Annotated in this window: 106 protein-coding genes and 2 tRNA genes (2 of these 108 only partly in view); 62 read left to right on the top strand and 46 right to left on the bottom strand. The window is 53.1% G+C overall.

Annotated features, from left to right (window positions below):
- On the top strand, positions 1–67 hold the 3' end of the coding sequence (locus tag AYK82_RS06735; protein ID WP_082733793.1) for an AGE family epimerase/isomerase. The gene continues 1,100 nt to the left of window position 1, outside the view; the window shows 67 of its 1,167 coding nt (coding positions 1,101–1,167); the start codon falls outside the window, past its left edge; the stop codon is at positions 65–67.
- Positions 68–128: 61 nt separating this feature from the next.
- Here AYK82_RS06735 and AYK82_RS06740 read toward each other — a convergent pair whose 3' ends face one another.
- The 3 genes from AYK82_RS06740 to AYK82_RS06750 all read right to left on the bottom strand — a co-directional run bounded on the left by AYK82_RS06740 (position 129) and on the right by AYK82_RS06750 (position 3,136).
- Positions 129–1,547, bottom strand: coding sequence for a nicotinate phosphoribosyltransferase (locus AYK82_RS06740; protein ID WP_068313092.1), 1,419 nt, complete (start codon positions 1,545–1,547; stop codon positions 129–131).
- 197 nt (positions 1,548–1,744) lie between these two features.
- Complete coding sequence (locus AYK82_RS06745; RefSeq protein WP_068313093.1) at positions 1,745–2,893, bottom strand: alpha-hydroxy acid oxidase; 1,149 nt, start codon at positions 2,891–2,893, stop codon at positions 1,745–1,747.
- Between the two features lie 166 nt (positions 2,894–3,059).
- A tRNA-Arg gene (locus tag AYK82_RS06750) sits at positions 3,060–3,136 on the bottom strand.
- A gap of 207 nt (positions 3,137–3,343) precedes the next feature.
- Here AYK82_RS06750 and AYK82_RS06755 point away from each other — a divergent pair.
- Both AYK82_RS06755 and AYK82_RS06760 read left to right on the top strand, forming a co-directional pair.
- Entirely contained in the window at positions 3,344–3,973 is a 630-nt protein-coding gene (locus AYK82_RS06755) for a thermonuclease family protein (RefSeq protein WP_172795200.1), read from the top strand.
- A gap of 27 nt (positions 3,974–4,000) precedes the next feature.
- A complete protein-coding gene (locus AYK82_RS06760) occupies positions 4,001–5,443 on the top strand; it encodes a M48 family metalloprotease (RefSeq protein WP_208976419.1) in 1,443 nt (480 codons plus the stop codon).
- On the opposite strand, the gene AYK82_RS06765 is transcribed toward AYK82_RS06760, so the two are convergent.
- The 5 genes from AYK82_RS06765 to AYK82_RS06785 form a co-directional block, all read right to left on the bottom strand.
- Positions 5,440–6,348, bottom strand: a complete 909-nt coding sequence (locus tag AYK82_RS06765; protein WP_068313109.1) for an RNA polymerase factor sigma-32 — start codon at positions 6,346–6,348, stop codon at positions 5,440–5,442. The genes AYK82_RS06760 and AYK82_RS06765 overlap by 4 nt on opposite strands.
- Positions 6,349–6,473: 125 nt before the next feature.
- A complete protein-coding gene (locus tag AYK82_RS06770) occupies positions 6,474–7,046 on the bottom strand; it encodes a CarD family transcriptional regulator (protein ID WP_068313112.1) in 573 nt (190 codons plus the stop codon).
- 464 nt (positions 7,047–7,510) lie between these two features.
- Complete coding sequence (gene fdxA / locus AYK82_RS06775; RefSeq protein WP_068313115.1) at positions 7,511–7,849, bottom strand: ferredoxin FdxA; 339 nt, start codon at positions 7,847–7,849, stop codon at positions 7,511–7,513.
- Positions 7,850–8,075: 226 nt separating this feature from the next.
- Positions 8,076–8,465: an RNA-binding S4 domain-containing protein gene (locus AYK82_RS06780; RefSeq protein WP_156453284.1), complete on the bottom strand. Its 390-nt coding sequence runs from the start codon at positions 8,463–8,465 to the stop codon at positions 8,076–8,078.
- A 5-nt stretch (positions 8,466–8,470) separates the two neighbouring features.
- Complete coding sequence (locus tag AYK82_RS06785) at positions 8,471–11,395, bottom strand: DEAD/DEAH box helicase (RefSeq protein ID WP_068313121.1); 2,925 nt, start codon at positions 11,393–11,395, stop codon at positions 8,471–8,473.
- 688 nt (positions 11,396–12,083) lie between these two features.
- Between AYK82_RS06785 and AYK82_RS06790 the strand changes: the two genes are divergently transcribed.
- Both AYK82_RS06790 and pyc read left to right on the top strand, forming a co-directional pair.
- Positions 12,084–12,803: a LuxR family transcriptional regulator gene (locus tag AYK82_RS06790; RefSeq protein ID WP_068313122.1), complete on the top strand. Its 720-nt coding sequence runs from the start codon at positions 12,084–12,086 to the stop codon at positions 12,801–12,803.
- 336 nt (positions 12,804–13,139) lie between these two features.
- Positions 13,140–16,586, top strand: a complete 3,447-nt coding sequence (gene pyc, locus AYK82_RS06795; protein WP_068313123.1) for a pyruvate carboxylase — start codon at positions 13,140–13,142, stop codon at positions 16,584–16,586.
- Between the two features lie 80 nt (positions 16,587–16,666).
- Here the strand turns inward: pyc and AYK82_RS06800 are convergent, their stop codons facing one another.
- The gene (locus tag AYK82_RS06800) at positions 16,667–17,554 is read right to left on the bottom strand and encodes a LysR family transcriptional regulator (RefSeq protein WP_068313125.1); all 888 of its coding nucleotides are present in this window, start codon (positions 17,552–17,554) and stop codon (positions 16,667–16,669) included.
- A gap of 96 nt (positions 17,555–17,650) precedes the next feature.
- Between AYK82_RS06800 and AYK82_RS06805 the strand changes: the two genes are divergently transcribed.
- On the top strand, positions 17,651–18,637 hold the full coding sequence (locus AYK82_RS06805; RefSeq protein ID WP_068313128.1) for an aldo/keto reductase: 987 nt from the start codon (positions 17,651–17,653) through the stop codon (positions 18,635–18,637).
- 62 nt (positions 18,638–18,699) lie between these two features.
- Here the strand turns inward: AYK82_RS06805 and AYK82_RS06810 are convergent, their stop codons facing one another.
- Positions 18,700–19,176: a tellurite resistance TerB family protein gene (locus AYK82_RS06810; RefSeq protein ID WP_208976420.1), complete on the bottom strand. Its 477-nt coding sequence runs from the start codon at positions 19,174–19,176 to the stop codon at positions 18,700–18,702.
- A 206-nt stretch (positions 19,177–19,382) separates the two neighbouring features.
- Here AYK82_RS06810 and AYK82_RS06815 point away from each other — a divergent pair, with 206 nt between their 5' ends.
- Positions 19,383–22,421, top strand: coding sequence for an AsmA family protein (locus AYK82_RS06815; protein ID WP_172795201.1), 3,039 nt, complete (start codon positions 19,383–19,385; stop codon positions 22,419–22,421).
- A 37-nt stretch (positions 22,422–22,458) separates the two neighbouring features.
- Here AYK82_RS06815 and AYK82_RS06820 read toward each other — a convergent pair whose 3' ends face one another.
- Positions 22,459–24,741, bottom strand: a complete 2,283-nt coding sequence (locus AYK82_RS06820; protein WP_068313136.1) for a xanthine dehydrogenase family protein molybdopterin-binding subunit — start codon at positions 24,739–24,741, stop codon at positions 22,459–22,461.
- A gap of 2 nt (positions 24,742–24,743) precedes the next feature.
- The gene (locus AYK82_RS06825; RefSeq protein ID WP_068313139.1) at positions 24,744–25,208 is read right to left on the bottom strand and encodes a (2Fe-2S)-binding protein; all 465 of its coding nucleotides are present in this window, start codon (positions 25,206–25,208) and stop codon (positions 24,744–24,746) included.
- Positions 25,209–25,357: 149 nt separating this feature from the next.
- Here AYK82_RS06825 and AYK82_RS06830 point away from each other — a divergent pair, with 149 nt between their 5' ends.
- Entirely contained in the window at positions 25,358–26,047 is a 690-nt protein-coding gene (locus AYK82_RS06830) for a TetR/AcrR family transcriptional regulator (protein WP_172795202.1), read from the top strand.
- On the opposite strand, the gene phnN is transcribed toward AYK82_RS06830, so the two are convergent.
- From phnN to phnG, 10 genes are read right to left on the bottom strand one after another with little or no spacing between them, the layout of a single operon-like run.
- Positions 26,044–26,643, bottom strand: coding sequence for a phosphonate metabolism protein/1,5-bisphosphokinase (PRPP-forming) PhnN (gene phnN / locus AYK82_RS06835; protein ID WP_208976421.1), 600 nt, complete (start codon positions 26,641–26,643; stop codon positions 26,044–26,046). The genes AYK82_RS06830 and phnN overlap by 4 nt on opposite strands.
- 11 nt (positions 26,644–26,654) lie before the next feature.
- Positions 26,655–27,836 carry an alpha-D-ribose 1-methylphosphonate 5-triphosphate diphosphatase gene (locus AYK82_RS06840; RefSeq protein WP_068313580.1) on the bottom strand — a complete coding sequence of 394 codons (1,182 nt, stop codon included), beginning with the start codon at positions 27,834–27,836 and terminating at the stop codon, positions 26,655–26,657.
- An 11-nt stretch (positions 27,837–27,847) separates the two neighbouring features.
- Entirely contained in the window at positions 27,848–28,546 is a 699-nt protein-coding gene (locus AYK82_RS06845) for a DUF1045 domain-containing protein (protein WP_068313145.1), read from the bottom strand.
- A 22-nt stretch (positions 28,547–28,568) separates the two neighbouring features.
- Positions 28,569–29,231 carry a DapH/DapD/GlmU-related protein gene (locus AYK82_RS06850; RefSeq protein ID WP_068313170.1) on the bottom strand — a complete coding sequence of 221 codons (663 nt, stop codon included), beginning with the start codon at positions 29,229–29,231 and terminating at the stop codon, positions 28,569–28,571.
- Positions 29,232–29,241: 10 nt separating this feature from the next.
- On the bottom strand, positions 29,242–29,946 hold the full coding sequence (phnL, locus tag AYK82_RS06855; RefSeq protein ID WP_068313173.1) for a phosphonate C-P lyase system protein PhnL: 705 nt from the start codon (positions 29,944–29,946) through the stop codon (positions 29,242–29,244).
- Between the two features lie 14 nt (positions 29,947–29,960).
- Positions 29,961–30,758, bottom strand: coding sequence for a phosphonate C-P lyase system protein PhnK (phnK, locus tag AYK82_RS06860; RefSeq protein WP_068313177.1), 798 nt, complete (start codon positions 30,756–30,758; stop codon positions 29,961–29,963).
- Entirely contained in the window at positions 30,755–31,696 is a 942-nt protein-coding gene (locus AYK82_RS06865) for an alpha-D-ribose 1-methylphosphonate 5-phosphate C-P-lyase PhnJ (RefSeq protein ID WP_068313180.1), read from the bottom strand. Before AYK82_RS06865 ends, phnK begins: the two co-directional genes overlap by 4 nt.
- Positions 31,693–32,817 carry a carbon-phosphorus lyase complex subunit gene (locus tag AYK82_RS06870; RefSeq protein ID WP_068313183.1) on the bottom strand — a complete coding sequence of 375 codons (1,125 nt, stop codon included), beginning with the start codon at positions 32,815–32,817 and terminating at the stop codon, positions 31,693–31,695. The genes AYK82_RS06865 and AYK82_RS06870 overlap by 4 nt, the downstream gene beginning before the upstream one ends.
- Before the next feature lie 3 nt (positions 32,818–32,820).
- Entirely contained in the window at positions 32,821–33,453 is a 633-nt protein-coding gene (phnH, locus tag AYK82_RS06875; RefSeq protein WP_068313186.1) for a phosphonate C-P lyase system protein PhnH, read from the bottom strand.
- Positions 33,453–33,938, bottom strand: coding sequence for a phosphonate C-P lyase system protein PhnG (phnG, locus tag AYK82_RS06880; protein ID WP_068313189.1), 486 nt, complete (start codon positions 33,936–33,938; stop codon positions 33,453–33,455). The genes phnH and phnG overlap by 1 nt, the downstream gene beginning before the upstream one ends.
- A gap of 132 nt (positions 33,939–34,070) precedes the next feature.
- On the opposite strand from phnG, the gene phnF reads away from it, so the two are divergent.
- A complete protein-coding gene (phnF, locus tag AYK82_RS06885; protein WP_208976422.1) occupies positions 34,071–34,820 on the top strand; it encodes a phosphonate metabolism transcriptional regulator PhnF in 750 nt (249 codons plus the stop codon).
- A 28-nt stretch (positions 34,821–34,848) separates the two neighbouring features.
- Positions 34,849–35,538: a MarC family protein gene (locus tag AYK82_RS06890; protein ID WP_244265722.1), complete on the top strand. Its 690-nt coding sequence runs from the start codon at positions 34,849–34,851 to the stop codon at positions 35,536–35,538.
- A 6-nt stretch (positions 35,539–35,544) separates the two neighbouring features.
- Here the strand turns inward: AYK82_RS06890 and AYK82_RS06895 are convergent, their stop codons facing one another.
- The 3 genes from AYK82_RS06895 to AYK82_RS06905 all read right to left on the bottom strand — a co-directional run bounded on the left by AYK82_RS06895 (position 35,545) and on the right by AYK82_RS06905 (position 40,425).
- Positions 35,545–37,068 (bottom strand): CYTH and CHAD domain-containing protein, encoded by a 1,524-nt coding sequence (locus tag AYK82_RS06895; RefSeq protein ID WP_068313195.1) that lies wholly within the window; start codon positions 37,066–37,068, stop codon positions 35,545–35,547.
- A 69-nt stretch (positions 37,069–37,137) separates the two neighbouring features.
- Positions 37,138–37,890 carry an FCD domain-containing protein gene (locus tag AYK82_RS06900; RefSeq protein ID WP_068313198.1) on the bottom strand — a complete coding sequence of 251 codons (753 nt, stop codon included), beginning with the start codon at positions 37,888–37,890 and terminating at the stop codon, positions 37,138–37,140.
- 81 nt (positions 37,891–37,971) lie between these two features.
- Entirely contained in the window at positions 37,972–40,425 is a 2,454-nt protein-coding gene (locus AYK82_RS06905; RefSeq protein ID WP_068313202.1) for a heavy metal translocating P-type ATPase, read from the bottom strand.
- A gap of 105 nt (positions 40,426–40,530) precedes the next feature.
- On the opposite strand from AYK82_RS06905, the gene AYK82_RS06910 reads away from it, so the two are divergent.
- Positions 40,531–40,872, top strand: a complete 342-nt coding sequence (locus AYK82_RS06910) for an ArsC family reductase (protein WP_068313205.1) — start codon at positions 40,531–40,533, stop codon at positions 40,870–40,872.
- An 11-nt stretch (positions 40,873–40,883) separates the two neighbouring features.
- On the opposite strand, the gene AYK82_RS06915 is transcribed toward AYK82_RS06910, so the two are convergent.
- Positions 40,884–41,693 carry a creatininase family protein gene (locus tag AYK82_RS06915; RefSeq protein WP_068313208.1) on the bottom strand — a complete coding sequence of 270 codons (810 nt, stop codon included), beginning with the start codon at positions 41,691–41,693 and terminating at the stop codon, positions 40,884–40,886.
- Positions 41,694–41,814: 121 nt separating this feature from the next.
- On the opposite strand from AYK82_RS06915, the gene AYK82_RS06920 reads away from it, so the two are divergent.
- From AYK82_RS06920 to AYK82_RS06950, 7 genes are all read left to right on the top strand, one after another.
- On the top strand, positions 41,815–42,549 hold the full coding sequence (locus tag AYK82_RS06920; protein WP_068313214.1) for an ABC transporter ATP-binding protein: 735 nt from the start codon (positions 41,815–41,817) through the stop codon (positions 42,547–42,549).
- 190 nt (positions 42,550–42,739) lie between these two features.
- Entirely contained in the window at positions 42,740–43,279 is a 540-nt protein-coding gene (locus AYK82_RS06925) for a MarR family winged helix-turn-helix transcriptional regulator (protein WP_068313216.1), read from the top strand.
- A 105-nt stretch (positions 43,280–43,384) separates the two neighbouring features.
- The gene (locus AYK82_RS06930) at positions 43,385–44,290 is read left to right on the top strand and encodes a DMT family transporter (protein WP_068313226.1); all 906 of its coding nucleotides are present in this window, start codon (positions 43,385–43,387) and stop codon (positions 44,288–44,290) included.
- Between the two features lie 74 nt (positions 44,291–44,364).
- A complete protein-coding gene (locus tag AYK82_RS06935) occupies positions 44,365–45,354 on the top strand; it encodes a LacI family DNA-binding transcriptional regulator (RefSeq protein ID WP_172795203.1) in 990 nt (329 codons plus the stop codon).
- Between the two features lie 134 nt (positions 45,355–45,488).
- The gene (locus AYK82_RS06940) at positions 45,489–46,652 is read left to right on the top strand and encodes a CobW family GTP-binding protein (RefSeq protein ID WP_172795209.1); all 1,164 of its coding nucleotides are present in this window, start codon (positions 45,489–45,491) and stop codon (positions 46,650–46,652) included.
- Positions 46,653–46,660: 8 nt separating this feature from the next.
- The gene (locus AYK82_RS06945) at positions 46,661–47,638 is read left to right on the top strand and encodes a WD40 repeat domain-containing protein (protein WP_068313234.1); all 978 of its coding nucleotides are present in this window, start codon (positions 46,661–46,663) and stop codon (positions 47,636–47,638) included.
- Positions 47,639–47,703: 65 nt separating this feature from the next.
- Complete coding sequence (locus AYK82_RS06950) at positions 47,704–48,624, top strand: LysR family transcriptional regulator (RefSeq protein ID WP_068313236.1); 921 nt, start codon at positions 47,704–47,706, stop codon at positions 48,622–48,624.
- Between the two features lie 26 nt (positions 48,625–48,650).
- Here AYK82_RS06950 and AYK82_RS06955 read toward each other — a convergent pair whose 3' ends face one another.
- Complete coding sequence (locus tag AYK82_RS06955) at positions 48,651–49,727, bottom strand: Glu/Leu/Phe/Val dehydrogenase dimerization domain-containing protein (protein ID WP_068313240.1); 1,077 nt, start codon at positions 49,725–49,727, stop codon at positions 48,651–48,653.
- Between the two features lie 210 nt (positions 49,728–49,937).
- On the opposite strand from AYK82_RS06955, the gene AYK82_RS06960 reads away from it, so the two are divergent.
- The 4 genes from AYK82_RS06960 to AYK82_RS06975 all read left to right on the top strand — a co-directional run bounded on the left by AYK82_RS06960 (position 49,938) and on the right by AYK82_RS06975 (position 55,901).
- Positions 49,938–51,812 carry a HoxN/HupN/NixA family nickel/cobalt transporter gene (locus tag AYK82_RS06960; RefSeq protein ID WP_172795204.1) on the top strand — a complete coding sequence of 625 codons (1,875 nt, stop codon included), beginning with the start codon at positions 49,938–49,940 and terminating at the stop codon, positions 51,810–51,812.
- A gap of 713 nt (positions 51,813–52,525) precedes the next feature.
- Entirely contained in the window at positions 52,526–53,617 is a 1,092-nt protein-coding gene (locus AYK82_RS06965) for a TRAP transporter substrate-binding protein (RefSeq protein WP_068313246.1), read from the top strand.
- Between the two features lie 160 nt (positions 53,618–53,777).
- Positions 53,778–54,311, top strand: coding sequence for a TRAP transporter small permease subunit (locus tag AYK82_RS06970; RefSeq protein WP_068313248.1), 534 nt, complete (start codon positions 53,778–53,780; stop codon positions 54,309–54,311).
- Positions 54,312–54,317: 6 nt separating this feature from the next.
- Positions 54,318–55,901, top strand: a complete 1,584-nt coding sequence (locus AYK82_RS06975) for a TRAP transporter large permease (RefSeq protein WP_068313251.1) — start codon at positions 54,318–54,320, stop codon at positions 55,899–55,901.
- A gap of 70 nt (positions 55,902–55,971) precedes the next feature.
- Here AYK82_RS06975 and AYK82_RS06980 read toward each other — a convergent pair whose 3' ends face one another.
- Complete coding sequence (locus AYK82_RS06980) at positions 55,972–56,706, bottom strand: response regulator transcription factor (RefSeq protein WP_208976423.1); 735 nt, start codon at positions 56,704–56,706, stop codon at positions 55,972–55,974.
- Positions 56,703–58,616: a hybrid sensor histidine kinase/response regulator gene (locus AYK82_RS06985; RefSeq protein WP_068313254.1), complete on the bottom strand. Its 1,914-nt coding sequence runs from the start codon at positions 58,614–58,616 to the stop codon at positions 56,703–56,705. Before AYK82_RS06985 ends, AYK82_RS06980 begins: the two co-directional genes overlap by 4 nt.
- A gap of 329 nt (positions 58,617–58,945) precedes the next feature.
- On the opposite strand from AYK82_RS06985, the gene AYK82_RS06990 reads away from it, so the two are divergent.
- The 12 genes from AYK82_RS06990 (at position 58,946) to AYK82_RS07045 (ending at position 71,917) form a co-directional block, all read left to right on the top strand.
- A complete protein-coding gene (locus tag AYK82_RS06990) occupies positions 58,946–60,922 on the top strand; it encodes an AMP-binding protein (protein ID WP_068313257.1) in 1,977 nt (658 codons plus the stop codon).
- A gap of 5 nt (positions 60,923–60,927) precedes the next feature.
- Positions 60,928–61,755 carry an ABC transporter ATP-binding protein gene (locus AYK82_RS06995; protein WP_068313588.1) on the top strand — a complete coding sequence of 276 codons (828 nt, stop codon included), beginning with the start codon at positions 60,928–60,930 and terminating at the stop codon, positions 61,753–61,755.
- A gap of 57 nt (positions 61,756–61,812) precedes the next feature.
- Positions 61,813–62,754, top strand: coding sequence for a branched-chain amino acid ABC transporter permease (locus tag AYK82_RS07000; RefSeq protein ID WP_068313262.1), 942 nt, complete (start codon positions 61,813–61,815; stop codon positions 62,752–62,754).
- Between the two features lie 12 nt (positions 62,755–62,766).
- Entirely contained in the window at positions 62,767–63,843 is a 1,077-nt protein-coding gene (locus AYK82_RS07005) for a branched-chain amino acid ABC transporter permease (protein ID WP_068313265.1), read from the top strand.
- A gap of 89 nt (positions 63,844–63,932) precedes the next feature.
- The gene (locus AYK82_RS07010; protein WP_068313268.1) at positions 63,933–65,243 is read left to right on the top strand and encodes an ABC transporter substrate-binding protein; all 1,311 of its coding nucleotides are present in this window, start codon (positions 63,933–63,935) and stop codon (positions 65,241–65,243) included.
- Between the two features lie 104 nt (positions 65,244–65,347).
- Positions 65,348–66,208: an ABC transporter ATP-binding protein gene (locus tag AYK82_RS07015; protein WP_068313273.1), complete on the top strand. Its 861-nt coding sequence runs from the start codon at positions 65,348–65,350 to the stop codon at positions 66,206–66,208.
- 146 nt (positions 66,209–66,354) lie between these two features.
- A complete protein-coding gene (locus AYK82_RS07020; RefSeq protein ID WP_068313276.1) occupies positions 66,355–67,374 on the top strand; it encodes a ribonuclease T2 family protein in 1,020 nt (339 codons plus the stop codon).
- Positions 67,375–67,444: 70 nt separating this feature from the next.
- Entirely contained in the window at positions 67,445–68,692 is a 1,248-nt protein-coding gene (locus AYK82_RS07025; protein ID WP_068313279.1) for a phenylacetate--CoA ligase family protein, read from the top strand.
- Between the two features lie 118 nt (positions 68,693–68,810).
- Positions 68,811–69,881, top strand: a complete 1,071-nt coding sequence (gene hemH / locus AYK82_RS07030; protein WP_068313282.1) for a ferrochelatase — start codon at positions 68,811–68,813, stop codon at positions 69,879–69,881.
- A gap of 99 nt (positions 69,882–69,980) precedes the next feature.
- Complete coding sequence (locus tag AYK82_RS07035; RefSeq protein WP_068313285.1) at positions 69,981–70,961, top strand: SPFH domain-containing protein; 981 nt, start codon at positions 69,981–69,983, stop codon at positions 70,959–70,961.
- A complete protein-coding gene (locus AYK82_RS07040) occupies positions 70,962–71,423 on the top strand; it encodes an NfeD family protein (protein ID WP_068313288.1) in 462 nt (153 codons plus the stop codon).
- A 113-nt stretch (positions 71,424–71,536) separates the two neighbouring features.
- Complete coding sequence (locus AYK82_RS07045; protein WP_068313291.1) at positions 71,537–71,917, top strand: hypothetical protein; 381 nt, start codon at positions 71,537–71,539, stop codon at positions 71,915–71,917.
- 40 nt (positions 71,918–71,957) lie between these two features.
- Here AYK82_RS07045 and AYK82_RS07050 read toward each other — a convergent pair whose 3' ends face one another.
- From AYK82_RS07050 to AYK82_RS07060, 3 genes are all read right to left on the bottom strand, one after another.
- Positions 71,958–72,812 (bottom strand): OmpA/MotB family protein, encoded by an 855-nt coding sequence (locus tag AYK82_RS07050; protein WP_068313294.1) that lies wholly within the window; start codon positions 72,810–72,812, stop codon positions 71,958–71,960.
- Between the two features lie 21 nt (positions 72,813–72,833).
- On the bottom strand, positions 72,834–73,604 hold the full coding sequence (locus tag AYK82_RS07055) for a motility protein A (RefSeq protein ID WP_068313297.1): 771 nt from the start codon (positions 73,602–73,604) through the stop codon (positions 72,834–72,836).
- 193 nt (positions 73,605–73,797) lie between these two features.
- Complete coding sequence (locus tag AYK82_RS07060; RefSeq protein WP_068313300.1) at positions 73,798–74,811, bottom strand: KpsF/GutQ family sugar-phosphate isomerase; 1,014 nt, start codon at positions 74,809–74,811, stop codon at positions 73,798–73,800.
- Between the two features lie 313 nt (positions 74,812–75,124).
- Between AYK82_RS07060 and AYK82_RS07065 the strand changes: the two genes are divergently transcribed.
- From AYK82_RS07065 to AYK82_RS07100, 8 genes are all read left to right on the top strand, one after another.
- Positions 75,125–76,306, top strand: coding sequence for a lytic murein transglycosylase (locus AYK82_RS07065; protein ID WP_244265723.1), 1,182 nt, complete (start codon positions 75,125–75,127; stop codon positions 76,304–76,306).
- A 23-nt stretch (positions 76,307–76,329) separates the two neighbouring features.
- Positions 76,330–77,448, top strand: a complete 1,119-nt coding sequence (locus AYK82_RS07070) for an SGNH/GDSL hydrolase family protein (protein ID WP_068313306.1) — start codon at positions 76,330–76,332, stop codon at positions 77,446–77,448.
- Between the two features lie 186 nt (positions 77,449–77,634).
- Positions 77,635–78,957 carry a methyl-accepting chemotaxis protein gene (locus AYK82_RS07075; RefSeq protein WP_208976425.1) on the top strand — a complete coding sequence of 441 codons (1,323 nt, stop codon included), beginning with the start codon at positions 77,635–77,637 and terminating at the stop codon, positions 78,955–78,957.
- 311 nt (positions 78,958–79,268) lie between these two features.
- Entirely contained in the window at positions 79,269–79,568 is a 300-nt protein-coding gene (locus AYK82_RS07080) for a BufA1 family periplasmic bufferin-type metallophore (protein ID WP_068313309.1), read from the top strand.
- Between the two features lie 84 nt (positions 79,569–79,652).
- Entirely contained in the window at positions 79,653–80,558 is a 906-nt protein-coding gene (bufB, locus tag AYK82_RS07085; RefSeq protein ID WP_082733796.1) for an MNIO family bufferin maturase, read from the top strand.
- Between the two features lie 9 nt (positions 80,559–80,567).
- The gene (locus AYK82_RS07090; protein ID WP_068313312.1) at positions 80,568–81,362 is read left to right on the top strand and encodes an HvfC/BufC N-terminal domain-containing protein; all 795 of its coding nucleotides are present in this window, start codon (positions 80,568–80,570) and stop codon (positions 81,360–81,362) included.
- A gap of 32 nt (positions 81,363–81,394) precedes the next feature.
- Entirely contained in the window at positions 81,395–81,955 is a 561-nt protein-coding gene (locus AYK82_RS07095) for a DoxX family protein (RefSeq protein WP_068313316.1), read from the top strand.
- An 80-nt stretch (positions 81,956–82,035) separates the two neighbouring features.
- Positions 82,036–83,070 (top strand): threonine aldolase family protein, encoded by a 1,035-nt coding sequence (locus tag AYK82_RS07100; RefSeq protein WP_068313319.1) that lies wholly within the window; start codon positions 82,036–82,038, stop codon positions 83,068–83,070.
- Positions 83,071–83,243: 173 nt separating this feature from the next.
- Here the strand turns inward: AYK82_RS07100 and AYK82_RS07105 are convergent, their stop codons facing one another.
- Positions 83,244–83,702, bottom strand: coding sequence for an Hsp20 family protein (locus AYK82_RS07105; protein WP_068313322.1), 459 nt, complete (start codon positions 83,700–83,702; stop codon positions 83,244–83,246).
- A 354-nt stretch (positions 83,703–84,056) separates the two neighbouring features.
- On the opposite strand from AYK82_RS07105, the gene AYK82_RS07110 reads away from it, so the two are divergent.
- Together AYK82_RS07110 and AYK82_RS07115 are read left to right on the top strand one after the other, a co-directional pair.
- Positions 84,057–84,422, top strand: coding sequence for a hypothetical protein (locus tag AYK82_RS07110; protein ID WP_068313325.1), 366 nt, complete (start codon positions 84,057–84,059; stop codon positions 84,420–84,422).
- Between the two features lie 119 nt (positions 84,423–84,541).
- Positions 84,542–85,513, top strand: coding sequence for an alpha/beta hydrolase (locus AYK82_RS07115; protein ID WP_068313328.1), 972 nt, complete (start codon positions 84,542–84,544; stop codon positions 85,511–85,513).
- A gap of 68 nt (positions 85,514–85,581) precedes the next feature.
- Here the strand turns inward: AYK82_RS07115 and hisN are convergent, their stop codons facing one another.
- A complete protein-coding gene (gene hisN, locus AYK82_RS07120) occupies positions 85,582–86,370 on the bottom strand; it encodes a histidinol-phosphatase (protein ID WP_068313333.1) in 789 nt (262 codons plus the stop codon).
- 411 nt (positions 86,371–86,781) lie between these two features.
- Positions 86,782–87,657 (bottom strand): N-formylglutamate amidohydrolase, encoded by an 876-nt coding sequence (locus AYK82_RS07125; RefSeq protein WP_082733806.1) that lies wholly within the window; start codon positions 87,655–87,657, stop codon positions 86,782–86,784.
- A 279-nt stretch (positions 87,658–87,936) separates the two neighbouring features.
- Between AYK82_RS07125 and cpdR the strand changes: the two genes are divergently transcribed.
- From cpdR to AYK82_RS07145, 4 genes are all read left to right on the top strand, one after another.
- Entirely contained in the window at positions 87,937–88,296 is a 360-nt protein-coding gene (gene cpdR, locus AYK82_RS07130) for a cell cycle two-component system response regulator CpdR (protein ID WP_068313336.1), read from the top strand.
- Positions 88,297–88,423: 127 nt separating this feature from the next.
- Positions 88,424–88,498: transfer RNA gene (locus AYK82_RS07135), tRNA-Val, on the top strand.
- 184 nt (positions 88,499–88,682) lie between these two features.
- The gene (gene ykgO, locus AYK82_RS07140; RefSeq protein WP_008551489.1) at positions 88,683–88,808 is read left to right on the top strand and encodes a type B 50S ribosomal protein L36; all 126 of its coding nucleotides are present in this window, start codon (positions 88,683–88,685) and stop codon (positions 88,806–88,808) included.
- Between the two features lie 191 nt (positions 88,809–88,999).
- Entirely contained in the window at positions 89,000–89,575 is a 576-nt protein-coding gene (locus tag AYK82_RS07145) for a tetratricopeptide repeat protein (RefSeq protein ID WP_172795206.1), read from the top strand.
- Between the two features lie 89 nt (positions 89,576–89,664).
- Here the strand turns inward: AYK82_RS07145 and pyk are convergent, their stop codons facing one another.
- Together pyk and AYK82_RS07155 are read right to left on the bottom strand one after the other, a co-directional pair.
- Positions 89,665–91,086 carry a pyruvate kinase gene (gene pyk / locus AYK82_RS07150; RefSeq protein WP_068313342.1) on the bottom strand — a complete coding sequence of 474 codons (1,422 nt, stop codon included), beginning with the start codon at positions 91,084–91,086 and terminating at the stop codon, positions 89,665–89,667.
- On the bottom strand, positions 91,083–91,571 hold the full coding sequence (locus tag AYK82_RS07155; protein WP_082733797.1) for a DUF1036 domain-containing protein: 489 nt from the start codon (positions 91,569–91,571) through the stop codon (positions 91,083–91,085). Before AYK82_RS07155 ends, pyk begins: the two co-directional genes overlap by 4 nt.
- A 710-nt stretch (positions 91,572–92,281) precedes the next feature.
- Here AYK82_RS07155 and AYK82_RS07160 point away from each other — a divergent pair.
- The gene (locus AYK82_RS07160; RefSeq protein ID WP_068313345.1) at positions 92,282–92,545 is read left to right on the top strand and encodes a DUF2312 domain-containing protein; all 264 of its coding nucleotides are present in this window, start codon (positions 92,282–92,284) and stop codon (positions 92,543–92,545) included.
- A 77-nt stretch (positions 92,546–92,622) separates the two neighbouring features.
- Here AYK82_RS07160 and mepK read toward each other — a convergent pair whose 3' ends face one another.
- The 3 genes from mepK to AYK82_RS07175 form a co-directional block, all read right to left on the bottom strand.
- Entirely contained in the window at positions 92,623–94,242 is a 1,620-nt protein-coding gene (mepK, locus tag AYK82_RS07165) for a peptidoglycan L,D-endopeptidase MepK (RefSeq protein WP_068313349.1), read from the bottom strand.
- Positions 94,243–94,461: 219 nt separating this feature from the next.
- On the bottom strand, positions 94,462–96,168 hold the full coding sequence (locus tag AYK82_RS07170) for a L,D-transpeptidase family protein (RefSeq protein WP_082733798.1): 1,707 nt from the start codon (positions 96,166–96,168) through the stop codon (positions 94,462–94,464).
- 104 nt (positions 96,169–96,272) lie between these two features.
- Entirely contained in the window at positions 96,273–97,766 is a 1,494-nt protein-coding gene (locus AYK82_RS07175; RefSeq protein ID WP_068313352.1) for a sigma-54-dependent transcriptional regulator, read from the bottom strand.
- 263 nt (positions 97,767–98,029) lie between these two features.
- On the opposite strand from AYK82_RS07175, the gene AYK82_RS07180 reads away from it, so the two are divergent.
- The 7 genes from AYK82_RS07180 (at position 98,030) to AYK82_RS07210 (ending at position 105,223) form a co-directional block, all read left to right on the top strand.
- Complete coding sequence (locus AYK82_RS07180; protein ID WP_068313355.1) at positions 98,030–99,880, top strand: M3 family oligoendopeptidase; 1,851 nt, start codon at positions 98,030–98,032, stop codon at positions 99,878–99,880.
- A 150-nt stretch (positions 99,881–100,030) separates the two neighbouring features.
- Positions 100,031–101,359, top strand: coding sequence for an adenylosuccinate lyase (purB, locus tag AYK82_RS07185; RefSeq protein ID WP_068313358.1), 1,329 nt, complete (start codon positions 100,031–100,033; stop codon positions 101,357–101,359).
- A 1-nt stretch (position 101,360) separates the two neighbouring features.
- On the top strand, positions 101,361–101,720 hold the full coding sequence (locus AYK82_RS07190) for a VOC family protein (protein WP_068313361.1): 360 nt from the start codon (positions 101,361–101,363) through the stop codon (positions 101,718–101,720).
- Positions 101,721–101,839: 119 nt separating this feature from the next.
- Positions 101,840–102,388: an RBBP9/YdeN family alpha/beta hydrolase gene (locus AYK82_RS07195; RefSeq protein ID WP_068313364.1), complete on the top strand. Its 549-nt coding sequence runs from the start codon at positions 101,840–101,842 to the stop codon at positions 102,386–102,388.
- A gap of 113 nt (positions 102,389–102,501) precedes the next feature.
- Complete coding sequence (locus tag AYK82_RS07200) at positions 102,502–103,872, top strand: ABC1 kinase family protein (protein WP_068313366.1); 1,371 nt, start codon at positions 102,502–102,504, stop codon at positions 103,870–103,872.
- A 96-nt stretch (positions 103,873–103,968) separates the two neighbouring features.
- The gene (locus tag AYK82_RS07205) at positions 103,969–104,253 is read left to right on the top strand and encodes an aa3-type cytochrome c oxidase subunit IV (RefSeq protein WP_208976426.1); all 285 of its coding nucleotides are present in this window, start codon (positions 103,969–103,971) and stop codon (positions 104,251–104,253) included.
- Positions 104,254–104,332: 79 nt separating this feature from the next.
- Positions 104,333–105,223: an alpha/beta hydrolase gene (locus AYK82_RS07210; protein ID WP_208976427.1), complete on the top strand. Its 891-nt coding sequence runs from the start codon at positions 104,333–104,335 to the stop codon at positions 105,221–105,223.
- On the opposite strand, the gene AYK82_RS07215 is transcribed toward AYK82_RS07210, so the two are convergent.
- The 3 genes from AYK82_RS07215 to AYK82_RS07225 form a co-directional block, all read right to left on the bottom strand.
- A complete protein-coding gene (locus AYK82_RS07215; protein ID WP_068313369.1) occupies positions 105,220–106,098 on the bottom strand; it encodes a tetratricopeptide repeat protein in 879 nt (292 codons plus the stop codon). The genes AYK82_RS07210 and AYK82_RS07215 overlap by 4 nt on opposite strands.
- Positions 106,099–106,292: 194 nt before the next feature.
- Positions 106,293–106,517 carry a 30S ribosomal protein S21 gene (rpsU, locus tag AYK82_RS07220; protein ID WP_068313372.1) on the bottom strand — a complete coding sequence of 75 codons (225 nt, stop codon included), beginning with the start codon at positions 106,515–106,517 and terminating at the stop codon, positions 106,293–106,295.
- A gap of 224 nt (positions 106,518–106,741) precedes the next feature.
- A complete protein-coding gene (locus AYK82_RS07225) occupies positions 106,742–107,215 on the bottom strand; it encodes an Lrp/AsnC family transcriptional regulator (protein WP_068313375.1) in 474 nt (157 codons plus the stop codon).
- A 120-nt stretch (positions 107,216–107,335) separates the two neighbouring features.
- On the opposite strand from AYK82_RS07225, the gene AYK82_RS07230 reads away from it, so the two are divergent.
- The 3 genes from AYK82_RS07230 to AYK82_RS07240 all read left to right on the top strand — a co-directional run bounded on the left by AYK82_RS07230 (position 107,336) and on the right by AYK82_RS07240 (position 109,991).
- Positions 107,336–107,590, top strand: a complete 255-nt coding sequence (locus AYK82_RS07230; RefSeq protein WP_068313378.1) for a DUF6356 family protein — start codon at positions 107,336–107,338, stop codon at positions 107,588–107,590.
- Between the two features lie 111 nt (positions 107,591–107,701).
- Positions 107,702–108,514 carry a class II glutamine amidotransferase gene (locus AYK82_RS07235; RefSeq protein WP_082733799.1) on the top strand — a complete coding sequence of 271 codons (813 nt, stop codon included), beginning with the start codon at positions 107,702–107,704 and terminating at the stop codon, positions 108,512–108,514.
- A gap of 85 nt (positions 108,515–108,599) precedes the next feature.
- Entirely contained in the window at positions 108,600–109,991 is a 1,392-nt protein-coding gene (locus tag AYK82_RS07240; protein ID WP_068313381.1) for an MATE family efflux transporter, read from the top strand.
- Between the two features lie 35 nt (positions 109,992–110,026).
- Here AYK82_RS07240 and AYK82_RS07245 read toward each other — a convergent pair whose 3' ends face one another.
- Both AYK82_RS07245 and purE read right to left on the bottom strand, forming a co-directional pair.
- Positions 110,027–111,127: a 5-(carboxyamino)imidazole ribonucleotide synthase gene (locus AYK82_RS07245; protein ID WP_068313383.1), complete on the bottom strand. Its 1,101-nt coding sequence runs from the start codon at positions 111,125–111,127 to the stop codon at positions 110,027–110,029.
- Positions 111,128–111,157: 30 nt separating this feature from the next.
- Complete coding sequence (purE, locus tag AYK82_RS07250) at positions 111,158–111,649, bottom strand: 5-(carboxyamino)imidazole ribonucleotide mutase (RefSeq protein WP_068313609.1); 492 nt, start codon at positions 111,647–111,649, stop codon at positions 111,158–111,160.
- A 322-nt stretch (positions 111,650–111,971) separates the two neighbouring features.
- Here purE and AYK82_RS17710 point away from each other — a divergent pair, with 322 nt between their 5' ends.
- Both AYK82_RS17710 and AYK82_RS07255 read left to right on the top strand, forming a co-directional pair.
- On the top strand, positions 111,972–112,148 hold the full coding sequence (locus tag AYK82_RS17710; RefSeq protein ID WP_082733800.1) for a YdcH family protein: 177 nt from the start codon (positions 111,972–111,974) through the stop codon (positions 112,146–112,148).
- 421 nt (positions 112,149–112,569) lie between these two features.
- Positions 112,570–113,106, top strand: a complete 537-nt coding sequence (locus tag AYK82_RS07255; protein ID WP_068313386.1) for a hypothetical protein — start codon at positions 112,570–112,572, stop codon at positions 113,104–113,106.
- Here AYK82_RS07255 and AYK82_RS07260 read toward each other — a convergent pair.
- The gene (locus AYK82_RS07260; RefSeq protein WP_068313389.1) at positions 113,080–113,850 is read right to left on the bottom strand and encodes a sulfite exporter TauE/SafE family protein; all 771 of its coding nucleotides are present in this window, start codon (positions 113,848–113,850) and stop codon (positions 113,080–113,082) included. The genes AYK82_RS07255 and AYK82_RS07260 overlap by 27 nt on opposite strands.
- A gap of 205 nt (positions 113,851–114,055) precedes the next feature.
- On the opposite strand from AYK82_RS07260, the gene AYK82_RS07265 reads away from it, so the two are divergent.
- Positions 114,056–115,343: the 5' portion of a propionyl-CoA synthetase gene (locus tag AYK82_RS07265; protein WP_068313392.1), read on the top strand. It continues 620 nt past the right edge of the window; only the first 1,288 of its 1,908 coding nucleotides appear in the window; it begins with the start codon at positions 114,056–114,058; its stop codon lies beyond the right edge, outside the window.

Consider the following 115,343-nt stretch of genomic DNA (forward strand, 5'->3'; position numbering starts at 1 on the left):
CTATCATATTGTGAGTGCAATTGCAGAGATGCGTAGCTTTGTTGAAGCTGAATTGCCTAAGCTGTAACTAAATGAGTTAAGGGGAGCAATGCTCCCCCTATTTATATTCGTGCGGTGATTGCCTGAGGCTACGCTTTGAAAGTACTTGCGGCCTGTGCACGTACTTGATCGAATGTTTGGTACTTTGTGAGTTCACCATTTTCGAAGGCCAGCTGCAGCAAGTCTTCTCGGCCATCAAGTTCTTCGACACGTACAGAGCTCAAGACGCCAGTTGCAGTGAAGATGGTTGCCTGACGTCCTGGGCGTGAGGCCTTGCCTTGGTGCAGCGATGTTGCCGGAGCTTTAAAGACATCCTGCCACTGTCCATCACGGCAGATGGCCGAGGCTTTCATGGCAAAGCCAAAGGTGTCGCGGTTAACCTTTTGTAATAGCGCGCCGCCCATGCCGAAAGCGATGTTGCCGATGGCCAGTTTGCGCTTTTTCATTTCTTCCATGATGGCGCGAATGGAGCTTGGCGAGACACCGTCCCCTTGAATGACGCGCACTTTATCATGCAAAAGCTTGTAGCCCTTTGATGTTTCATGGAATCCGAAGACAGCGCCGAGCGCCTCAATCACTTGTGGGACGATTTCGACAGGGTTGCCGCTATCCGGGCGAACAACCAGTACGCCATCTCGTTGCAGTACCTTGTCTTTTAGGGCATCGCCCCAGTATTTTTCGATGGCGTGGAACAGGTCGAAACTATCGGATACGCAGGCGACAAGGCCTGTTGGATATTGGTCGAGCATGTTTGCCATTGCGGTGAGCTCGCCAGCCTCGCCGCCCCAGCTTGTCATGGTGCTGTGTTCTGAAGCGGGGATGGAGAAACCTGCCATGTCCGCATCGTAGTAGTTGCGCGCGTAGACGAGGCCGCTCATGCTGTCAGTGCCCATGGAGCCAATAAGGTGCGCCGCGCCGCCGCGCCCAACCGTATCGAACGAGGAAGCGCCGCGTGCGCCGAAGTCATGCAGTTTGAATTCAAAGCCGGTGGTGTCGCCATCTGTTTCGAGCATGGCGCGGCGGATCTCTTGCAGGCAGGTGTAAGAGATGGTTGCCACGGTGCTTGGATACCAGATGCTGCGCAACAGGCGGGTTTCCAAGAAAGTCGGTAGCCAAGGGAATTCTGGATCGGTGTTGGTAATTCGCATCATAGTGGTGCGAATTGGTGTGAATGTGCCCTCTGGCAAGGCGTCAATGCGCACCGGTAGGCGGCCACCGTGCTTATCGACGATCTTGCGCCAGCTTGCAATGTTGGCGGTGAGGCCATGAGCGGTGATAAAGGGCTCTGCTTCATCAATCAGCGCATGGGTAACAACAGGGCCTCGCAGTTTGGCGAGCTCCATTTGCAGACCAAAGAACAGTATGTTGTTGATGCCAGCAGATGGCTTTCGCGCCTCTACATAAGCGCTGACATGTTCCGTGGCTGGGGGATACTGGCGGTGATGCGAGTATTTATAGCTGTCGGTATCGAGTAGGGGGTTATCGAATGTGACGCGCGAATGGTTCATCTGTGTTTCCTGCCAGATCGGCACCTCTAGCTAGGTGCAGCGATGCCTCGCAAAATAGCAGGCTTTGTGTGGATGTCAGTACAGAACGGTGCGCGAGAGGCAAGTTTCGCGCGGTGTGGTGGATAACCTCCAGTTGAGTATAAGGGGATGCGCCGCGTTGGTTTCTGATGTGGGGCCTGTGTGAGGCCCCACTTTGCTCAAGCAAAGTTGCATGAGTATATATTGTGGCGGCCAAGGTTGGTTGCCAAACGTTCGCCGCATAAAGCCATGGTGATGTCGAGCTCATTGCGGATTATCTCAAGCGCATCGGTGACGCCTTGCTTGCCGCCAGCGCCCAAGCCATACAAAAACGGGCGGCCGATATAGGTGCCCTTTGCGCCTAGGCACAGCGCTTTGAGCACATCTTGGCCACTGCGAATACCGCCATCCATATGGATCTCGACTTGGTCCCCCACAGCATCGACAATGTCTCCCAAAACTTCGATGGATGATGGCGCGCCATCCAGCTGCCTACCGCCATGGTTGGAAACAATGATGGCATCTGCACCGGAGCGCGCGGCCATGAGCGCATCTTCCCTATCGAGAATACCCTTTAGGATTATTGGGCCGCCCCACATTTCTTTGATTTCCTCGACAGCGCTCCAATCCAGTTTGGGATCGAACTGCTCTGCCGTCCATGAGGAAAGTGAGGACAGGTCTGAAACACCCTTGGCGTGCCCAACAATGTTGCCAAAGCTATGATTGCGGGTTTGTAGCATTTGCAGGCACCAGAGAGGGCGTGTTGCCATCTGCCCAATATGCTTTGGTGTGAACTTGGGCGGTGCGGAAAGCCCATTGCGCAAGTCTTTATGGCGCTGGCCCAGTATTTGCAAATCCAGCGTGATGACGAGGGCAGAGCAGCCAGCGGCTTTGGCGCGTTCGATCAACGCTTGCAAGAATGCTTTGTCTTGCATGACATAGAGTTGAAACCAGAATGGCTTGGTTGTTTTCTCCGCTACTGCCTCGATTGAACAGATGCTCATGGTCGAGAGTGTGAAGGGGACGCCGAATTCTTCCGCAGCTTGAGCAGCAAGGATTTCACCATCCGCATGTTGCATGCCCGTTAGGCCTGTTGGTGCGAGCGCCACAGGCATGGAAACCTGTTGACCTGCCATGGTGGTTGCCAACGAGCGACCTGTCATATCTACGGCGATGCGCTGGCGCAACTTTATCTTCTGAAAATCAGTTTCGTTAGCGGCGTAGGTGGACTGGGTCCAAGAGCCGGAATCGGCGTAGTCGAAAAACATCTTTGGCACGCGGCGGCGCGCCTTTTCTTTTAGGTCATTGATCTCCAAAGCTGGTGACATGGCCTACCTCCCAATTATACTTCTCCCGAGAATTAGATGGTCAAAGCAAAGGCAAGGTGTCAACGTTTATGGGTAGTTTGGATATCTGATATACTTTAATTTCACTCGGTTATATTAAGGTATATCAATGTATAGAGAGATGTTTATACTTAAGTATAATGAAAAATGGTGACCCCGAGTGGATTCGAACCACTGACCTGCCGCTTAGGAGGCGGCTGCTCTATCCAGCTGAGCTACGGGGCCTTATGCTCGTTCATTTGCGAGATACCACGGATTGCAAATTAAGGCGAGAGAGGTCGTTACTCATCCCCAAAAGTTGAGGGTGGAGATTGTCATGCTCGTGGTTTTGTTTGGCCGAGCTCTCGGGTTGTGTGCCATTGTGTGACTTGGCATCCTCTGTTTATGATGCTTGCGCGATTATTTTCTTTGGTTTTGGTTGGCGTTGCTGCGGTGAACACGTGTGCAGTGGCGAGGCCGGTCGTGCTTGCCGACTTGTTGTTCCCAAAAGCCAGTCGAGAAGATGTGCAAGAGCGATTGCTGGCTCGGGCAGAGCGGCTAGAAATCATAGTAGGCGCAAAGAAAGATCGCTGGGGGCGTGAACCAGTGCTGGCTTATGATGCGAACGGGCGACTTCTACAGGAAATCGCAGTTGAACAGGGCTTGGCCTACTTTTGGCCGCGTTTACTCTCCAATAATCTTTCTTCTAGGATGTTAAATCTTGAAGCTTTGGCAAGAGCAAAACAATTGGGTGTTTGGCGAAACACCAAAATAATTCATTGGCGTGACAAGAAACTAGCCGGCTTGGCAGGCGAGTGGGTTGTTCTAAAGGGGCGTGTCGTTTCAATTGGCAAAACGCGCTCGACCATTTATTTGAATTTCGGTGGGAACTGGTCAGAAGATCTTACTGCCACCTTTAAAAAAAGTGTTATGAAGGAGTTTGAGGATGCGTTTGGTTCGCTAGACGCTTTAAAGGGAAAAAACGTGGAAGTTCGTGGAGTGCTGCAGTTTAAGGGCGGGCCATGGTTGCAACTGGCTCATCCTAGCGAGTTGCGCGTACTTCCCGCTGTTCTTAAAGATTGAATGAGTTTTAGGGATTGGCATAGATTGTTGAGCAAAATACGACGCATTGCTCCGGCGCTGCTTATTCTGCTTGGGCTCAGTGCTTGCCAGATTTTTGGATTGAGCATCGGTGATAAGCCGAAGCCGGGCACTTTGCGCCCCGGCGTGGCCGCCGATATTGGCGCGCGCGAGCACCCTCGCGTGGTAGCGACTTATGGCGGCGTTTATGAAGATGCTGGAACCGAACGGGCGATTGCAAAAGTTGTCGGCAAGCTTGTTTCTGTTTCTGATGATCCCGAAACTCAGTATCGCATTACGATTTTAAATAGCCCTGCGGTGAATGCGTTCGCGCTTCCTGGTGGGTATCTTTATGTAACTCGAGGGTTGTTGGCGCTGGCGAATGACACCTCTGAGCTTGCAGCGGTGCTCGCACACGAAATGGCTCATGTGACCGCAAATCATGCGATGAAGCGCAAGCGGCGAGCTGACGAGGCCGAGCTTGTTGGGCAAGTTATGACAAGCGTTGGCCGGGATCAGGCAAGTATTGATGCGGCCATAAAAGAGACGCAATTGGACTTTGCACGCTTTTCTCAAAGCCAAGAGCTGCAAGCCGATGATATTGGCGTAAGAACGCTTGCTGCGGCGGGCTATGATCCCTACGCTGCTGCGCGTTTTTTGCAAACCATGGGCGCGTTCGCCCGCTATCAAAGCCTCGGCGGGAATGGGGGTGGTGCACCTGACTTTCTTGCATCTCACCCCAATACCCCGGCGCGGGTAAAGCGGGCCATTCTAAGTGCTCGGCAGATTGGTGCACCCGGGATTGGGGTGCGTGATCGCGATGCATATCTGGATGATATTGACGGCATCCTTTATGGTGACGACCCGCTTGAGGGGTATATCCGCGGGAGAAGTTTTCTGCACAAGGCACTGGGAATAGCCTTTGAAGTGCCCGATGGATTTATTCCCGAGAACTCGCCTGATGCGGTGCTGGCCAGCAATGGCAGCGGAACGGCAATGCGTTTCGACGGTGCGGATCTGACTGGCTTTCAAAAGCTTGAGGGGTATATGCGCAGCGGATGGATTAACGGCCTTATTGACAACAGCGTGCGCCCAACGACAATCAATGGTTTGCCCGCAATGATAGGTTCGGCTGTTACTGGAGGTTGGTCGTTCCGCATTGGTGTTATTCGCATCGGTCAAACCGGATATCGGTTTATCTTTGCCAGCCGTACGCCGAATAATAATTTTACACGCGACTTTGAGCGCACGCTCTCCAGCTTTCGGCAGTTAACTCCGACCGAGCAGGCGCGTCTGCAACCACTTCGGGTCAAGATATTGGAGGCAAGAGAGGGTGATACGGCCAAGCGCCTTGCCGTTAACATGAGCGGCGTTGAGGTTAAGCGCCGTTTGGCTTTGTTTAACATCCTAAACCAAAGCAAGTCGTCAACGCGTTACGAGGCTGGTGATCGCGTGAAAATCGTCGTTGACTAGAGGCAAGGTCCCTTTCTAATGGTTAGCATTACTTGCTTCTTCGCTAGGATGAGCTGCTGCGCCTCCTCAACATTGCCTTTCAGTTTTTCTAGCGCTTTGCTTTCGATTTGGCGAACGCGCTCCTTTGAGATGCCTAGCGTAACCCCCAGTTCTTTGAGGGTTGGCGGGGTCTGATCTGATAGATGCCGTTCGGCGATGATCCTGCGCTCGCGGCCGTCAAGCTTTTGCATTGCAAAGCTAAGCAGGCGACGCTGGCGTTCTTTATCGAGGCGCTCGCTTACAACTTCATCGGGCGTTTGCTCCGCGCTCACGAGACGTTCGATAAGCTCGGTTTGGTTACCGTCTTCTGTAAGGGGTGTGTTGAGCGATTGATCGGGAGCGGACAAGCGAGCGGCCATGGATATTACCTCGGCAGGTTTGCGTCCAGAACGCGATGCCAATTTTTCAAGTAGTTCGCTTTCGCTTAGTTCAGGGTGAGACTTAGCAAGTTCCGCACGTTGCTTGCGAAGGCTGAAGAACAGCGTCTTTTGCGAGGAGGACGTGCCACCGCGAACAATTGACCAATTGCGCAGCACATAGTCTTGTATCGCTGCTTTAATCCACCAGCTGGCGTAGGTTGAGAAGCGCACTTCCCGCTCTGGGTCGAAGCGGGCGGCGGCTTCCATCAAGCCAATGTGACCCTCCTGAATGATGTCACTTATGGAGAGCCCGTAGTTAGAAAAGCGGAGAGATTGCGCAATCACCATGCGGATGTGTGCGGTTGCTAGGCGCGAAAGCGCTGCTTGATCACGTTCTTCGCGCCATTTGCGCGCTAACTCTGTTTCCTCTTTTGCTTCAAGATAGGGCGCATTTCTTGCGTGCTTTACCAAGAGACTGCTGGTATGAGAGTAACTAGCCTTGCGCATTTCACTTACTCCAGTGCATTGATTTTGTAAGTAGATACGCGCAGTGCTCTCGGTTGGATCAGTTTATATGCAAAAACCCGACAACAGGGTTGTCGGGTTTTAGAAATGCGGTAGGGATGTACGGTTTAAGCTGCAGCTTCTTCCTGACCATCGGAACTAGCAGCTTTTGCGATCCGAGAAGGGGCCTTTGCAAGGATGCCTTCGATCTGGCGAACCGCTTCCGTGTCTGGCGTTTTTTGCACTGCTGCGATTTCGCGAGCCATACGATCTAACGCGGCTTCATAAAGCTGGCGCTCAGAGTAGGACTGTTCTGGTTGATTTTCAGAACGGAAGAGATCGCGAACAACTTCTGCAATTGCAATCAAATCGCCAGAGTTGATCTTGCCTTCATATTCTTGCGCGCGACGGCTCCACATGGTGCGCTTTACACGCGGCTTTCCGGTAATGACTTCAAGAGATTTCTTAACAGTCGCTGCGTCGGACAGTTTGCGCATGCCCACAGAGGCGATTTTCGCAACTGGTACGCGGAGTGTCATTTTTTCTTGTTCAAATTCAATAACTAGAAGCTCGAGCGCGAAGCCGGCTACGGTTTGTTCTTCGATTGCCGTAATGTAACCAACGCCGTGTGACGGATAGATGATGTGTTCACCTGTCTTGAAACCCTGACGCTGCGCGGTTTTCTTTGCGGGTGTGGCCATACGCGTTACTTCTCCTGCGCAGTTTCCGGCAGATGCCGGAGGCAAAGCGGTGGGTCACCGATCTGCCTTGCTTAAAGACACAAACAACCTCCGTTCAAACGTGAGCGGAGGTGTGTCGATGAAAATTCCAGTGTGTCGATGGTGCGAGCTGGTTTGCTGAGCGAAAATCAGACTACAGCGGCTATCTAGCCGCAGCTGATAAATCTCCGATTTCTGGGGAGAACACCTGCAAGTGCCAAACGACTATTTTTACAGTATAGCAGATTATCCACGGAAATCCAACCGTCTTGTTGCAAAGCTGCAAAGACGGGCCTTCCGTGTGGCAAGTCCGGCGTGGTGTGGCCAGCGATACGAGGCGCGAAGAGCCGCGCCCTTTTCTTTATTACCCGAGAAATCTTGGGTTCAGCAAGCGCTTTTTTGCAAAAATCAGCGCGGGGCAAGGTCACACCGGATTGTGGCTGTTATTAGTCACCTTGACCAGGTTCTTTCGAGAAGTACTTCTCGAGCTTGTCCTTAACGCCGTCAAATTCAGCAGCTTCAGGAAGGGGATCTCGCTTCACTGTAATGTTTGGCCATTTCTCGGAATACTCAGCGTTTAGCTCAATCCAGCTCTCTAGACCGGGCTCTGTATCAGGGAGAATCGCATCTGCTGGGCACTCTGGCTCACAAACACCGCAGTCGATACACTCATCCGGGTTGATGACGAGGAAGTTTTCACCCTCGTAAAAACAATCAACCGGGCAGACTTCAACACAGTCTGTGTACTTACACTTGATACAGTTGTCAGTTACGACGTAAGTCATCGTAATCCTCTTTATAAACTTGGCGATTTTACCCGACAGGTGCAGCGCTGCTTATTGTCTCTACGCCGCTTTGAATATGGGTTTATTGCTTTTGTGGCTGCGGCGCAAGGAGCATACGTTTCTTTGACTAGCTGAAAACAGATGTGTGTTTTCAAAAAGTGGGAAACTATCGGCAGTTCTTTGCTTGAGCCCGAGTTTTGCCAGTTTGAGCGCTGAATTGGCGGTGTTAAAGCAGTCCGTCTTGGCGCTTAAGCTGTTGCAGTTGGCGCCTGTCCCGCTTGGTCGGACGGCCTGCGCCATGGTCCCGCTCCGCCACTTTTGCTGGTGCTTTTAGATCTGGCGGTGGTGTCAGGTCTTCGTAGAGCGTTTGCGCTTCTGGAGCTGGCCCGCGGCGGGTGCCCGGAAGCAAGACTTTGACAATCTTCTGCCGCCCCTCTCGCGTGATTACCAGAACATCGCCGGGTTTCACCTGCTGGCTGGCTGCGCTGACTTTGTCTTTGTTGAGGCGGATGTGTCCGGACACTGCCAGCTTTTGTGCCAGTGTCCGGGATTTGGTAATGCGGGCATACCACAACCATTTGTCAATGCGCTGGGTTTGGCTTGCCTGCATTTGCATATGACTTAGCTCTTGTCGTCTTTCATACCGTTTTTCAACGACATGAGAGCAGCAAATGGCGAGTTTGGATCGATTGGCTTGTCACGTGCAGGGGCGCTGTTGCCACCGCGTGGTTTGTGGCCACCGGCTTTGTTGTTGCCGCCACGGCGTGGGCTACCTTTGCTGTGACGACGCTCGCCATCTTGCTGAGGACGCTTGCCGCCCCTGTTGTTGCCACGGCGCTGGTTGTCACCGCCCTGACGACGGCGGTCCATGCGGCCGGGGCGCCAAACTTCGATGGTCACCATCTCGGTTTGCGCCTCACCTGAAGCAGGCGCCTCTTCAGTGGTTGTGGCTTCTGCTGGCTCGTCAGCGGATGCGGTTTCTTCTGAAGCGGTTTCTGCGGCTGCAGTCTCTGCAGGCGTTGTTTCCTCAGCAGCTGTTACAGGCGCTTCTTCTTCGGCTGGCTTGGCAGCTACAATCGGGCGCTCGACCTGTTTTTCTTCCGCGCGATAGCCAAGTGACTTCAGCACATTAGAGAAGTCTTCACCTGCGCAACCTAGCAGGGAGGTCATTGACACAGTGACAGTAAACGCTCCGCCTTCCGGCCAAACGCCTTCCGGTGCCTCTACATCGCTATCCAGCGGCTTCCAAGCCACGAGTGGGCGAATGATGTCAGCCAAGCGCTCTAGAATATCGACACGAACAGCGCGCGGGCCGCAAACGCGGAAACCAACGACCTTATAAAGCGCATGCTCGATTTCTGCGTCGTGAGGAACAGAGGTGCGGCCAGAGGCCGAGAGCTGCGGCAGCACATCGAGACCTTTGGCGTCCTGTTTGCCCTCTTTCAGAGCCCAGAGTTGAGCCATCAATTGGCTCGGAGCTGGTTTAAGCAGCAGTGGCACGAAAATGTGGTAAGCGCCGAAACGAACACCCAGTTTGCGCAGAGCACCGCGCATGGTCTGATCGAGTTGACGAACGTCGTCAGCAACTTGGGCGCGCTCGAGGATGCCAAGGTTCTCATGTAGCTGAAAAGCGATTCCGCGGCCCAGCCCTTCCAACTCCTCGGCCTTTTCTAGGTCAAAGAGGGGTTTCAGAAGGGTTTCGATGTGGTTGTTCAGCCATTGATCGATGCGCTGTTGCACTTTCTCGCGGGCCGGGCCGGAGAGCTGCTCATCTGCCAGAATAATAAGGCCTGGGCGCAACGTGGCTTCGCCGGCAACGAGGCGGGCGATAATCGCGCCTTGCCAGCGGATCGCTCCATCGGCTGCCAGTGCAAATTCTTCATTTGGCGCCGCAGCTACGCGATCTGCGCGGGCTTCGATTTCGCTTGCCAAGGCTTTTTGTGCTGCAGTGCGGACGGCTTTTTCGTCCTGTCCTTCTGCTGCTGTATCAGGTGCAAACCGGAAACCGTGCAGTTGGCCAATGTGTTGGCCTTCTACGAGTACGTCACCGGTTGCTGTGATCTCCGCTTCGAGCATCTTATTCTCTCTCAGACGTCGCATCAAAACGCTGGTTCGCCGATCCACAAACCGCTGTGTAAGCCGCTCGTGAAGGGCATCTGATAATCTATCTTCTATGCCGCGGGTGAGCTCCTGCCAGTGGGTAGGGTCACTCAGCCATTCGGCACGGTTTGCCACAAAGGTCCAAGTGCGGATATGTGCTATCCGATTGGCCAGTGTGTCTATATCCCCATCTGTACGGTCAGCAAAGGCGATTTGCTTGTTGAGCCATTCCTCAGGGATTTTCCCTTTGGAGGTCAGATGAGAATAGAGGTCAAAAACAAGCTCTGCGTGATTGGCAGGGGCTATCTTGCGATAATCCGGTACCTGACAAACATCCCAAAGCAGCTCGACCCGTTCCCTTGTGGTCGCGACAGATGCAATCGAATGATTGCGACCAGCAAGTTCTAGGACACCGATATCCTCCGCCGGAGGGGCTTTGGTCAAGCCCTGTTCTTGCGGAGAGTGCTCCAAAGCACGTAAAAGTGCCTGAATTGATGCAAAATCGAGTTTGCAGTTGCGCCATTGAAGCACTTTTAGGGCATCAAAGCTGTGTGATTCCAATTGGTGGACCAAATCATCATCAAAGCCTGCGACTCTCCCGGTCACGCCAAAAGTGCCATCGCGCAGGTGGCGGCCGGCTCGTCCGGCTATCTGACCTGTCTCGGAAGGGGTCAGCTGACGGTACTGGTAGCCATCGAACTTGCGGTGCCCGGCAAAAGCGATGTGGTCCACATCTAGGTTCAGGCCCATACCAATTGCATCGGTGGCCACGAGCCAATCGACATCACCATTTTGGTAAAGCTCGACCTGTGCGTTGCGGGTGCGCGGGGACAAGGACCCAAGTACAACGGCGGCGCCACCGTTCTGCCTACGGATCAGTTCGGCAATGGCATAAACTTCATTGGAGGAGAAGGCAACGATGGCAGAGCGTCGCGGCAGGCGGGTAATCTTTTTTGAGCCAGCATATGACAGCACAGACATGCGCGGGCGTGTGACAATATTCAGGCCCGGAAGCAGCCTTTCCAAGAGGGGGCGCACGGTGAGCGAGCCAAGCAGCAGCGTTTCTTCGCGCCCGCGACTGTTTAAGATGCGATCTGTAAAGACGTGCCCGCGATCCAGATTGCCTGCAAGTTGTACCTCGTCGATCGCGAGGAAGTCGACAACGAGGTCTTTCGGCATGGCCTCTACAGTTGAGACCCAGTAGCGCGGTGACCGCGGGATTATTTTCTCCTCGCCCGTGATGAGCGCGACGACATCAGGCCCTTTGCGCTCTACGAGTTTATCGAAAACTTCTCTTGCAAGCAGGCGCAGAGGCAGGCCAATAAGCCCTGAGCCGTAGTTACACATGCGTTCTATCGCAAGGTGGGTTTTGCCTGTGTTCGTGGGGCCAAGAATTGCCGTTACCGATTTGGAGCGGAGGTGACGAGGCAGGGAAAGTGCTGTCATGGCCTACTTGTGTGTTTTGCCCCCGAACTCTATCAGGGGTGAAGAAAGACTGTCGCCGAGGACGCGGTGTTGCAATGCTCTTAACCGCTGCGGCTACAACTGTCGAGACCTGTTGAGGCGACAATTGAGATTCTCTTCAGCGGCATTTTCAAGGGAAGGAGGCAAGCGCCTGCTCAAGTGATTCCCTCGTTTTTGCTGGGTTAAAAGTATTGGTGGGGTGAGGTCTAGTATTAAATGAAGAGTTATCCCCGATTTCCCCGAGGTAAAGATAGTTAAGAAAAATGCATCAATAGCAAAAATATGAGTGGCTCATTTTCACTATTTTCGATGGGTGATGGATATATTTTGGGTGATAAATTTTGAGTAGATCAGAGATGTGTGGGTGGAGCGAATTTGTGTATTTTATATATAAGGTTAGTTCTGAATTCACTGAAATGTCGCTGGTGTTAACTTTCTAGTCCAAAGAAATTGGGTTGCTCGTATAGCGTGTTATGTTTGCGCATATTGCTGTGTGTCAAGCAGGTAGGCTCTTCACTTTTCAATGACCAAGACTAATTGAATAATAATTTTTTACTATACGTGCTTTTTTCGGAGACGAATAAGAATGGGTGGATAATACGCCTTCTATATCGAGCCGTGCTTTCGTAGGGTAATCTTCGTTGGGGCAAGATAAATAGGGGTGAATAAAATGAATCCACTAACTGTTGCACTGGAATTTGTTGATACCATTAATAGCGAGGAAACAGCTGATGGCATTGCCCGCCGTCTGTCTGACCTTTCCTTGAGCTTTGGATTTAGTAATTTTTGCTTGGCAACTATTCCTGAATCCGGGCAGCCTTTCGATGGGTGTATCCTATTGAGTGGCTGGAAGCCTGAGTGGCAGCAACGCTACTTGGATCGTGATTATGTGCGCCATGATCCTATCGTTGCCAAAGCTCGTAATGCCACACGTCCTTTCCTTTATTCAAGTGTTTCCAGTGATCGTTCGCTTTCTGCGAATGCTCTGCAAGTACTTAACGACGCGAAGGATTTTGGCATGCACGATGGGGTGTGTGTGCCAATTCATGGGCAGCAAGGCTTTCAAGGCATCTTGATGTTTGCAGGTGCAGAGGCACGGCTGAATGAACGTGAAATTAGCGTTTTACACTTAGTTGGTATCTACGCATGCAGCCGTCTACGTGAACTCAGCGGATCGGGTGTGTCACGCCCACGGCATCGCCTAACTCCGCGTGAGCTTGAATGCCTAAAATGGTCTGCCGCGGGTAAAACCAGCTGGGAGATTAGTCAGATCCTTACAATCTCGCAGCATACGGCAGATTGGTATCTGGCATCGGCAGCGCGTAAGTTGCACGCTGCAAATCGAACGCATGCTGTGGCCGAGGGATTCCGTCTGGGGTTAATCAGGTAGGAGCCTTTAGGGCCAAATCGAGGTGACAAGGCCGCTACTTGTCGGTTTTGTCGCTTCGGTAATTCTCAAGTTAAGTTGATTAAGTCTAAGGAGCGAAATGGCTTCGTTAGAATTATTTTTGTCCCAACCTAATATATTTCGTCTTAAAACCTTGGTTTTTCTGAGGCTACGCTTGGTTGCTATGCAGATAGTGCATAATAGCTATGCGAAAAACAAGTAACCGCGTCAAATAATAATTGCGATCTAATGAAGAGTGGCAATTAAACGCTTTGCTTACACTTGTCTACCCTGTAAATATTCGTTTCACAAAACAAATAATTTATCGGAGGGGACTGTTTGGCAATTCGTCGTATTCTAGTGGCAAACCGCTCGGAGATCGCAATCCGGGTATTTCGTGCAGCAAACGAGCTGGGTCTGGAAACAGTCGCTGTGTTTGCAGAGCAAGATAAACTGGCGTTGCACCGCTTTAAAGCGGACGAGGCCTATCAAGTTGGCAAAGGCATGGGGCCGATTGAGGCCTATCTCTCAGTTGATGAAATTTTGCGCGTCGCTAAAGAGCGCAATGTGGATGCAATCCACCCGGGATATGGTTTCCTTTCCGAGAGCCCTGAATTTGCAGATGCATGCGCAGAGCATGGGATCAAGTTTATTGGCCCCTCTGCCGATACAATGCGCCGGCTTGGTAACAAAGTTTCTGCCCGTGAATTGGCGATTGAGGCTGGCGTACCTGTTATGCCTGCAACAGACCCGCTCCCCGATGATATGGATGAGGTGAGACGCCTCGCGCTTGAGATTGGCTATCCGGTGATGCTGAAGGCCTCATGGGGTGGCGGCGGCCGCGGGATGCGTGTGATCCGCGATGAAAGCTCGTTGCTTACCGAGGTGCAGGAGGCCAAGCGCGAAGCGCGGGCCGCATTTGGTAAAGACGAAGTTTATCTTGAAAAGCTTGTTGAGCGCGCACGCCATGTGGAGGTGCAGATTCTTGGCGATAGCCATGGGAATTTGGTGCATCTTTATGAACGCGATTGCTCCATTCAGCGTCGCCACCAAAAGGTTGTCGAGCGGGCTCCGGCGCCATACCTCGATGACGCAAAGCGTGCGGAGCTTTGCGAATACGGGCTGCGCATTGGCCGTCAGGTTGGCTATTGCGGCGCGGGTACTGTTGAGTTCCTTATGGATGCGGATACCGGTGAGATTTACTTCATCGAGGTGAACCCACGCATTCAGGTGGAACATACGGTAACTGAAGAGGTCACCGGCATTGATATTGTAAAGGCGCAGATTGCGATTGCCGAAGGCGCGGCGATTGGGGATGTGAAAACCACTGGTGTGCCTGAGCAAGACAAGATCGAGCTTAATGGCCATGCTTTGCAATGCCGCATTACTACCGAGGACCCCGAGCAGAACTTCCTGCCAGATTACGGGCGCATTACTGCCTATCGCGGGGCGACTGGTTTTGGCATCCGGCTTGATGGCGGCACGGCCTATTCCGGCGCAGTGATTACCCGGTTTTACGATCCGCTGCTTGAGAAGGTTACTGCATGGGCGCCGACGGCTTCGGAAGTCTGCAAGCGTATGGACCGTGCCTTGCGCGAGTTTCGTATTCGCGGTGTGGCAACCAACCTGATTTTCCTTGAGCAGATTATTTCTCATAGGAAATTCTTGGCGAATGAATACACCACCCGGTTTATTGATGATACGCCAGAGCTGTTTGAAGATATTCGCCGCGGAGACCGCGCAACCAAGCTGCTTGACTACATTGCGGATGTCTCTGTTAATGGCCATCCTGAAACGCGTGGGCGGCCACGTCCGCCTAAAGATGCACCAACACCGGTGGCACCGTATATTGATGCAGCGGCACCAGATGGCACCAAGCAACTGCTGGACCAGTTGGGGCCGAAAGGCTTTGCCGAGTGGGTAAAAGCGCAGCAACAAGTGCTGATTACCGATACCACCATGCGTGATGCCCACCAATCGTTGCTAGCGACACGGATGCGGACCTTTGACATTGCGCAGATTGCCGAGACGTACTCGAAAGGCTTCTCGCAGTTGTTCTCGCTGGAATGCTGGGGCGGCGCGACTTTTGATGTCTCCATGCGTTTCTTGACAGAAGATCCTTGGGAGCGCCTGCGTTTGGTGCGCGAGAAAGCGCCGAACATTCTGTTGCAAATGTTGTTGCGTGGTTCAAACGGTGTTGGTTATGCCAATTATCCGGATAATGTGGTGAAGCATTTTGTGCATCAGGCGGCGACAAACGGCATTGATGTCTTCCGCGTGTTTGACTGCCTAAACTGGGTAGAAAACATGCGTGTGTCTTTGGACGCAGTGCAGGAAGAGGGCAAGCTCTGTGAGGCGACGCTGTGCTACACTGGCGATATTCTCAATTCTGCACGGCCAAAGTATGATCTGAAGTACTACGTCAATCTGGCCAAGGAGCTGGAAGCGGCGGGCGCTCATATTCTTGGTATCAAGGATATGGCCGGGTTGCTCAAGCCACAAGCGGCCAAGGTGCTTATCAAGGCGTTGAAGGAAGAGATCGGCATTCCGATCCACTTCCACACGCATGATACGTCAGGCATTGCTGCCTCGACCATTCTGGCGGCCGTTGAAAGCGGTGTCGATGTTGTAGATATGGCGATGGATGCGCTGTCTGGTTTGACATCGCAGCCGTGTATGGGTTCGGTTGTTGAAGCTCTGAAGGGCACCACGCGCGACAGTGGCCTTGATACTGAGCTTATCCGCGAGACATCGTTTTACTGGGAAGCAGTTCGCACACAGTATCGCGCTTTCGAGAGTGATCTACGCTTTGGTGCTTCCGAGGTGTATCTCCACGAAATGCCGGGTGGCCAGTTTACCAACCTGAAAGAGCAGGCTCGTTCGCTGGGGCTGGAAATGCGGTGGCACGAGGTGGCGCAGGCCTATGCTGATGCCAACATGATGTTTGGCGACATCGTAAAGGTGACGCCAAGCTCTAAGGTGGTTGGAGACATGGCTGTGATGATGGTCTCGCAGGGCATCACACCAGAAGATGTGCTGGACCCATCTAAAGAGGTTGCTTTCCCTGAGTCTGTTGTGAACATGCTGCACGGTGATCTTGGGCAACCTCCGAAGGGGTGGCCTGCGGCGTTGCAACAAAAAGTGCTGAAAGGGCAGGAGGCGATTACGGTTCGTCCTGGATCGCTGCTTGCCGAGGAAGATCTTGATGCCAAGCGCGCTGAGGCTGCGGCTGTGGCCGGGCGCGAGGTGAGCGAACAAGAACTCAGCTCATACTTGATGTATCCGAAGGTCTTTACCGACTTCATGAAGATGCAGGGGCAATATGGCCCAACCAGTGTGTTGCCAACGCCGGTTTACTTCTACGGGCTTGATGTTGGCGACGAAATCATGGTTGAGCTGGAGCCGGGTAAAGTGATGGTGCTTTCCTGCCTTGCGATTGGCGAAACAGATGAAAACGGCGAAAAGCGCGTGTTCTTTGAGCTGAATGGTCAGCCGCGGGTGATCCGTGTGCTTGATCGGGCGCATGGGGCAACAGGCGGTGCAGGCCGCGCCAAGGTGGAAGCGGGTAATCCGAACCAGTTCGGTTCGCCGGTTCCGGGCGTTGTTTCCACCGTCGCGGTAAAAGCCGGTCAGGAAGTGAAGGCCGGTGATGTGCTTGTTTCGGTTGAAGCCATGAAGATGGAAACCACTGTTCACGCAGATCGTGATGGCACTATCGCGCAGGTGACTGTGGTGCCGGGCGATGCTGTTGAGGCAAAAGATGTGCTGGTGGTTTTTGAAGGCTAGCACTTCGATTTTTGCTTGATGAATGTAAAGGGCGGGTCTTTTGGGCCTGCCCTTTTTTTGATGTGAATTGGCCTTTAAGGTTAGGAGGTCATCGGGCGATGCTGTTCCCCATTAAGGCCAGCAAAGAGAGGCCGGTTGGATAGGAGCAAATTGGAGATCCGCTTGATCATCGTGCGTTGGGCGCTTTGGAACCGGTCTTCGTGATGGGTGACCAGCCACTGCTCTTGGCTAAGGGCGTCAATGACGCCAGATGCGCGCACAAGCAAGGGCTGGGTGTCGCCAATAAAGCAGGGTAGGAGAATGCGGCCATGGCCAGCGATGGCGAGCGTTAGAAGGTCGCCGCGATTGCTCGCGCAGTGAAGCAGCGGAGTGCTGGCCGATTCTTGCAGCCATTTCACCGAGGGCGTGTCTTTTTCCAATGGCGATAACCAAGGCAGGTCCTCGCCATCTGAGTTCGTTAGCAAGTGTGGGGCGCAGTAAGCTGCGAAGCAAACGCGGGTGAGCTGCTTTCCGGCAAGCCAGTCTTGTTCCGGTCTGGCATTGCGAATGCCGATTTCAACTTCTCTTCGGCCAAGATCCTGCTTGTGATTGGCCTCAATAACACAGAGGTTGAACGGGTCGTCAGCCTGCCAAAGCTTGGAATAGTTTACTGTTAGAAAACGGCATGTCCACGACCCGGCCGAGAGGCGCAATGTCGGCTTTTGCTCTGCGCCCTCTTGCCAACGGGAGATGGCGGATAGCTCGCGCTCGGCGGCTTCAGCTAGTGTCAGCAGCTCTTTTCCGTCTTGTGTCAGGGTGTATCCCCTAGCGTGTCTTCGAAATAGCTGGCGGTTGGTTTGTCGCTCGAGTTTGAGCATGCGCCGCCCGAGTGTTGCTGGGCTCAGGCCGGTTTGCGTGGCTGCGGTGCTTAGCCCACCTGTTCGGGCGACTGCGAGAAAAAGATCTAGATCTTGCCAAATAGGTTTCATTGCAAAACTGAAAAGATAGTTGCGTTTGTGGCCGTATCATACGGATGTTTTCTAGAATAGCGTTTCTATAGTGAAAAGAAAACGGAAGGATAGAAAATGTTGAAGCTGGCTGGTGTGTCGGTGCCCCGAATTGGCATGGGGTGCTGGGCGATTGGCGGGAAGCAACTCGCTGGGGACGCTTCTTGTAGCTATGGCGGAGAGGATATTGATGATGCTACCGTTTTTGCCACAATTGATGCTGCACTGGATGCGGGCGTCAGAGTATTCGACACCGCCGACGTGTATGGAGCCGGACGATCCGAAACCTTCCTTGGAAAAGCCCTTAAAAACCGGCCCGAGGCATTCGTGGTATCAAAGCTTGGTTATACGTTTGAGGCGGAAACCCGGCAAATGACAGGATTTGCATATGATCCCGCTTATGTGAAGCAGGCCGTAGAGGGTAGTTTGCGCCGCTTGCAGCGAGAGCGGATCGATTTGCTGTTGTTGCACGTGAACGATATGGAAATTGAGAATGCGTTGCCTATGCTTGAGGCGATGTTGCCCCTAGTTGAGGCTGGTAAAGTGCGCTCTGTCGGTTGGTCGACTGATTTTATTGACAGAGCAAAAGCAAGTTGCATTTTGCCGCATTTTGCCGCTTTTGAGCATGATCATAACGTGCTTTGCGATCGGCCGGACATGCTGGATTTGTGCGAGCAGCATGATCTTGTGTCGTTATCCCGCTTGCCTTTGGCGATGGGGGCGTTGACCGGGCGCTTTGCGCCGGGGCAGAAGATTGAAGGCGCTTCTGTGCGCACCAGCGGTTTTGAATGGGTGCGCTATTTTAAACAAGGAGAAATTGAGGCGGAAACAGCACGTCGCCTCGCGGCCATTCGAGAGTTATTGCAGGTGGATGGCCGCAGCCTTGCGCAAGGGGCCTTGTGTTGGCTGCTCGCTCGTCATCCCAAGACGCTCCCGATTCCCGGTGCGAGTAAGCCAGCACAGGTTCTTGAAAATGCCGCAGCAATGGAGAAAGGACCACTGCCTGCACATGTGATGCTCGAGATTGAGCAGTTGCTAAGCCGCGAAGAAATGGCGGAAGCGTAGAATTTCAGGACTACTCCGGTCCGCGACTTTGCTCTTAAGAAAAGTGTATTGTCGCGGTTTTTTTATTGGCTTTGGTGTTTTGCAGCCACCTTACGCTTCATCGCCATGCGGTCTTTCGTTGAAACCCCTAGCAATTCTGCAATGCGCCAAATGGTGTTGTCTTCAAACTCGTGCACGGCTCCATCTACATAGACAATCTGCCATAGCATCTCAATGAGTTCGATGCGTTCTTCTTCGCTAAGCTTGTTTTTTAGCACCGATGTGAAGCCATAAAGGTCTACCGCTTCGGCGTCTTTTTCTTTTGCAGTGCTAACCAGTTTCTTGGTTTCATCACCAGCGAGGCCATAATGCTGCGAAAGCAATTCTTCCAGCTTGGCCATTTCTTCTGGCTCAACATTGCCATCAACTGCGCTCATATGAAACATGAGAGCAGCGGCGGCAAGGCGGCTATCCCCCTCTAGAAATTCAGGCTTAGGTGAGCCGCTCAAGTCGTTAATTAGGCGTTTCAGGGTGTCCAGCATGGGAGCTCGTTCTTTCATTGATCTTGCTTAAGCTTAGGAGATCACGAAGGTTTGGTCAAAATTTGTTGGTCATCGCGAGCCGTTTTTGGTCTGCGTATTTCGAGCAAAAATATGTTAGACAAGCAGCAGCTGATTTAAACATAAATTTACCGGATTTTTCGCTATGGTTTGCGTCAGAGTTGGCGCTGCGAGTTTAGGTCGCGGATAGTGCGCGAGGGTTGGTTGTGATTTTGGGCTTATTGAAGCAGGGGCGGGGTCTTGTTGCCGGTGTAGTGCTTGCGGTTATTCTGTTGGGCGCGGTGCAGTATGCCGCCGGACAAATGTTGTCGCCAAGTGTGACAAAGCAGGCGTTAGCGGGGGTTTTTTACGAGGCAACGGGATTGCGCTTGCGCCTTGATGGCAAGACGCGCAGCGGCCTTTGGCCACAACCGCATGTGCTTGTCGAGAATGTAGGGATCGCTAAAGAAACTGGAGCGATTGAGTTCCTGCAAGCGCAGTCCATGGAGCTCAATCTCGGTTGGGGGGCATTGTTTGGCGGCAATCCGCAAGTTGCTGCGATCGAGCTGCACGAACCAACTATTTTCTTAGAGGTTGGCGCTGACGGGCGGACGAATTGGCAGACAGATACCAGAGCACCAGAGACACGTGATGCGCAGCAGGGCAGTGCTTTGACTACGCTGTTTCAAAGCCTTGGTCTTGGTGATGTGGCGATCAAGCAGGCGGCACTTGTTTATGAAAACAAACAGACTGAGTGGGCCTTCCGCTTGGACGAGGTTGATTTCAACGTTACGCGAGATGGTGAGGACGAAGCCTATCGGTTTGCCGGTGCTATGCTTTATGGTGCTGAGGCATTTGCATTGGAGGGGCGTGTCGGTTCCGGGCGTTCGCTGGTTTCTGGAAAGAGCGGTGCTCTGCAAATCAAATTTTCAGGCCCAAAAGGTAATTCGCTTGAGCTTGCTGGCCAACTAGCGTTTGGTCAGGTGCCGCTTGGGTCGTTACGTGTTTCTGGCATGTTGCCGCGCTTCGGGGCGCTTATGCGCAGCTTTGGCCTCGCGGGCCATGCTGAGCGACCTGCGGCGAAAATTGACGGGCAACTGCGTTTTTTGGCTGATCGCATGGTTTCGCAAGGATTGTTGCTGGAGTTGCCACAGGGTGCTGTCGCCCTGGATCTTGCGCTTACCTACATGGAAGATGGTAGTGAGTTGCGGTTAAATGCGAGCGGCCATGGTTTGCCCGCTGCTGATGTGCTGGCGCTCTTTGGTGGACCAGCCGTTGACGCCGGTGTTTTGCAGACAGAGCTCAGTGCGCTGAGTATTGGCCAAGGGCCAGTACAGTTGGCAAAGAACTTGCAACTGGACGGTTCCGCTCGTTTAGAGAATGGCCGACTGCGGCTTGGCACTGCCGCTCGCGATGATCTGGAAGGAGTTGGCAGCGCACAGGACGTGAAGCAATTAGATGATCTGGATCTGGAATTCAGTTTTTCAGGAATCGGTGAGTTGCTGTCTTTTCAGGGCACGGGGCGTTGGCTGAGTGAGCCTGTGCGCATGCGCGGACGTTTGGATGACGCGGGAACACTAGAGGCTGGTGTAACCGGCGAGCTGTTTCATGCGAACGTAAAGGCGCCCTATCAGACTGCTTTGGCATTGACCTCGGGAGGCGCTGGTGAGGCACTGGTGGAGGTATCAACCCCCGAGCTGCTTTCGTTCTTGCGCTATTATCGCTTGCCGGATGGTGGAGTGCCTTCTGGACAAGACCTTGCGTTTTCCGGGGTCCTGGGTTTTGCCAAGGATAGTGTGAAGTTGCGTAGTGCCACACTGCAACTTGGTGCATTGGACATGCGCGGTACGGCCAGTACAGGTTTGGCGGCGCCCTATGATGTGCGTGGGCGCGTGTCTTTGCACGGAGGTAGCACAGCGGACATTATGCCGTGGTTTCAAGCCGGGCCGCAGCGCAAGCTACGCGACCGTCCGCTTGACCTGCCGCAATTGCGGGGGGCTGATGTTGATCTGGACGTTGCCATACGCTCATTTGAGCTGGCCGGACTTCCACTCGATAGCGGGCGGGGCAGTATTGTCAATAAATGGGGGCGCCTTGAGCTGCAACTCTCCGATGCTCAAGTGCACGGTGTTGCAGGTGGCCTTGTGGAGGGAGTAGGGCTGGTGGATGTCAGCCGGACCGAGCCAGAGTACCAGCTGGAAGGCCAAATAGCCAATATTCCGGCCCAGATGTTGCAGAGCCTTTATGCCCCAATTGGTGGTGTGCGGGGTTCTGTTTATGGGCTTGTAAAGATGACCGCGTCTGGAGCCGACCTTGACAGCTTTTTAAAAAATGCAAAAGGAAGTCTTAGCCTGCAGGTCGGGCAGGGAGAGTTGAAGGGCGCTGACTGGGACGGTTTTTTTGAGAGTTTGCAAGCGCGTCAAAAACGCCGTTGGCCGAGTTCTGGGGACGGTGCGACCCAGTTTGTTAGTTTAGGAGCAGATATCGGTTTCGGCGAGGGGGTGGCAGAGCTACAGGCGCTGACATTGCAAACCTCGCGAAGCTTGATTGAAGGGCAAGGGAGGCTTGATCTGAAGACGCGGCAAGTTTCAGGTAGGCTGCAACCAAGTCGTTTTGATCAAGAAGAAGTGCAGGAAGGTATCCATGGCACAGCGGGGCTTGCTGTTGCTGCGCGGGAGATAACTGTCTCGGGCTCTTGGGCGCAGCCGTTGTTTTCACTAGATACTGTTGTTGATGGCGGAGGTGCTTCTTCGGAAGGGGCTGCAAGTGGTGTGGCAGGCGCTGCCGCGCGCGAGTTGGCAGCGCAGCTGGCTTCAAAGGCTGCCGCGCGGCGTTCAGAACGGAAACTAACCACTCTTGAAGAGACTGTTGCTCCTGCCGAAGAAGTCATGCCAGTGGCGATTGATGGGCATGTGGTGGAGGGAGGGCCGCGCCTGCCTGCCGCCAAGCCGAAAGCTGCGGAGACGAAACAGATAGCAACGCCGTTAGGTTCTCAGCCAGTGCCACCTGTCGCAAAACCAGAGCAGGTGATTGGCACCCCCTTGGCTTTGTTGCCTGAAAAAGGCAGAGAAAAGAGGCAAGGTGTCGCGCCAAAAACGGAAAGTGTTTCACAAGCACCGCGTCCCAAGGCGCCTGCGCGTAAAGGCGAGCGTGGCGGAACAACGGTTAATGTTGATGCGGTGGTAGATGGCAGCGCGGATGATACCGCAACTTTGCAGGCCATCGAGGATGGGTTTGGCATCTCGCCAGGTTTCCTAACCGATTAGTGCAAAGCCCCCGCAGCCTCTTGGCTGCGGGCATCTGTTAAGAGAAGGCCACATGCCGCCCAAGTGGTAGTGACCGGTGCCGGTCCCCGGTTGCAGCATAGATCGCGTTGGCCAATGCAGGGGCAACCGGTGGAACGCCCGGTTCCCCAGCGCCGCCCATGGTGGGGCTGTTGGCCAAAAGCTCGATATGAATAGGCGGCACTTGGTAGAGTTGCGGCGGCGTAAAACTGTCAAAGTTTGTTTCGTTGATTTGCCCGTCGGAGAAGGTCAGGTCTTGCTCCATCGCTTGGCCAAGGCCAAAGATGATAGCGGATGAGAGCTGCTGCCGGACCATGCGCGGATCCAGAACGATGCCAAGATCTGCAACGCACCAGATGTTTTGGAGTTTGATTTCGCCGTCTTCGTGGGTCACTTCGATAGTTTGTGCAACCCAGCTGCCAAACGAGGCTGTTAGCGCGACACCCAGACCAGTGCCAGCGGGGCGCGGTTTGTCCCAAGCGCTTATCTCTTGCAGCTTTTTAAGCAGGTGGACAGCGGGTGCATGCTCTGGAGCGGTTAGGTGAGCGAGGCGGAACGCAAGGGGGTCTTTTCCAGCTGCATGGGCCAGCTCATCTATGAAGCTTTGCTGGAAAAACGCATTGAAGGAGTAGCCAACCGAGCGCCAGAAGCCAGCAGGCACCGTGGTTGGTACAATGTGTGCGTTGAAGGCTTTGTTTTCAGCTGATAGCGGTTGATCAAAGGAGCCATCGAGAACCACTCGTTCTGGCCCGCCTGAGGCCAGTGAGGGGAAGTTTCGCGCCATAAAAGAGCCGATGACGGATTGGCTGGCGATATCTGCTGAAATCGCGTGGATTTTTCCGCTTTGCGATAAGTGCGCTTGATAGCGGGCGCGTGCCATAGGCCGGTAATAGTCGTGAGCACTGTCTTCTTCCCGTGTCCATGTGACCTTGATTGGTCGCCCGTCGGTGTGCACGGCAAGCAGGGCGGCGTAGAGCGCCGGGTCATTGTCAATTCTGCGGCCAAAGCCGCCGCCCATCAAAGTGGTGTGGACGGTGATATCGTCGTTCTCGATCCCGAGTGCGCCTGCGCAGGCGTATTTGGCGAGGGTGGGCGATTGGGTACCTGTCCAGAGTGTGAGTTTGGTGCCAATTAGTTGTGCGGTTGCGTTCATCGGTTCCATGGCGAAGTGAGCCTGATAAGGAACCTCGTAATCAGCGGAGACGAGCTCACCAGATGGGATGCTGGCAAGCACAGCTGCCGCATCGCCTTCATTGCCCATAGAGAACGTTGCGTCTGTTTTCAGCGCATCTGAGTGTGCGTTGCGTAGCGCTAGTGTATCCGCGGCGGCGGACGTTGGCTGCCACTCGGGCGCGAGCGCTTCTGCCCCTTGAAAAGCGGCCCATGTGTTGTCAGCAATGATGCCGAAGCCATGGCCGAAACTACTTTTGATCGCGACAACTTTTTTAACACCCTTGACGGCCAGAGCGGCTGCTTTATCGGCTGAGACGAGCTCACCGCCCAGATGGGGGGCGAGGACGACAGTGCCATAGAGCATGTCTGGTAGGTCGATATCGATACCGTAGATCGGCGCGCCGGTTACCTTCTCACGCAAATCTTTGCGCTGTTGTGGTTTGCCCAGTTGGGTCCACTCTTCGGGGGATTTAAGCCTCGGGCTTTCGGGAAGCTCGACTGCGGCGGCGTCTTGCAATAGATCAGCAAAGCGCAGGGTCTTACCGGTTTTGGGATTGCTGACCTGCGCGTTCTGGCATTGTAAAGTTTCGGGACCGACCTGCCATTTTTGGGCTGCTGCTGCGACAAAAGCTATACGGGCGGCGGCGCCAGCGCGTCGCATCTTGTCATAGGCATCGATGGTAGATGTTGAACCTCCCGTGCCTTGAATGCCGAGAAATTTGGCTGCGACACCAAATGTATCCCTTGCGAGCTCAGGCAACAGCCCTTTATCGAAAAAAGCAAAGGGTGCACCATCTTCCATCATCGTGCGGTTGTAATAGGCAGCACCTTCCGGTCCGTGAATTACCTTCGCCTGAGCGAGGGGGATATTTAGCTCTTCGGCAACCAGCGCGGCTAGGGTTGTGTGAATGCCTTGGCCCATTTCTGCGCGAGGGGCAATGATTGTTATCGTGTTTTCGGCATCCACAAGGATGTAGGGTGTGAAGCTGCGCTGCTTATCCCCATCACTTGCTGCAAGTGGATTTTCGTGCGGTTTGCGGTATGCATAAACGCCAAAAGCGACAGCACCTGTTGTCAATACGGCGGCGCCGAGAAGGGTGCGGCGGGTGATTTTTCCAGTTTTGGACATGCCTAACCCTCCTGCTTTTGGTTGTGTGCAGCAATTGTTTCAATTGCATTGCGGATTTGCGGGTAGGTGCCGCAACGACAAATGTTGCTCATGGCATCGTCGATATCCTCAGAGGATGGGCTAGGATTTTCTTTAAGCAATGCAGTTGCCGCTAGTATTTGACCGGACTGGCAATAGCCGCATTGTGGGACTTGCAGATCCATCCACGCCTCTTGGACTTGCGATAGAGTGCCGTCTGTATCTGCCAGTCCTTCAACGGTGATGATTTCGCCTTGGACATCTTCAAGCGGCACCGAGCACGAGCGCATGGGCTCGCCATCAATCAGCACCGTGCAAGCGCCACAAGCAGCGACGCCACAGCCGTATTTTGGGCCTTTTACGTTTAATACATCGCGCAGAGCCCAAAGCAACGGCATTTGCGGATCGGCGTCTAGCTGGTGTGACTTGCCGTTAACTGTGAGGTGCATTGTCGTGGCCTTTGTGACTATTTGGCAATTAAGTGACCTGAGTTCATTAAATAGGTGGCGCGACAGTTTTGTCAATAAGGAACCTTTGTTCACTTATTGACCAGTTTGGGAATTACGCTTAGAACTTTGATATGAGTGCAGAAACAAAAATGAAAAATTTTGTCCGAGCGCGATCTCAAGAGGCAAAAGCCGAGAGACAGGCAGATATCCTGAGCGCTGCAGCGGCGGAATTGGACGCGCATGGCTGCAAAGGTGTCACGCTGAAAGGAATTGCGTTCAGAGCTGGGGTCGTCAAGTCGAACGTGTACCGCTACTTCGAGAGCCGTGAGCACGTACTGCTAAATGTACTGATTAGTGACCTTGCAAAGCAGAATGATGAGTTTCGGCGGGACTGCGTTGCACCAATGTCGATCGATGCGGTCGCCGATACGCTAAGTGAGTGCTATGCGCGCAATCCACGGGTTTGCACGCTCATAAGCGAGCTGGCACCGACCTTGGAAACCAATATTTCGGTTGAAGCCTGCGTTGCAGTAAAGCGCGAGATTCTCGAGCTATTTATGGCGACTGCACAGACGCTGCTGGAAGTTGTACCTCAGTTGCCAGCGGAGCGCGCTTCTGCTTTTTTGCAAGCGCACTTTTGTATGATCGCAGGCATGTGGCCTGTGGCGAACTTTAACGAGGATGTGGCCAAAGTATTGGCTATGCCCGAGTTTGAGTTGATGCGGCTCGACTTCGCACCCGTGCTGCGCACTGCCACCAGAGCCTTGTTGCATGGATATGTCAAAGCGGCAGAACCGGCCCGCACTGCGGTTAGTCGTCGGTGCGGGAGTGGCACTTAAAGGTAAAGCAAGAGCTCGGACTGTAGTTTCCGAACGGCGACTTCCGGGCTATCTATGTTGTTGATTTCGATTAGATGATCGCAGGCTGGAAGCGACAGGTCTGCACGCTGTAGGCGCTGTTCTATATCAGATTGGCTTTCACGGCCCCGCTGTGCAAGGCGCTGGGCAAGCACTAGTAGAGGTGCGGTGATATGCACGATAACAACATGCGCAAAGCGCTCTTGCGCACTAGAAATCGCCTTGCGTGAACCGTTGGCGATACAAACGCCACCGTTTTTGATGTGCTGTGTGGTGTCTTCCGGCAGGGCGTAGGTTAGGCCATGGGCGTGCCAATGAAGCGGCGCGCGGCCGCTTGCAATGAGCGCCTGCATGCGATCATGGCAAAGCGTATCATGATCTTCGCTGCTGGCGTCGGCATCTCGGGTGATAATACGCCGGGCAAATTGGAAACGAGGATCTCCGGCGACCTGTTGTTTCAGGCCGTCAATCACAGTGTCTTTGCCAGCGCCACTCGGGCCGACCACCAGCACCAGGGTGCCGGGACCGATTTTGTTAGTGTTGCTGGTTTGGCTAACCAGAGACAGAGTATCAGGCATCTGACTTCCCCTTAAGCAACGCGCCGCCCCTGACGCCAGACACCGCGCACGATAGGTACATCGCCAACCATCCGCACCTGCACAAGATCCGCCCGACGACCAAGCTCCAGCGCGCCGCGATCTGTCAGGCCAACGGCCTCTGCCGGGTTTTTGCTGACCATGCGAATCGCGTGGGGCAAGGAGATGCTTTCGATGTCTCTATCCAGTGTAAAGGCTGCTTGCAGCATGGAGACCGGGATGTAATCGGAGGAGATTACGTCCAGAACGCCAGCTTCGGCCAGCTCGCGCGCTGCGACGTTGCCTGAGTGGGAGAAGCCGCGCACCACATTTGGTCCACCCATCAACACAGCCATGCCAGCCTCATGCGAGGCTTGTGCGGCTTCCATGGTGGTTGGAAATTCGGCGACAGCGACTTTCTGTGCAATGGCCTCTTCCACGTGCGCCAAAGTGGCATCATCATGGCTTGCCAGCAGCATTCCGGCTTTGGTCGCGCGTTCAGAAATTGCCTTGCGGTTTGGCTTTGAATAGATCTTGGAGCGTGCAGTGGAGGTTTCGATATACTCCTGCATTTGCTCATCTGAGAAGTTCTTTTTGTTTTTGTAGTAGGTTATCAGCGCGTCCAGAGAGGTGAATTGGCGCTGACCGGGCGTATGATCCATTAGTGAGGCGAGGCGTACCCGCGGATCACCTTCAAACAGATCAAAACCTTCAATGCAATTTGGGGCAGACACTTCGCAGCGCAGATGGATGAAGTGGTCAGCGCGCAGGCGGTCTTCGGCTTGCGCGGTTTCAATGGCATCGGCCATGATGCGCATGTCTTGGGCGGAGATATCGCCACCGTCTTCCATGCCAATGCGCAGGGCATCAAACACTGTGGTTATGCCTGCGCAGGCAATTTGAGCGTCGTGGGCTTGCACGGCAGAGACCGCGTTCCAGTAGACTTTGGGGCGTGGGTGATAGTGGTTTTCCATGTGGTCGGTATGCAGCTCTACCAGACCGGGAATGAGGTAATCTCCCTCGCAGTCCAAACCCTTGTAGCTGTTGCCCTCATCAATACTGGTGATGGTGCCGTCAACGGCATTTAAAGAGCCATCAATGATGCTATCCGGCAGCACAATGCGAGCGTTGGTGAAGGTGATTTCATGGCTGGCAGAATGGCTGCCGCTGGCTGGGGTTAGGGCGTCTTTGCTCATCAATTCGGTTGTCATGCGATGTGTCCCTGAAGTTGGTAGGTGGCCAGCATTTTAAAGGGGCTGCCGCGTTGCTCTTCGCAGGCTAGGCCCAAAGTTTTTATGGTGAAAGGGCGGTGTGTTATTGGTTTGAAATGCGCCTGTGCGGCGTCAAACAGCTGTTCCGTTTGCAAGGTGTTTTCAAGTTTGCCAGACAGCGTCAAATGAAAGCGGAAATACTCAAAGATGTATGGATAGCCCCATTGCAGCATATAGGCATCCTGCTTAGTATCGAGATTTGCTCGGCGGCGGCGGGCAATATCGAATTCGCTCAAGGGTGCGCGAAGGTGATCGAATTCACGCACACATGCGCTGGCAAGCGCATTAAGTTGCTCACTTGGCTCTATCGGAGTTAGCGCAAGGAAATGCGAGAGGCGGCTTACATGCAAGCCTTTAAGATCAAAAGGTTTTGTCGTGTTGGCAAAGGAAGTAAGCGCGTTATGCAAGTTATCGAGGCTTTTGCCCTTAGCCAGTTCGAATGGGGGCTTAAGCGTGCCGTGAAAACCATAGCGGCGTGGCTCTGAGGTTAACTCCCATTGGCGCAAAGGTGCAAGGCCGCTCACCTCTGGTTGCGGTGCATCTTGCATGGTGAATGGGCTGCGGCCCAGCCACGACGACCCAAGCTGCTCGAGTTGTTCGCCCTGATCTGGAGAGTAGTAGATTGCGTAGCGCATGTCCTATCCTTTGGCCGCGTGCCTAGCCGGTTTGGGTGTCTGCAAGATGACAGTTCGCCACCTTTTCCAGTTGATCCAGAGCCCTGTGGATGTCAGAGGATTGGAAGTGGCGCAGATTGGCAAAAATAAGCTGTGGTGGCCAGTCCCACCAACGTAGTTTTTGCAAGCGAGCACTAGCCGTTTCGTCAAAGCGACGGCGCAGCAGCTTGGCAGGAACGCCGCCGACAATGGTATAGGGTGCGACATCCTTACGGACGACGGCGCCCGCAGCGAGAATAGCCCCATCACCGACGGCTACACCGGCGAGCACGGTGACCCCATGGCCAATCCAGACATCATTGCCAATAGTGACGCGCGCGGCGCGGCGGCGAGAGAAGAAGGCGTGATTACGCTCTTTGTCAGCGTCATAGTATTCTGGCGTATAGGTAAAACGATGCTGACTGGCCCGCTCCTTAGGATGATCTGGTGGGCAGATGCGCACATTTGCGGCAATCGCGGTGAATTTGCCGACGGTGGCATCATGCAGCAAACAGCCGCTGCCGAAATACGAATAGTCGCCAATGGTGCTATATTCTGCTGCACTGGGGCCAAGCAGTTCGCAGCAGGTGCCAACGGAGACCTCACGCAGCTTGACGTCTGGTGCAATTACAGTTTTTTCGATCTTGGGTGGTGTTGGTGTGTTCATTGTATGCCCTCTACGCGACCTTTTCGGCGGCAAACTGTGTCACATCAATGATGCGGTCCGCAATGAGGTCCCGTGTGTCGTGATCGTGCAAAATACCAAGCATGGCGACGCCTTGGGCTTTTTTCTCTTCCACCAATTCAACCACGACTGCGCTGTTCTTTGCATCAAGCGAGGCAGTGGGCTCATCTAGCAACAGAACCGGATAGTGAGCGATGAAGCCGCGGGCAATGTTAACACGCTGTTGCTCGCCTCCAGAGAAGGTGGCGGGGGGTAACTGCCAGAGGTGCTCTGGCACGTTCAGGCGGGTGAGCAGATTGGCGGCCTTGTCTTTGGCTTCCGCTTCGCTGCTGCCTTGCGCTAGCAGCGGTTCTGCCACCAAATTCAGCGCAGAAACACGCGGAATGGCCCGCAGGAACTGCGAAACATAGCCAATTGTGTTTTCTCGCAGGCGGATGATGCGGCGCGGCGAGGCCGCGGCAACGTTTACGATTTCATCTCCATCGGTAATGAGGATTTGTCCGCTTTGGCAGCGATAGTTGCCGTAGATCATCTTGATGATCGAGCTTTTGCCAGAGCCTGAGGGGCCGCCGAGAATAACGCATTCGCCTGCCGCAACAGAAAAACTGACATTTGCGATAACTGGTATCTGAATGCCCGCACGCAGGTGCATGGTGAAAGTTTTGCCAAGATCGGCAACACAGATTTTGGTTTGCATGTTGGTCTCTTTGGCTAGGGCTGCAAAATGGAGGAAACAAGCAGTTGGGTATAGCTTTCTTGCGGGTCATCCAGTACCTGATCGGTCAAGCCGTGCTCAATAACGCGGCCGTGGCGCATAACCAGCGTGCGGTGCGACAGCAGCCGGGCCACAGCAAGATCGTGGGTGACGATGATGACAGCCAAACCGAGATCCGAAACAAGCGAGCGCAGCAGATCCAGCAGGCGGGCTTGTACCGAAACATCGAGGCCGCCTGTTGGCTCGTCCATAAAAACAAGGCGCGGGGCAGTCACCAGATTACGTGCAATTTGCAGGCGCTGGCGCATACCGCCAGAGAAAGCGCGCGGGTCGTCATCAATGCGATCGGTTGCGATTTCGACACGTTCCAGCCAATCGCTGGCATTGCTGCGGATGTTGCCGTAGTGCCGTTCTCCAACCGCCATCAGGCGCTCGCCCACATTGGCACCAGCTGAGACTGTCATGCGCAAGCCATCGGATGGGTGCTGGTGCACATAGCCCCAGTCTGTACGCATGAGAACCCGGCGCTGTGCCTCGCTCATCTGATAGAGGTCACGCAGGATGCCATCGCGTCCGCGATATTCAACAGCGCCAGTTGTTGGCGCCAAACGGGTGGAGAGGCAGTTCAGCAGCGTTGATTTGCCCGAGCCGCTTTCACCTACAATGGCAAGGACTTCGCCTGGGTAAACTTCAAAGCTGACATCTTGGCAGCCGATGCGGTCGCCGTAGAATTTGGTGGTTTTCGAGGCGCGCAGGAGGAGCGGCTGCTCAGGGGTGTTGTCTTGAAAGGTCATTTGCATGCCTCCTTGCTTGAGGCATTGTCTTTTGCTGTGCCATTGCTTGGCGCGTCTAGCGGGTTGGTGCCTAAATGGCCCGTGTGGCCTTCTGTGCGGCGCTCTTCGCAATAATCGCTATCAGAGCAAACAAACATGCGGCTGCCTTGATCATCGAGAATCACCTCATCCAGATAGACGTGCTCAGCACCGCAGATGGCGCAGGGTTGATCGAATTCTTGCGGGGTGAAGGGGTGATCCTCAAAATCCAGACTGACGACATCTGTGTGGGGCGGGATAGCGTAGATACGCTTTTCGCGACCTGCGCCGAAAAGCTGGAGCGCTTCCATGCGGTGCATTTTGGGGTTGTCAAACTTGGGGATCGGCGAGGGGTCCATCACATAGCGCTCGTTAACAAGCACCGGATAGGCGTAGGTGGTGGCGATGTGGCCAAAACGGGCAATGTCTTCATAGAGCTTCACATGCATAAGGCCATATTCTTCCAGCGCGTGCATTTTTCTGGTTTCAGTTTCGCGTGGTTCCAGAAAGCGCAGCGGCTCGGGAATGGGTACCTGATAGACAAGCACCTGATCTTCGCTCAGCGGCTCTTCCGGGATGCGGTGGCGGGTTTGGATTAGGCTGGCACCTTTGGTGTGGGTGGTTGTGTTAACGCCGGTGGTTTGCACAAAGAAGTTGCGCAGGGCCACTGCATTGGTGGTGTCATCGGAGCCTTGATCGATCATCTTCAAAGTATCGGAGTGGCCAATAACTGCGGCGGTCACCTGCACACCGCCGGTGCCCCAGCCATAAGGCATGGGCATTTCTCGCGCGGCGAACGGCACCTGATAGCCGGGAATGGCGATGCCCTTAAGGATAGCGCGGCGGATCATGCGCTTGGTCTGTTCATCCAGATAGGCAAAGTTGTAGTGATCGGTGAAGGATGTGGCCGGGGTGCTCATTGTGCAGCCTCCAAATCGGCGGTTTCGCCGGTGGTTTTCTGGTTCTTTTCAAACCATTCCGCCCGCAAGCGGCGAATAAGATCGAGCTCCGCCTGAAAATCGACATAGTGCGGTAGCTTCAGGTGCTCAACGAAGCCGGTGCCTTGGACATTGTCTGAGTGGGACATGACGAACTCTTCGTCCTGTGCCGGGGATGTGGCTTCTTCTCCCAATTCTTGCCAGCGCAAGGAGCGATCTACCAGCGACATGGCCATGACCTTGCGTTCGCCTTGGCCGGGTACGAGCCCGTAGCCGCGGGTGAATTGCGGCGGGGCTTTGGCGCTGCCTGCGAACTGGTTGATCATCTGACACTCGGTTACAGTCATTTCACCAAGCGGCACATCAAAGCCAAGCTCTTCGACAAACAGGCTGACTTCAACTTCGCCCAAGCGGATTTCTCCGGCAAAGGGGTGGGTGCGGCCATAGCCGCGCTGGGTTGAATAGCCAAGTGCAAGCAGGAATCCTTCATCACCGCGCGCCAGATTTTGCAAGCGCAGGTCACGTCCTGCTGGAAACTCCAGCGGCTCGCGGGTGAGATCGCCTACCTCGTGATCTTCGGGGAGTTCCGCATCCGGTTCCATCAGGCCTTCATCATCCAGCAGCTCGGTTACACGCGGGACACGCTCTTGTGCTTCAAATGCTTGTGTTTGCGGCGTGGCCGGAGCTTCTTCGCCATTGGCTGCAAGGGTGAAATCCAAGAGGCGCTGGGTGTAGTCAAAAGTTGGGCCAAGCAACTGGCCGCCTGGTAAATCCTTATAGGTTGCGGAGATGCGGCGACGAATGAGCATTGTTGCCGTGTCGATGGGCTGCGAGTAGCCAAAGCGAGGCAGCGTGGTGCGGTAGGCCCGCAGCAGGAAGATGGCTTCGATCAAATCCCCGCGGGCTTGCTTTATTGCCAAAGCGGCGAGATCAGCATCATAGAGCGAACCTTCTGCCATAACGCGGGAAATGGACAGGTAGAGCTGCTGGGTCATTTGTGCCAGTGTTAGGGCTGGCAGGCTGGTATCGCCGCGGCGATCCCGGGCGAGGAGTGTGTGGGCGTTGCGGATCGCTTTTTCCCCGCCCTTTACTGCGACGTACATGTGTTAGCTCTCCTGAAAGGTAATTTTGGTGGAGCGGGGCAGGCCGGCAACGGTGCCTTCGGCTGCCAGCAACACGTCAACTCCGAGTGGGTACAGCTCGTTATTGGTTTGCATTTCCCGCCAGAACTGCGGGGGGAGCGGCGTGGCTGCGAAGCCTTGCTCTTTCTTGATGCCCGGACCGGACAGCTTGACTGTTTGGCCATGGCTGAGGCTGCTCACACTAAGCACGATGGTTGTTGAGCGGTCGGGGTATTCGCTGGTGCCCTTTGCAAATGCTGAAAGGGGGGGCATGTTTTCCGGTTTGGAAACAAACGCGAAGGCGGCGTCCATCGGGTTGTTTGTGAATGAAGCGCCCGTATGGAAGCGCAAGTAGGTGGTGACGTCTTTGGCAGCAGCCAATTCCTTATCCAGCCAAATGGGGGTGTCATAGTCGCAAAGACACAAGGCAATGGCGGCGGTGGATTTGCCAAGAGGGGCAGGCGGGTTCAGATCAAGCTCTGGCAGGTCTTGCAATTTACCGGGACGGGCGAGGGCGTTCATCAATGCCCGGAATATGCCTTGTGCCTCGTGCACGGGGTTTTGAAGCCCGGGGGCTGGAGCTTTTGCCAGCGAAAATTCAAGGTTTGCGCTTGCCATTACTCACCTCGCACCATGGTAAAGAAATCAACCTTGGTCGCGGCGACTTCTGCTTTGGTTTGTTCTTTGCGTTTTGTTTCAATGTTGCGGAGTGGCGCGAGAATCTCGCTTTCTATTGCTTCTTGCAGCGGTTCCTGTTGCCAGTAGGCATCAAGCGCCGCGCATAAAAGAGCCTTGTGTTTATCTCGGCCAAGGCATTGGCCAAAGCCGGTTGTACCATCTGGCAAGGCTACGACGCAGCGGGTGACGGTGGCTTCGCAAAGGTTGAAAGGGGCGCCAGTGCCGCCGGCGCGGCCGCGCACCATGACAAGGCCAATTTCGGGCTGGCGAATGATGGTGTGCTCTTGAGGGAGTGGGTGTGCCGCCAGCCTTGCCTCTAGATCCGCAATGGTGGCATTTGCGAGCGTTGCCATTGCGGTGCGGCGGGCAGAGGGTTCGCCGGTCGATGGGGCGCCACGTGGCGAAGTGCCTTGGCTTGATGTCATCTGTGCCTCAATTTTCTGGTCGTCGTGCGACCTTCGTTTTTCGTAGACGCTAGACAATCGTTAGTTGGTTGTCTACTTATCTATACAAATTAATTGCTCGCAAATGGTCTAGTAATGTTTCATGACAGGCAAATGACGAAGAACGCAGAACTTACATTTGATCGGTTGGAGCGCAGGACGGGTGTTGCCATGTGGCGCCAGATTGCCGAGGCGCTGCGTGTAACGCTTTGTGATGGCGGGTATGGTGAAGGCACCAAATTGCCAACTGAGTCTGTGTTAGCGGAGAGCTTTGGGGTAAACCGACATACCGTCCGCCGCGCAATTTCTTCACTTGTTGACGAGGGTTTTTTGCGGGCTGACCAAGGGCGTGGCACATTTTTGGCTCGCAAGCCGCTTGTTTATCCTATTGGCAGTCGCACACGTTTTACTGAAAACCTAAATGCACAGGATGTGGAGGCGACGGGAGACATTCTGGGCATAGAGGATGTGATAGCAGACAAGAACTTGGCGCAGATGTTCGATTGTCAGCGTGGGATGCCTTTGTTCAAGGTCGATACGCTGAGCTATGGGGATGGGGTGCCACTTATCTTCAGCTCGCTTTGGTTTTTACAAGAGGATGTGCCGCGGTTGCGGACATGCTTTCCCAAGCATGCCTCTGTAACTCGGCTGCTTGCAGAGCATGGCATTGACGATTATCGGCGCAAAGACACAATTGTGCGTGCGGTAACTGCAACGCCGCTGCTGGCGGAGCGATTACAGATAGCCGAGGGCGCTGCTGTATTGGTGATGGAGAGCATTAACGTTGATCTGAATGGCAAGCCGGTGCAGGCGGGACTCAGCTATGTGGCCGCTCAGCGAATGCATATTACGCTTTCCAGCTAATTACCACTTGATGTGAAGGGGCTGACATTTGTCTTTGCAGCCTTTAGTTGTGTTGGAGGCTGAACTCACCAGAGGCGAAGAGATGGATAAGGCAGAGCTGATCAAGGTTACAGGTTCGTTTTTCGCAATCATGAATCCTTTTGTTAACTTACCGTTGTTCCTTTCGCTGACGAGCGGGTATTCGGTAAGTGAGCAACGGGTGCTCGCGGGAAAAGTTTTTGTTTATTCGGCGATTTCCATTGTAGTTGTGCTACTTGGCGGGTCGGCGATTATCAGCTTCCTAGGGATCACAATTGATGATTTTCGTGTGGCTGGTGCGCTTGTGCTTGGGCACATTGCATGGTCAATGCTGAATGGGGAGAGCGTGGCCTCGCATCAAGGCAGCAAGCATGAACAGCAGAACCTTGAAGGATTGAAGCAGTTGGCCTTCTTTCCGTTGACCTTCCCGATCATTGTCGGCCCGGGTACATTGGCAACATTGATAATATATGGCGGCGGGGCGAACAGCTGGGTTGGCCAGCTAGAAGTTTTAGCCGTGATTGGGGCGATTTTGCTGCTGGTGTTTACTGTGTTTTTCTTTGCAGCTGATATTGGCAAGGTTCTTAGCAACAGTCTGCGAGCAATCATGACAAGGCTGATGGGGATGGCGCTGCTGGCCATTGCAGTGGATATGCTTGTCGCAGGGCTGCGGGCACTGCTGCCGGGGCTTGCTAGCTAAAGGTTGCTACGCCTCCCAGAAGCGAGGAGTGTCACGCAACGCCTGCCATTGGTGTTTTGCCTGTTTCCACGCGGTTTCACAGCGCGACTTGTGCCAGCCTGCCATAAAGCCGATGACAAGGGACACCTCGTTGGAGCGTTTGTTTTCCGGCAGTTTCATGGCTACAAGCTGCTCTGACATGGCCACATCATTCAGGTAACCGAACACGTCCTGCAGCTTCTTCATTTGTGCAATGAAGCTAGCAGTGGTCTCTGGTGGATAAAGTGCGGCGAAGAACTCGCAGGCATAGCGCAGTTTTTTCAAGGCCTTGCGCAGGTCATGGCGTTGTTCAATTGTTAGTTCGCTGAGGTTTTCCGCCTGAAGTGTTACCCGGCGCCATTGTTTTGCAAGCGCCTTTGTAGCAATCGATTTGATCGTTTTTTTTGTTGGTGGACCGCTATCAAGCATGAAAGCGAGTTTTGATAGCTGGAGGATCAATCGGTTTATCTGCGGTGTTTGCAAAGATGCACGAACTTCGGTGCGGGTGAGTTCGCGTGCCCCGCTAATAGCAGCAGAAAGCGGTATTGCGCATAGTTCTGGCGGTAAAAAGCCTTTGGCTGGTTTGATTATGTCGGCGAGTAGAACATCCAGATCCCGCAACTCACCAGCGATGCTGGCAAACTCTCGTGCACTCGAATTGAGTTCCTCTTGCGTGCCAATTGTATTGCGGCAGAGGCCGAGCAGGCTACGTAAACGCCGCAGGCCGATGCGGAATTGGTGAGGACCTTTGGGTGTGTCAGCGTTCAATACCACGAGGCGGTTAATCGTGATTTGTTCCAGACAGTCTCGCAGCAACGCGGCGACCGCTTTGTTGGCGGGCGTGTCTGGCGAAAGATCGAGACGCTGGGCCATTCGCGGTTTTGGGCCTTTTGGCATGCGCGCATTGTTGGCAAGAGCATATCCGATTGCGGCTTTGTTCTGCTGGGAAAAGGCAAAGGACTCGGAGCCGAGTAACCCCTCTGCAAGGCGAAACAGAGCGGCTGGTTCGCCATTAATTAACTCAAGCTCTAGCTCGATAATAGGGTGGTTCGTCTTGCCGCAATGGGCTGCGCCATCATCAAACGCCGCCTCTATCTCGTTGCCCTGTTGATCACCGAAGAGTTTGGCCCTGCGGTTAATTCTGGTTTCAAACAGTTCGGAAATAGGGGCGTTTTGTGCTGTTGCTTCGATAGCCTTGCGCAGCTTAGAATCGGCGATAAGGTCTAGCTGGGGCGTATGCGAGTTCACTTCGCATTCAACCTCAATAGTGCTGGAGATGCCAGCACTGACCCCGCCCCCTGCTTTTACAGTTTGGATGAACTGCGCTCCCTTTTTTCGGGTGCGAAGTGTCATGTGCTGGTGGCGCAAGTCTTGATTAGGCGTGTCAAAATAGATAGAGCGTAGTTGCTTTTCGTCTTCGCGCAAGATTGTAAAGCCAGAGGGAGCTGGCAAACGGGCAAGCGCAGAGAGTTGATCGTGAGTTAGGGCGAACTTGAGTTCCAGCTCTTGCATCTTGCCTCCGCTACGCGTGTTCAAAGGCTGGTTTGCCTTAACCATCCAGCCGAATCGAAACAACTTTTATTAAGCAAGCACAGTATCCTGATCAAACAAGTAGGCGTCAAAACGAGGATCTTGCGGATCTGATAATTCGAGCAGGGTGTTGCGCACATTTTCCAGATGTTGCCACATGGCAGCTTTGGCGGCAGCCGGGTCTCGGCGCTGCAAGGCATTTAGAATGTTTTCGTGATCTGTCAGCCAAGCAGAGCGGTAGTTGCTGCTGGATATGCGTTCGTGCAGCTTGAGCCACATTTGCGAAGAGTTCCGCCGTTGCCAAACATGCTCTACCGTTTCAGCCAGCACTGTGTTCTGAGTAGATTTGGCAATGAGTAAGTGGAAGGTTTCATCGCCGCTGTAGCTGTCATTGTGGGCTTCAAGGTTGCGGCGCTCTTCCGCGAGCGCTTCACGCAGGCGTATGATATCAGCCTTAGTGATGGTGGTGGCTGCGAAGGCGGCGACGTTGCTTTCCAGAAGTTGTCTTGCCTGCAGTAACTCAAAGGGGCCGATGTCTTCGTATTCGGGTTTTTCTATGGCGTTCTCACGTGGGCCGGGACGTGCTTTGACATAGCTGCCCGAGCCTTGGCGCACTTCGATTAACCCTTCGATTTCCAGCATAATCATTGCTTCGCGCACCAATGAACGGCTGACTTCTAGCTCTTGTGCGATAACTCGCTCAGGTGCCATGCGTGCGCCAACATCATAAGTTCCCACGGTAATTTGCTGGCGTAAGATCACCGCAATGTCTTGATAACGGCGGCGCGGGGTTGTTGCGGGCACCTGTTTCTCCTATGTTTTTGTCTTGCCACGAAAGGATTGCTCGCTTGTAATGCAAGCTAGTATGGTGCCGCAACCGATTTACTACTCTTTGTTGGTTACGCCGCTGCTGTCATGTTTTACGGTGGGTTGCCAGCGCCGAAGAAGGGCGGCATTGGAAACCACCGACACGGACGAAAGTGCCATGGCTGCTCCGGCAAATACGGGCGAGAGCAAGCCGGTTGCCGCTAGCGGGATGCCAATCACATTGTATATGAAAGCCCAAAAAAGGTTTTGGCGGATCTTGTGCAGTGTCGCTTTCGATATCTCCAACGCAGCAGGAACCATGAGCGGATCAGAACGCATCAAGGTGATGCCAGCTGTTTCCAGTGCGACATCGGTGCCAGAACCCATGGCAATGCCCAGATCAGCTTGGGCAAGGGCCGGGGCATCGTTAATGCCATCGCCAACCATGGCCACTTTGGCGCCGCTTGCTTGCAAGTCGGCAACGCGAGTACTTTTCCCCTCTGGTTCGACGCGGGCGAAAATTTGAGAAATGCCTATAGCGCTGCCGATTTTTTGTGCTGCGAGCGGTGCATCACCTGTGAGCATAACAGGTGTGACGCCTGTAGAAGCTAGCCGGGAAACCGTTGCTGCGGCTGTTGGGCGCTGTTCATCTGCGAAGCCAAAAACGCCAACAGCGCGGCCATTAACGGCTACGGTGACGGCGGTTTGCCCCGCACTTTCATAGCTCTTGATAAGGCCTGCCGCCATCATACTCTCAACGCCGATTGCTTGCATAAGTGCATCGTTGCCAATAGCAATTTGCTTATCGCCAAGATCGGCAGTGATGCCTTTGCCCGGGATTGCTTTGGTGAGCGGGAGGGAACCAAGTGCCAAGCCACGATCTTTAGCAGCATTGACGGTTGCATGGGCTAGAGGGTGCTCGCTGCCTTGCTGAATAGTGGCGGCTATGGTGAGCAGGCGGTCACTATCCTTGTCAAATGCTTGGATATTTACCAGTTGCGGGCGCCCAAACGTCAGAGTGCCTGTTTTGTCGAAGACAACGTGGTCGACCGCGTGCGCGCGCTCAAGTGCTTCAATATCACGAATGAGGATGCCGGCACGGGCGGCGGCCCCAGTGCCTGCAACCAGTGCTGTTGGGGTTGCAAGTCCTAGCGCACAAGGGCAGGCGATGACCAAGATTGCAATGCCGGTTGAGATTGCGCTTTCCAAGTCGCCAACCAAGAAGTACCAGCAAGCGAAGGTGAGGGCGGCAAGCACAAGAATAACCGGTACGAAAATCGCGGCGACCTGATCTACAAGGCGTTGCACCGGCGCTTTGGAGACCTGTGCGTTTTCAACGAGGCGGATAATGCGTGCAAGGCGGGTTTCTTCGCCAAGGGCAGTCGCGGTGATGTAGAGGCTGGTTGATGTGTTCAGCGTGCCGCCGGAAACAGCATCACCCTGCTGCTTTAGCTGTGGCAGGCTTTCGCCTGTAAGCATGGATTCATCGACATCACCGGCGCCACGCGTAACCGTTCCATCTACCGGGATGCTTTCACCCGGTTTGACCATTACAACATCTCCAAGGCGCAGAGCGCTGATTTCGACCTCTTCCAGCTGTTCGCCATTAACTCGAGTGGCAGTGCGGGGACGCAAGGAGACGAGGGCGCGAATGGCAGCACTCGTGGAGCGTTTGGCACGAGCCTCCAGCATTTTACCCAGCAAGACCAGAGTGAGGATGACAGCGGAGGCTTCGAAATAGAGGTGGCCGCTGCTGTCTGGCACAAAAATGCGGTAGGTGCTGTAGCCAAACGCGGCTGATGTGCCAATGGCAACAAGCGTATCCATATTGGCGCTTTTGTTGCGCAGGGCATTCCATGCGCCACGGTAGAAGCGGGCGCCAAGCAGAACTTGCACGGGGGCGGCCAAGGCGAACTGCCAGAGTGGAGGGATGGTAAGCTGTATGCTGGCTAGCATGGCGAGCATTGGGGCGACAAGCGGCAATGTGAGCAAGATCGCGATGGCAAGAAGGAGCTGCATACGGCGCAGCTCGCTTTGTTGGCGCGGCTCGTTGCTTTCGTCTTGCGCTTGTATGCCTTGGTCTTGGGTGGCGGTGAACCCGGCGTCACTTATCAGCTGGATGAGGCTGGCTGTGGCGGTTTGCGGGCTTGCTGTGATTAGAGCCTTTTCGAGCGCGAAGTTTACGGCGGCGCTGGAAACGTTTTCCTGTGCTTCAAGTGTTTTTTGCAAGCGGGCGGCGCAACCTGCGCAGGTCATGCCGGAGATGTTTAGTTGTATGACTTTCAGGTTTTGGCTGTCTTGCAGGGACGGCTCAAAACCAGCGCTTTCAATCAGCGCAGAGATAGCGGCTGGGGACGTGTTTTCCTTCACGTTAATATGTGCGGTTTCCAATGCGAAATTGACGGAAGCACTGGTGACTTGAGGTGCAGCGTTCAGGCTCTTTTCAAGTCGCGTTGCGCAACCTGCGCAGGTCATTCCATCAATCTTGAAGGTAAAGTGAACGGGGGATTTTGGCGTTTGGGGGGCGTTCATTTTTTCCTCGCATCTTGGAAAATCAGGTGAACTGGGGCAATGGTTGCTTAAAGCGAGTGTACGCGGTTGATTTGCGCGTACTCAGCTGTGGCAAGGGATAAAACTATGATCACTCTTTACGGAATAAGCAATTGTGACAGCGTGCGCAAGGCGCGAAAGCTGCTGGACAGCTTGGATAAGGCCTACAGTTTCCATGACTACAAGAAAGAAGGGGTGGATGCCGCAGTGCTGGATGCTGCAATTGCGCGGCTTGGATATGGGGCTTTGCTAAATAAACGGGGGACGACTTGGCGGCAGCTCTCATCCACCGATAAGGAAAGCGTTGTTGATGCCGCCTCGGCAAAAGCGTTGATGCTTGCGCATGCATCCTTGATTAAACGGCCCTTGGTTATCAGCGGTGAGAGCATGCATGTGGGGTTTGACGCAGCCAAGTTAGAAGATTTGTAAAGCGCGGCGAATTAAGCGCCAACTGGCTTAAGCGTGGTGACATCAAAGCGATGAACATCTTGCAGCAATTTGATGAATTCCGAGGCCGCGTGATGCAGCGAAGCGCGGCCTTTGGCTGCCGTGGCTGCGGCGGCGTTGCCGAGGGCGCCTTGAGGGTTCAGATCTTCACTTAGCCATGCATACTGGTGGCGACCATGGGCGCGCAGGTGTACATCCCGCTTCAAGTGTTGCAGCTGGGTGGAGAAAAAATCTTGCAGTTTGTCTTGTCTTACCAAATCTGGCCGTAGGGCAAGCATTATGCTGGTTTCTATATCTCCACCGTGGATGCCGTAGTTCCGCTCTTTGGGGGAGTAGGTGCCTTCCGGTTGACCAAAACGAAGCCAACTGCTTTCTACTGCTAGCATTGAGTGGCGTAGACGCAGCTCACGGCAGATAACCTCCATTAAGGGAGAGTTGCCGCCGTGGGCATTGACAATAACGAGCTTGCGTATCCCGGCCCGGTGCACGCTTTCGCCGATTTGCAGCCAAGCATCAACGCAGGTCTGCCAAGATAGGGTAAGGGTGCCGGGAAAGCTCAGGTGCTCGTCGGACTTGCCGATTGTCTGAACCGGAAGAAACGTGGCGGGAAGGCCGTTTGGTAGCAGCTCGATTGTTTTAGCCACTTGTCCTTCTGCAATGGTGCTATCAGTGCTAAGCGGCAGGTGGGGGCCATGCTGTTCAATTGCTGCAATAGGCAGCACTGCGATCCACTGGCTGGTATCTGCCGATTGAAAATCAGTTGTTGTCATGTCTTGCCAGTGTGGCAGAGGCAGGTTTGTCATGGCGATGAACTTTTGCGGTTGCTGCGGTTGCCCACGGTTTTAAAAGGAATTGTCGTTGTTGCCTAGAGGGCAGCTGGCTATGGTAGCGTTCGGTTTATCCAAGTTCCTTGGGGTATAATTTATGCTTTTAGATATTCAAGGCGTGACAAAACGGTTTGGCGAGGACGCGCCAGTACTTAGCGATTTGTCCTTACAGGTAAAACAGGGCGAGTTCCTCTCGTTATTAGGGGCGTCTGGCTGCGGAAAATCGACCTTGTTGCGGCTGATAAGTGGCCTTGAAAAGCCAAGTGGTGGCGATATTGCTTTGCAGGCGGGCGCGGAGGTTGGCTTCGTTTTTCAAGAGCCGACTTTGCTGCCTTGGGCGAATGTGCAGGACAACGTTTACTGGCCATTAAAGGTGCGCGGAATTGGACGCAAAGAAGCGCGAGATCGGTGCGAGGCGGTGCTTGAAATGGTTGGCCTGCAAGATTCCGCCAGTAAAATGCCCGGAGAGCTGTCTGGGGGGATGAAAATGCGCGTGTCGTTGGCGCGGGCGCTTGTAACCAACCCTAACCTGCTGTTGATGGATGAACCGTTCGGCGCTTTGGATGAAATAACCCGCAACCGTCTGAATGAAGATTTATTGCGTTTGCAGCAAGACAATGGCTGGACGCTGGTTTTTGTTACCCATTCCGTTTTTGAGGCGGTGTTTCTTTCTGATCGAGTGGCGATTATGCAGGCAGGGCCGGGCAGGATTTATCAAATGCATGCGGTGGAGGGCCCGGAGCAGCGCAATCGCGCCTTCCGTCAGAGCGAGAGTTATACGCGGCAGTGTCAGCAGGTTTCAGTGTTGCTGGAGGCAGCGATGCAGGCGTAAAGCGCCCGCGAACGCCGAAACCCCTTAAAACTAAGGGTGTATTTAATTGCCGAGCTAAGCAATCACCGCATAATTCCGCAGGCTTCGTCATGAGATCGATAAAAACCCGCGCTACCAATTAGGCCCTATTCATTTAGTTATTGTGGGCGCGGTTGCTTGTGGCGCTGCCTCGCAAAGGGGCAGGGCCGATATGGGGTTTGATTTTAAGAAAAGCACGACTTTCAGACTTACTCAGGCGGCGAAAGCACAGCGGGCGCGGGCTGGCAATCACCTTTCACGTATTGGATTGCATCCCGGTCAGGAGGCAGTGCTTAAGGTGTTGAGTGATAGCAGTGGCCGGACAATGAGCCAGCTTGCTCTTGCACTTGGTGTGCAGCCACCAACTGTAACCAAAATGATTTCTCGTCTAGCAACTCAAGGACTGGTGCGGCGTCAAATGTCAGAGGCGGACGGACGGTTGGCGACGGTGTTCTTGACAGAGGAAGGGCTGGAGCGGGTAAAGCTTGTCGACAAAGCTTGGAAGAAGCTGGAAAAAGAAGCGTTGAGCGGTTTGGAAGATAAAGAGCGCAAGGTGTTGCGGAAGCTGTTGCGAAAGATGGAGAAGAACCTTTCTCCCGGTGGTGTGGAGTTTGACGAGGACGAGGCAGACGACGAGGCAGACGACGAGCTTGGCGAAGAGCGCAGTGCGCAAGTAGCGAATGCACCACTTCAGCTTGAGGAAATTGCTTAACTGACGTCACGAAATCAGTTATTTAAGTATTATTATCTAGGTTGTTTCTATTGCCAGGTTATTTGTGCCTGCTAGTGATAGGGTGGGTTTCAATGGAGAACAATAATGCCCGCCCCATCAAATCAATGGATCCAAGCTCTTGGGATCTATTCCGCTGCTTTGCTGTTGTTTTCGCTTGGTGATACGGCAATCAAGGCCGCCACTTATAGCTTCCCTTTTTATGAGGTGGCTTGGTTTCGCTATGCAGTACAATTGGTGCTGATGCTGTTTGTTGTCCGCATTTGGGAAAATCCGACATCGGTGCGGCCAAAACGGATTTGGTTGCAGTTGCTGCGTGCCGTCATTCTCATGGTTGGTACCGTGTTCAGTTGCATTGCCATGCGATATTTGCAACTGGCGGAGACCGTTTCAATCAGCTTTGCAATTCCATTTGTCATTGCGGCGCTATCCGGGCCCTTGCTTGGAGAGTGGTGTGGACCAAGGCGCTGGGCCGCGATTGCCGTGGGCTTTATTGGCGTGCTCATCGTTATGCAGCCGGGCAGTGACAAGATGCATTGGGCAATGATGTATTCTGTTGCTGCAACGCTGTGCTTTGCAACGTATTTTTTGCTGACGCGCATCCTGGCGGCAACCGACAGCAATTCCAGCATGCTGTTTGTTTCTGCACTGGTTGGCACCGTGTTTTTGGCTCCTTTTGCGTATGCTGAATGGGTTGTGCCGACTGGCTTTGTCGAAGGGGGAACATTGATTGCTGTGGGGGTGTTTGCGATGAGCGGTCACTACCTTGTCACCGAGGCATACAAGCGCGAATCCGCTTCGGCATTGGCCCCGTTCATGTACCAGCAAATTATCTGGATGATTTTGCTGGGCTATTTTGTTTTTGGGGATGTTCCGCAAACGCACACTATGATCGGCGCCTCTGTCGTCATAGGATCGGGGATCTATTTGTTGTTGCGAGAGCATTATCTTGCGCAACGGGCCAGTAAGCGAGCGAGCACAGAAGACACCTAGGCTGTTCGCTGTTTGCGAGCGAAAAGTGTAGGTGCGAATTGAGCGGATCAGGTAAGAAGCTTAGACTAGGGGATATGGCGGAAGCGTTGGGGCTTTCGACCTCTACTGTTTCGCTGGCCTTACGAGATTCCCCGCTCATTGCCGAGGCGACCAAAGCACGGGTGAAAGCGCATGCGGAGGAGGCTGGCTATATCTATAACCGATCTGCCGCTTCGCTTCGCACAGCCAAGTCTGACCTGATTGGCGTTGCCGTTCATGACATTATGAACCCTTACTTTGCTGAGGTTTTTTCGGGTTTGGAAGAAGAGCTCGTCGCCTCCGGTAAAACGGTGCTGATTTGTAATCACCGAGATTTGGTGGGGCGGCAAAGGCAGTTTGTAGATTCGCTGTTGCAGCATCGCGTGGATGGCCTGATCATTTGCGCAGCTGTGGGGACAAAGGCTGAAGAAATAAACCGAATACACAGACAGGGTGTGCCGGTGACGCTGGTTTGCCGGGATGTGCCGGGTGCGCAGGTGCCATGTGTGCGTGGTGACGACTATAGCGGGGCATATGATGTGACCAGTCATTTGATCCGCCAAGGACATCGACACATCGCAATGATTGGGGGGCGGCAAGCAAGCTCAGCGGGGCGAGATCGCTATCTGGGGTGGCGCACAGCGATGGAAGATGCTGGACTTAATCTGGATGAGCAGATGGTGGTGCCGGAGCTGATGAGCCGCAGTGAAGGACAACAGGTGGTGCCAGAGCTGTTGGCGTTTGAGCCGCGCCCTACTGCAGTTATGTGTTTTAACGACTTGCTGGCAATGAGTATTATGACAGCGGTGCGGCGCCTCGGGGTGGAGCCGGGTGTGGGGCTGGCCATTTGCGGGTATGATGACACAGAGGGTGCTGCAAACCGAACCCCGGCGCTGACGACGGTGAGCAACGGTGCTGTGCAGATTGGTGAACAGGCAGCCTTGCAGATGCTGCGAGCGCTCAAGGGGCAACAAGTGCCACCGGCAATTACCTTAATCTCGCCGCAAGTGCGGCTACGCGAGAGCACCCCACCGCCGAAGCGGTAATGCGTTTCTTGGATGCAGGCGCGTTAAATTTGCAATTTGGTCGCGTTTGCCGCTTGAATTTTTTCCAGAACCTAATAGCTGTAGGGCTCAAGATCACGTTTTGGCCTCTTGGCCGCGTCCTGCTTCACTAGGAGATTTGTATGTCCGAGGCGACCGACACCCGCATTCCCGTAACTGTGCTCACAGGTTATTTGGGGGCTGGCAAGACCACCCTGCTCAACCGGATTTTGAGCGAGAACCATGGCAAACGTTATGCAGTTATTGTGAATGAGTTTGGCGAAATCGGGATTGATAACGACCTGTTGGTTGAATCGGACGAAGAAGTCTACGAAATGAACAACGGCTGTATTTGCTGTACTGTTCGTGGGGATCTTATTCGCACCGTCGAAAACCTGATGAAGCGCAAGGGCGCATTTGATGCCATTATTGTTGAAACAACTGGCATTGCGGACCCGGCACCGGTGGCCCAGACATTCTTTATGGATGATGATGTGCGCAAGGCGGCGCGGCTGGATGCTGTTGTGGCGGTGGTTGATGCACGCCACGTGGAAACCCGCTTGAAAGATACTCGCGAGGCGGAAGACCAGATTGCCTTTTCTGATGTAATTTTGCTTAACAAAACCGATTTGGTTGATGCAGCTGAGCTGGCGCGGGTTGAGGCGCTGGTGCGCAAGATCAACCCCTATGCAAAGCTGGTGCGCAGCGAGCGTTGTGCGGTTTCCTTAAGTGAAGTGCTGGATCGTGGCGCCTTTGATCTGGACCGGATTTTGGACTTGGATCCACAGTTTTTAAAGAAGGCGGAGGATGCGCACAGCCACGAGCATGCGCATGACCACGAACATGATCACTCCTGCTGTGATCATGATAGCAGCTGTTGTGGCCATGACCACAAGCATGATCACAACCACAACCACAACCACAAACACGATCATGCGCATGATGAGCACCACGTTTGCGGGGCAGACTGTGACCATGATCATAGCCATGATGAAGATGAAGGCTTGCATACTGTGAAATCGATCAGCCTGCGGGCTGGTGATCTTGATCCGCAGAAATTTTTCCCGTGGATCAACGAGGTGACACAGCTGCAAGGACCGAATATTTTGCGGTTGAAAGGCATTTTAGCATTCAAGGGCGATGAGCAGCGCTATGTCTTGCAAGGGGTGCATATGATCGTTGAAGGCGATCATCAGCGCGAGTGGAAGCCAGATGAAGCCCGCGATAGCCGGTTGGTGTTCATTGGCCGCGAACTGGATCACGAAGCGCTGAAGCAAGCGTTTCTTGCCTGTGTAGCGTGAGGTGAGCCGTGCCTGTAATTGCTCCTTTGGATACGGACAGCTTTGTCGTTTTTGCTGCGTTTTTGGGTGATGTCGCCGCCTTTGCGCTGGGTGATGGCACCGTGCGTTTTGTGGGCGGGAGTGAGAGCATCACTCCTGTTTATCAAGATGGGTTGCTGGCTGCGATCTCTGGCGGGGATGGAAAGTCGCTAATCACCGGTGGCATGGATGGCAAGGTCTATCGGGTTACTGCCGAAGGCGCTGCTGAGCTGATTGCGGAAAAACCGCGTAAATGGATTGATAAGCTGGCCGTGGGGCCGCAAAACGCGGTTGCCTATGCCAGTGGTCGCACAGCGTGGGTGCGCCTGAAGGATGGCAGCGAGAAAGAAATTCAGCTGCCCAGAGCTGTTGGTGGGCTGGCCTTTGCGCCAAAGGGCATGCGGCTTGTGACCTCTCGTTATGATGGGGTGACCATGCATTGGATCACCGCTTCTGGAGATGCGCAGGAGCTTTTCTGGAAGGGGGCGCATGGGGATGTGTGCTACTCGCCAGATGGCAAGTATCTGATTACCGCAATGCAAGAAAATGCGCTGCATGGGTGGCGGCTTTCTGATGCGCAGGATATGCGCATGACCGGCTACCCTGCAAAAACCAAGAGCATGAGCTGGTCGGCAAAGGGTAAGTACCTTGCCACTTCAGGGGCTCAAGCTGCAATTCTCTGGCCATTTACGGGCAAGAACGGGCCGATGGGCCAGCAACCCTTACAGCTCGGGGCGCGAGGTGACAGTATGGTCAGCCAAGTGTGTTGCCATCCCAAAGAGGACATGCTTTGCGTTGGTTATGAAGATGGAATGATCCTTGCGGTTCGTTTTGAAGATAATGCAGAGGTGCTGTTGCGCCGGCCCGGTGGCGGGCCAGTAAGCGCGATGGCATGGGACAAAGCTGGCACACGCCTTGCATTTGGCACTGAAGAGGGGCAGGCGGGCATTATCTCTATCGAGGGTTAGAGAAGCTTTGGAGATACATTCGGTGGATTAAGAGTGAGCCGCTCGCTTAGTTAGGACGAAGCAACTTGGACGCAATTACACGCAATCGTTGTTTTTTGAAGGTGGTTGAGACCGGCGGGTTTTCATCGGCAGCGCGGGATATGGGGCGCTCTAAAGCACTGGTTTCAAAATATGTGTCCGAGTTGGAGGATGAGCTTGGCGCTCGTTTGCTTAATCGAACGACGCGGCAGGTCTCTCTTACCCCCACGGGCGAAGCCTATGCCCGCGAAATTTCGGAGCTGTTGCAGCGTTTTGACGATCTGAAAAACTCGGTTCAATTCCAACATGGCGAAGTGCGCGGGCGGATGCGTGTCAGCGCGCCACGCTCGATGGCCGACTCTATCTTTGTGCGTGCGATTATGGAGTTTTTGAGCTTGCATCCGCATGTGCAGATCGATTTGCAGCTGGATGATCGTATCGTTGATATTGTCGAGGAAGGCTATGACTTGGCAATCCGGGCGACAGAGCTTTCGGATTCCAGTCTGATTGCGCGCAAAATCCACGATATTCGCGGCGTATTTTGTGCCAGCCCGGCCTTTTTGGAGCAATATGGAACGCCGCAGCATCCCTCTGAGCTTTCCAAGATCCCATGCGTGGTTGATAATAATTACCGTTTCAAGTCAGCATGGGTTTATCAGGAAAATGGTGAGCGGCAGAATGTAAATGTGCAAGGGCCATTGGCGGTAAATAGCGCTGATGCGGCGCGCCAAGCCGCGCTGGCTGGGCTTGGCGTTATTCGGTTGCCCATTACCTTTGTCTACCAAGAAATTGAACGCGGTGATCTGCAACTAATTCTCGAAGATTTCGAGGGCATGAGTATCGGCGTTTATGCTGTTTATGCGAATAAAAAGCACCTTTCCGCCAAAGTCCGTGCCCTTGTCGATTTCATACTGGACTATACGCGCCGGGCGGAAGAGAGCGGGAATTGCCCCAAGCTGCTTCGATAAGGAATGGCTCGGGGCTGCTTATTTCTTTAGGCCGTAAGGCGTGCCCGCGCCATCTCCTCGGCGACTTGGCTGGTTGGCACGTTCTTCTGCTGAGCCGTGGCGAAGACACTTTTTAGCGTTTTGCCAATGGCAAGCGTTTTGTCTGTAACAATCGCCTTTGCATCATGCTCCTCACCAAGTGCGACAGAAATCACACCACCTGCGTTAATAATGTAGTCAGGAGCGAGGAGAATATCACGCTCATGCAGGCGTACGCCGTCTTCAGTTGTTGCTAGCTGGTTGTTCGCTGCACCTGCAACTATCCGAGCCTTGATCTGCGGGATCGAGGCTGAGTTCAGGCAGGCGCCGAGAGCACACGGGACATAAATGTCGCAGTCTGCCTGATGAGCTGTGTCTGGGGCGATCACTTCAGCGCCTAATTGCTGCCTTGCTTTATGCAACTGAGCGTCACTTAGATCAGCTACGAGCAGTTTGGCTCCGGCTGAATGCAAGTGTTCGCACAGGGTCCAGCCAACATGGCCAAGCCCTTGGATTGTCAAGGTGCGTCCTTCAAGTGATGGAGAACCGTACTTGAACTCGGCCGCCGCTTTAATTCCCTCAAATACTCCAAGCGCGGTAAAGGGTGAAGGGTCTCCCAAGCCCTTTGTTGATGTACCGCGGGCGTAGCTGGTTTCTTGGGCCGCTGCGTCCATGTCTGCGGTAGAGATGCCTACGTCTTCTGCAGTTATGTAGCGCCCTGCCAAACGTTCAACATGGGCACCGAAGGCGCGCATCATCTCTGAAGTTTTTTCTGTTTTTGGATCAGCGATAATGACCGCCTTGCCACCGCCATAGGGAATGCCAGCCATGGCATTTTTATAGGTCATTCCCTCCGATAATCGCAGGGCATCGGTGAGGGCCTCATCGCTAGAGGTGTAAGGCCACATGCGGCAACCGCCCATTGCTGGCCCGAGACCTGTGTTGTGGATGGCGATTATCGCCTTGAGCCCAACCTCAGGCGCAGATGCAAACACCACCTGCTCGTGAGTGTTAAACTCACTATTTTCATACACGCCCGTCGGCGCAGCGATAATTTTGCTGCGAGATAATGCTGAAACGTTCATTTTCCCTCCAAAAGAACGGTTTTGAGGAAAATATAGGGCCGTCAAAGCGAATTGATGCACCTAATATTAAAATGGATTGCACCATTTTGGAAAAATGTTCCGTCTAGAGTTGTTCTAAAGGAAAAAGGTTTTCTCAAATTGTCCGGTCAGTATCGTCTTGATCTGGTCAAGTTTGCGTGCGAAGAGAGGCGCAATCAAGTGGGCTTTTCAATGCAGTTTCGTCAAATTTTTGCTCGGTTTTGTGCCAGTCTTTGCTTCTTCGTGCTTGCGGTTGTTGGCGCGCACGCGCATCCGCACGTTTTTGTTGAGGCACGAGCGCAGCTTGTGTTCAATGACGCGGGCGAATTGCGCGCAATCAGGCACCGTTGGGTGTTTGACGATATGTACACTGCGTACGCGCTGCAGGGGTTAGATCGAGACGGAGATGGCCAGCTTACAAGCCCGGATGAACTTGCGGCGCTAAAGCGACTAGCTTCAGACAGCCTGATCGGTATGGAGGAGTACGGTTATTTCACCTTCGGCGACAATACCGTTGTTGAAATGGATTTTGTTGCGCCTGAAACGGCAGAAGCGCGAGCGTCGAAAGTGCCTTTGCAAAAGTACTGGGTTTTGCCGGAGGCAGATCGCTTGGAACTCTTGCAGCAGATGGCGCAAGGCATTGATACCGGTTTTAAGCCCAATCTGCAGTTGTTTGAACTCAGCTTCGAATTGCCGCTGAAAGAGCCTGTTACCGCGCAATACCCATTGACGGTTGATGTTTACGACCCGACTTACTACGTTGATTTTAAATGGGCCAAGGGTGTCGATGTGGTAACGCTCGATAATGCGCCAGAGGGTTGTGAAATAGAAATACTGCGCCCGCAGCCGATGGATGCTGTTTTGGCGGAACAGCTTGCTGCGCTGGGGCCGGATGTGACGCAGTTGCCGGAAAACCTTCAAGGGGCGGCGGCTAGCCAAATAAACCAAGTGATAGTCAAGTGTGGCGATGCAGAAGCGGCGACACCATATAAAAGTGGCGAGGCTGCGGTGGCGGCGATGGCCTCCGGCGGAGGCACGTCGCTCGAGAAATTGAGCAAGGGCGAAGGCCGCGCTGAAAAGACTAAGGCCCCTGCCGCTGAAGCCCTTGGAGCCAAACCTAGTGTGTCTCAGGGAAACCTTTATTCCAATGCAATGGCGCAGGTTGCTCGATTACAGAACGAATTTTTTAACAAGTTGCGCGGCGCGCTGCGTTCGTTCAAAGCATCATCGCATGCGGGATTTTGGCTGATGCTTGTCAGTTTTGCCTATGGGGTCTTTCACGCGCTGGGGCCCGGCCATGGCAAGGCGGTGATTTCCTCCTATGTTCTGGCGGATCGGCAGACTTTGCGACGCGGGGTTTCTCTGGCGTTACTTTCTTCGATGATGCAGGCAATTACAGCAATTGTTCTGGTGTTTGGCGTGGCGACACTGTTTCAGATGAGTGGGGCGGCTTTGGATGCCACCGCGTTACAGCTGGAAAAGGCAGCATATGCGTTGATGCTGGTGTTTGCCTTGTGGTTGGTTTGGCAGAAAGTAGTAAGGCCGATATTCGTACGCGCCCCCGAGATCTCGGCAGCACCTGCCCCGGTTGCCGCTTTGGCCTCACCAGCAATGTCGGGGCATTCCACCGGAGTTGGCAGTTTTGCTTGTGATGCGATCACTCGTGAGCAGGCAGCCGGCGAGGTTTGTGCCGACTGTGGGCATGTGCATTTACCTCAACCAGAAGCACTGAAGGGGGATCGCTTCGGCTGGGCTCGGGCTTGGCCGATTGTGTTGTCGATTGGGGCTCGCCCTTGTACCGGAGCCCTAATCGTGCTGGCTTTTTCGATATCGCAAGGGCTTGTTCTTGCGGGAGTTGCCTCAACTTTTGTGATGGCGTTGGGAACAGGCATAACCGTGAGCGCACTCGCCGCGCTTGCGGTGTTTTCGCGCGCTGCTGCTATGCAGATCTGGGGGCGTACATCGGAGAGTGCGGAGCGGCTAGGAAAGGTAATTGAGCAAACAGGTGTCTTGCTGGTTTTGCTTTTTGCTTTGGTGCTTACGCTTGCCGGGTTTGGCTGGTATTAGAGAATCATCCGTCTGATTTGTGAGTGATCTCGACCAGATTTGCATTAATTGCGGTGCTAGGTGGGGATTTGTGAAAAAAGTTATTCACACCTTGGTCGTTTTGTCACAAATCTTCCCCGCCGACGCGAAACGGCGTTTTGTAGAGAATTCTGCTGGCTTACGTAGGCTGTGAAGCAAACAGTCTGAACTTTAAGTTGTGTCAATTGCAGTATGACAGGTGTAGGGCCGATCATCCAAACAAAATGCTGAAATGGCGCCGTGACCCAATGAAGGACTGCGACCAAGCAGCGTGAAGTCAAGGACGAGTAAGCTAAGCTGTTTTGATTTAACGCAAATTTTAGTATGACGCAAAAGCAACTTGGCGTTGCGGCGCACCCCGAAACGCATCTACGTAAAAGCATGTAAGCCTTATGAGTGGTGATGTACTGGCTTGTTGTGATATTTTACTGAACTTTTGTGGTGCCTGTAAAGCAAAACCACAAAAGCTGTGATGGATTGGCTATTGTTTAGTCAATGATTTTAAATCGGAAATTGCGTTCAGCTTCGCACACTTATCATTTCGTATTAGAGGGGGTAGTTCCCCTTGTCATTCAACCTCGGCATGGGCTTAACTCAGGAATATGACAGTATGTCGCAGGAGGGCCACCCTCGGCAACGCCGATCTTCAAGACCTGAGTGGGCGACACATGTCATTTATAATTTGGGAGGATATCATGGATCGTCGTAGTTTTCTTAAGAAGGCTGGCCTTGCTGCCGGTGCCACTGCTTCTGCCGCTACGCTTGCCGCACCGGCTGTTGCGCAAGGCAAACGCGAACTCAAAATGGTTACCACTTGGCCAAAGAATTTTCCGGGTCTTGGTACCGGTGCGCAGCGTGTCGCAGACCGCATCACACAAGCATCTGATGGTAAGCTGACCGTTAAGCTATTTGCGGCTGGCGAGTTGGTACCACCATTTGAATCTTTTGACGCTGTTTCAAGTGGTACTGCCGATATGTATCACGCTGCCGAATACTACTGGCAGGGTAAGCATAAAGCATTCAACTTCTTTACTGCTGTGCCAATGGGCCTGACAGCGAACGAGCTGGACGCTTGGATCAACATTGGTGAGGGTCAGGCGCTTTGGGATGAGCTGGCCGCGAAATTTAACATCAAGCCATTGATGGCGGGTAACACCGGCCTGCAGATGGGTGGTTGGTTCAACAAAGAAATCAACTCTCTGGAAGATCTGAAGGGCCTGAAGATGCGTATGCCGGGCCTTGGCGGTGAAGTGCTGCGCCGTCTTGGTGCCACTGCTGTTGCTTTACCGGGCGGCGAGATTTTCCCGGCACTGCAATCTGGTGCGATTGACGCAACAGAGTGGGTCGGCCCATGGAACGATTTGGCCTTTGGTTTCTACAAGGTTGCCAAGTTCTACTACTATCCTGGGTTCCACGAGCCGGGCTCAGGGCTGGCAGTTGGCACAAACAAAGATGTTTGGGACAGCTTCTCCAAGGAAGAGCAGGAAGTCGTTAAATCTGCTTGTCTGGCTGAGAACAACTACATGTACTCAGAGTTTAACTACAACAACGGCGCCGCTCTGGAGACATTGCTCACCAAGCACAAAGTGCAGCTGCGCAAGTTCTCAGATGACGTGTTCGATGCGATTGCCGGTGTTTCTGAAGAGGTTGTGCGCGAAGTGGCTGGCACCGACGAGCTTTCCAAGCGCATTTACGACAGCTATATCAAGGCGCGTAAGGATATTGGCGGTTGGGGCAAGATCGCTGAAGGTTCCTATCTTGAAAATCGCGAGCGCGTAATCGGTTAAACCGAGCTGATGGTTCAAAACGGGTCTTCCGCCTATCTTGCGCGGGAGGCCCATTTTTCTTCATAAAAAGCAACGACCTATTAAGGGGCGGGCCGTTTGCAGCGCGGGGGCATTGTGGGCAGAGGCACGTTTTGCTGGGTCATCAAGAGATGAGGCGGGCATGCGCGCCCTATACAAATTAATTGGAACTATGAATGGTGGTGTTGGCAAAGCGTGCGCTTGGCTGACACTTGGTATCGTGCTGGTGCAGTTTGTTGTTGTGCTGATGCGTTACGTGTTTGGAATTGGCTCTATCTGGATACAAGAATCCATCACATACATGCACGGCTTCCTGTTTATGTTGGCCGCGGCTTATACATTGAGCGTTGATGGCCATGTGCGGGTGGACATTTTCTATCGTGATGCACAGGTGAAGACCAAGGCAATCGTTGACTTGCTTGGTTCCGTTTTCTTTCTCATTCCAATGTGCGCCGTGATTGTCTACGTTTCGTGGAATTACGTTGGGCAGTCATGGGAGATACTGGAGGGCTCGCAGGAGACCTCGGGTATTCAAGGTCGCTACTTGCTGAAGAGCGCGATTATTGCGTTTGCAGTGATGGTGGGGCTACAGGGCCTCGCGATTGTCTTGCGTTGTTTTTATGCCTTGCAGGGCGACAAAGAAGCCATCGATAGTTTCAAGATTGAGCAGGGCTAAGCACAGATGGACGGAATTCTTCATACACTCGACATTTTGATGTTTGCTGTCGCCTGTGTCTGCTTGATGGCGGGCTTTCCTGTGGCCTTCACGCTGGCCGGGGTGGCGTTGGTCTTTGCGACGCTTGCGGTTTTGTTCGGCGGTTCGGTGACATTGGGGGCTATCCCCAACCGGATATTTGGCACGATGTCTAACGAGACATTGATAGCTGTACCGCTGTTTATCTTTATGGGCGTGATGCTGGAGCGCTCGAAAGTTGCAGAGGAGCTGCTGGAGACTATGGGGCGGCTATTTGGCCGCATGCCCGGCGGCCTTGGCATTTCGGTTTCGATTGTGGGCGCGCTACTAGCTGCCTCCACCGGCATCGTGGGTGCGACCGTGGTGACGATGGGGTTGCTTTCACTGCCAACAATGCTGCGTAATGGCTATTGCCCGCGTCTTGCCTGTGGTTCGATTGCGGCATCGGGCACGTTGGGGCAGATTATCCCGCCTTCTATCGTGCTGGTGTTTTTGGCAGATCAGCTTTCCAATGCCTATCAGACAGCGCAACGCGATATGGGTAACTGGTCTCCAGAGCCGTTCTCGGTGGGTGATTTGTTTGCCGGGGCGTTGCTGCCGGGCTTGGCGCTTGTGGGCCTTTACATAAGTTATCAGCTGTTTGTCGCGTTTACACAGCCGCATAAATCGCCGCCAATGAAGGTAAATGCGGATGAAGCTGCGCCGACGCTTAGCCAGATCCTGCATGCGTTGGTGCCACCGGTTGCGCTGATTATTGCTGTGCTTGGTTCCATTTTGGCAGGTATTGCGACACCAACCGAGGCGGCATCTGTGGGCGCTGTTGGCTCGCTGCTGCTTGCAGGCTATCGCATGGATATGCAGAAGACCTTGCCGATTTATGCAGCCGTGCTTTCGTTGATTGCGTTGCTGGTGCTCACCAGCTTTATGGACTTGCGCGTTGCGCGCAATGAGATTGGTGCGGGTGATCAGGCGGGGATTTACCTTGCCTATCTGCTCTGCGCCGTTCTTGCGTATGGCCTGGGCGTTGCTGTGTGGCGGGTTTGGAAGGGGACCGTGCTGGTGCCTGTGATGCGCTCGACCACACAGATTACCTGTATGGTGTTTGTGATCTTGATCGGGGCGACGTTCTTCTCTCTGATCTTCCGTGATCTTGGGGGGGAGGAGCTGGTCACCGAAGCGCTCACAGGTCTGCCCGGCGGGGCTTTGGGTGCAATCATTGCCGTAATGCTGGTGATGTTCGTCCTTGGCTTCTTTCTGGATTTCCTTGAGATCGTGTTTGTTGTGGTGCCGCTGGTTGCGCCTGTTTTGTTGCAGCTGGAAATGCCGAACGGTGAGCCCATGCATCCGGCATGGCTTGGGGTGATGATGGCGGTAAATCTGCAAACATCTTTCCTGACACCGCCTTTCGGCTTTGCGCTGTTCTATTTGCGCGGTGTCGCCCCGCCAAGTGTGCGGACTATGGATATCTATCGCGGGATCATTCCGTTTGTACTTATTCAAGTGCTGATGCTGGCGATCCTTTGGTACTTCCCGGCACTGGCGACTTGGTTGCCGGAAGTGATCTATGGATAGCGCGAAATCAATCTGATCGAAAAGGGGCGGGCAATACCGCCCCTTTTTTGTATTCAAACTCAGCGCAAGGTTAGTGCCACTTAACCGGAGCTGTGAACATATAGCCGGAGCCGTAGACGGTGCGAATGGGGCGAAACCGGCCCTTGCTTGCTAGCTTTTTGCGAATGCGGGAGATGCGTACATCTATGGCCCGGTCAAGGCTGTCTTCGCCGCCGCAAGCATCCAAAAGCAGATCACGCGAGAGGACGCGACCGGAACTGTTTATCAACGCGGTTAGCAACTGGGCCTCACCTGTTGAGAGGAAGCTGGCCTCGCCATCGTCCGCAATCAACTTGTATGTATCCGGCTCGAACAGCCACCCGCCAAAGCTGGCACGCTGTTTTTCTTGTGGAGCTTGCGCCGGTGTGCTGCGGCGCAAAAGGGCCCGCAATCGGGCAACAACCTCGCGCGGATCGAAAGGCTTGCATAAATAATCATCTGCCCCCATCTCGAGACCCAACACGCGGTCATTTGCCGCTGAGCGGGCAGATAGGACAAGAATAGGTGCAGCGCAGCGGTTGCGTATCATCTCGATCAGCGCAATTCCATCGATATCCGGTAGCCCCAAATCGACAATCAAGGCTTGTGGACTCTCCGTTTTCAGACTGGATAAAAGAAGCGCGCCACTAGAAAAAGTTGTTATACGGCAATTTGTTATAGACAATGTGTCGTGTAGAAGCTCTTGTATCGCGGGATCATCTTCCACCAGAAAGACATCGGCATCCAGCGGGCGGTTGGGTGGCTGCAGTCTGGTCGTGTTCGTCAATTTACTTGCTCCGCGATGAAGTGTTGCAGTTGTGTTTGAGAAAAGGGTTTCATCAGGACCGGGAGGTCAAGCTGATCGGGAAGTTTGACAGTGCCACGATAACCAGAGAGCAAGGCCAAGGTGGTTTCCGGGTGGGCTTTTGAGCAGTAGTACGCGAGATCAATACCAGTTTCGGGCTGCTGCTCTGTAGCTTGCGTTGTCAAAACGATATCACTCAAAAGAAGATCCAAATGCGGCAAGTCCTGAAGCAACTCTCGGGCCTCTGCGGCGCTGTGCGCGATAAGGACCTGATAGCCCAAGCTTGCCAACTGCTCGGCAGTTAGCTGGGCTAGCTCTTCTTCATCCTCCACCAACAAAACCAGCTGCTCTGTTACCGGTTTCCCATTGGGTTTTAGGCGAAACTGCGGCGGCGGAGATGCAGGTAGATATAGGCTAACACATGCTCCGCCTTCGGGGTGGTTGGTGATGTCGATCGAGCCACCACATTGCTGGACGAATCCATAGACCATGGGTAGGCCAAGGCCGCTGCCCTTGCCAAATGGTTTGGTGGTGAAAAACGGATCGAAGGCGCGCTCTTGCGTTTGTTTGTCAAAACCAGTGCCGGTATCTCGTAGATGCAATTGGTGCTGCTGCTCACCGGAGGCCAATGAGATCTCCAGACTACCGCCAGAGGGCATGGCATCCTTGGCATTCAGGGCAAGGTTGATCAGCGCGTTGGTAAACAATGTGGCATCTGCCTTAGCAAAGCAAGGAGCGTTAGGTGTCTTGATCGTTAACGAGATTGAGGTGGGCAGACTGGCGCTGATTAGCTCTGCTGCGCTGCCGAGCGCTTGCTCCAGATCCAAGGGGGTGGCCGAGACGGGCTCGGCTCTGGCAAAGGCTAGCAGGCGCTTAGTGAGATCCGCGCCACGCTCTGCCGCCGACAATATGGGTTGCAGATGCTTGCTCGCAAGCTCAGTGGGCGGCAAGCTGCCAGTAGCTAGCTTTTCCTTGGCAGCAAGAGCGTTTCCAATAACTATTGAAAGCAGGTTGTTAAAATCATGTGATAAGCCGCCAGCCAAATGCCCAAGGGCATCCATTCTTTGTGCTTGCATGAGGCGACGCTCGCTAGACTTTTGTTCGCTAACATCCATGGAAAGAATGAAGCAACCTAAGGTGCGCCCATCCTTGGTTCTGTCCGGCACGAGTGTGGAGCGCATTTCAATCTGCTCGCCTTTGGCATTGGCTCTTGAATACTCGTAGGTGACGAGTTTGCCCTCAAGTGCCTCACGGACTTGAGGTTGAAGCTGGGCGTATAACGGGGCTTCTGCAATGTCTTGCAGCGACTTGCCGAGGATAGAAGCAGGCGTTTGGCTAAACCACTGGGCGTATGGTTGATTGGCAAATCGATAACTCTCATCGGGGGCCATGTAGGCGATGAGAACAGGCAAATTATCGGTGACTAGGCGAAGCCAGTCTTCGCTTTGGCGCAGGGCGTGGGTTCGCTGCTCGACTGTTTTTTCCAAGCGCTGTTGTTTGCGCCGTTCCCTTGAAATATCGGTATAGGTGGTGACAAAGCCGCCTTGGGGCAAAGGGCCACCGCGAATCGCTATGATTTGGCCATTAGGGCGTTCGCGTTCGAAAGAATGTGGCAGCATACGCCGAGCGCGGGCAACACGTTTTGCAACAAGCACTTCAACATCGCCTTCGCCATATTCGCCGCGCAGCGCGTTGATCCGCAAAAACTCGGAGATATGCGTACCGCGCCGACCTAATTTTTTAGGAAAATCGAGCATGTCCAACAAAGCGTTGTTCCAAGCAACCAGATTAAGCTCGCTGTCGAAAACCGAGAACCCTTGATTGATATGGTCCAGCGCACTTTGAAGCAGATCGAGCTGGATGTCGCTTTTGCGTTCTGAAGTTTGCGGCAAATATTCATACCTTTGGTTAGATTTGTCTTAGTAAATCTATTGATATTGCAGAGGAATTTTGAGTGCCTGCAACAATTCGACACAATCTTCTCATAATGGCGAAATGAAGCGCCACTAGTCTTTCTGCTAGGATTTGAAAGCCAGTGAGATCAACTGGAGTATTTGGGGTGGAATGAGGAGGCTGCTCTTAATATTTTCTGAGATTATCTTGGTGTATTCAGCGCGGTCCCTTCAATTATTACAATTGAAGCTGGGCGGTTGTTAAGAGAGGCTGAACCGGTTCAGCACGGGTTCACCGCTGGTCCATTGTATTTGGGGGGAGTATTGCGATGGCGCCAATGGCACAGGGAGCGACGTTTCCGCATATCCTGTTGGAGAATGCCGACCTTTATGGCGACAAGCCTGCGATGCGGGAAAAGGATTTTGGTATCTGGATTACCTGGAGTTGGCGGCAGGTGCTTGATGAAGTACGGGCACTTTCTTTCGGAATGCAACATCTTGGGCTTGAGCAGGGAGACAAGGTTGCCATTGTGGGGGCGAACCGTCCTCAGCTCTATTGGGCGATGTGCGCGGTGCAGGCTCTGGGCGGTGTTCCTGTTCCTGTTTATTCCGATTCTGTGGCGGAAGAGCTTGCTTACGTGCTGGAGCATGCGGAGGTGCGCTTTGCAGTGGTTGAAGATCAAGAGCAAGTCGACAAAGTGCTCGAGGTGAGCGAACGACTGCCATATCTTCGCCATGTGATTTATGAGGATCCGCGTGGTCTGCGCGATTACGACCACAGTCAGCTGCACGGGCTTGCCGACATCCAACGTATAGGCCGGGCGCTGATGCAGGATAATCCGCACCTGCATGATGAATGGGTGCAGGGGCTTGATCGGCAAAGCGGTGCTGACGTTGCGGTGATGCTCTATACATCCGGTACAACCGGACGCCCCAAAGGCGTGATGCTAACCTACGACAACCTGGTTATCTCGGCACGAAATGCGAATGCATTTGACGGATTGGATAGCCGTGAGGATACGGTGGCCTATCTGCCAATGGCGTGGGTTGGTGACCATGTGTTTTCCTATGCGCAGGCTTTGTGTGCCGGCTATTGTGTGAATTGCCCGGAAGGGCCGGAAACTGTACTGGCTGACCGTAAGGAGATTGCGCCGACCTACTTTTTTGCTCCTCCGCGGGTATTCGAGGGGCTACTCACGCATATTCTTGTGCGGATGCAAGATGCCGGGCGGATGAAACAAGCGATGTTCCATCATTTTCTCAAGGTGGCGGAGCGCGTAGGTGAGCGGCTATTGAATGGGCAACCCGTAAGCTTGTGGGAGCGGCTTTACTATGAGGTGGGCGAGTTTTGTGTTTATGGACCGCTGAAAAACCAAATGGGACTGTCGCGGCTGAAGGTTGGCTACACGGCCGGTGAAGCCATTGGTCCGGAGATTTTTAGCTTTTATCGTTCTCTTGGTCTGAATTTGAAGCAACTTTACGGGCAGACGGAATCTTCTGTTTTTATCACCTTGCAGCCAGATGGCGAGATTTATGCTGATACCGTTGGCGTGCCGTTTACCGGGGTTGAGATCAAAATTGCGGATAATGGCGAGGTGCTCTATCGCTCGCCGGGCAGTTTTAAGGCTTACTTCAAAAATGAGAAAGCAACGGCCGAGACGAAAACTGAAGAAGGCTGGGTGCACACTGGTGATGCGGGGATGTTCCTTGAAAACGGGCACCTGAAGATCATCGACCGGGCAAAAGACGTTGGCAAGCTTTCTGATGGATCGCTTTTTGCGCCCAAGTACCTTGAAAACAAGCTCAAGTTCTTTCCGAACATTAAGGAGGCCGTGGCCTTTGGCGATGCCAGAGATTTCGCCTGTGCATTTATCAATATTGATCTAACGTCGGTGGGTAACTGGGCCGAGCGGAACAATATTTCTTACGCGTCCTATCAGGAGCTGGCAGCGCATCCGCAAGTTTATGCCAGCATTGCAGAGCATGTCAGCCAAGTGAACAAAGATCTTGCGCGTGAGCCAATGATGGCTGGGGCCCAGATCAAACGATTCCTGATTTTGCATAAGGAACTGGATGCCGATGATGGCGAGTTAACACGCACTTTGAAAGTTCGCCGCAAGTTTATTGCAGAGCGGTACGCGCCGCTTATCGAGGCCTTATTCGACGGTTCCAGCCAGAAGCATGTGGTGACTGAAGTTACCTTTGAAGACGGACGCACCGGCAGCATCGAGGCGGATGTGGAGATACGCGATGTAGAGCGGTTTGCCAGTGCCGATGGGCAAGGAATGCAGGAGGCCGCGGAATGAGTGTGATGGAAAGACCTGAGGTGGTGGAAAGCGCTGCTGTGTCGCCTGCGCAGGAACCGCAAAAGCGGGAAGTGCTGCTTGATTTGGCAAATGTGTCGCTTTCTTTTGGCGGGGTGAAGGCGATTAACAATATCTCCTTTGATATCCAGCGGGGGGAGGTGCGTGCAATTATCGGGCCGAACGGGGCTGGTAAAACCTCCATGTTGAATGTGATCAACGGCTTCTACCAGCCGCAGGAAGGGCAGATCACCTTCAAGGGCGAGCGGCGCACGCAGATGAAGCCGCATCTTGCGGTTAGCCAAGGCATCGCGCGCACATTCCAGAATGTGGCGCTTTTCAAGGGGATGTCGACGCTGGACAATATCATGACTGGGCGCTCCACGCGGATGCGGCAAAACATGTTTTGGCAGCTCTTGTACTACGGTCCGGCGCAGCGCGAGGAAATTGCCCATCGCAAGCGCGTGGAAGAGATTATCGACTTTTTGGAGATTGCACATATTCGCCACACGCCGGTGGGTAAGTTGCCTTATGGGCTGCAAAAGCGGGTGGAGTTGGCGCGGGCTTTGGCGATGGAGCCTGAGCTGCTGTTGCTTGATGAACCAATGGCAGGAATGAACCTTGAAGAGAAAGAGGACATGAGCCGGTTTATTATCGATGTGAACGAACAGCTGGGCACCACTATTGCCTTGATCGAGCATGACATGGGCGTGGTTATGGATTTGTCTGACCGTGTTGTTGTGCTGGACTACGGGAGGAAAATTGCTGATGGCCCGCCAGATGAGGTGCAGGCCAATCAAGAGGTGATTGATGCCTATCTCGGGGTCTCACACTAATTCGCTTTATATGTTTGGAATGCTTTGGGGGAAGCTACGGTGGACGCGCTTTATTTAATGTTTGTCGATCCGTTCGTGCAGATGGCTGACGCGCCGGATTTCTTTTTACAGGTTCTGTGGGAGGGGCTTGTTTCCGGAGTTTTGTATGCCCTGATTGCGCTTGGTTTTGTGCTGATTTTCAAGTCTTCGCGCATCTTCAATTTTGCGCAGGGCATAATGGTGGTGTTTGCGGCTCTGACGCTCGTTGGCCTCTACGAAATGGGGTTGCCTGCGTGGGTGAGCGTGGGCGTGACGCTTTTGGTGATGTATGGCCTTGCCATGTGCGTCGAGCGGGTGGTGCTGCGGCCACTTGTGGGCCAGCCGGATATTATTTTGTTTATGGCATCCATTGGCGTGACAATGTTCTTGATCGGTTTTGGCGAGTTTGTCTTTGGCGGTGAAAACAAGGTGATGATCACCGAAGCGCTGGGCATTCCAACTGGTGCGATAGAGCTTAATCCTTTTGATGGTTTTGTGCTGATTGAGGAGAAAGACCTCACTGCGGTGATTATGGCGGTGCTGCTGGTGCTTGGCCTCTTGCTGTTCTTAAACAAAACAGCCATGGGGCGGGCGATCCGCGCTTTGGGGGATGACCCGCAAGCGGCGCTTTCTGTGGGCATTTCTCTGTCGCAAATTTGGGTGCTGGTCTGGTTTATTGCCGGGGTAATTGCGCTGGCGACGGGCATTGTTTGGGGCGCGCGGGCCGGGGTGTCTTTTGCGCTGGAGGTTATTGCATATAAGGCGCTGCCGGTGTTGATGCTGGGCGGGCTGGAATCCGTTGCCGGGGCGATTATTGGCGGAATTGCGATTGGCCTTTTGGAAAAAATCTTCGAGATTTACTGGGGTCAGCCGCTGCTTGGTGGCAACACGGAAACATGGTTTGCCTTCATTCTGGCGCTGGTGGTGCTGCTGTTTCGGCCTCAGGGGCTGTTTGGCGAACGCATCATTGAGCGAGTGTAGGGGGAGGGGCTGATGTTTTATCGGGTATCGGGTCAATTCAAGACCAGCTATGAAAGCGATATGGCGCTGTTCCCTATTCGCCAAGATGCGGTGCTGCTCGGGGTGATACTGCTGGCCATGTATGTGGTGTTTCCCCTGTTTGCCTCGGAGTTTACCTTTAAGGCACTGTTGGTGCCGGTGATGATCTACTCTCTTGCGGCAATGGGGCTGAATATCCTGACAGGCTTTGCCGGACAGCTTTCCCTTGGCACTGCCGGCTTTATGGGCGTGGGGGCTTATGCCTGCTACAAGCTCACGACTATTTTTCCTGAAATGAACGTGGTGGTTGCGCTGCTGCTTTCTGGCTGCTTTTCGGCAATGGTTGGTGTTGCTTTTGGCCTGCCGTCGCTGCGTATCAAGGGGTTTTATCTGGCAATTGCGACTTTGGCATCCCAGTTCTTTCTTGTGTGGCTCTTTGAAAAATGGGCGTGGCTTTACAATTACAACGCATCTGGCGCCATTGAAGTGCGCACTATGGATTTCTTTGGTCTTGTGGTGACCGGGCCAACCGCAGCACCGGTGACGCAATATTACTTTGTGCTTGTCATCGTGAGCCTGATTACCTTTTGCATGATTAACCTCACCCGCGGGCGTTATGGCCGATTGTGGAAGGCGGTACGTGATATGGATATCGCGGCCGAGCTTGTCGGGATTAACCTGATGCGGGCCAAGCTCTCTGCTTTTGCCGTAAGCTCTTATGTTGTTGGTGTTGCCGGGGCGATGCTGGTGTTCTTCTGGAAAGGGGCCGCGGAGCCGAACCTTTTCGATATTCCGCTTAGTTTTCAGGTGCTGTTTATCGCCATCATTGGCGGGCTGGGGAGCATTCTGGGCAACTTCCTCGGTGCAATTCTCATTGTGGCACTGCCGGTACTATTGAATTTTGTTCCGGGCCTCATTGGGGTGGAAGTTAACTCAGCCACCCTTGAGCATGTGAATGTCATGGTGGTTGGTGCACTGATTGTCGGTTTCTTAATTGCCGAGCCGCATGGGCTGGCGCGCCTTTGGGCGCTTATTCGCGAGAAACTTATTATCTGGCCATTTCCTCACTAAGGGCGCATGGGAGGCGCTGCTTGGGCCGTGTTGACGGCGGAAATGACTGGTTTGTGGACTGTTGGTCCGTTCTTTGGGAGGAGAAAAGCATGGGTTTGAAAGGAATTTTGAAACTGGCAGCTGCGACGTCGCTTGTATGCTCGCTGGGAGTTGTCGCGGCAAGTGCTGCGTCACTTTACGTGCCAAACCTGACGTATCGCACGGGCCCGTTTGCCGCCACTGGTATACCGATCATGAATGGCCAGCGGGATTATGTGGAGATGATCAACGCGCGTGATGGCGGCGTTGGCGGTATCGAGCTTGAGTTTGATGAGTGCGAGACCGGCTACAACACTAACAAGGGCGTTGAGTGCTACGAAAAAACCAAGGGCAACGCCATTGTGACTCAGCCGTGGTCGACTGGTATTACCTTACAGGTGTTGCCGCGCACTAATGTGGACCGGATCCCGATTCTTGCACCGGGCTATGGCTTCTCGCCAATGTCTGAGGGCAATACATTCGCATGGGCGTTTAACCCGCCGGTGTCGTATTGGGATGGTGCCTATATGATCCTCGAGTACATCTCCGGTGGTGATATGTCGAGCCTAAAGGGCAAGGAAATCGCCTTGCTGCATCTGGATCACCCTTTCGGGAAAGAGCCTATTCCGCTGTTTGAGAAAATGGCCGCAGCACATGGCTTCAAATTTTTGAAAATCCCGGTCGGCCTGAAGGAGATGCAGAACCAGTCGGCGCAGTGGCTGCAAATTCGCCGCGAACGGCCAGATCACGTTATTATGTGGGGTTGGGGCGCGATGAATGCGGGCGCGCTGACTGAGGCGGTCAAAACGCGCTTCCCGCTCGACAAGATGATCGGGGTTTGGTGGTCTGGATCAGATGATGATTTGTTGCCGCTTGGGGGCAAGGCCAAGGGTTACAAATCTATCAGCTGGAATGCGCCGGGTGATTATGCGGTGATGAAGGACATCCGCAAGCATGTGGTTGATCAGGGGAACTCGTTACTGAAGTCATCGGCGGATATGGACAAGGTGTTCTATCAGCGCGGTGTGGTGATCTCTGCCATTCTTGTGGAAGGTATCCGGACTGCGCAGGCCAAGTATGGCAAGGCAAATATCGGCCCGGAAGAGCTACGTTGGGGGCTTGAGAACCTCGATATTACAGCGGAACGCCTGAAAGAAATGGGTATGGATGGCATGTTCGCGCCGCTAAAAACCTCTTGTGATAACCACACGGGCCACGCGGGGGCGTGGATGCTTGAGTGGGATGGCGAGCGCTTTGTGCAGGTTAGTGATTTGCTGAAGCCGAACCGGGAGGTCATCAAGCCCCTTGAGGCAGAAAAAGCAGCTGAATATGCGCGGAATAACGCACCATGGCCGGGTCGTGATGGCTTGGCGTGTAACTAGGCAAATCGCTTATGGTTAAAACAGGTTTGCGGCGGTCGTGCTGCCGCGAACCACTTGCACTTGCTACTTGGTAGTGTTGTTTTGGGGTGAATGGGAGTTGAGAGATGGTGGTGCAAACTGCTGCGAGACAAGCTGATGTAGGCACAAGCAACGTCCCGGGCGAAGAGACAATCTTGAGCGTCAACAACATCGAGGTGATTTATGATCATGTCGTGCTGGTGTTGAAAGGGGTTTCTTTAACTGTGCCGCGTGGCGGAATTGTTGCACTTCTTGGCGCCAATGGAGCTGGAAAAACAACCACGTTGAAGGCCATATCGAATTTGCTACAGGCAGAGCGCGGCGAGGTTACCAAGGGAACAATCGAGTTTAACGGCGATAAGGTCCAGGCGCTTTCCTCCAACGCGTTGGTGCAGCTCGGATGCATCCAAGTCATGGAGGGCCGCCACTGTTTCGAGCATTTGTCGATTGAGGACAATTTGATGAGCGGTGCCTACACCCGCAAAGATGGAGCTGCTGCCATTCGCCGTGATCTTGAAATGGTATACGAGTACTTTCCTCGGTTGCGGGAGCGACGGCGTTCACAAGCGGGATACACATCTGGCGGGGAACAGCAGATGTGTGCGGTGGGGCGGGCGCTGATGAGCCGCCCAGAAATGATCTTGCTTGATGAGCCCTCCATGGGTCTTGCCCCGCAATTGGTGGAGGAGATTTTCGAGATCGTTAAAAAGCTCAACGAGCAGGAAGGGGTTTCCTTTTTGTTGGCGGAGCAGAACACCAATGTAGCGCTGCGCTATGCCACCTATGGCTACATAATGGAGGCGGGGCGCATCGTGCTTGATGGTGCGGCGGATGAGCTGCGCGAAAACGAAGATGTAAAAGAGTTCTATCTTGGTGTTGGAGGTGAGGGTCGCAAGTCCTTCAAGAATGTAAAGCATTATAAGCGCCGCAAGCGTTGGTTGGCTTAGGGGCGAAGTGGATAGCTGGTGGCCGAGAACGTGTGCTTTTGTCGGGATTAGCGACAGGTTAGCAAAGCTTTGCAATGATGAGGGCTTATACCTGTCCGATCCTTTTGAGGTTTCGGAATTTATCTGAACTTTTAAGGAGGACTAACATGCGGTTTTTCTTCGGTGCTGGTGTGGTGATTGGCTTAGCCTTGACTACATTCACAGCGCAGGCAACAGAGCGCTTATCTGGTTATTTTGCGGCAGAAAAGAATTGTCGGGCGGTGGTCTCAATCAAGAAGGGGAGCAACCCCGGTGAGATGCAGGTTGAGGCTGGGCGGTATTATGAGCTGATTGGCAAGAACAAGAAGGATGCCACCCATTATCTGGTGCGGATAAAAGAAGCGGCGCCGACTGATCGTTGGGTCACGGTAGATTGCGGGATGCACTTGGTAAAGGTTGAGGCCGCTGCTGACGCGGATCAGACCAGCGGTAATGGCAATAGCGCGGAGCCGCACCCCGCACCAAATGGCAATGCGGTGCAATATGTGCTTGCGGCAAGTTGGCAACCGGCGTTTTGCGAAACGGTAGAAGGCAAGCCTGAGTGTGATGCATTGGATGCCATGGCCTTTGCCGCAGAAAACTTTGCTCTGCACGGGCTATGGCCGCAGCCACGCGGCAATGTCTATTGCGGGGTGCCGAATGATGTGCAGCAGAGCGACAAGGATCGAGAGTGGGACGAGTTGCCCAAACTGCAACTAAGTGACGCGCTGCGCGTTGACCTTTCTGAGAAAATGCCGGGCATGGAATCGTTTCTACACCGGCACGAGTGGATCAAGCACGGCACATGCTATGGCAGCACTGCTGAGGAATACTATGCAGATTCGCTTGACGTGCTGGCGCAGCTCAACTCCTCGCTGGTGAAGGATTTGTTTGTTGAGCGGCTTGGCGGGTTTGTTAGTGCCTCAGACATACGCGGGGCGTTTGATCAATCCTTTGGCGATGGCGCAGGGGAGCGGGTCGAGGTTGTCTGTCGTACTGATGATGGCCGACAGATCATCACCGAGTTGCGCATCGTGCTGGGCGGGGAGATCAAAAGCGGCACTGCCTTGGCCAAGCTCCTTGCGAATGGGGTGAAAACTAAAACCGGGTGTACTGGCGGCATTATTGATCCTGTGGGAGCACAGTGAATTCAAGCTTTTGGGGGCGGGCGGGGCCTGCCCCTTGTTCATTATGACAGGGCTACTTGGGGGGTAGGCAATGGACGAGACGCACTATGACAGCGCAGAAACGCAAGAGGTTGAGGCGCGGGAGCAGGGGCTGTTTGCGCGGCTTCCGCAAGCAATCAAACGCGCCAAGAAGGCTTGCAGCGGCTGGTCCAATCACCTGAGCGCTATTGATGTGGGTGAGGTATGCTCCCGGGCAGAATTAGCTCAGCTGCCGTTGTTGAGAAAGGCAGATCTTCTGGAGGCGCAGAAAAACGCGGCGCCATTTGGCGGGTTTGTTGCTGAGGGTGGCGCAGGGCTGCCAAGGTATTTCCTCTCCCCCGGGCCTATTGCCGAGCCTCAGGGCTTGGGCAGCGACCCTTGGAACAGCGCAAGAGCGCTTTATGCAATCGGTGTTCGGGCAAGTGATGTGGTGCATAATACCTTTGCCTATCACATGACACCGGGGGGCTTTATTCTGGATTATGGTGCTCGCGCACTCGGGGCGAGTGTGATTCCGGCGGGCACTGCGGGTATCGATTTGCAGCTTGCCGCGATTGAGAGGTATGCGCCGGATACATATACAGGCACGCCAGACTATCTAAAAATCTTATTAGAAAAAGCCGAGGAGGCAGGTGCGCCGCTGCGTTGCTTTAAAAAGGCATTGGTTTCCGGCGGGGCGCTTTATCCTAGCCTGCGGGAATACTATCGCGAGAAAGGTATCGATGTTTACCAGTGCTATGCGACGGCAGATCTTGGGGTAATTGCCTATGAAAGCCGCGGCGGCGAGGGATTGATCGTCAACGAGGATATGATCGTGGAAATTGTACGCCCGGGAACGGGTGAGCCGGTTGCCGAGGGCGATGTTGGCGAGGTGGTTGTTTCCGTCTTCAACGGGGCCTATCCGCTTATACGCTTTGCAACAGGGGATCTTTCTGCGGTGATGACTGGCTCATCGCCTTGCGGGCGTAGCAATATGCGCCTTAAGGGCTGGATGGGGCGAGCCGATCAACGAACAAAAGTAAAAGGTATGTTTGTCGATCCGGCGCAAATAGAACAGGTGCGGCAAGACATGGGCCTGACAGGGCGCTTGCGACTTGTTGTGAAGCGCGAAGAGCAACGGGACGTGATGGTGCTGCAGGCGGAGGTTGAGAGTGCCGATAGCGACTTGGCAGATGCGTTGGCGGATGCCATGCAAAAGCGCACAGGATTGCGCGGAAAAGTTGAGCTGCACGGGGTCGGAGAGCTTGCAAATGATGGCAAAGTCATTAGTGACGAGCGGGCACTGGAAGAACCGGCGTGACTGGCCGTGCCTGCGCACCGGTTTCATGCATTCAGTGAAAAAGGTGGCTTGCCACTTGGCGCGGCTTAGGTGCTTCTCTATGTAGAAAAGGATTCTACTTACGAGAGGTGGTTGCCAGATGGCAGATGCGCAGAAGCAAGCTGTAAATGCAAGCGACGAATACACCGTGTTGCCTACGGAGCATCCGCAGGTTGCTTTTGGGCGCGTTGGTGTGCTTTTGGTGAATCTTGGCACGCCGGATGGTACCGATTTCCGGTCTATGCGGCGGTATCTGGAGGAATTTCTAACTGACAAGCGGGTAATCGAGTGGCCGAAAGCACTGTGGTACCCAATTCTCTATGGAATTGTGCTGAACAAACGTCCGCAGAAATCCGGTGCAGCTTATCGCGAAATCTGGAATACTGAACTTGACGAAAGCCCACTGCGCACCATCACCCGCAGTCAGTGCGAGAAGATGGCGGCCCGCCTTGCCAATCTGGGTGATCGGCTGGAAGTGGATTGGGCCATGCGCTACGGGCAACCTGCTATTCAAGAGGCTATTGCGCGTCTACAGGCGAAGGGATGCGAGCGGATATTGGTGTTCCCGCTGTATCCGCAGTACGCAGCCTCAACCACTGCGACGGTGAATGATGAAGTTTGCCGTTATATGCTGAAGCAGCGTTGGCAGCCTGCATTGCGGACCGCCCCAGCTTATCATGATGATCCTGCTTATATTTCTGCTTTGGCCAAGTCGATTGAGACACACCTAGCGGGTTTGGATTTTGAGCCGGAGGTGATGCTTGCCTCGTTTCACGGTATCCCGCAGAGCTATTTCAAAAAGGGCGATCCTTACCACTGCCACTGTCAAAAAACGGCAAGATTGCTGGCGAAGGAGCTGGGCTGGGAGGAAGGTCGGCTGCGCATAACCTTCCAATCGCGTTTTGGGCCAGAAGAATGGTTGCAGCCCTACACAGACAAAACCGTAGAAGAGTTGGCCAAGCAAGGCGTTAAGAAGCTGGCGATATTAAACCCCGGCTTTGTGGCGGATTGTCTTGAAACACTGGAAGAGATTGCCGGAGAAGCCGGAGAGATTTTCCTTGAACATGGCGGAGAGAAATTCAGCCATATTCCTTGCCTTAATGACAGCGAGATTGGCATGGATGTGCTTGAGGCGGTAGTGCGACGCGAGCTGAAGGGGTGGCTGGAATAGCGGGTAAGGCCGATCCTCCTTGAATATTCAAATAGAGGTTTACAGCGGTTGCATTGTGGTGAAAACTAGCGCCGCTGTTCTTCATTTGGGTTAGGTACAATGGATATTCTCGACGGTTCTATTACTATTTTGATTTTTGTTGCCCTTGTTATCTTCGTGATACTTGCTGGCGCAAAAATGGTGCCACAAGGCTATCACTTTACGATTGAGCGTTTCGGCAAATACCGTGTCACATTGATGCCGGGTCTAAACATCATTATTCCCTTTATCGATCGTGTTGGGCACAAAGTGAATATGATGGAGCAGGTGCTAGATGTGCCTGCGCAGGAGGTAATCACACGCGATAACGCCACGGTGACAGCTGATTGTGTGACCTTCTATCAGGTTCTTGATGCAGCGAAGGCTTCCTATGAAGTGATGGGGCTGCGTAACGCTATTCTCAACCTGACCATGACCAACATCCGAAGCGTTATGGGCTCGATGGATCTGGATCAACTGCTTTCAAACCGGGATGAGATTAATAGTCGCCTGTTGCGTGTTGTCGATGCTGCTGCGGAGCCTTGGGGCGTGAAAGTTACCCGTATTGAAATCAAGGATATCAACCCGCCAACCGATCTTGTGGATGCCATGGCCCGGCAGATGAAAGCCGAGCGCGAGAAGCGTGCCTCAATCTTGGAAGCTGAGGGTGATAAGCAGGCCGAGATCAACAAGGCGGAAGGTGTCAAGCAGAGCTTGATCTTGGAAGCTGAAGGGCGGCAGGAAGCGGCGTTCCGCGATGCAGAAGCGCGAGAGCGATTGGCAGAGGCTGAAGCGAAGGCGACACTGGCAGTATCAGAAGCGATTGCTCAAGGCGATATGGCGGCGGTCAATTACTTTGTAGCGACGAAGTATGTTGAGGCGTTTGCCGAATTGGCAAAATCGCCAAATCAGAAAACGCTGATGATGCCGATTGAGACAACCTCCTTGCTTGGTAGCCTTGCAGGCATAGCCGAAATTACAAAGGGAAGCTTTTTGGACAAGGAAACTGGTGAGCCGCGACAGCGTGGCACAGTTCCTTCTGTCAATAACAAGGACCGCTAGATGACATTCCTTGAGGCATTTCTCTCGCCTGCCAATGGGTGGCTTTGGCTTTCCATTGGCTTGGTTTTGATGGTGCTTGAGCTTGCGGCACCGGGTGCTTTTTTGATCTGGTTTGGGCTTGCAGCTGTGATAGTCGGGCTTGTGGTTGCAACGAGCTTGATAAGTATAGGCTGGCAGATGCAACTCTTGCTGTTTGCCTTACTCGCTCTTGTTTTGGTTGTGGTTGGGCGGCGCTTTTTTTCTGGCGCCAAAGCCGATGATGCGAAACAAAGCACAGTTAATGACCCAAGCCAGCGTTTTGTTGGCACTGTGGTCAAGCTCCATGAACCGATTGAGCATGGCCGTGGTCGAGTGCAAATCGGCGATAGCGTGTGGCGTGTGCAAGGGCCGGATCTTGCCAGTGGCTGCGAAGTTAAGGTTGTTGCTGTAGAAGGCACGACCTTACAGGTCGAAGCAGTTTAGTTTGGATAGAAAGCAAGAGCGGTGTTCTATTCACCGCTCTTGCTCACTTTTTGTTTTGCTGCTCGAAGTGCGTTTCGCGCTCGACACATTATTGTTTTTACGAGAGTTTTATAATGACCAAAAACCTTAGCGTAGATAGTTCCTCTTGCAGTGAGGAGGAGATCGATCTTGCTCAGAGAAGCATTGAGGGGGAGATCGATCAAATTGGCAAAACCTTGCCAAGCTTGAAAGCTCAGCTGGTAAAATGGGTGATCCGCTCGTTCATTGCATTTGGCTTAGCGAAAAGCTATTCAATCTGGGCTTCAGGTCCCGACTGGTTGATGCCTGTCACTTACGCATATATTGGCCTGTCGTTGTTGCTGGCCCTTTTTGTTTGGTACAAATCTCAGCGACTCATTAACGAATCCAAACAGTCAATCAACAAAAAAGCCGAGCACTTGAGAAGTACACTTACAGAGCCTTCTTCGAATGCAGGCGATGGCGTGCAAGACTGAATACTAGCGAGTGTTACCCAGCTGCCGGGCACCCGTGTCTTTAGGGGGTGTGGCCTGGTGGGAGGGGTGGATCCTCTGACATTAGCAAGATAGAAATGCGCCGGTTTGCTGCCAAGTACGGATCGTTGGGAAAGAGTGGTTCTGTATCGGATTTTCCAACGACGGAATGGAAGCGATTTTCCGATATGCCGAATTCAGCAAGGATTTGGCGGGTAGCATTGGCACGATCTGCGGAGAGCTCCCAGCCGGTTTCTGTTGGAGACACAGGTGTTTGACCACTTGTTGTGTGTCCTGTGATGCGAATTCTGTTGGGCAGTCTGGCAATTACGGGTGTAATTTTTGCAAGCATCCGGCGGGTGATTTCATAGGGGTAGACAGAGCCTTCTGGGAACATCGAGCGCCCCTCTTGGTCCACCACCAGAATATTCAAACCTTCCTCGGTTTCTTCGAGTATCAGGTTTTTAGAAAGTTCTGCAATTTCCGGCATTTCCTGCAGGGCCTGCCTCAGTGAAACTGCGGCCGTTGCAAATTGGCGTGGTTTTTCAATCTCCGCCTTTTGCGTGTCGTAGGTGTTTGCTTCCGGTCCTTGCTTGTGGCGTTGATCGTGCCTAACTGCCGCGAAGTCTGAATCTGTTTCTTGTTGCTCTTGCGTGAAGTCTTTCATGTAGTCGCGCAGCGGGATGCCTTCTACTTCCAGCACACCAGCGCGTTTTGTCTCCTGCTTTACGCCAAAAGCATCTTTGATTGAGCCTGAGACGACTTGCAGTTTTTGCTTGTCTTGTACCGAAAAGGAGATGATCAGCACGAAGAAGCACACGAGGAGCGACATTAGATCGGCAAACGTCACCATCCATGCAGGGGCGCCTGTTTCTTCTGGTGGTTTCTTTCGTGCCATCGTAGCCTCTTTGCCGCGCTGCTACGCGGCCTCTTGCAACGCGCTATCGCGGTGTTGTTCTGGCAAGTACGCGGTGAGCATTTCGCGGATGAGTGAGGGGCTCTTGCTCTCACGAATTTGCAGTACCCCGTCAATAATCAGGGTTTGATTGAGCTCTTCTAACTCGGACTTTGAATCCAGCTTGTCTACGATGGGGAGGCAGATGATGTTGGCGATGAGCGAGCCATAAAGAGTGGTCAGCAGGGCGATTGCCATCGAAGGACCGATTGTGGCGGGATCGTCCATTGTTGCCAGCATTTTTACAAGGCCCACCAGGGTGCCAACCATGCCAAAAGCCGGTGCTGCGTCGCCAAGTTGCTTGTAGAAGCGGCGGCCTTCCGACAGGCGTAGCAGGTACAGATCTCGCTCGCGCTCCATATTTTCCTTAATGAAATCATGGTCGTAACCATCGGCGATGTATTGCATGCCCTTTTTCAAGTTTGGATCTGCCACTTCAACGCTTTCGAGGCCAAGTGGCCCTTGCCGGCGCGCGACGTCTGCGAGTTCCACAATCTCGTCGATCACTTCGCGACTCTCGATGCGCTTGTGCGTAAACGCGATTTTTCCGCCTACGGCACAGGCGCTCAGAATGCCTGAAAGTGGGAAACGAATAAGAGTAGCAGCGAGCCCGCCGCCAACGACAATTAAAATGGACGGCAAGTCATAGAATTGCGAGAGCGATCCGCCGAGCATAATGGATATGCCAACGACAATAAACGCCGTGACTATTCCTATAATCGTTGCAAAATCCATTGTGGCCTTATTATTCCCCGATGCTGCCCAAACGCCGTTGAGTGTTTGGCATCCGCCCCAGTATGTTCGCGACTGCTATGGTTACGCAACCGTGAAAGCACGAGGTAGTATTCGCAATATTAACTAATCAATTCTTACCGGAACGCAAATTTGCTCAGAATCTCGGGTTTTTGCCTAAGGTTGCTATCTCTAGCTAGGCCGCGCCGACCTTTAGTAGATCATGCAGGCGTATAATTCCTGCAGGCCTATTGTTCTCTACAATGAAGAGGGATGTAATTGCCTTAGAGTTTAGCAGCTCAATTGCCGTACCAAGATGGGTTTCTGCTTTTATTGTTACTGGTGAGCGGGTCATGATGTCTTCGACAGGCTTATCAAGGAAGTTCATCGAGATGTGTCGACGTAGATCACCGTCGGTAATTATGCCAACTAAATTGCCTTGATTGTTGGTTATACCCAGAACGCCAAAGCCCTTCTGCGTCATGAGGACGATGGCTTCTCGCATGCTAGTACCCATAAGTGCGAGGGGCATTGCGCTGCCTGTGTGCATGATTTCTTTTACATACATCAAGTTTGCGCCCAAGCGGCCACCGGGGTGGAAAATCTTGAAGTCTTGAGCGGAAAAACCCCGCGCTTCTAATAGGGTAATTGCCAAGGCGTCGCCCATGGCCATTTGCATAATCGTTGAGGTTGTCGGCGCGAGGCCATGGGGGCAGGCTTCTTCCACATGAGGCAGGGCTAGCGCAACATCGGCGGCACTGCCTAGGGCGCTGGTGCTGGAGCGGGTTATCGCGATTAGCGGGATCTTGAAGCGTCGGGTGAAGGCGATCAGGCTGGAAAGCTCTTGGGTGTCCCCCGACCACGATAGTGCAATAACCACATCTTCTTGTGTGATCATGCCAAGGTCGCCATGGCTTGCCTCACTTGCATGGACAAAGAAAGCCGGGGTACCCGTGGAGGCAAGAGTTGCGGCGATTTTGTTGCCGATGTGCCCGCTTTTGCCGATACCCGATACAATCACCCGGCCTGTTGATTTGGCAATAAGCGCGACTGCTGTGGTGAATGGTGTCTTGAGTTCCGCATGCAGTGCTTTGGAAACCTCATTTAAGGCCGTTGCCTCTTGGCCGAGAACGCGCGTTGCCGAGTTTACCCAACCTTCTTGTGTGCTTGCATCGGTTGAGAGAGAAATGGTTGGGCGCGGAAGGATCATGTTTTTCTCTTGTAAGCCATTGCGGAATTAATTGTTCCTCTTGTTACTCCTTTGGGAAAGGTGTTGGCAACCTTGCCGTTATGCAAATTAGGCTTTCATCGACTGCAAAAGGCCGTAATTGGTTGTTTGAAAGGCCCTGTGAAAATGTGCTGCGCGCACAAGTAAGGCCCCGCAAAATTTATCTATGCTTTAGTGTGGCTTGGATAGCGGATGTTGTGCGAAATGTGATCGCTGCGATAGGGTGCGACAGAGGAATAAGGGAGAACTTTTGGTGCTGCGAACTAGAAGATTTTATAGGTTGTTGGGATGTGGCGTGCTGCTTGTCTTGCTAGGTGTGCAAGGGGCCGTCGCCGATGCCGGATTTCAACGCTGGGTTCGTGGCTTCAAAGCAGAGGCGGTGAGAGCCGGAATTTCAGCACGGCTGTATGATCAGGTTTTTCAAGGGATGAAACCGGATCCCACTGTAATTCCCAAAGCAAGCAATCAGCCAGAGTTTACGCGGGCGATATGGCAATACATGGATTCTGCGGTCTCGGAACGCCGGTTGGCGGATGGACATAAGGCGCTGGAAGAATGGGAGCGTTGGCTGGATCGGATTGAAGGGCAGTATGGTGTTAGTAAACATGTTGTTCTTGCCGTCTGGGGCATGGAGAGTGCGTATGGTCAGATTTTTGGCAATCAGCGTTTGATCAAAAATACAGTACAAGCGCTAGCGACACTGGCCTATGAGGATCCTAAACGGAAAGACTATGCGCGAAAGCAGCTGATAGGTGCGTTGAAAATTCTACAAAACGGAGACATCGAGCTGGCGCAGATGCGCGGGTCGTGGGCTGGTGCTATGGGGCATACCCAGTTTATTCCAACCACATATCTCGCTTATGCTGTTGATGCAACAGGTGATGGCAAGCGAGATATCTGGAATTCGGTGCCAGATGCGCTGGCCTCAACCGCCGCCTATTTAAAGACCATGGGCTGGGAAAGCGGAAAAACGTGGGGCTATGAAGTCCGCTTACCAAAGGGGTTTGATTATCGCTTGGCTGGGAGTAAACGCAAACGTAGCCTTGCTGCCTGGCAGAAAATGGGAGTGCGGCGCGCAAATGGTTGGGAATTTCCTCGCGCTCAAGATCAGGCGCGGCTGTATTTACCGGCAGGGGCTCAAGGCCCCGCATTTCTGTTGCTTAAGAACTTCGATGTTATCAAGCGCTACAATAACGCAGATTCCTATGCTTTGGCGATCGGCCATTTAAGTGATCGTTTGTTAGGTGTCGAGGGTTTTGTTCAGGACTGGCCGCGGCATTTGCGACCGCTAAGCTTCAGTGAACGCAAGGAGATTCAGAGCCTCTTAAAAAAACGTGGCTACTATGCAGGCAAGATTGATGGCAAACTGGGTGCGCAGTCTCGAGCGGCGTTGCGCGCCTATCAGATTAGACGTGGTGAGGTAAGTGATGGCTACGCATCTAGCCTTGTGTTGGAGCAGTTGCGGAGTGCACACTAGAATTTGGGTATGAGGTTGTAAACGTGAGCATTGGTCGGCTTTGTGTAGTTTTGTTCTTGTGTCTGGCGGTGGCGAGTGCTGATGCTGCCTATCAGCCTGTATCTGCGCAAGTCCGACCTAATGGCGAAAAACAAACTAGCGGATTTTTCTCGTTCTTCGGCTTGTTTAAGAAGAGCGAACCTAAGGCAAAAAAGAAAACTAAATCAAGCTACAGGAAGAAGAAACGAACCCGCAACCGGAAGTCTCGTGTCAAGAAGGCCACGGCAGCGGCGGCGCTTGCTGTGCCGCAGATCGAGGAAAAAAAGAAGAACGAGGATGCGAAAGTTCTGCTGGTTGTTGGGGACCGCTTGGCTGAGGGGGGGGCCGAAGGACTACGCGCCGTTTATGCCGATACGCCTTCCATTCGCGTAAAAAAACTCGTTTATCCAAATCAGGGACTTGTGAAAACAAAGTACCCTGACTGGCCCGAAGATATCTCCAGTACACTGCGCAAAGAGGATGTACGTCTCGTCGTTGTGTTTATCGGCGCTCAGGATGATAAAAACTACGTATTGGGCGGTGAAACCCTGGCCTACCAAAGCCCCGAATGGGCGCAGGAGTATCGATTTCGCATCGCTTCGCTCGTTGCTTCGGTTCGCAATGAGCAATTGCCACTTATTTGGGTTGGGCTTGGCCCTGCGGAAGACTATGCAAAATCAGTCAACCTAAGCTACCTCAACCAGATGTATAAGGAGCAAGTAGAGCCAGCTGGGGGGCTTTGGGTCGATATCTGGCAAGCATTTCTTGACGAAGCTGGGGCATACGCGGATCGCGGACCAGACATTAGCGGCGTGCAAAAGACACTTCGCACGAAGGATGGTCTGTATTTCACATTCCCTGGCTATAGGAAAATTGCATATTTTGTCGAGCGAGAGATCGCCCGTTTGTTTGGAAGTGCCAGTGCATTTGTTTTTGAAGGTGTCCAGGATGATCCCTTCTTTATTGTACTAACCGGGCGGTTAAGTTCGCCTGAGTTGAAGCTGATTTCGACTGATTCTGAAGATGCTGAGGATAAAAAAAATAGTCTTGTGCAACAGGTTCTTGATGAAGAAAATTTAAGTAGAGCTACGGATCGCGTTGGGTCAATTTGGCTGGAGAACTGAATTAATTTTGTTTAGACTTTTATGATAATTTATGTAACCCGGTGAAATCTGTTAGAAATTCCCTAAATCACCTGGGCTGTGCGTTGCGTTGTCGCACGTAGGTATCCTAGCTTATCCCCTAGAGATTTTGGGAGAGCTGCTGGGATCGACCAGTGGTTGTGGGGCGCGCTTTGGCGCGAAAGCATAATGATTCAACTTTCGATTATCGGGCGATTTGTATTTATCGTTGCGCTTGCAATCACCATTATGGGTGCTGGCACTCTTTTTTCTTTTTACATCATCTACGAAACGTTGACCTCTGCTATGGCAGATGGGGCGTTTCGTCAAAGCTTGCTGTCGAGTGGGGGCGAAGGTGCTCTCATAGAGCTGCTGCAAGACAAACTTATCTTTATATCTGTTGTTTGTGCACCAGTTGGCGTGCTCTTTTTGGCGATTGCCTTTTTCATCGGCCTTCGAACCAAAACGGCGCTCGGTTCTTTGCAAACGGGCTTGGATGGCTTGGCTGCGGGCGAGCTTGATACCGAAATTGCCGGGATCAAACGCCGCGATGAAATTGGCCATATCGCCAGATCTATTGGCCAGTTTCGGGTGGTGTTGCGGCAAAAAGCCGAGGCTGAAATTGCCGCACAGATGGAGAAGGATATTGAGTTTGCCGAGGCGCGAAAGCAAGCACTGGAAGATGTGGCGCTCTCGTTTAAGCAATCAGTTGGCGGTGTAGTTGAGCAGCTCTATCAGATTAGCGAGTCGGTAGAGGCGCGCTCGATGAAGTTGGCGCGCAGTGTTAACGACGCTGCATCTGCTATGAACTCTTCAACAGATGCTGCTGTGGAAGCGCAACAAAGCGTACAAATGGTTGTTGAAACTGCGCAAGAGGTTGCCCGCTCGACCAACTCCATTAGTTCTGATGCAGATCAGGCAAACACAATCGCGCAACAGGCCGTACTCGAAGCTGAAAAAACGGATGAGATTGTTGGCCGACTTGCTGAAAGTGGTCGCGCGATTGGCGAGGTTGTTGAACTTATTGATCAAATTGCAGATCAAACCAACCTTTTGGCTTTGAATGCGACGATTGAAGCGGCGCGCGCCGGAGAAGCCGGGCGTGGCTTTGCGATTGTTGCGAACGAGGTGAAGGACTTGGCTGGGCAGACCTCTAAAGCAACCGAGGAAATTTCGCAGCAGGTGCAGGCTGTTCAGGATGTGGCAGAACAGACGGTACAGGCGATCCGCAGTATTCGTGGGACAATTGATCAGATAAACGAGCTCGCTGGCAACATTGATCGCGCCGTGAGTGATCAACGGTTTGCCACTGACGGAATTTCCGACAGTCTGGAGAGTGCACATAGTAGCGCACAACGTGTTGCTGCTGATATTGAGCAGATGCAGCGTGACTACAAGGCGACACAGGAAACCTCGGGACACATGCATGAGACATCTGAGCAGCTCGGGCGCTTATCTGGCTCGCTGCGAGGTGAGGTTGAGAAATTTCTTGGAACCGTACAATCGGCCTAGCCCGGAATAAATGGTTCACCGAGAAGCCGTCCCTGTGTGGGGCGGCTTTTTTTGTCTACACGACCTATCACGCCTGTGTGAGCGGCAAGTGAAAGCTGGTGTGCGATACGCTGCTCTAATCCTACTAAAACTAGCTGAAATTACTTAGAATGCTGTTTTCACAGCAGAAATTATGCCGAAGGTAAGTGAGCCCAAATGACGTTCAGCTCACAGGTGTTTTATTTCCTATTTAACTGGTTTTCCTTGAGGTTTGTTGGCGAGGCAAACGTCTCGACAAGACAAATGACCTGACCAACCAGAGGATGATCGTCATGTCTAAACTTACTATTTCTGCTGTTGCAATGGCTGGTGCTGTTACCGCTGCTCTGGCTACTGTTGGTTCCACCGGTGCATTGGCAGCGGGCGAAAATGAGAAATGCTACGGTGTTGCGCTCGCAGGCCAAAATGATTGTAAGGCCGGCGCGGGCACCACATGTGCAGGTTCCTCCACTGTTGATTATCAAGGCAATGCTTGGAAGCTGGTTCCAAAAGGTACTTGCGTGGATATGGAAGTACCGGGTGATCGCAAGGGTTCACTGACCGCGCTCGATCGCGACCTGCCGAAGAGCTAAGCCTGTTACAACAAAGAGCAAGGCGGCGCGCAGGCCGTGTCCGCCTGCTTTTTCCTGCTTCCGAGATAACTTGAGGTATGCGAGATGGATCAATATCCAGACCACATTAAGAGTGCCCCATCAAGCGATTACGATCGGGTGCGCCAAGGGATCAAGCAGGGATTTGGTGTTGGGCTCAAGACGCAACATTATGCCGAGATCATCAAGAGTAAGCCGCCCCTTGAGTTTTTCGAGGTGCATGCAGAAAACTATATGGGTGCAGGCGGCGCGCCTCACGCTTATCTGGAGCGAATAGCGCAAGACTACCCGATCTCAGTGCATGGGGTTGGGCTTTCAATCGGAGGTGAGAAGCCATTAAACGAGCTTCACCTTCAGCGCCTGAAAGGCGTTGTGGAGCGTTACCAGCCGGTACTGTTCTCAGAGCATCTGGCATGGTCGTCGCATGAGCCAATTTACTATAATGATTTGTTGCCACTGCCCTACACAGAGGCGACGCTAGCGCGGGTTGTGGAGCACATAGATGAAGTGCAAAACGTGGTTGGGCGGCAAATGCTGCTTGAAAACCCATCGACCTACGTTCTGTTTAGCGAAAGCACGATGAGCGAGACGGTTTTTTTGCGTGAGGTGGCAAAACGCAGTGGCTGTGGGCTCTTGCTTGACGTGAATAATATCTTCGTTTCCTGCAGCAACAGCGGTACCGACGCGCATAGCTATGTTGATGCCTTCCCACTGGAGTTTGTAGGCGAGGTGCATCTGGGCGGACATACGCCCGATGAAGATGAATACGGCAACCCGCTGCTGATCGATTCGCATGACAGAGAGGTGATTGATCCGGTTTGGCACCTTTACGGCTACGCTATTGCGCGGATGGGACTTCGCCCCACCTTGATCGAGTGGGATAACGATGTGCCAGAGTTTGCTAAGCTGATGGGAGAAGCCGTGCTGGCACAAAAGATGTGCGAGACGTCACTTGCCGACGCGACGCGTTGAGAGGTTGTTATGCCGAGACCTACCGTACATTCGCGCTTTGCCGCGGCCTTATTGGAAGAAGTAAGCGCAGTGCCATCTGGCGTTGTTGGCCGGAACGGGCAAATCAGCGCGAGGCGCTTCGGTGTTTATCGCAATAATGTTATGGCGAGTTTGATTGATGCATTGGCCAGCAATTTTCCCATGGTTGCACAGTTACTTGGCGCGGAGTTTTTTCGCGCAATGGCGGCTGAGTTTGTGCGTGGTGAACCACCGAGGCAGCCTGTCCTAAGCGAATATGGAGAGAGACTTCCTGCGTTTATGTCCGGTTTTCCTCCGCTGGCGGAGTATTCGTACATTGCCGATGTTGCGCGACTGGAATGGGCATGGCTGCAGGCTTACCACAGCGCTGATTGGCCAGTATTGCAAAGCGAGAAGCTTGCCGCGCTGGCTCCTGAAAAGCTCATGGGCGCCAAGCTTTCTTTCCTGCCCAGTTGCCGCTTGGTTGAGCTTCGTTACGAGGTGGCTGCGATTTGTTTTGGCTCGGGGGGGCATGACTGCGCCGTGGCAGAGCTGGACGCGCGCGCAGGGGATGCAGGCAAAGTGAACGATAGGAGCCAGTTCTGCGTCTTAGCGCGCCCGCAGCTGCATGTCAGGTGCGCTGTTGTGGATGAGGGAACCTACTTTTTCTTGCGGCAGTTGAAGCGGGGGAACTCACTTTCACAAGCGGGAGAAGCGGCGCTTGCTACATTTAAAGGGTTTGATTTAAGCGCATCGCTAACAGCGGGGCTGCAGAGCGGTGCAGTTAGCGACGTGCATGAGGGATAACCAATTGCGGGAAACAGCTAGGGAGGCTGGTGATGTTGGCAAGTGGTCTAAAACGACTTTACCAAGCGGTGTTTCAAGGCATCGAGTTCTTTGCGGGAAACTGGTTTCTAGGAGCTTTTGTGCGCTTTTGCTTTGCGGCGGTGTTGCTGGTGTATTTCTGGAATTCGGCGTTGACGAAGATTTCCGCTGGTGCACTGGGATTTTTGCAGCCGAGTGTTGGCGCTTATGCACAAATTCTCCCTAGCCTCACAGAGACAGCTGGATATGATGTTTCTCAGATAGCCTTTTTTCCTTATGGCTTGATTGTTCTGATGGGAACTTGGGCAGAGTTTGTGCTGCCAGCGCTTATTGTTGCAGGGTTGTTCACGCGGGCGGCGAGCCTTGGATTTATTGGGTTTGTGGCGGTGATGACCTACGTTGATGTTACCGGACACGGGGTGGATGCTGGTGCTGTGGGGGCTTGGTTTGATGGCAATCCAGCTTCGTTGATCGCAGATCAGCGGCTGTTGTGGATGGTGATGCTGGTCTATTTGGTGTTAAAGGGGCCGGGTCAGCTCTCGCTAGATTATCTTCTTGGCAGAATGAGCCGCTGAATTAACGCTGCTGCAAGATCCAGTGGCACTTATGTGATAATTATGCTTGCCAAGATTTAGGGCTCTGCTATTGCAGACCTATGGAATTTTCTAGTGACAACTGGGCTGGTGCAACGGAAGCTGTAAGTGCTGCCCTTGCTCGCCATGCCAGCGGCTTTGCACCTGCTTATGGTGTTGATCCGCTTAGCCGCTCGATTGAGCAGAAGTTCAATGAAGTCTTTGAACGCGATGTAGCTGTGTTTCTGGTTTCAACCGGGACGGCAGCAAACTCGCTTGCGCTCGCGCATTACTCAAGACCGGGCGGCGTGGTCTTTTGTCACGAAGAGGCGCATATCAATGTTGACGAATGTAACGCTCCTGAGTTTGCCACTGGTGGCAACAAGATTTTTGGGGTACCCGGAAAAGACGGCAAGCTAACGGCACAAAGCCTGCTTGCGGCTATGGCACGGCATCCGGAAGGTGTGGTGCATCAGGGCCAACCGGCTGCTGTTTCACTCACGCAAGCGACGGAATGCGGCACGATCTACAGCATTGGCGAAATTGAGCAGGTCGTGGCGGCGGCGAAGACGCGGGACTTGCCAGTGCATATGGACGGTGCGCGATTTGCGAATGCGTTGGTCTCGCTCAATGCAACTCCGGCGCAGATGACGTGGCAGGCAGGCATTGATGTGCTGTCGTTTGGCGCAACGAAAAACGGCTGTTGGTGTGCTGAGGCGGTAGTTTTCTTCAATCCTGATGACGCTCGTGGCTTTGAGTATTTGCGCAAGCGTTCAGCGCAGCTTTTCTCTAAGAGCCGATTTATATCTGCGCAGTTTGAAGGCTATTTCGAGAATGATGACTGGCTGCGGAACGCTCGTCACGCGAATGCGATGGCGCGAAAGATTGCAGATGATCTGGATAAGAAACAGAGTGTGCGCTTGCTTGTAAGTCCGCAGTCGAACGAGGTGTTCCCGATTGTTAAGAAGGCTGATGCCGCGCGTTTGCTAGAAGCGGGGGTTGGTTTTTATGATTGGCCTGCCGATGGTCTGGCGGAGGATGAAGTGATGATCCGTTTTGTCACCAGCTTCGCAACGACTGAGGAGATGGTCGAGCGACTAGTCTCACATTTCTCATAGTGCATGAACGAACTGGTTGAAAAAAAACACCCCGCCAGCCTAGCGCTGTGCGGGGTGTTTGTCGTCTAGGGGAACCGGCAAAAGTGTGTGCGGTTGGGAGGAAGACCGCACATATTGCGCTTGGTGAGCCTCGGGCTTGGGAGGAGACAGGCTCACCAGCGCTTGAAGGTACCTTAGTTCAGTTCTCCTTCAATCTGTTTCGCATCTCCGGCGTTGGCACTTTGGATCGAGATTTTTCGCGGTTTCATTGCTTCTGGCAGTTCCCGCAATAGGTCAATGTGCAGTAAGCCATGTTCCATGCTTGCGCCATCGACGCGCACATGATCAGCGAGCTGGAAGCGTCGCTCGAATGCGCGGGAGGCAATGCCACGGTAGAGGACTTCTTTGTCCTCGCTCTCCTGCGCTTTTTCGCCATGTACGGCGAGGGTGTGATCTCGCGTTTCTATGGTTAGCTCATCTTCCTTAAATCCGGCGACGGCCATGGTGATGCGATAAGTGTCATCCCCTGTGCGCTCTATATTGTAAGGCGGGTAAGCAGAGCCTTGATCGGAGTTGGCGCTATCTAGCATGGAGAACATGCGATCGAAGCCAACTGTACTACGATAAAGTGGGGTGAAATCTAAGTGACGCATATTTAGTCCTCTTCAATGAGCAACATAGGTCCGTTCTCCCAAAGTGCTTTGGGAGGGATGTTTTGGTTTTAGCGCCCCGTATTGGCGACGCTGGTCTTGGCTGCGGATCCTCTTGGCCTCCGCATGATTTAGAGATGGGAAAGCTGCAAAACTGTTTCAAGTGGTTTTGAGTTACTTGGTGTGCGTTTCTGCGATTAAAGGAAGTGAGATTTCTTAAAAACTACAATAAAACAAATAGTTATTGTTATTAATGGAAAATGAATTTCTTATGCTGAGAGGGTTAAGCGGCGGCTGGCTAGGGTGTCTTTAGGGAATACGAGGAAACCTAGAGAACGCGTGGGGAAGGGATTTTACATGATGAAGACCTACCAGAAGACTGCCGCTGCATTTGTTTTGGCGATGAGTGTGTTGTTGCCGAGTGCGCAAGCTGCTGAGCGGTTTACGATGCAATTTCATTTTGGCAACGGGCCAACTTGGAGTTGGCATGGCGGACCGGTTTACCCGCATGCCCAGCAGGGGCATTGGTATGCAAAAAAGTATCGTTTAAACAAACGGCAGATCCGGCGATATCTTCGCTCGATGGGATATCGCAATATTAAAAAAATTCGGCCGCGTGGTGATGTTTATGTCGTGAAAGCCAAATGGCGGGGACGCAAAAAAGTGCGTTTGGTAATGGATGCGTACTCAGGATGGATACTCAAGGCGCGCTATATTAACTAGAGATGATTGGTTAAGGCTCTGACTTTATTGCGGAGCCTTTTCTTTTGGCCATCGGGATTGGGTGGCTTGGCTGCCGAACTTTGAGAGGGTACGCTGCAGTGATTTGATTGAGGGGCAGCATGGAACTGATTGCGATTGATTCAAACCCGATACCCGATGGTGCGTCGTGCTTTTCGCTGGTACCTGAGAAGGGTGTGACGCTACGTGTCGCGACGTGGGTTGCGAAAGGAGCGGCGAAGGGAACGGTGACACTTGTTCAGGGGCGTTCTGAATTTATCGAAAAGTATTTTGAAGTAATTGAGGAATTGCGAAGTCGTGGTTTCCATGTTGTCGCATTTGATTTGCGTGGGCAGGGTGGTTCGTCCAGATTGCTTAAAAGCCAGTTCAAAGGGCACATAAGGGCCTTTTCTGAGTACAAGGAAGATCTCCGTGTTGTGCTGGAGGATGTGGCGCTAGCGCGGTTTCCCGGGCCACACTATCTGTTGGGCCACTCGACAGGGTGCTCGGTTATTCTTGATAGTGCTGCACGGTTGCGGACACAGGTGGAGCGGGTGGTATTAAGCTCGCCTTTGGTTGAGATCAAACTACCAAAGTGGGGGCGTAAGCCCGCGCGGTGGTTGGCACGCATTATGGTGGCATGTGGGTTGGGCGCTTTTTATGTGCCCGGCGGGAGCAGTCGTCTTGTAGAACCGTTTCAGGGAAACAAGCTAACGAGTGATGGACCGCGTTACCAACGCATGGTTGACATCCTAACCGCGAAGCCAGAGCTTGGTGTCGGCTCTCCAACAGCAGGTTGGTTTCATCGGGTAAGCGCAGCGCTTCAGAGGATTCGTTCGGTTAAGTTTGCTCGGCAAGATGGGCCACCTACGCTCGTTGTTGCATCGGGAGCGGACAGAATAGTGTGTAAGCAGGCAAGTGAAACCTTATGCAGGTATAGTTCTTGGATGGCTTATCTAGAAGTGCGCGGCGCGCAGCACGAACTGCTTATGGAGCAAGACAAGTATCGGTCGCAGTTTTGGGCAGCGTTTGATGCATTTGTGCCGCTGGATGACGCACCGCCAATCATGAGCCGCGTTGAAGAGACAGTCTGACAGGCCGGAATGCGGGCGCTCACTTGTTACGATGAGTGCCCCTAGCTCCGGCGGGCGGCTAAACAAGCCTATACAACTTGAGAGAGACGCTTCAGGAGTTGTGAGTGCACTCGGGCATCTCCCGTCACGACAACCCGGCCACCGTCATCGACATCGCCGCCGGCCCAGTTAGTGATAATTGCGCCAGCGCCTTTGATGATCGGAATTAGCGGATAGATATCGTAGATTTGCAAGCCGCTTTCAATGACAGCGTCGCACTGACCTGCGGCGACCATGGCGTACCCATAGCAATCTGTTCCGTATCGGCTGAGTTTTACCTGCTGCTCTATTTCATCAAATGCGGTGCGTTCATCACCCTTGAATAGCTCTGGTGTTGTTGTCATCAACACTGCATTTTCTAGGCCCGAGCACTGGCGAGAGCGCAGGCGTCGTTCGCCTAGCGGGCCACGGTACCATGAATTTACGCAGTCGCCCCAGTAACGCTCGTTGTTATAGGGCTGGCTCATCATGCCAAGAGTTGGTGCTCCTTCATGGCGTAGGCCAATGAGGGTGCCCCAAAGCGGGATGCCGCTGATGAAAGCGCGCGTGCCATCAACAGGATCCAAGATCCACTGCGTTGCAGCTTCGGTGTTGGTGCATCCATGCTCTTCACCGATTATGCCATGCTCTGGATAGGCGCTTGTGATCAACTCTCGGATCGCTGTTTCTGCATCCCTATCCGCTATGGTAACTGGATCGAACCCTTGCTCGTATTTGTTGTCGACCGAGATTGGAGAGCGAAAGTGCTGTAGTGTTATCCGGTCGGCTGCGTCGGCAAGCTGATGTAGAAATGCTTGGCTTGGCAAAGAATGGGACATCTGATCAGGTCCGTGAAGTTGATCGAGTGAAAATTGCACAAGTATTGATGCAACAGAAGTGCGCGTGTTTGGTTCGCTTCTATTAGGTTTTGATTGTGCTTGTAAATAGAGGTCGCGGTGTTTTTTGCCAAGCCTATGGTAACCACTGGAGATCGCAGCGTTAACCTGCGAAGCAGCTGGATGAGGTATACGTTTTCTAGTTGGCCCATTTGAGCGACCCTGCTGCATAGCTGCAGGGTGTTGTAGATGTGCCGCAGTCGCTCCGTTAGCTGAGGCTAGAGGTGAAACCTTAGTTGACCCAAGGGTAATTTAATGAGGTAATGACTGTGTGCGATACGCACCTCTCTATCACTAAGAGAGTCTCCTCCAAAGACTTCTGCGCTTGCCTTCATGTTGTAGGCAAGCGTCTTTTTATTCAGCGGCGATTTGGCTGCCCTCGCCCCACGATATTTGCTGGGCAAGTTCCAAAAGTACGCAATTGACGTTGTATTTCAATTCAACAATACCATTATGTGGGCGGATTGATTGCTCATCCATATAAAGTGCGCGGTTGATCTCAATCTGTATCGCGTGCAGGCCTTTTTCCCGTCTGCCATAATGCTCTGTGATAAAGCCCCCTGCATACGGTTTGTTTTGCGCAACTGTGTACCCCTTGTTTCGGAGCAAGGAGACAACGAGATCAGAAAGACGGCCGGCGCAAGAGCTACCAAAACGATCGCCTATGACGAAATCCGGCCGCTTGGCGTTGGCTTCTTTGCTGTTTGGTATGGATGGCATAGAGTGCCAGTCAAATAAGATCGCGTAGCCGAATTGTCGTTGGATATCTCCAAGGCAGGTGCGTAGCTGGCGGTGGTATGGCTTGTAGAGGCTTTCGACGCGATGTAACGCTTCGGCTGCTGGGAGGCGTTGACGATAAATCTCTCTACCTTCTGATGCGATTCGCGCGATTGTGCCGAGCCCACCCGCGACACGCAGGGATCGGCTGTTGATGTAGTTCGGGAGCTTGCCCTCAAACATCTTGGGGTCGAGTTCGTAAGGTTCTCGGTTTAAATCTAGATAGGCGCGGGGAAAGTTTGCTTTCATGTAAGTGAGGCCGAACCGGTGGATGTCATCCAGTAGCAGGTCAAGATAAGCATCTTCCGAGCGACGAATCTCATGTTTGTCGAGGCGTGAGCTTTCCAAAAAGGATGTCAGATAGTGCCTGCCAGCGTGTGGAGAGTTGGCGAGCAACGGCAGAGGCGTTTCGTGTGGCCCTTGTTTAGGGTGATGAACTTCAAATGCGGCAATTTGGCCCGTAACAGCTTTTGGAGTAGCTGAAGGCGTGCTGTAGCTTGACACCTCTATCAGGCCATCCGATTGCGCTTTCAAAATCGGCTCCCCTCAATTGCGATGATTGCGGTTCTATTGATTTTTGACGAAACCTGATTAGGGTCACGTTTCGTCGATACAATGCGTATTTGGTGTAGCTGCCTGCGCTGACTAACAAGAAAACTATAACGTGATTAATAGGCGCTTCAAAGGGACTGGGGCGAAAATTAACCAGTGGAGGCTTTTGGATAAACGCGAATGTCGAAGATTTTGCTGGCTGAAGATGATGGAGATATGCGCCGCTTTTTGCAAAAAGCGCTGGAAAAGGCGGGGCATGATGTCGTTTGTTTTGATAATGGAAAAAGCGCATATGAGCGGGTGAGAGAAGAGCCGTTTTCGCTATTACTGACGGATATTGTAATGCCAGAGATGGACGGGATTGAGTTGGCACGAAAAGCAACGCAACTCGACCCGGATTTGAAGGTGATGTTTATTACCGGGTTTGCTGCTGTTGCGTTGAATCACGATTCTCAGACCCCTAAGGATGCCAAGGTGTTGTCCAAGCCGTTTCATCTGCGTGAGCTGGTGCAAGAGGTGGAAAAGATGCTGGCATCTTGAGTTTTCGGGGGCGAATGTGGAAAGGAAAGGCATTTTTATAAATTGGGTCTTGCAAGGGGGCAAGATTCCCCTTATACGGCTCTCCACCACAGCGGAAACGCAAGGGTGGTAACCACTTGAAAGTTATGGGCGTGTAGCTCAGCGGGAGAGCACTACGTTGACATCGTAGGGGTCACAAGTTCGATCCTTGTCACGCCCACCATTTCTTTTTGCGGGTTTGTCCGCTTCAAGTGGTCGATTTCCTTCCAGCGCCGAATAGCGGTTGCCTTTCAGGCGCGGAGGAGTTATGTCGACACCACCTGAGCCGGAAGGCTGTAATAAAACAAACCTAGCGGATCGTGATGTTCAGGATCCCGGATGGAAAAAACCCGAACGGGGACAGGACAATGAAGATTAAGAACTCTCTTAAGGCTCTCATGGGCCGTCATCGCGACAACCGCATGGTTCGCCGTAAGGGTCGCGTATACATCATTAACAAGAAAAACCCTCGCTTTAAGGCTCGTCAGGGTTAATATTGGCCCGCAAACTCTAGGTAGTTTGTAAAAGGGGTCCAATTTTCTTGGAATTGAAAATCGCATGCATTGAGTGAAATACTCTTCGCATGCGATTTTTTTTGTGTTTGCTCCCCCTTGCCTCTGTCGCTTCGGCACAGCGTTTTTGCTCTTGGCCCGCTTTGGTGCCCGGGCTATTCTTGGCTGTGCTATTGTCTTGCACCTGTTTTTCCGCACGTGCTGATGACTTGCGTGCAACGAAGCAAAATGACCTGACAGATCAGCGGGCAAGTGGTGACATCGTAGCTGGGCCGGATCTTGATGACCAATTCAGACAGCTAAGAGAGGCGCAGAGCGAAAGTGATGCGCAAAGAGTAGAAGCGCAGCTGAAAGCGATGCTGAACGCATCGGGAAGCGCGACAGTTGACTTGTTGATGGTGCGCGCAAGTGTTGCAGTGAAGGAAGAGAAGTACGCGCTCGCGCTTGATCTGCTAGATCAGGTGGTGTTGTTGCGCCCTGAATTTGTTGAGGGCTGGAACCGTCGTGCACAGGTTCATTTCGTACTACAGGACTACACATTGTCTCTTCGGGATTTGGAGAAGGTGCTGTCCCTTGAGCCGCGCCATGTCTGGGCGATGATAGGCCTTGGTGTTATCATGCGTGAGCTTAAGCGCCCTGAAGAGGCGCTGAGGGTTTATCGCAGGGTACTAGAGCACTACCCGTTACAAACCACCGCAAGAGAGGCTGTCGTGCAACTGCGCGCACAGCTGCGTGGCTCCGGCATATAGCTACTGTGCTATGTCTTTAAACTGGGCTCAAGAAAAAGCCCGCTGATGATATGCATCAGCGGGCCAAATTTTTAATCTTACAGGGGCTGTTAGCCGCCAACAAAGGCAATGCGCAGCATGTTGGTCGATCCCGGGGTGCCGAATGGAACGCCAGCCGACACAATAATGCGCTGACCTGGAGTGGCGAAGCCTTCTTTGGCCACAAGACGACACGCGCGATCAACGATTTCTTCTTCGTTCGCAGCGTCGTTACTGGCGACGCAATGTAAACCCCAGCCCAAAGTCAGGCGACGCACGATCGACAGCTCTGGTGAGAAGGCGATGATTGGCGCTTTTGGACGTTCGCGGGAGGCGCGTAGTGCGGTGCCGCCCGATGCGGTGTAGCAAACGATTGCAGCGAGATCCAATGTTTCAGCAACTTGGTGCGCAGCTGCGGTGATTGCGTCGGCTCCAGTGGATTCAGGCTCCGTGCGCTGTGCGTGCACGATATCGCGGTAGTGAGTGTCAGTTTCCACTTCCTGTGCGATTTTGTCCATGGTGGAAACAGCTTCAACCGGATAGTCGCCGGCAGCAGATTCGGCAGACAGCATGACAGCATCAGCGCCTTCAAACACAGCTGTTGCCACATCAGATACCTCCGCGCGTGTTGGCACAGGTGCGGTAATCATGCTTTCCAGCATCTGCGTTGCCACAACTACTGGCTTGCCAGCTTTACGGCAAGCGCGGATCATGCGCTTCTGCAGTCCTGGTACCTTTTCAAGTGGCATTTCTACGCCGAGGTCACCACGTGCAACCATAATTGCATCGGACAGCTCGATGATTTCTGGCAGGCGATCGATTGCTTGCGGCTTTTCGATTTTTGCCAGAACACCTACGCGACCCTGCGTGACATTGCGAACTTCAACAAGGTCTTCGGGGCGCTGTACGAAGGAAAGGGCGATCCAGTCTACCTTTGCGTCGAGAGCGGCGACCAGATCCTTGCGGTCTTTATCGGTCAATGCGCCTACCGGAATCTCGGTATCTGGAACGCTGACGCCTTTGCGGTTGGAAAGCTTGCCACCTACTTCTACGCGTGTTTCACAGCGCTCGGGGGAAGCGTTGGTAACCCGCAAGGTGATTTTACCATCATCCAGCAGTAGGCGGTGGCCTTCTTGCAAGCTACCCAAGATTTCTGGATGCGGGAGGTATACGCGGTTGACGTTGCCTGGGGTTTCGTCGTTATCGAGGGTGAAGGTTGCGCCGTTTTCCAGCATAACCTTTTCATCATTTTCGAAAGTGCCAACGCGCAGTTTTGGGCCCTGAAGATCGGCCAGAATGCCGATTGGGCGGCCAACTTCTTTTTCTACGCCACGGATGGTGTTGACCAAGTTGTTGAGAACTTCATGGCTGGAGTGGCTCATGTTGATGCGGAATACGTCCGCGCCTGCCTGCCAGAGTTTTTTGATCGTCGCGCCATCTGATGAAGAAGGGCCGAGAGTTGCTAGGATTTTGACCCGTCTGTTTCGCTTCATCGTCCACCTGTTCCTTGCTCTATCGGCTCCGTCAGCTGGACAGTCCAGCTGCTTTGCTCACCTGTATCTATTTCAAAAAAGCCTGCGCGCTCGTAGCCACGGGCTACGCAGTCTTCAACGCCGCGGATGGTGAATTCTTTTTTGGGGCGAATGCACATTTGCGCTTTGCCCCCCCATCCATCTTTTCCGTCGTTTTGTCGCGCGTAGATGTAATAGTATCGTGACGTCAGGGCGCCTTGTTTAAGTGTCGCACAGCTGTTTTGCTTAATGCTCCACCAACCTTCGCTAACCCATGACGTGTCATCATGGAGCCCTATCGCCACAAAGACTTGTCCCTCCGTTTTATTACAGAGGCGGAAGTTTGCATTTGCCGACGATATCGACAAAATCAAACACCATCCAACTACAAATGCCCAAACCAAAGGTGAATGTGCACGTCTTGGGAGAGAAAGTGCAAACTGGGACTTGGCGATGGTTGGTCTCATAACAATCTTTTACAGCTACAACGGCAAGTTAATGCGTTTTGATGACGTTCGTGTCAACGCGACCAGACGACCACTTCTTGAAAAGAGATCATTCAACGGGCGTTGTTTAAATCGTGCCAAGGGGAATGCTTGAAAACGTTTCTCGATTGCACGCAGGCGCCATAATACTGTTTTTCCCAGAAAAACTAAGCCTTTTTGGGTGAAAGGGGCCGCTAATATCAGCTGCTGTGGATTAAGGAGTTGTGTGCAAATACCGCTGATCGGCTAGATGTGCAGTGGTCTTACCCTTCGGCGTCTGTGCGCAAAAGACGCAGGTCTTCTACATGGTTGAATAGAGGTTGTTGTAAGCTCATTGATGAGGTGAGTGATCGCGACGGCATCAATTGCTGCTCAATGATATGCGCGAGCTAAAAATGGCAAGACAGTCAATAAAAGTTGAATGTGATTGGCGCATTTTGGTTTTGTGATGGATGCGAAGGAGTTTCGCAGGGCTCACTTTTAGCTGCTGAATAGATACGTGGTTACTTGTCGTCTTAGGGGAAGCTGCATGTCAATAGCCTACTTGAGTTAAGGTAGTGCGATCAAATCAGGAACAAAGTAACTGTGCAGGTGCTGTGGGCTACCAGTTTCAAAGGTTGAACGGATGCGCTTTCTCTGGCAGACACAATGCCTCTGGGATAGTTTTGGTTTTGAAACAAGGATGGTAGTGCATGTCTGATCATGGCGGTGTTGCTGCGGACCAGCTGCGTTCGTTTATCGAGCGTATCGAGCGTCTGGAAGAAGAAAAAAAAGTGATCGCGGATGACATCAAGGATGTTTATGCCGAGGCAAAAGGCAACGGCTTTGATGTGAAGGTTATGCGGAAAATCGTTTCCTTGCGCAAGCGCAAGCCGCATGAGCGCGAAGAAGAAGAAGCGGTGCTGGACCTCTACTTGCATGCACTGGGTATGATTGGCCCAGTGCCCAGCGAGTAGGCCACCGCATTCGGCAAATGAGAAAAGCCTCCCTACTAGGGAGGCTTTTTTGTTGGGTTTGTATATCTGTCTGTATGTTAACTGGAAAAGCCGAGGGATCTGCGTTCCATGGGCTGCCAGTTGACCGCACGACCTGTAAAACTGTTTTGCTTTGCAGGTATAAGCTGCAGGTCGCTCTTGGTAGCTGCTTCTACCTCGCTAAGCGAATAGAGGCCGTTAAGCGCGCTTTGGTCAGGTTTGTAGAGTTGCGCAAAGTTTCCTGCATTGTCCAATGCAGCAGGCTTCACCAGTAAATCTACGCTAGCGGCTGGCGCAGGCAATGCGGCAGAGCTTGTCGTATCAATCATGGCGTTGAAGGGGATTGAGGCGAAGCGTGCCAATGCGTTGCGAATTGCATCTCCGCGCACGCCGTTTTGTGTGCTGCGTGCAAATCCGACTGTTTCAGGTCCGGTGTTCTGTGCTGTTGCGGAGGCGAGGGCAATAACGTCGCCTTGTGGTGAGCCCGTATTGATTGGCTGACGTGCTGGCGCAAGTGCTGTGAGTGCGGTGCGCTCCATTGGTTTGCGCAGAGGCGTTTGCACTGTGTTGAATGCCACTTGAGATGCCCTAGAGGGCTGCGGTTTCAAGCTGGGTGTGGCAGCGCCAATTGCGCCGAAGGCTGCAAGGCGCGCGCTGGCGCCCGCTGTCGGTTTTTTGAACGCTGGCATTGGTGCCGCCGCCAGAGTTGTAGCCTCTTGTCGTTCAGTTTGTGGAGCGTTGGCGAGCAGTACACTGGATTTTGGTGTAGGAACTGCATTGGCTGGTGATGCGTCGGCGCGCAACCCAGGATCAGGTTGACGCTGCGAACGGCGTGGCTCTGTCTTCTGTTTGGGGAGCGAGCTTGTTTCCTTATCATCATCGCTGCCGAAAAGTGTACCGAAAAGTGTTTTGCTACCGGTATTGGGTTTGGTAACAAAACTTTTGCTGCGGCTGGAGGTGTTGCTGGCCAGGGTGCTGGTGCGTCCAGAATCGCGCGCCTTCACAGCGGCAAGGGTGCGCTTGTATCCCGACAAGGGTTTGCCATCAGTTGGTACGTGGATTGTGTTGCCTTTTGGAAAAACTTTAACAAGCTCCTTACGGCTCATCCGGGGCCAGTGCCGCACCGAACCGGTATCCATATGCACAAAAGGTGTGTTTGAGCGGGGGTAGTAGCCGACCCCTCCGACATGTTGGCGCAGCCCGATTGCGCGTAGCTTGGCTACGCTCTGGCCGGGGATGTAAAAGTCCATGGCGTGGCCCTTGGTGTGTTGGCTGTTTTTGGCGACACCACGGGAGCGAGAGCGAAGCATGTTGTTTGTTTTTAATGAGCGATAGCCGGATACAACATGGATATACTTATTAGAACCGGATTTGCGGTAAACATCATAGATTAGGTCAAACAGCTCTGGATCCATTTTAGTTGGCTCGTTGCGGCGCCAATCCCGCAGGAAACGATTGAGCTCGTTGAGACCTGAGCGAACATAGCGGCCATTCCTCTTAAAGGTGATGGTTGCGCGCTCTTTGGTATGGGTGTTGTACAGCTTAAGTGATTTTGTTTGCGCCAAAGCCGGTACGCAATAGCAAACAACAGATAGCGCCAACAGCGCTGCCAAAGTGAGCTGGGTGGCTAAGCGTAGGTTGGATCGCGGATCCTGAGCAAGTGTCCCGGGGTTTTGCACGTTGTTTCGCTCTTCTTCGTTTGGCGGCTGTTAACCATGAACTAGCTTTAAGCTGAAAATGGTTAATGCGGCTTTACTGAAACTGAGCTGATTCTTAGGTCTGAGTGGTCCATTAGGTAAAGTTAACAGTGCTACGTGGCGAGAGAAAGAAAAAAAGCCGTGCGGGGGTGCAACCTAGCACTGTAAGGCGCTGTTGATAAATGTTGAATTGTTAAAGTTTTACAGACCGAGTGCGGCAATTGTCTTTCTGTTATGGCCGTAAATGTCTGGGCGGCGTTGAAGATTGCCCTGCTCATCTACGTAGGCTGTGAAGTAAGTCAGGTGCACTGGAATATGCCGAGCGAAGTTGAATTGTTGCTGTTTTTTGCCAACAACAGATCTGAGTTTTCTGCCACTTAGGTTTTTCTGGGTCTGCATTAGGGCATCCGCGAATTTGAAAGGCTCATGAATGCGAACACAACCGTGCGAGAAGGCACGGGCAGATCTTTTAAAGAGCGACTTAGACGGCGTGTCGTGCATGTAGACATTATGCCGGTTTGGAAACATGAATTTGATTTTTCCAAGTGCATTACCACGACCGGGGCGCTGGCGGATGCGCAGTTCATCAAATGTAACATCTTCCCAGCGTATGCGTTTTGGCGAAACGACTTTGCCATTATAGACCATCTCATAGTTGCCCTTGGTCAGGTAGCTTGCAGGGTCCGCACGCAGTTCCGGCAATATTTCTTTGGTGGCAATGGAATAAGGGACGTTCCAATATGGATTGACGATAACGTGGTCCATCTTGTCGGAGAAAACAGGGGTTTTGTGCTTAGGTTTGCCCACAACGACGCGGGTCTCGTAGCTAACCTCCCCGTTTTGGATCAATCGTACTGTAAACTCCGGAATGTTGGCTTGTAGATAAACTGTGCCGAGGTCTCTTGGCACCCAGCGCCAGCGCTCCATATTGGCGATCACGTCTTTGATCGGATCCTCCCCGATCAAGGCGTTAAAAGCAAGGAGTGTTCTAGGACCGATAATGCCATCAGCATTTAGACCATTGCCTGTCTGAAAGGCTTTAACCGCGGCAACAAGATCTTGGGTATAGGTCCGGGCATGCTTTCGGTTTGTGGTGGCGTGGTCTTGCGCCACAGTGGCATGCTTTTGTTGGCTTTTGGGTTGCTTGGCTGGCACTTGTAGGCGTGCACGCAGAAGCGGAACGCGCTCATCCTGCATGCCGGGCCGCAGCAAACGACCTCCGGGAATTTCGATTGGCTCGCGCTTGCTTTGTTGCTGTTTGCGCAAAGTTTTGAGCTGCTTTCGTAGGGCGCGGTAGCCTGCGTGTGTCGGGTTAAAGGCGTGCAACGTGGCGCCGGGTAGAGGAGATCGTGCGATTGCTTCCATCGCTTCGATAGGGTCAGGCCGCTTAGGCTTTTGAGTAATCGACTTGTCGATACTGGAAGGGGGGATACGCCCACCCATCGCATCTTCCGCATAGCGCAAGGCGGATTGCGTGAGATTGAACTCCACATGTGCAATGGCTGCCGGGTCTTTAAGTGGGTTCGCTAGCAGAACCGGGAGAGGGTAGTCTTTTGCGTTTAGGCCTTCTTCCGGTGCCTGAGCAATGCGCGCCACCAAATTTTGTGCGGCCCTGGTCAATTTTCCGTTCTTTATCCAGATTGGTTGATAGCCGCGTCGCTCATAGAAGAGTTTTGCTGCAGCGTAATCCCGCTTAATCCGAAAGGGTAGCTCGGGGTGCTTTTCTTCAAAGGCTGCGCGAAGATGTGCGAAGACCGGTTGATTGCGGGCCAAATTCTTATCGTTGTAGGAAAAACTCAAGGCGGTATCTGGCTGTGCCGCAGCAGCAGGGAAAACAGTTGCTGTAATAAGCAGGGCTGCTGCCACTGTAACGCAAGCCAACGCAGGCCAACCACTTTGAGACGCCATTACACACACTCACTACTAGTTTATGAAAACTTAACTTAATGTAGCATATCAGCGCACCTAGTAGTTATCGCTATTGTAGAAATTTCTAAAAATTCACCACTTTCTCAAGCGGCTGATTCTTCGCTTGTTTCTGACAGGTTGTAGTCTTTCAACTTCCGGTAGAGTGTTGAGCGACCTATGCCAAGGCGTTTAGCAACTTCTGTCATGCGACCAGAGTAGTGATCTAAGGCCAAAGAAATTTGCTGTTTTTCGACTTCTGCTAATGTTTGAATATGGCCTTCAGGCGTCAGTGCGCTTAGATAGCCAAATGGTGGATTGGCTGGATCAAATGCTTCTGCTTGCAGCTGCTCGAAGGCGGTATCATGCTGTTCTTCTACCTGATGCCCAGCTTGGGAGGACGGTGTGTCCTTTTCAGAAATCGCTTGAATTATTTGCGGAAAATCCTCTGGCGCGAGTACATCGCTATCGCAAAGTACAACAGCGCGATAGACCGCGTTTTGCAGCTGGCGGATATTGCCCGGCCAGTCATAACTTTGCAGCATCACCAAAGTTTGCGCTGCGACTGTACAAACATGCGGTTTGCTTTCTTCCGCAGAAAAGCGCGCCATGAATTGATGCAGAAGCTGAGGCAGGTCTTCCAGACGGTCTTTTAAGGGCGGGATCCAAATGGGAAACACATTCAACCTGTAGTAGAGATCTTCGCGAAACTTACCTTCCTTCACTTGCTCGAGCAGGCGCCTGTTGGTGGCAGAAATCAGGCGAAAATCGCATTTTACCGGCTTGCGAGCGCCAACGGGATCGACCTCGCCCTCCTGCAATGCGCGCAGCAATTTGACCTGAACCTCCAGCGGTAGCTCGCCGACCTCATCTAGAAAGAGGGTTCCGCCATTGGCTTCTTGGAATTTACCCCTGTGCTTTTCGTGGGCGCCGGTGAATGCACCTTTTTCGTGGCCAAACAGGATCGATTCTACCAAATGATCGGGGATCGCACCGCAATTCACTGTGATGAATGGTTTGCTGCGCCGGTCGCTGCTGCCCTGGATAGCGCGGGCGATCATTTCCTTCCCTACTCCAGATTCCCCTTCTATCAAAATGGGAATGGTAGAGGAGGCGGCGCGTTTGCCCAGACGCAGAACCCGCTCCATGGCTTCCGATCGGGTTGCGAGTTGATCGAAACCGAGCGCGAGTGATGTGTGCTGGCGAAAGCGGGTTATTTCCTCTTCCAAAGCAGAGGTGCGCAGCAGATTGGCTACGGATATGCGCAGGCGTTCGGCAGGGACCGGTTTTACCACGAAGTCTTGCGCGCCAGCGCGCATCGCCTCGACCGCTTTTTCCAATCCGGCATGGGCTGTTTGTACAATGACTGGAATGGCGCTCTTTTGCTGACGTAACCGGGTGAGTAACTCCAGACCGCTAAGCTTCGGCAGTAAGAGATCTAGCAGTAGTAAATCGTAGCTGTCGGCATGCGAGGTGATTAGTTGCAGGGCCTGCTCGCCATCTTCAGCGGTTTGGGTGCGGTAGCCAAAGCGTTGCAAAGTGTTTTCAAGCAAGCGCCTTTGTACCGGGTCATCTTCAACGATCAAAATGCGCTGGCTCATGGCAAATCCTTTGGTCCTTAAAGATAACTGCAGATGTGGCGCAGCACGAGAGAAATTGTATCATTGCGAGACAGTCTAGGCGGGTTTTGTAAACAAATGCCTGACTGCCCCATGGTAATTACTGAAAGATTTGCATTGAAAAATAAGTACTTTAGCGCTTATGCTGAACGATCTTTGGTTAATAGCAACCAGCCTTGCGAACTTTCGGGACTGCGTTACAAATGACGCTAGGAATTGCCCCTTTGTGACTGGATTATTCTGTGATGAAAAACGACGCTTTGTTTAACCCTTATTTTGCGAAGCCAGACGCGCAGGCCAGCGGTGATGCAGCCTTTGGCGCGTTGCCTGAGTGGGACCTTTCGGCGCTGTATGCCGGTATGGATGATGCGGCGTTTGTGGCGGATATGAAACGCGCTGGCGAGTTGGCCGAAATGTTTGAGGCTGAGCATAAAGGCAAGCTTGCCGAGATGGCGGCGCACTCAGGCGCGCAGTTGGCGGCTGTTATCGCCGACTATGAAAAACTAGAGGATTTGCTTGGTCGGCTTGGTTCGTTTGCAGGGCTGGTCTACACGCAGAACACCACCGATCCAATCCGGCAAAAATTTTATGGTGATGTGCAAGAGAAGCTAACGGCAATCAGCTTGCACCTGCTGTTTTTCGGGTTGGAGCTCAACCGAATTGACGATGGGGTTTTAGAGGGCGCGCTGAGTGATGCAGCTTTGGCGCATTATCGCCCATGGCTAGAGGATGTTCGGCTGGAACGTCCCCACCAGCTTGCTGACGAGATTGAGCAGCTGTTCCATGAAAAAAGTGTGAGTGGCGCGGCTGCTTGGAACCGCTTGTTTGACGAAACCATCTCCAGCTCACGCTATGAGATCGACGGGGAAGAGCTGGCTATCGAGCCGGTGTTGACCTTGCTGCAAGATGCAGATGGAGAGAAGCGTCGCAAAGCGGCTGAGGCGCTGTCCAAGACCTTTGCCAAAAACCTTAGTGTGTTTACGTTGATCACCAACACGTTGGCGAAGGATAAGGAAACTTATGATCGCTGGCACAAGTTCGAGGATATTGCAGATAGCCGGCACTTGGCCAACAGGGTGGAGCGCGAGGTTGTTGATGCGCTGGTCGAGGCTGTGCGGGGGGCTTATCCACGTTTGTCCCACCGTTATTATCAACTGAAGGCCAAGTGGCTGGGTGTTGAGAAAATGAAGTTTTGGGATCGTAATGCGCCGCTGCCTCAGGCGGATAATCGCGTTATCCCATGGCCTGAAGCGGAGGAAACGGTTCTCAAGGCTTATGGCCGCTTTTCACCGCAGTTGGCAGAGTTGGCCAAGCCGTTTTTTGATAGGAACTGGATTGATGCACCTGCGCGACCGGGCAAAGCGCCAGGGGCGTTTGCTCACCCAACTGTGCCAAGTGCGCACCCGTTTGTGCTGGTAAATTATCAAGGCAAGATCCGTGATGTGATGACCTTGGCGCATGAGCTGGGGCACGGAGTGCACCAAGTGCTGGCAGCCGAGCAAGGAGCGCTGATGTCACCAACACCGCTTACGCTTGCCGAGACGGCGAGTGTATTTGGCGAGATGCTGACCTTTCAGGATTTGTTGGGGCAGGCGGAGACTGCCGAAAAGCGTAAGGTGATGCTGGCCTCCAAGGTGGAGGATATGCTGAACACTGTTGTCCGCCAAATTGCGTTCTATTGCTTTGAGCGGAAAGTGCATAGCGAGCGGCGGCAGGGAGAGCTCACCTCGCAACGTCTTGGAGAAATCTGGATGGAGGTTCAAGCAGAAAGCCTAGGACCTGCTATCGATCTTGAGGGCGGCTACGAAAACTACTGGACATATATTCCGCACTTCATCCACTCGCCGTTTTATGTCTATGCATATGCCTTTGGCGATTGCTTGGTGAATTCGCTTTACGCTGTGTTTGAAGATGAGCAGGATGGCTTCCAAGAGAAGTACTTTGAGTTGCTCAAGGCAGGGGGCACAAAACATCACAGCGAGCTGCTCGCACCATTCGGGCTTGATGCCAGTGATCCGGGTTTTTGGCAAAAGGGCCTTAGTGTGATTGAGCGGATGATCGACGAGCTTGAAGAGCTGGATAATGCGGGTGCTTAGGCAAAAGATTTTCTCCAGCTGACAGAACTTGCAAAAAAGGCAGGGGTGGCATCTTTTCTTGCGGCCAAAATAAGGCCTAACCATTGAGAGGTTCGCCACTCCCTGCTAAGTGCTGCGGCAGATCTTTTTCGACAAGCACAAGAGGCGCATATGATCCCGCGTTATTCCCGGCCAGAAATGGTGAAAATCTGGTCGCCTGAAACGAAGTTTCGCATTTGGTTCGAGATTGAGGCGCATGCCTGTGATGCGTTGGCGCAGCTCGGCGTCATTCCGCAAAGTGCTGCGGCTACGATTTGGGAAAAAGGTGGCCCTGCGACATTCGATATTGCTCGTATCGATGAAATCGAGCGGGAAACCAAGCACGACGTCATCGCCTTCCTGACGCATCTTGCGGAGATTGTTGGCCCGGATGCGCGCTTCGTGCACCAAGGGATGACATCTTCTGATGTGCTTGACACTTGCTTTAATGTGCAGCTGGTGCGCGCGGCGGACCTGTTACTGGCCGACATGGATAAACTGCTTGCGGCATTGAAGCGGCGGGCTTACGAGCACAAAGAGACCGTCACTATTGGCCGCTCACACGGGATCCATGCGGAACCAGTGACATTTGGCATGAAGATGGCTCAGGCTTATGCGGAGTTTGATCGCTGCAAGAAGCGCCTCGAAATTGCGCGTGAAGAGATCGCTACCTGCGCGATTTCCGGGGCTGTTGGTACCTTTGCGAATATCGATCCGCGTGTGGAAGAACATGTGGCGGAAAAACTCGGACTTGGCGTCGAGCCTGTTTCGACACAGGTTATCCCGCGGGATCGTCATGCCATGTTCTTTGCGGTGCTGGGTGTGGTTGCCTCTTCCATTGAGCGACTTGCGACAGAAGTGCGCCACTTGCAGCGCACAGAAGTGCTGGAAGCGGAAGAGTTCTTCTCCAAGGGGCAGAAGGGGTCTTCTGCAATGCCGCACAAGCGCAACCCGGTGCTGACAGAAAACTTGACCGGCCTTGCACGGATGGTTCGTTCCTACGCTATGCCAGCAATGGAGAATGTGGCGCTGTGGCACGAACGGGATATCTCGCACTCTTCTGTAGAGCGGATGATTGGCCCGGATGCGACTGTTACGCTGGACTTTGCCTTGGCGCGCCTAACCAATGTCATGGAGAACCTAGTCGTATATCCTGAGCGGATGATGGGTAACATGGACCGTCTTGGCGGGTTGGTGCATTCACAGCGCATTTTGCTGGCCTTGACACAAGCTGGCTGCTCACGCGAGGATAGCTACCGTTTGGTTCAACGCAATGCCATGAAAGTGTGGGATAGCTACCAAAGCAGCGGAGAGGCAAAGGTTGATTTCCTTTCTGAACTGCTGGCGGATGAGGATGTGCGTAAGCACCTGAGCGAAGAACAGGTGCGAGAACGCTTCGATCTTGGCTATCACACCAAAAACATCGATGTAATCTTTAAGCGGGTTTTCGGGGAGGGGTAATATGAAGCTCTATGGTCTTAGAATTTTTGTCGATGATTATGATGCGGCAAAGGAATTCTATATCGAGACTTTAGGGCTGCCTCTTACTTGGGAAATGGAGGAGCTTGGCGCATTTGGCGCTGGGCTCGATAATGCCGAGTTTATCGTTGAAGAAGCCAGCGACGCCGAGAGTGATGGTTATGTAGGCCGTTTTGTTGGTGTCTCGCTGCAGGCTGGCAATATTATGGCGCGCTATGAAGAGTTGACTGGCCGTGGTGTTAACTTTACGCAAGCGCCAAAGCAGCAGGTTTGGGGCGGAGTGCTGGCGCATTTCAAAGACCCTGCCGGGAATGTGCTGACATTGCTTGGTGAGGCCAATTAACCGGCTGCGCGGAGCTCAGGCGCTCTATCTGTGCTAAATAACAATAAAACATGCTTTGATCGCGCGCTAAAACTGCAATAAACAGCGGGCAGCAGCGAACAAGCAGGTGTTGAGGTACTATGAAAATTGCAGAGGCGGATATTCTGGTGGCCCCGGGTTTGAACGGGTCGGAGCCAGAGCATTGGCAGTCTCGCTGGCAAGCGAAGCTTTCGACAGCAAAACGGGTGGAGCAGGCTGACTGGGACAACCCGGAGAAAGAGCTGTGGGTTGATACACTTGTGCAGGCTGTTGAGGCTGCCTCTCGCCCTGTCGTGTTGATCGCGCATTCGCTAGGCGTTGCAACTGTTGTTCACGCCGCCCCGCGTATTCGCCCTTGGGTGAAGGGCGCGTTTTTGGTTGCCTGCCCTGATTGCGATGATAGTTCTCGGGTTCCGGCGTCGGTTCATGCCTTTGGCCCGCTGCCGAGTGAACCGCTTGGTTTTCACGCGCGCGTAGTGGCGAGTCGTACCGACCCTTACTGTAGTTATGAGCGCGCGCAGCAGCTGGCCGAACATTGGGATGTGACGTTTCAAGACGCCGGTGAAAGCGGGCATATCAATGTAGCCAGTGGCCAAGGACCTTGGCCGGAAGGGCTGTTATCTTTCGCGCATTTTATGAAGACGCTTTAAACGTTTCTTTGTCTCAATAGCCGCCTTTAGGGGCGGCTTTTTAGTACTTGCCTTGCTCTTTGTAGCAGTGCTCTATGTATTCACGCGTAGCCGCCGTGATGCAGGAGACTTTGATGGCAGAGGAAAAGGACGACGAGCGCAACCGGTTTAGCGCCCGGCTTGGGCGTTATGCGCGTACGGGCGGCAACCTTGGTGGCATCGCAGCTAAAATGGCAGGCGCTAAACTGTTTGGCCTTGATATCAATAGCGCCAAGAATGCTAGTGAGCTTGCTGAAGCTCTGGGCGGCTTAAAGGGGCCTTTGATGAAAGTGGCACAAATGCTGGCCACGATTCCCGATGCGGTGCCGCCTGAATATGCGGCTGAGTTAGCAGCGCTGCAGGCAGATGCGCCGCCAATGGGCTGGGCATTTGTAAAACGGCGTATGCGGGCGGAGCTGGGGGCAAACTGGCAAAGCAAGTTTGCCGAGTTTGACCATGAACCTTCTGCGGCGGCTTCGCTGGGGCAGGTGCACAAGGCAAGGCTGGAGGATGGGACACGGCTGGCCTGTAAGCTTCAGTATCCGGATATGGACAGTGCTGTCGCGGCTGATCTTGCGCAAATGCGGCTGGCTCTTTCTATTCATAAGCGCATTCAGAATGTGGTAGATACGAGCGAGATTGGCGAGGAGATTGCTGCCAGGCTTTACGAGGAACTGGATTACTCTCGCGAGGCGCGGAACATGAGCGCCTATACAGAGATCTTCACACAGGACAGCGAGATAAACGTACCACAGCTAAATGAGGGGCTCTCAACGCGTCGGCTGCTTAGCATGGGCTGGCTTGAGGGCGCGAGGCTACTCTCATTCAAGGATGCGTCGCAGGATGTGCGCAATGATATCAGCCGCATCATGTTCAAGGCGTGGTGGATGCCGTTTTCCCGCTATGGGGTAATTCATGGTGACCCGCATTTAGGCAACTATACGATTGCCGGACGTGAGGTTGGCGAGCTGCAGGTCAATCTATTGGATTATGGCTGTATTCGCATTTTTGATTGTGCGTTTGTCGAGGGTGTTACGCAGCTATATTACGGCCTGCTGCATGGGGATGAAACGCAGGTTGTGGCGGCATATGAGGCTTGGGGTTTTGAGCATCTTGATAAAGAGCTTATCGAGATATTGAATGTTTGGGCGCGGTTTATATATGGTCCGCTGCTTACAGACAGGGTTCGTGCGTTGGCCGAGGGTGTTTCTGCTGCTGCATATGGGCGTCAGGAGGCTTTTAAAGTGCACCAAGCCTTGAAGGCAAAAGGGCCTTTAAAGATACCACGGAGTTTTGTTTTTATGGATCGTGCAGCAATAGGACTAGGCGGCGTGTTTCTACATATGCGGGCGGAGCTGAATTTCTATCAGCTGTTTAATGATTTGCTGGAAGGGTTTGATGTGGCCAAACTGGCGCAACGGCAAGCAAACTTGCTTGCGGCAGCGGGGTTAGACGATCATGGTTAGGGGCGAAATGTAGGTGTTTTTACGTTTATTGCATTGCTAGTTCTCAGGGTTGTTGTTAAGTTTCGGAAAATTCATTGTGTGTTGAAGAGGGAACGCATGAGCGACGGGGCTGTTTCAGTAATGGATTACGACGAGCACAATCGTACGTATAATGGCTTTATCAATTTCTCAAAGGCCGGGACAATTACTTTGCTGACCATTGTGCTGTGTCTTGCAATGGTTGGTTTTGGGGGCGGCGGCGGCAAGGTTGCTGCGGTTGTGTTCACTTTGCTTAGCATTGTTGGTTTGGGTATTGGGATGGCGTCTGGTGACAAAGCGCATCGCGCGCCTGGCGCAGTGTTTTTGCTGGCCGGGTTAACAACCTTGGTATTGGTCTCCTAGGTTTCATTGGAGACAGAGCTTTGAAGCCGTGGTACCTGATGGGCCACGGCTTTTTTGTTGCTACTATTGGGTGCCTCTGGTGAAAATCCGACTACTTGTTGTGATTTCTCTAATTCTTTGTGCTGCTTGTGCGAGAGCTTGGGCTGCTGATGCGTTTCGCCCCTACAAGGATGCGTTGTTCGCCTATCCTGAGATCCGAGCTTTATCGAACAGCGGCGCTTTCTTGGAAGTCGGTTATGATATTCAGAGGGATCTGCGGGATCGTGATGCAATTGATGAAAAGCGCGTGCATGGAGAATACGTCTCCCTACGGCCCAACTGGGCGCAGCGCCGGGTGACGCTGCCTTTTTCTGGTGGGCGTAGTGAGCATCTTCGGATTGGAGATGTGGAGCGCACGACGAAAGCTCTGATTGTTTACCTGCATGGTAAAGGCGGAAATGCCGCGCAAGGTATGAATGATTACAGCTTTGGGGGTAACTTTAATCGGCTAAAAAACCTGAGTTATCGCAACGATGTGGTCTATGCGAGTTTAAGCCTGATCGATTTCGATGATGTGGGCGCTGCGCAAGTGCTCGATCTCATTGCATATTATCGCCAAGGGAGGCCGGCTCTTCGTGTGGTTCTCGCCTGCGGATCAATGGGAAGTCTTGTTTGCTACCGCTTGGCAAAGGATGAGGAAAGCGCTGAGCTGTTAGACGGGTTGGTTATGCTTGGCGGGGCGATTGATCCCACTTTTGCCGATAGTGCGGCGGCGGCGCGTCGTGTACCTGTATTTTTTGCGCATGGCAGTGCAGATCGCGCCTACTCAGCGGCATCGCAAGTTTCAGCTTTCGAGAGCTTACTGGAGCAGCAGCCGGATTATCCGGCGCGGTTCGTTCTTTTCCATAGCGGAAGCCACGGAACGCCAATCAGAATGATTGATTGGCGTTTGAGCCTTAATTGGTTGTTTACGCGGTTTCCCAAGCGCTAGCTGGCATCGCGCTCAACTTGAACGGCGGGTCTGCCCTGATTGAGCCGAGCCAAGCCGTCACGGGCTATCTGATTGCTTCGATCATAACCAACAGCGCGATTGTAAGACTTTCTTGCGTTCTTACGTTCGCCAAGCTGTTCTTCAGCTAACCCCTTGTTTGCCCATGCTGGTGCAAGGCGGCTGTTTAGCGCCAGTGCGGCATTCAAATCTTTGAGGGCGGACTTGGCATCGCCACGCTTTAGGTAGAGGACACCGCGTGCCAAGAGTGGAGAATAGGCCCGGGAGTTGTAACCAATTGCAGATGAGAAATCGTTTAGTGCTGCTTGATCTAGACCCTGCGCTTGGTAGATCAGTCCGCGGTTATGATAGGCGCGTGCGTCGCCAGAGTTTAAGCGAATGACAGCGTTAAAATCGCGCAGCGCTGCGTTATACTGGCCGAGCGATCGGTAAGTGTTGCCGCGGCCATTAAGGGCAACAGTGTAATCCTTATTTATCAGCAAGGCGCTGGTATAATCTGCCAAGGCTTCTTGCGGCTTGTTCAGGCGTCTGTAGACCAATGCACGATTCGCGTATGCCTGATACGAGCGGGGATTAATTTGCAGAGCCGTATTAAAATCAACTAGGGCATCATCCAATCGTCCCGCCTTTGCATAGGCGATGCCGCGGGTGTTGTAGGCATTGGGATCTTGCGGGGCGGCTTCTACCACCTGTGAAAGCGAGTTCAGATTGGCCGCAGAGCCTACTGCCTTGTCGACCGGCGTGTTTGGGTAACCAACGCGACTGGTTTGGCAGGCAGCAAGCAGAGCGCCGATCGCAAAAACAGCAAGAATGCGCAGCAACGCAGTGGAGCACAGTGTGGTCGCAGATTGCAGCATGCAAATATTCCCCGAATAACCGTCGTGTTGGTTTCAGCCAATGAGTTGAGTAAAAAGTGATTTGCGTCTTATCGCAAGACGTGATTGCCTCAACCTTTCGCGAGACAAAAAAACGGACCAGCCGCTATTCACGGCCAGTCCGTTTAATTTGCTTTATCAGCAGGACTTGCAGGTTTCATCCTGCTGCCCGCGATTTAGCGGCGGCCTTTACCGATCAGCAGACCTTCGCGCTGCGCACGCTTGCGAGCAAGCTTGCGGGTGCGGCGAATTGCTTCTGCTTTTTCACGAGCCTTCTTTTCAGATGGCTTTTCGTAGTGGCCACGAAGCTTCATTTCACGGAAGATGCCTTCACGTTGCATCTTTTTCTTCAGCGCTTTGAGCGCCTGATCGACGTTATTATCGCGAACGAGAACCTGCACGCGCTATCCCTTACCTTTCAGCAACCTGCCAAAATGGCAGGATGATAAATGCTAGATTGATGAATTCCGCGGCCCACAAAGTGCTCTCCCTAGAGGGCACTCATGCTGCGTGTCGCGTCTTGACGGGGTTCCTAGCAGAATGCTTCTGGGATGTCCACTGCCTTTGCCGAGATTCTGGGGTATTGGCGTAATTGTTGTCTAGCCTCTTGCCAATAAACGATCTGTTAAGTGTAGCTGAGTGGGAGAGTTGTGGTGTTTTTTATTTCTTCCATCACAAAACTGGAAGAAACATCAGAGAGTGAAACGCGAGAAATTAAGGACTTATAAAGATTATCGTAGGCGCGCATGTCTGGAATCACTGCATGCAGGATGTAATCAACATTACCGGTCATGCGGAAGATTCCGGTGATCTCGGGAATCGCGCTCACGGCGCGTTGGAACTCGTCAAACCATTCTAATGAGTGCGTGTCTGTCGAGATGGTGATGAAGACTGAAAGCCCCAGATTCAGTTTGTCCTTATTCAAGATCGCCACGCGGCGATCTATATAGCCATCTTGCTCAAGTTTTGTCAGGCGTCGCCACAGCGCGTTACGGGAAAGAGAAACCTTTTGCCCCAGTTCAGTGAGGGACTGTGTGGAATCCAGTTGGAGCTGCATTAGCAGTTTGCGATCTATTTCATCTAACGTATGTTCTGCCATTTAATAAAACCTTGGGACGAATGTTTTGTATGATTAGCAAGTCCTGTGAAATTTGGGAAGACGTTTGTTGAGCCACTTTCTATCCTAGGTGACGTAAGGTTGAATACGTAGGAGGGAACGATGGCTGGAATTTCAAAGGCGTTTACCGAGCATCCGCAGAGTGTTGGCGAGACCTATCTGGAACATGCGGCGTTTGCCGGAAAAACCGGCTTTGTGCTAATCGGCGCGGGACTGGCGGCGCTCATGCATGGATTGTTTCCATTTATGTTCGAGCGTACGGCGAGCGAAATAATTCTGAAGCTCGCAGGACGCTTCAAGAATCGCGGGCGCAGTGAAGAGGATGCAATGAAGCTCATGGGCGAGGCTGCCGAATAGCAATGCGTTGGCGCGGCCATTTACATGATTGTTGAGCATTGTTGCTGTTCTCAAGCTTGTGGTTGCGTGATATCTAATTGTTTTCTCTAGCTTGGTAGATTTGGATTTATAATGTGCAGGTGGCTCGCGTATTCCGGTGAGGCGATCTATTTAGAAGAGATCGTCTCCCGCCCTGAAAACTCACTCGTATCGCAGTCGCTCCACTGCTCTGAAGGCAAGGTAGATACCAACGGCGACGGATTTGGTATCGGCTGGTATGGCGAGAAGGTCGAGCCGGGTGTTTACCGGGAGACCCATCCGGCGTGGGGAGATGAGAATCTGCAGGATTTTTGCCGTCTTGTGCAATCTCCGTTGTTTTTCGCTCATGTTCGGGCGTCAACCGGCACGCCGACAACACGGGAGAACTGTCACCCTTTCCGCGTTGGATCGACGATGTTCATGCACAACGGGCAAATTGGCGATTACCAGAAAGTGCGCCGCGAAGTAGAAATGCTGATCGAAGATGATCTCTATGGTTTTCGCAAGGGTACAACGGACAGTGAGGCAATCTTCCTTGGTCTCTTAAGCTACGGCTTCCGCAGGGATGCGATTGCGGCAACGAATGCTTATCTGCGCGATCTTATTGCGATTATGACTCGTCGCGATATTAAAAAACCGCTCAGAATTGGCGCGGCGGCTAGCGATGGTAAGCGTATTTTCGTCCTGCGTTACTCTACAGATGCGCGGGTGCCAAGCCTTTACTATCGGCAGACAAATGGCGGGGTAACGATTGTTTCAGAGCCTCTGGATGCCGTCAGTCAGGATTGGGTGCAAGTGCCAGATGCTCACGTTACGGTATTTGAAGAAGGGAAGCTGTGTAGCTCTACACCGATCTGTGTTAAAGGGGCACTAGACAAACGCCCTGAACTCTGCGAAATTGCCTAGCCTTTAATCGCAGTGAGCGCGCATACAATCTGCGCCGCCTCCAAACCATGTGGCCCGCTGCATTTCTTAACTTCAGGAGAAGAGAATGACGCAGGGTGCCAACACCGGCGCAGGCGGTGCTTTCCCTATTTGGCGCAAGGAAGTTCGCTCCACCCTAGTTTTGGGTGTGCCGCTTATCGGCGCGCAAATGGCGCAGATGGCTATCAATTTTACCGATACGCTGATGATCGGCTGGCTTGGAGCTACCGAGCTGGCGGCGTCGGTTATTGCATTGCAACTGTTCTTTATCGTGTTTCTTGCAGGACTTGGTGTTCTGCAAGCAGTCATGCCGCTAGCCTCGCGCGCTGTGGGGCAAAATGATGTGCGCGGTGTTCGCCGTGTATCGCGCATGGGTATCTGGGTTTCTCTGATTTACTCCAGTGTGGCGATGGTTGTGCTGTGGGAATCTGAGCGGATTTTCCTCATGCTCGGGCAGGATGCGGATGTGTCGCGCATCGGCGCTGAATATCTGCGCATTGTGCAATGGTCGATGTATCCCGGCCTTTTGGTGATTGCGATCCGCTGTTTCTTGACCAGTATTGAGCGTGCTGGCGTTGTCTTGTGGGCGACGGTCATTAGTGCAGTGCTAAATGCAGTCCTCGATTACCTGCTGATTTTCGGTCACTACGGTTTTCCGGAGCTCGGGATCCTAGGCGCTGGTATCGCTTCGGTTGGTACTGCCTTCTGCTCAGCGGCGATATTGATTGCTTATGTTTATATCGATCCACGCTCGCGGACCTATGAAATTTTTGTCCGCATCTGGCGTGCGGATTGGGAGGCTTTCTTTGAGATCTGGCGTTTGGGCTGGGCAATCTCGCTGACGATTGTGTCCGAGGTTGGTATGTTTGTTGCAGCTGCCTTTATGATGGGGTGGATCGGTAAGTTAGAGTTGGCGGCGCATGGTATTGCGGCGCAGCTTTCGGGCATTGCGTTTATGATTCCTCTTGGGTTCTCACAGGCGTGTGTTGTGCGTGTGGGGCAGGCTGTTGGGAGGCAGGATGCGGATGCCGTTGGTCGTTCTGGCTGGGTTGCGATTGTGCTTTCCGCAGTTATCGCCATCTTCGGCGCGATCCTGTTTGTGGTCACACCGGAGCCGCTTATCTCGGTCTATCTTGACCATGCAAATGCGGAATCTGCCACTGTGGTAGCTCTCGCGATCCCTATGGTGTTTGTCGCTGCTGTTTATATGGTTTTCGATAGCATTCAGGCTGTGGGTGCAGGTGTGCTGCGCGGTATGTCGGACACACGCGTACCTATGCTTATTGCAATCATGGGTTACTGGGTTGTCGGCATTGGTTTGTCTTATGTCTTGGCCTTCAAGGCGGACTGGGGCCCTGTGGGCATCTGGTGGGGACTGGCCAGCGGGCTGGCGTTCTGCAGCGTGATGTTCTTGTGGCGCTTTCACCGGCGCGATCAGCTGGGGCTGATGGCAAGTTAAAAAGCAAGGGGCGGCATCGAGCCGCCCTTTTCTGTTTATTCAAGGTTACCGAGGGGATGTAGGTGATTTACATGTCCCATCTTTCGGCCGGTACGTACCTCCGCCTTCCCATAGAGGGTTAGGCGAGCATTCGCAGTGGCCAGTACCTTGCGGTAGGACTGCGCCTCATCACCCAGAAGGTTTTCCATGGTGACATCATGTGTGCGTTGTGTCGAGCCAAGTGGCCAGCCAGCGACAGCGCGCATGTGCTGTTCAAATTGCGAGGTGAAGGCGGCATCTTCTGTCCAATGGCCAGAGTTGTGCACGCGCGGGGCAATTTCATTGACCAGCAGGTGAGGGCCAGTATCCCCTTCAACAAGGAACAGCTCTACTCCGAGTACACCAATATAGCCAAGTGAGGTGCTGATGCTTTCCGCGATTCGGCGGGCCTCTTCGCGTATGGTTTTGGATAGACCAGCCGGTACGGTTGAGCTTTTTAGTATATGGTTTTCGTGTAGGTTGCGCGCGGCCTCATAACTGAGAACTTGACCGCCAACCGCACGAGCCGTGATGACGGATAGCTCCGCGGTGAAATCGATTAACCCCTCAAGGATGGCGGGTTGGTTGCCCAGTTTTGCGAATGCGCCTTTGGCATCTTCGGGCTTGCGCAGCATAAGTTGCCCTTTGCCGTCATAGCCAAAACGGCGTGTTTTCAAAACACCTTTGCCTTGGAAGGCGGCAAGAGCCTCTTCCAGCTGTTGTTGGCTATCAACTTTAGCAAACGGAGCGGTTGGAGTGCCTGCCTCTTGTGTCAAAAAAGTCTTTTCCGTCAGACGATCTTGTGAGACGTGCAGCGCATTTGATCCGGGGTGGACGGGCACGCGTGCTTGCAAAAAGGCGGCGGTGGGGGCAGGGACGTTTTCAAATTCGTAGGTGACGACCGAAACCCGCTCCGCAAAGCGCTCTAAGGCTTTCTCGTCTTCATAGGCGGCAATCGTGTGGGCATCGCTCACCTGAAAGGCTGGGGAGTTTTCTTCCGGTGCATAAATGTGGGTTTTTAGTCCTAGGCGTGCCGCGGCAGTGCTGAGCATGCGGGCGAGCTGGCCGCCGCCGAGAATGCCAATGGTGTCACCAGGGTGAAGGCTGAATTGCGACATATCTTTTGTGCTCTTGCGTTTTGCTGGGCTTTAAACGGGGCGCTGTGCGACAGCGTTGGTGTGTGCTTCGCGGTATGCATCCAACGCCTTGGCTATTTCTTCATCATGAAGGGCCAGAACAGCGGCAGCCATGAGGGCGGCGTTTGTCGCCCCGGCGTTACCAATGGCCAAAGTGCCAACGGGGATGCCCGCGGGCATTTGCACGATAGAGAGCAAGCTGTCTTCGCCGCTGAGGGCTTTGGATTGAACCGGGACACCAAAGACAGGCAGAGGCGTCATAGCTGCGGTCATGCCCGGCAGGTGCGCGGCGCCGCCCGCGCCTGCGATAATCACGTGGAAGCCCTCTGCCTTGGCATTTTTTGCAAATTCTACCATACGGTCTGGCGTGCGATGGGCTGAAATAATGCGGACATCGTAGGCCACCCCGAGCTCTTCAAGAGTATCGGCGGCGTTTTTCATTGTTGGCCAATCGGATTGGCTTCCCATAATGATCGCGATTTTCGGGGTGTCAGTAGCGGTCATTGTTTGCTCTTCGGCTGGAGTTGTTAGGCGCGTGATTGGCGTGTTGTTTGCGGGCATTTTGTCGCGAATGCCCGCTTAGTTAGCGATGCGGCTATAGTTACTTCCGCTCAGTTTCGATTGCAATATATTGATGCAAATACCTATCATATTCTTCTGGGTGTATGAATTTTATCTCTTTGAATTTATTTTTACTTTCTGTGTACGGATGAATGATACTCTTTTTGCGTGTGGTCACCTGCGCGGACAATTTTTTGCTATTCGACAACGGGATAAAATGGTGTCACACTCCTGATGCATAACAAGAGTAGGAGGATCGAGATCTATGTCCATCGAAGCGCACCTCAGTGAACTCGAACGTCGTCATGCCAGCATTGATCAAGATATCAGTGTGGCAGAAAAATCGCTCACAACAGACCCGCTTCATATCAACGAGCTAAAACGCAAAAAGCTCCAGATTAAAGACCAGATCTCACGATTACGAAATGGGAGTGCCCATTAAACCCTTAAATCTTCGCGGTTATTTGTTGGCGCCGGAAACTCCGGCGCCTTTTGTGTTGATGCTCATTTGACATGCTAAGTAAATGAGCACAGTCATTTAAGCACCTTGGCGCTGCCATGTTGAATAACTTAAACGTATCAAAATGGTATGTTGTAGAAAATGCGGTTGTTTGTAATTATATTTACTGGTTTGCTAATAGCAGATTTTGGAAAAGAAAATTTTGTATATTTAAAGTTCATGATACATCTTTGTGGTGAACTTTGCGGCATTTTGTCCTTATTTTATTGATCCCTCCCCTTAATAATCGTAGGTATCGACCTGTAGCGACAATTCGCGCAGGTGCGAACACTTCACATGCGCCACTCAATACTTAGACTGTAGCTGGGTGGATGAACGCTTGTTTGAACGAGCGGAGGTGTGCATGAACTGGAATCAAAGCTATCTGCGCCGGAGGTACACGCTGCTTCTGTTTGTTGTCGGCATTTTTGCGATGCTGCTGATGGTCGTTGTTGGTTTTGCGATGAGTTCCGTTTACCTACAAGTCCAACAGTGGTTTTTTTTGATGATACTGTTTCCAAGCATGTATCAGCTTTATCGAGAACGGCGGGCAACAGCCGCACATTTGCGCCGCTATTGGTCGATCTGGCTTGGGGCATGTTGTTTGCTGTTGTTGGTATGCGCGCAAGTTTTGGCTGTCGCGTGTCCTTCTCTATCTGACGAAGATGGGTCGCAGATGTGTTGGCAGCGGCCTTTGGCGCGGTTGCAAGCGCGCTTTTTTGGGCGAGATGCGGCTCTTTTGCAAGTTGAGCAAACTCCCTTATTGCTCGCCTCTACGCGCTCTGAAAGCCAAAATTTGGTCGGTGTTTCGGCGAAGCAGCTGCTTATCAAAATTAAGGGGTTCCCAGTGAACGAGCCGCAGCGTCTTTGTGCGCTACGAGAAGCCAACCATGCCTTGTAAACCGTCGTAGACCAATTTGAGCGAGACAACGAAAACGCCAAGATAGGTCAGCTGATAGAACAGTTTTTGGCTGATGCGGTGGACGAGGTAGACGCCGAGTAAAGTGGAGATCGGGGCGATTGGTAACAATACCAGTGATGTGCTGAGATTGGCTGCATTAAACTGCCCGAGGAAGAAGTAGGGCACCAGCTTCACAGCATTGACGACTGTAAAAAAGATAACCGATGTACCTGCAAAGAGCACCGAGCTTTGGCGCAGGGGCAGCGTATACATCTGGTAGGGGGGTCCGCCTGCATGACTCACAAAGCTGGTGAAGCCTGCAAGAAAGCCCCAAATACCAGCTTTGATGCGGTTTTGCGGCTTAGCAATTCTGGGTGCTTTGCGTTTCAGCCAATGGTTTAGCACAAAGAGAAACGCGATGATGCCGACGAGTAGCTTTATCTGGTGTTCTGATACGTAAGCTGCCAAGAGCCAGCCAACGCCGATGCCGGCAATTGCTGCAGGCAGCATATTGCGCATTGTCGCATGGTCCCACGATTGGCGATAGGACGCAAGACCGACAAGGTCCATGGCGACAAGTATTGGCAAGAGAATCCCTGCTGCTTGGACAGGCGAAATGATCAAGCTCATTAGGGGCACTGCCACAAGGCCCATGCCGCCGCCCAAACCCCCTTTACTGATGCCGACAAGAAAGACGGCGGGAATGGCAACCAAGTAAAATGTCGGATCAGTTATGGGCAGCATAGCGAGGTTTTCTTGTTTGCTTACAGCATCGTTTCGCTTTTAAGCGGATATGGCGACGAGGCAAGATGTCATTTGAAGGTTGGTCAGTCGTCGCCTTGTTCCGATGACCTAATTCCATTTGCCAATTGGTTTGCAGGGGTATCTGCGGCAGTTTCTAGCATGGGAGAATGACGTATCACAGCCAAAAAACCGGAGGAGCGGGACAATGTCTAGTCAATATGGCGAGGTCTATAGCCAGTGGATGCAGGATCCGGTGAGCTTTTGGGAAAGTCAGGCAGCGCAGATTGATTGGATCAAACCATGGGAGCGCGCCTTTGCGGCGGAAGAGGGGGCATATGGGCGCTGGTTTTCGGGTGCGCAATGCAACACCAGTGCAAATTGTCTGGATCGGCATGTGGGAAGCGGGCGCGCGGAGCAGCTAGCGCTGATTTATGATAGTCCGGTTACCGGCACAAAGCAGAGATACACCTATGCGCAGCTGCTGGAGAAGGTCTCGCAACTGGCGGCAGTGATGGCCGCGCATGGGGTCGGTAAGGGCGATCGTGTGCTTATATATATGCCGATGATACCAGAAGCGGCGATGGCGATGCTTGCGAGTGCACGTTTGGGCGCAGTTCATTCTGTGGTGTTTGGCGGCTTTGCGGCGCAAGAACTGGCGACACGCATTGAGGATGCCAAACCGGCGATGATTGTTTCTGCATCCTGCGGTATCGAGCCGGGGCGAATCGTGGCGTATAAACCGTTGCTTGACGAAGCAATTGAGCTGAGCGCCCATAAGCCGAGCTGTTGCCTGATTAAGCAACGAGAGGCACTTAATGCAGAACTGGTGCCTGAAAGAGATTATGATCTTGAAGGACTGATGCGCGAGGCAGCGCGTACCGGGCAAAGCGCGGCGCCGGTTGCCGTTGAAGCCACTGACCCGCTCTATGTGCTTTACACCTCTGGCACGACAGGCCAGCCGAAGGGCGTTGTGCGCGACAATGGCGGGCATATGGTTGCGCTGAAGTGGACCATGGAAAACTTCTATGACGTGAAGCCGGGCGAAGTGTTTTGGGCTGCATCGGATGTAGGCTGGGTGGTCGGACACTCCTACATCGTTTATGCGCCACTGCTACATGGCGCGACAACGGTGCTTTATGAGGGCAAACCGGTCGGGACGCCTGATGCGGGTGCATTTTGGCGCGTGATCGCAGAAAACAACGTGGTATCGCTGTTCACCGCGCCGACTGCGTTTCGCGCAATCAAGAAAGAAGACCCCAATGGAGAGTATCTGAAGAAATATGATATTGGCAGCTTGCGCTCTTTGTTTTTAGCTGGCGAGAGGGCGGATCCGGATACGATTTCTTGGGCGGAGCAGTTGCTAGAGGTACCTGTTCTGGATCATTGGTGGCAGACGGAAACGGGCTGGTGCATCTCCGGTAATCCGCTCGGGCTGGGGGCGCTACCAGTGAAGCTGGGTTCTGCGACAGTGCCGATGCCGGGCTATGATGTGC

This window comes from Polycladidibacter hongkongensis (genome assembly GCF_001561995.1).
Taxonomy (GTDB): Bacteria; Pseudomonadota; Alphaproteobacteria; order Rhizobiales; family Stappiaceae; genus Pseudovibrio; species Pseudovibrio hongkongensis.

Bases quoted from the DNA above. Each gene is read 5' to 3' on its own strand.
- AYK82_RS06740 (WP_068313092.1), bottom strand. From the start codon at position 1,547: ATGAACCATTCGCGCGTCACATTCGATAACCCCCTACTCGATACCGAC.
- AYK82_RS06745 (WP_068313093.1), bottom strand. From the start codon at position 2,893: ATGTCACCAGCTTTGGAGATCAATGACCTAAAAGAAAAGGCGCGCCGC.
- AYK82_RS06765 (WP_068313109.1), bottom strand. From the start codon at position 6,348: ATGCGCAAGGCTAGTTACTCTCATACCAGCAGTCTCTTGGTAAAGCAC.
- AYK82_RS06770 (WP_068313112.1), bottom strand. From the start codon at position 7,046: ATGGCCACACCCGCAAAGAAAACCGCGCAGCGTCAGGGTTTCAAGACA.
- fdxA (WP_068313115.1), bottom strand. From the start codon at position 7,849: ATGACTTACGTCGTAACTGACAACTGTATCAAGTGTAAGTACACAGAC.
- AYK82_RS06780 (WP_156453284.1), bottom strand. From the start codon at position 8,465: ATGCAAATGCAGGCAAGCCAAACCCAGCGCATTGACAAATGGTTGTGG.
- AYK82_RS06785 (WP_068313121.1), bottom strand. From the start codon at position 11,395: ATGACAGCACTTTCCCTGCCTCGTCACCTCCGCTCCAAATCGGTAACG.
- AYK82_RS06790 (WP_068313122.1), top strand. From the start codon at position 12,084: ATGAATCCACTAACTGTTGCACTGGAATTTGTTGATACCATTAATAGC.
- AYK82_RS06800 (WP_068313125.1), bottom strand. From the start codon at position 17,554: ATGAAACCTATTTGGCAAGATCTAGATCTTTTTCTCGCAGTCGCCCGA.
- AYK82_RS06805 (WP_068313128.1), top strand. From the start codon at position 17,651: ATGTTGAAGCTGGCTGGTGTGTCGGTGCCCCGAATTGGCATGGGGTGC.
- AYK82_RS06810 (WP_208976420.1), bottom strand. From the start codon at position 19,176: ATGAAAGAACGAGCTCCCATGCTGGACACCCTGAAACGCCTAATTAAC.
- AYK82_RS06820 (WP_068313136.1), bottom strand. From the start codon at position 24,741: ATGTCCAAAACTGGAAAAATCACCCGCCGCACCCTTCTCGGCGCCGCC.
- AYK82_RS06825 (WP_068313139.1), bottom strand. From the start codon at position 25,208: ATGCACCTCACAGTTAACGGCAAGTCACACCAGCTAGACGCCGATCCG.
- AYK82_RS06830 (WP_172795202.1), top strand. From the start codon at position 25,358: ATGAAAAATTTTGTCCGAGCGCGATCTCAAGAGGCAAAAGCCGAGAGA.
- phnN (WP_208976421.1), bottom strand. From the start codon at position 26,643: ATGCCTGATACTCTGTCTCTGGTTAGCCAAACCAGCAACACTAACAAA.
- AYK82_RS06840 (WP_068313580.1), bottom strand. From the start codon at position 27,836: ATGAGCAAAGACGCCCTAACCCCAGCCAGCGGCAGCCATTCTGCCAGC.
- AYK82_RS06845 (WP_068313145.1), bottom strand. From the start codon at position 28,546: ATGCGCTACGCAATCTACTACTCTCCAGATCAGGGCGAACAACTCGAG.
- AYK82_RS06850 (WP_068313170.1), bottom strand. From the start codon at position 29,231: ATGAACACACCAACACCACCCAAGATCGAAAAAACTGTAATTGCACCA.
- phnL (WP_068313173.1), bottom strand. From the start codon at position 29,946: ATGCAAACCAAAATCTGTGTTGCCGATCTTGGCAAAACTTTCACCATG.
- phnK (WP_068313177.1), bottom strand. From the start codon at position 30,758: ATGACCTTTCAAGACAACACCCCTGAGCAGCCGCTCCTCCTGCGCGCC.
- AYK82_RS06865 (WP_068313180.1), bottom strand. From the start codon at position 31,696: ATGAGCACCCCGGCCACATCCTTCACCGATCACTACAACTTTGCCTAT.
- AYK82_RS06870 (WP_068313183.1), bottom strand. From the start codon at position 32,817: ATGTACGTCGCAGTAAAGGGCGGGGAAAAAGCGATCCGCAACGCCCAC.
- phnH (WP_068313186.1), bottom strand. From the start codon at position 33,453: ATGGCAAGCGCAAACCTTGAATTTTCGCTGGCAAAAGCTCCAGCCCCC.
- phnG (WP_068313189.1), bottom strand. From the start codon at position 33,938: ATGACATCAAGCCAAGGCACTTCGCCACGTGGCGCCCCATCGACCGGC.
- phnF (WP_208976422.1), top strand. From the start codon at position 34,071: ATGACGAAGAACGCAGAACTTACATTTGATCGGTTGGAGCGCAGGACG.
- AYK82_RS06895 (WP_068313195.1), bottom strand. From the start codon at position 37,068: ATGCAAGAGCTGGAACTCAAGTTCGCCCTAACTCACGATCAACTCTCT.
- AYK82_RS06905 (WP_068313202.1), bottom strand. From the start codon at position 40,425: ATGAACGCCCCCCAAACGCCAAAATCCCCCGTTCACTTTACCTTCAAG.
- AYK82_RS06910 (WP_068313205.1), top strand. From the start codon at position 40,531: ATGATCACTCTTTACGGAATAAGCAATTGTGACAGCGTGCGCAAGGCG.
- AYK82_RS06915 (WP_068313208.1), bottom strand. From the start codon at position 41,693: ATGACAAACCTGCCTCTGCCACACTGGCAAGACATGACAACAACTGAT.
- AYK82_RS06920 (WP_068313214.1), top strand. From the start codon at position 41,815: ATGCTTTTAGATATTCAAGGCGTGACAAAACGGTTTGGCGAGGACGCG.
- AYK82_RS06925 (WP_068313216.1), top strand. From the start codon at position 42,740: ATGGGGTTTGATTTTAAGAAAAGCACGACTTTCAGACTTACTCAGGCG.
- AYK82_RS06930 (WP_068313226.1), top strand. From the start codon at position 43,385: ATGCCCGCCCCATCAAATCAATGGATCCAAGCTCTTGGGATCTATTCC.
- AYK82_RS06935 (WP_172795203.1), top strand. From the start codon at position 44,365: ATGGCGGAAGCGTTGGGGCTTTCGACCTCTACTGTTTCGCTGGCCTTA.
- AYK82_RS06955 (WP_068313240.1), bottom strand. From the start codon at position 49,727: ATGAACGTTTCAGCATTATCTCGCAGCAAAATTATCGCTGCGCCGACG.
- AYK82_RS06960 (WP_172795204.1), top strand. From the start codon at position 49,938: ATGCAGTTTCGTCAAATTTTTGCTCGGTTTTGTGCCAGTCTTTGCTTC.
- AYK82_RS06965 (WP_068313246.1), top strand. From the start codon at position 52,526: ATGGATCGTCGTAGTTTTCTTAAGAAGGCTGGCCTTGCTGCCGGTGCC.
- AYK82_RS06970 (WP_068313248.1), top strand. From the start codon at position 53,778: ATGCGCGCCCTATACAAATTAATTGGAACTATGAATGGTGGTGTTGGC.
- AYK82_RS06975 (WP_068313251.1), top strand. From the start codon at position 54,318: ATGGACGGAATTCTTCATACACTCGACATTTTGATGTTTGCTGTCGCC.
- AYK82_RS06990 (WP_068313257.1), top strand. From the start codon at position 58,946: ATGGCGCCAATGGCACAGGGAGCGACGTTTCCGCATATCCTGTTGGAG.
- AYK82_RS06995 (WP_068313588.1), top strand. From the start codon at position 60,928: ATGGAAAGACCTGAGGTGGTGGAAAGCGCTGCTGTGTCGCCTGCGCAG.
- AYK82_RS07000 (WP_068313262.1), top strand. From the start codon at position 61,813: ATGTTTGTCGATCCGTTCGTGCAGATGGCTGACGCGCCGGATTTCTTT.
- AYK82_RS07005 (WP_068313265.1), top strand. From the start codon at position 62,767: ATGTTTTATCGGGTATCGGGTCAATTCAAGACCAGCTATGAAAGCGAT.
- AYK82_RS07010 (WP_068313268.1), top strand. From the start codon at position 63,933: ATGGGTTTGAAAGGAATTTTGAAACTGGCAGCTGCGACGTCGCTTGTA.
- AYK82_RS07015 (WP_068313273.1), top strand. From the start codon at position 65,348: ATGGTGGTGCAAACTGCTGCGAGACAAGCTGATGTAGGCACAAGCAAC.
- AYK82_RS07020 (WP_068313276.1), top strand. From the start codon at position 66,355: ATGCGGTTTTTCTTCGGTGCTGGTGTGGTGATTGGCTTAGCCTTGACT.
- AYK82_RS07025 (WP_068313279.1), top strand. From the start codon at position 67,445: ATGGACGAGACGCACTATGACAGCGCAGAAACGCAAGAGGTTGAGGCG.
- hemH (WP_068313282.1), top strand. From the start codon at position 68,811: ATGGCAGATGCGCAGAAGCAAGCTGTAAATGCAAGCGACGAATACACC.
- AYK82_RS07035 (WP_068313285.1), top strand. From the start codon at position 69,981: ATGGATATTCTCGACGGTTCTATTACTATTTTGATTTTTGTTGCCCTT.
- AYK82_RS07040 (WP_068313288.1), top strand. From the start codon at position 70,962: ATGACATTCCTTGAGGCATTTCTCTCGCCTGCCAATGGGTGGCTTTGG.
- AYK82_RS07045 (WP_068313291.1), top strand. From the start codon at position 71,537: ATGACCAAAAACCTTAGCGTAGATAGTTCCTCTTGCAGTGAGGAGGAG.
- AYK82_RS07050 (WP_068313294.1), bottom strand. From the start codon at position 72,812: ATGGCACGAAAGAAACCACCAGAAGAAACAGGCGCCCCTGCATGGATG.
- AYK82_RS07055 (WP_068313297.1), bottom strand. From the start codon at position 73,604: ATGGATTTTGCAACGATTATAGGAATAGTCACGGCGTTTATTGTCGTT.
- AYK82_RS07060 (WP_068313300.1), bottom strand. From the start codon at position 74,811: ATGATCCTTCCGCGCCCAACCATTTCTCTCTCAACCGATGCAAGCACA.
- AYK82_RS07075 (WP_208976425.1), top strand. From the start codon at position 77,635: ATGATTCAACTTTCGATTATCGGGCGATTTGTATTTATCGTTGCGCTT.
- AYK82_RS07080 (WP_068313309.1), top strand. From the start codon at position 79,269: ATGTCTAAACTTACTATTTCTGCTGTTGCAATGGCTGGTGCTGTTACC.
- bufB (WP_082733796.1), top strand. From the start codon at position 79,653: ATGGATCAATATCCAGACCACATTAAGAGTGCCCCATCAAGCGATTAC.
- AYK82_RS07090 (WP_068313312.1), top strand. From the start codon at position 80,568: ATGCCGAGACCTACCGTACATTCGCGCTTTGCCGCGGCCTTATTGGAA.
- AYK82_RS07095 (WP_068313316.1), top strand. From the start codon at position 81,395: ATGTTGGCAAGTGGTCTAAAACGACTTTACCAAGCGGTGTTTCAAGGC.
- AYK82_RS07100 (WP_068313319.1), top strand. From the start codon at position 82,036: ATGGAATTTTCTAGTGACAACTGGGCTGGTGCAACGGAAGCTGTAAGT.
- AYK82_RS07105 (WP_068313322.1), bottom strand. From the start codon at position 83,702: ATGCGTCACTTAGATTTCACCCCACTTTATCGTAGTACAGTTGGCTTC.
- AYK82_RS07110 (WP_068313325.1), top strand. From the start codon at position 84,057: ATGATGAAGACCTACCAGAAGACTGCCGCTGCATTTGTTTTGGCGATG.
- AYK82_RS07115 (WP_068313328.1), top strand. From the start codon at position 84,542: ATGGAACTGATTGCGATTGATTCAAACCCGATACCCGATGGTGCGTCG.
- hisN (WP_068313333.1), bottom strand. From the start codon at position 86,370: ATGTCCCATTCTTTGCCAAGCCAAGCATTTCTACATCAGCTTGCCGAC.
- cpdR (WP_068313336.1), top strand. From the start codon at position 87,937: ATGTCGAAGATTTTGCTGGCTGAAGATGATGGAGATATGCGCCGCTTT.
- ykgO (WP_008551489.1), top strand. From the start codon at position 88,683: ATGAAGATTAAGAACTCTCTTAAGGCTCTCATGGGCCGTCATCGCGAC.
- pyk (WP_068313342.1), bottom strand. From the start codon at position 91,086: ATGAAGCGAAACAGACGGGTCAAAATCCTAGCAACTCTCGGCCCTTCT.
- AYK82_RS07155 (WP_082733797.1), bottom strand. From the start codon at position 91,571: ATGAGACCAACCATCGCCAAGTCCCAGTTTGCACTTTCTCTCCCAAGA.
- AYK82_RS07160 (WP_068313345.1), top strand. From the start codon at position 92,282: ATGTCTGATCATGGCGGTGTTGCTGCGGACCAGCTGCGTTCGTTTATC.
- AYK82_RS07170 (WP_082733798.1), bottom strand. From the start codon at position 96,168: ATGGCGTCTCAAAGTGGTTGGCCTGCGTTGGCTTGCGTTACAGTGGCA.
- AYK82_RS07175 (WP_068313352.1), bottom strand. From the start codon at position 97,766: ATGAGCCAGCGCATTTTGATCGTTGAAGATGACCCGGTACAAAGGCGC.
- AYK82_RS07180 (WP_068313355.1), top strand. From the start codon at position 98,030: ATGAAAAACGACGCTTTGTTTAACCCTTATTTTGCGAAGCCAGACGCG.
- purB (WP_068313358.1), top strand. From the start codon at position 100,031: ATGATCCCGCGTTATTCCCGGCCAGAAATGGTGAAAATCTGGTCGCCT.
- AYK82_RS07190 (WP_068313361.1), top strand. From the start codon at position 101,361: ATGAAGCTCTATGGTCTTAGAATTTTTGTCGATGATTATGATGCGGCA.
- AYK82_RS07195 (WP_068313364.1), top strand. From the start codon at position 101,840: ATGAAAATTGCAGAGGCGGATATTCTGGTGGCCCCGGGTTTGAACGGG.
- AYK82_RS07200 (WP_068313366.1), top strand. From the start codon at position 102,502: ATGGCAGAGGAAAAGGACGACGAGCGCAACCGGTTTAGCGCCCGGCTT.
- AYK82_RS07205 (WP_208976426.1), top strand. From the start codon at position 103,969: ATGAGCGACGGGGCTGTTTCAGTAATGGATTACGACGAGCACAATCGT.
- AYK82_RS07215 (WP_068313369.1), bottom strand. From the start codon at position 106,098: ATGCTGCAATCTGCGACCACACTGTGCTCCACTGCGTTGCTGCGCATT.
- AYK82_RS07225 (WP_068313375.1), bottom strand. From the start codon at position 107,215: ATGGCAGAACATACGTTAGATGAAATAGATCGCAAACTGCTAATGCAG.
- AYK82_RS07230 (WP_068313378.1), top strand. From the start codon at position 107,336: ATGGCTGGAATTTCAAAGGCGTTTACCGAGCATCCGCAGAGTGTTGGC.
- AYK82_RS07235 (WP_082733799.1), top strand. From the start codon at position 107,702: ATGTGCAGGTGGCTCGCGTATTCCGGTGAGGCGATCTATTTAGAAGAG.
- AYK82_RS07240 (WP_068313381.1), top strand. From the start codon at position 108,600: ATGACGCAGGGTGCCAACACCGGCGCAGGCGGTGCTTTCCCTATTTGG.
- AYK82_RS07245 (WP_068313383.1), bottom strand. From the start codon at position 111,127: ATGTCGCAATTCAGCCTTCACCCTGGTGACACCATTGGCATTCTCGGC.
- purE (WP_068313609.1), bottom strand. From the start codon at position 111,649: ATGACCGCTACTGACACCCCGAAAATCGCGATCATTATGGGAAGCCAA.
- AYK82_RS17710 (WP_082733800.1), top strand. From the start codon at position 111,972: ATGTCCATCGAAGCGCACCTCAGTGAACTCGAACGTCGTCATGCCAGC.
- AYK82_RS07255 (WP_068313386.1), top strand. From the start codon at position 112,570: ATGAACTGGAATCAAAGCTATCTGCGCCGGAGGTACACGCTGCTTCTG.
- AYK82_RS07260 (WP_068313389.1), bottom strand. From the start codon at position 113,850: ATGCTGCCCATAACTGATCCGACATTTTACTTGGTTGCCATTCCCGCC.